Here is a 113831-nt window from a genome sequence, read left to right as displayed (position 1 = left end):
TGCGCGGTGGACTGCGTGGGCTTCGAAGCCCGTGGTCATGGCCACGACGGCGTCAAATCCGAAGCCCCGGCCACTGTGCTCAACTCGCTGATGGGCGTGGTGCGCGTAGCCGGCAAGATCGGTATCCCGGGCCTGTACGTGACCGAAGATCCGGGTGCCGTGGACGCTGCCGCGAAAATGGGCAGCCTGAGCATCCGTTTTGGCCTCGGCTGGGCCAAATCCCACAGCTTCCACACCGGTCAGACTCCAGTGATGAAGTACAACCGCCAGCTGATGCAGGCGATCATGTGGGACCGCATCAACATCGCCGAAGTGGTGGGCGTGCAGGTCATCAGCCTCGACCAGGCGCCGGAAGGCTACGGCGAGTTCGATGCCGGCGTGCCGAAGAAGTTTGTGATTGATCCGCACAAGTTGTTCAGTGCGGCGTAAGCGAAGAGGCAATAAAAAAACGGCGACCCTGGGTCGCCGTTTTTTTATGAGGGGTACATCACTGTTCTCGCGTTTCACGACGCGCCTGTGCCATTCATCGCCCGGCGTTCGGACTTTCACGTTTCATGCACGTCTTCGGTATGAAAATGGCTGACCCGCGCCGGAACATGCCGGCGGATGCCCGGTCAAACCGGGCAGTTTGACCCTCCCTTGACGGAAGGTCTTCACGCCACAAGAGGATGTCTGAATGAAGATTTCACGCGGTTTTGCCCTGGCATCGCTCCTGACCCTGGCGGCAGGGCCGGTGTTTGCCGGTTTCAGTTTGAATGACGTGGCTGGCGCGGTATCGGGCATGCAGGGTGGGGACAAGGCTGCCGCTGCGGCGCCGACGTCGGAAACCGCCGGTCTGTTGAGTGCCTTGAGCGCGCTGAACGTCACGCCGCAGCAAGCGGTCGGCGGCACCAGTGCCATGTTGGGCCTGGCGAAAAACCAGCTCAGCAACACGGATTATTCCGAACTGGCCAAGGAAGTGCCGGGCATCGACAAGCTGTCGGGCGGCAGCGGTAATCTGGCGGCGTTGAGCGGCTTGCTCGGATCGTCCGGCAAGTCCGCCGGGCTGGAGAATGCGCTGGGCAACGTCAAGGACACCAATGACCTGAACAACGCCTTCGGTGCGTTGGGCATGGACAGCGGGATGGTCGGCCAGTTTGCCCCGATCCTCCTGCAATACCTCGGTCAGCAGGGTGTCGGCGGCTCGTTGCTGCAAAGCCTGGGCAGCATCTGGGGCACCGGCACCAACGGTTGACTCAGCGGCGCTCGCCCTTGAGTTCGGCGATGCGCTGATCCTTGAGGGTCCAGAGCTGGTTGACCCAGTTCTGGACCTTCTCGCGAAACACCGGATCATTTTCGTAATCGCCCTGCCACAGGGCCGGATCCAGCTCGCGGGTCTGGATGTCGATGATCACGCGCGGCACGTTGCCGCTGATCAGGTCCCAGAACCCCGGAATCTTCTGCTGTGGATAAACCACGGTCACATCGAGAATCGCGTCCAGCTGTTCGCCCATCGCCGCCAGTACGAACGCCACGCCGCCGGCCTTGGGCTTGAGCAGGTGGCTGAACGGTGATTGCTGCTGAGTGCTTTTGGCCGCGGTGTAACGCGTGCCTTCCAGATAATTCACCACTGTCACAGGCTGGCGCTTGAACAGCTCGCAGGCGGCTTTGGTGATTTCCAGATCCTTGCCGGCCAGCTCCGGGTTCTTCGCCAGGAATGCCTTGGTGTAGCGCTTCATGAACGGGTAATCCAGCGCCCACCAGGCCAGGCCCAGGAACGGCACCCAGATCAGCTCTTTCTTGAGGAAGAACTTGAAGAACGGCGTGCGTCGGTTGAGGGTCTGGATCAGCGCCGGGATATCGACCCAGGACTGATGGTTGCTGATCACCAGGTAAGACGTGTCGCTGCGCAGGTCTTCGCCGCCGCGAATGTCCCATTGGGTGGGGATGCACAGGCGAAAGATCAGCTTGTCGATTTCCGCCCAGGTTTCGGCGATCCACATCACCGCCCACGAGGCGTAGTCGCGAAAGCGCCCCGGCAGGATCAGCTTGAGCAGGGCGAACACCATCAGCGGGCCAAAGAGCACGAGGGTGTTGGACAACAGCAGCAGGGTGACGAAACAGCCGGTGAGCAGGCGGCGCATAAGCAACTCTTGGAAAACGGATGGGCGCGCCATGATAAGTGGCTTCGGCCGGCAGGCCAAATCCGCCGGTGACGAATGTTTCACCTGTGGCGCGTTAGTCTGATCGTTCTCACGCTCTGCGTGGGAACGCCGCCGGGGACGCTCTGCGTCCCTGTGACGCGGAGCGTCACCTGATGCATTCCCACGCGGAGCGTGGGAACGATCAAGTAAACAACGGTCTAAAATCTCGCGTCTGACGCCCCCATTTCCCAAGGAAGCCCCTTACGTGAAATCCCTCCTTGCACTGCTTTCCCTCGTCGCCCTGCCGGTGCTCGCCGCCGAACCGACGCTGTACGGTCGTTACGAATACATCGCGCTGCCGGAAATCGGCGGCGAAGTGCTCAAGGCCAAGATGGACACCGGCGCACTGACAGCTTCGCTGTCGGCCAAGGACATCGAGACGTTCAAACGCGACGGCGAAGACTGGGTGCGTTTCCGCCTGGCCACCAAGGACGCCAGCAACAAGGTGTACGAACACAAGGTCGCGCGGATCAGCAAGATCAAGAGTCGCTCGGATGAAGAAGACGAGGGCGAAAGCACCGAAGTGGCCAAGCGCCCGGTGGTCGATCTGGAGCTGTGCCTGGGCGACGTCAAGCGTACCGTGGAGGTCAACCTGACCGACCGCAGCAACTTCAACTACCCGCTGCTGATCGGCGCCAAGGCCCTGCGCGAGTTCGGCGCGGCCGTGAACCCGGCGCGACGCTTCACGGCGGATAAGCCGGACTGCTAAACCAAGTGGTCTCATTGACGTAACGCCGGGCTTGGGGCACCGTTCGCGCACTTAACCCACAGGCTCGGACGCCATGCCTCATATCCTGATTGTCGAAGACGAAGCGGCGATTGCCGACACGCTGATTTTTGCCTTGCAGGGCGAGGGCTTCACCACGACCTGGCTGAGCCTGGGCGCGGCGGCGCTGGAGCATCAGCGCCAGACTCCGGCGGATCTGATCATCCTCGACATCGGCCTGCCGGACATCAGCGGCTTCGAAACCTGCAAGCAGCTGCGTCGCTTCAGTGAAGTGCCGGTGCTGTTTCTCAGCGCGCGCAACGCCGAGATCGATCGCGTGGTGGGCCTGGAAATCGGCGCCGATGATTATGTGGTCAAGCCGTTCAGCCCACGGGAAGTGGCAGCCCGGGTCCGGGCGATTCTCAAGCGCATGGCGCCACGTCCGGTCATCGAAGCATCCTCGGCGCTGTTTCGCATCGATCCCGAACGTGTGCAGATCAGCTATCGCGGCCAGCCCCTGAGCCTCACCCGCCACGAATTCCGTCTGCTGCAATGCCTGCTCGAACAACCCGAGCGGGTGTTCAGCCGCGAGCAACTGCTCGATGCGCTGGGCGTGGCGGCGGATGCCGGTTACGAACGCAGCATCGACAGCCATATCAAAAGCGTGCGCGCCAAATTGCGCCTGGTCCGCGCTGAGGCCGAGCCGATCCAGACCCATCGCGGCCTCGGCTACAGCTACAGCCCGGGGCACAGCTGATGTCGCTGGGGCTGCGGATTTTCCTGGTGTACGTGCTGTTCATCGGCCTCACCGGGTACTTCGTGCTCAACACCGTGATGGAAGAAATCCGCCCCGGCGTGCGCCAGTCCACCGAAGAAACCCTGGTCGACACCGCCAACCTGATGGCAGAAATCCTGCGGGACGATTTCAAGGCCGGTACCCTCAACCAGAATCGCTGGCCCGAGCTGCTCCGCGCCTATGGCGAACGCCAGCCGAAGGCGACGATCTGGGGCCTGGCGAAAAACCAGGTCAACCACCGCATCTACGTCACTGACGCCAAGGGCATCGTGGTGCTGGACTCCAGCGGTCTGGCCGTCGGTCAGGACTACTCGCGCTGGAACGACGTCTACCTGACCCTGCGCGGCGAATACGGCGCACGCTCCAGCCGCAGTGACCCGAATGATCCGAATTCTTCAGTGATGCACGTCGGCGCGCCGATCCGCGACAACGGTGCGATCATCGGCGTGGTCACCGTGGCCAAACCCAACAGTTCACTGCAACCCTACGTCGATCGCACCGAACGCCGTTTGCTCGGTTACGGCGCCGGATTGATCGGCCTCGGCCTGCTGCTCGGCGCCGTGCTGTCGTGGTGGCTGAGCCGCGCGTTGCACCGCTTGACCGTTTACGCCCAGGCCGTGAGCGAGGGCCGTCGGGTGGCGGTGCCGCATTATCGCGGCGGCGAGCTGGAGCAGTTGGCGACCGCCGTGGAACAGATGCGCACCCAGCTCGAAGGCAAAGCCTACGTCGAGCGCTATGTACACACGCTGACCCATGAATTGAAGAGTCCGCTGGCGGCGATTCGCGGTGCCGCCGAGTTGTTGCAGGGCGAGATGCCGGCGGATCAGCGATTGCGCTTTGTCGGCAACATCGACAGTGAAAGTGCTCGGATGCAGCAGTTGATCGAGCGCCTGCTGAACCTTGCCCAGGTCGAACAGCGGCAGGGTCTTGAGGAGCGCGTCGCCGTGCCGTTGGCGGCGCTGGTGAGTGAGCTGCTACAGGCACAGATGGCACGCATCGAGGGTCGACAGCTGCGGATCGAACAAACCATCGCGGCGGATCTGGCGTTGATCGGCGAGCCGTTTCTGTTGCGTCAGGCGCTGGGCAATTTGCTCGAGAACGCGCTGGATTTCACCCCGTCGCACGGGCTACTGCGCTTCGGCGCCGAGAAAGTCGGCGAGCGGGTCGAGCTTCGTCTGTTCAACGAAACCACGCCGATTCCCGACTATGCCTTGCCCCGTTTGAGCGAGCGTTTCTACTCCCTGCCACGTCCCGACAGCGGGCGTAAAAGCACCGGACTCGGGCTCAACTTCGTCGAAGAGGTGGTCAAGTTGCACGGTGGTTCGATGCGCATCGGTAACGTCGAAGGCGGGGTGGAAGTCGTTCTGCAGTTGTAGTCTCCACACAAACTCCACATTCCTCCCACAAAACCCCCACATCCTCTTTGCAGACTCTGCCCATCGAAACAGGGAGAGTCCCATGAACAAAAGTCTGACGATAAAACTCGGGGCCATTGCCCTGCTGATCCTGGTGTTGCTGGTGCCGCTGTTGATGATCGACGGCATCATCGATGATCGCCAGCAACTGCGTGACGGTGTGCTGGAAGACATTGCCAGAAGCTCAAGCTACAGCCAGCAACTCAGCGGGCCGGTGATGGTTGTGCCGTATCGCAAAGTGGTGCGCACCTGGAAAACCAAAGAGAAGAGCGACGAGCGCTATCAGGAAATCGGCGAAGAACGCGGGCGCCTGTATTTCCTGCCGGAGCGCTTTGAACTCGACGGCCAGGTGCAGACCGAGCTGCGCGCCCGGGGCATTTACGAGGCGCGGCTGTTCCATGCCGACAACCGTATCAGCGGGCATTTCTCGCTGCCGGCGCAGTTGGGGATCAAGGAAGACTTCGTCGACTACACCTTCGATGCGCCGTTCCTGGCGGTCGGCATCAGTGATATTCGCGGGATCGAAAATGCGCTGAAACTGGAGCTTGGCGCGCAACGCCTGGACTTCGTTCCGGGTACTCAGGTCGGCTGGCTGGGCGAGGGTGTGCGAGTGACGCTGCCGGCGCTGGACACCAGCAAGACCACGGAACTGGCCTTCGGCTTCGACCTGCGCCTGCAAGGCACCGGCTCGTTGCAAGTGCTGCCGGTGGGCAAGACCAGCCGGGTGAACCTCGCTGCCAACTGGCCGCACCCAAGCTTCATCGGCAACTTCCTGCCGGCCAAGCGCGAGATCAACGATCAGGGTTTCACCGCCGACTGGCAGACCTCGTTTTTCTCCACCAACCTGCAAGAAGCGATGAGCCGTTGCGTGTCGGGCAATGATTGCGAGGCGTTCAACGGGCGCAGTTTCGGCGTGAGCTTCATCGATCCGGTGGATCAGTATCTGAAGAGTGACCGGGCGATCAAATATGCGTTGTTGTTCATCGTCCTGACGTTCGCCGGTTTCTTCCTGTTCGAAGTGCTGAAAAGCCTGGCAGTGCACCCGGTGCAATACGCGCTGGTAGGTGTGGCACTGGCGTTCTTCTATCTGTTGCTGCTGTCGTTGTCGGAGCACATCGGTTTTGCCCTGGCGTATCTGTTGTCGGCCAGTGGTTGCGTGCTGTTGATCGGTTTTTATGTCTGCCACGTGCTGCGCAGCGTGCGGCATGGCTTGAGTTTTTCGGCGGGGCTGGCGGCGTTGTACGGCTTGCTCTACGGCTTGCTGAGCGCCGAGGATTACGCGCTGCTGATGGGCTCGCTGCTGCTGTTCGGTCTGCTGGGTGTGTTCATGGTGCTGACCCGCAATCTGGACTGGTACGGGATCGGGCAGAAACCGGGCAAACCGCTGGAGTTCGATATCGGAGCGGTGCAATGAGCCGGTTCGTGGGGTTGCGTGAGGAGCAGCGGGAGGCCGACGTGTTGATGACGCTGATCTTTGCGTCGTTGCCTCCCGCCCGGTGCGTCAAGCCTTCGGCATCGTCGCAATCATCGAAGGTCGCTGGCTCACTTCAAAGAACCAGTTGGCCAGTTGCGGGTTGGCGTCACGCCAGCCCAGATCCGGGAAGCGCAGATCCAGATAACCCAGCGCACAGGCCACACTGATCGAAGCGACGTCGAAATGGCAGGTCAGTTCGGCAATCGCGTCGCGCTCCAGCAGGGCGAGGGCGCGGCGGATCTTCTCGCGCTGGGCCTCGAGCCATTCGTCCCAGTGTTTTTCCGGGGCGCGCAGCACTTGCTCGTAACGCACCATGACCGAGGCGTCCATGATCCCGTCGGCCATCGAGGCCAGGGTCAGGCGCCGCCAGCGGGCCGAGCCGTCGCGGGGGATCAGCGGGTTGCCGACGTGCTGGTGGTCGAAGTAGTCGAGGATCACCCGGCTGTCATGGATGACATTGCCGTCGGCCAGGCGCAGGGCCGGGATCTTGCCCAGCGGGTTGTCTTCGTTGAGGGCGGCGTCCGGGCTGACAGGACTGAGTACGCAGTCCTGCAGCGCGACGCGATCCTGTTGGCCGGTCTCGTGCAGCAGCACCATGACTTTGCGCACGAACGGGGACAGGGTGTTGTGGAACAGGGTCATGCTGGGAGCGGACATTGGCAGGGTCTCGGTCAAGGGCAAGACGGGCAGCATAGCGCGTTGCCCGTCAGGCTCAAGCCGTTCAGCGGCGTTGCAGCAGTCCGCGCAGGCCAAGGGCGGCCGGAATGCCCAGACCCACCCAGCTCAAACCATCCCAGATCCCGTCGCCCAGCAGCGCGGCGAACAGGCCCGCCGCACTCAGCAGCGCGATCACCAGCGGTGTGCTGAAGACCTTCCAGAAATTCGACTGACGCGGCTTCATGCAGAGGCCTCCACCGGTTCCAGTACCGGTTTCGCGGCCTTGCGTCGTACCACCCACAGGTACACGCCGCTGGCGAGGACGATGATGGTCAGCACGTCCAGCGTGGCCCAGAGGATTTTCATCGGCATGCCGCCGTAGTCACCGAAGTGCAGCGGCTGCGACATGCCCATGGCGTCCATGTACCACGGCCGTTCTGCCACCGCCGTGACTTTCAGGGTGCTGGCATCGATCAGCACTGGCGTAAGCAGGTGCGAGGTCAGGTGCGTGCCACCCTTCATGAACACCGAGTAATGGTGCTCGCTGGAGAACCGGGTACCGGGGAAGGCGATGAAGTCCGGTTTCATCCCCGGTGTGACGCTACCGGCGATGTCCAGCACCCGGGTGGCCGGGGCCAGTTGCGTCAGCGGCGGGGCATCGCGGTAGGGCGCGATCAGGGTCGTCAGGGCTTCGGCCCGCCATGCGGCGATCAGCAGGTCGGCGCAGGCACTGATGACGCCGGTCACGCCAACCACCAGTGCCCAAGTCAGGGTGACCACGCCGATCAGGTTATGCAGGTCGAGCCAGCGCAGGCGGGTGGATTTGTCCTGGCGCACGGTGCCGAACTTCAAGCGGCGCATGAACGGCAGGTACAACACCGTGCCGGACACGATCGCGATCACGAACAGCAAACCCATGAACGCCAGCAGCAATTTGCCTGGCAGGTCGGCGAACATGTCGACGTGCAGACGCAGGATGAACAGCATCAGGCCGCCGTTGGCCGAAGGCATTTCCAGGGCTTCGCCGGTGCGCGCGTCGAGCATGAAGGTGTGCGAGGAATTGGGCTCGGTACCGGCAGTCTTGGCCATGATCGTCAGCACGGCATTCGGCTCGTCGTCTTCGAAGCCGAAGTACTGCACGACTTCACCGGGCCGATGCTTTTCCGCCGCTTCGACCAGTTGCGCCAGGTTCAGATGCGGCGTGTCCGCCGGCATCACCCGCAACTCGGGCGCATCGCCCAGCAGGTGGTCGATTTCGTGATGGAAAATCAGCGGCAGGCCGGTCAGGGCCAGCAGCAGCAAAAACACGGTGCAGATCAGGCTGGTCCAGGTGTGGACGAAGGACCAGCGACGAATTGTTTTACTTTTCATTTCATGACCTTCAAAAACACCAAAGCCGTCCACGAGGGACGGCCTGGTTGCAGGGCCTGTTTCAGCTCAGGCGCTTACCACTTGTAGGTGGCGCTGGCGACGACACTGCGCTGGTCGCCGTAGTAGCAGTAGAAGCTGTCGCAGGTGGAAATGTAGTCCTTGTCCAGCAGGTTGGTGGCGTTGAGTGCCAGCGACGCGCCTTTGAGGCTGTTGTCCAGACGGCCGAGGTCGTAATGCACGGCGGCGTCGAACACGGTGTAGGCGTCCGCCTTGCCCAGCCAGGTGTTGGCTTTGTCGCCGTAAGTGTTGCCGGTGTAGCGCGCGCCGGCACCGATGCCGAAGCCGTCGAGCACGCCGCTGTGCCAGGTGTAATCGGCCCACAGCGAGGCTTGCTGGTTCGGCATCAGTTGCAGGCGGTTGCCCTTGTCGGCGCCGTTCTGCACTTCGGACTTGGCCAGGGTGTACGCGGCGATGACCTTCAGGTTGTCGGTGACGTCGGAGACGGCTTCCAGCTCCAGGCCTTTGACCTTCACTTCGCCGGTCTGGCTGGTGATCGATACGCCGTTGACGAACGAGCTGACCGAAACGTTTTTCTGGGTCAGGTCATACACGGCCGCAGTCAGCAACGTCTTGCTGCCCGGTGGCTGGTACTTGATGCCCAGTTCCCACTGCTTGCCTTCGGTCGGTTTGAGCGATTCGGTCGAAGAGGCATCGGCGCCGCTGGTCGGCTGGAACGATTCGGCGTACGAAAGGTACGGTACGAAACCGGAGTCGAACACGTAGCTGATCGCTGCGTTGCCGCTGAAGGCCTTGTCGCGGTCGGTGTTGGTCGCATCGGCCTTGTTGATGAACTTCGTACCGGTGTGCACCCAGTCTTCACGACCGCCGAGGGTCAGGCGCCATTGATCCAGGGCCATTTGGTCCTGGACGTAGAGGCCGGTCTGGTAGGTCTTCTGGTTGTAGTCATAGAACGCGGTGGAGCGCGCCGGACGCACGATCGGCTGACCATGGATCGGGTTGTTCACGTTGATGTCCGGCGCACTGCCGAAGATCGAGGTGTAGTTGGTGTTGCTGCGCTGGTGATCCAGACCCAGCAGCAGGGTATGGCGGATGTCGCCGGTGGCGAAGTCGGCCTGGAAGTTGTTGTCCACGGCGAACTGGCTGATGTCTTCGTCGACGATGGTGGTTGAGCGGCCGACGTTACCGTCATTGTCCACTTGAGTGAACGGGTAGGAGCCGACGGTGATGCCCTGGAACGACAGATCCGACTTGGTGTAGCGCAGGTTCTGTTTGAACTGCCACACATCGTTCAGGCGATGTTCGAAGGCATAGCCCAGCGCGTAGTAGGTGCGGTCGTAGTATTCCCAGTCCGGATCGCCCAGATTCTTGTGGTGGGAAACCTTGCCGAACGGCATGTCGATCTTGGTGCCCTGCACCGGCAGGAACTGGCTGGTGATGCCAGTATCGTCGCGGGTGAACTGGGTCAGCAGGGTGAACTTGGTGTCGTCGTCGATGTTCCAGGTCAGGCTCGGCGCGATGTTGTAGCGCTTGTTGTCGACGTGGTCGACCTGGGTGCCGCTGTCACGCACCACACCGCTGAGGCCGTAGAGAAACTGGCCGGCGTCGTCGATCTTGCCGGTGCTGGCGAAGTTGATCTGACGGTGGTTGTCGCTGCCGTATTGCAGCTGGATTTCGCTGCTCTGCACATCGCTCGGGCGACGGCTGACCATGTCCAGCAGGCCGCCCGGCGGGGTCTGGCCGTAGACGGACGAGGCCGGGCCGCGCAGCAGGGCGAGGCGGTCGAGGTTCCAGGTTTCCTGTTTCGGGTTGGCGTACACGCCTTTTGGCAGCGGCAGGCCGTCGAGGAACTGGGTCGGTTCGAAGCCACGCACGCGCAGCCAGTCGGCGCGGGTGTCGCTGCCGTAGCTGCTGGCGGTGATGCCCGGCATGTAGCGCACGGCGTCATCGAGGCTGTGCACGCCACGGTCTTCCATTTGCTGGCGAGTGGCGACCGAAATCGAACGCGGTGCTTCGACCAGTGCAGTGTCGGTCTTGGTGCCGGCGGCGGTACGGGTGGCGGTGTAGCCTTCGACCGGGCCCCAGGCGCTTTCATAGTTTTCCACGCCGATCACCGAGGTTTCCGGCAGGGCCATTACGCCTTCCGGCACGGCGACCAGGGTGTAGGTGCCGGCGCTGCTCTGTTCCAGTTGCAGACCGGTGCCGCGCAGGGCCGCGCGCAGGGCGCCGGCCGCGTCATATTGGCCGTTGACCGGCGCCGAGGTCTTGCCCGCCGCCAGCGACGGGTTCAGAGACAGCGTGAGGCCGCCCTGGCTGGCGATCTGGTTCAGGGTGGTCGACAACGGAGCCGCCGGCAGGTTGTAGGCGCGTACGCTCGACGCCTGTTCAGCGGCGATCAGTTGGCTGCTGGCCAGCGGGGTGCAGAGGGCAATGGCGACCGCCAGCAAACTGGGGCGCAACAAGGTGTCTAGCGAACGGGACATACGGCGGCTCCTGAATGGAAATATTTCTCAATTGCCTGTGTGCCGGACGAGATTCGAAAAGTGATAGGGCTGGATGAAAATAATTTCGATTAACGAACGACATCGCTGCACAAGTCAGCAGAAAGTCCGTTTTCATGGGGTGCGGGTGTTTCTGTCGCGACCTGCTCGCGACAGCGATTGCTCAGGCAGCGCTGAATGTCAGGGCTTCGGATCCGCCTTGGCCACGGTCACCCACCATGGCGTGTGCTGCTCGATCTGCACCGGCAGGGTCGGCAGGAGGGCGTTCAGCGCCTTGTCGGTGTCGTGCAGCGGGAAGCTGCCGGTGATGCGCAGGTCGGCAACTTCCGGCGCAATGCCCAGATGGCCGCGGCGATAACGACCGAGTTCATGCACCAGGTCTTCCAGGCGCGCGTTGTCCACCACCAGCATGCCGCGGGTCCAGGCATCGGCACCGGGGTTGAGCGCCACTACCGAATCCAGACCGTTGCTGCGGATCAGCACTTGCTGTCCTTCGCGCAGGATCTGTTCCTTGGGATCGGATTGTGGATGCGCCGCGACCGCCGACTGCAACACGCTCAGGCGCGTGCCGGCGTCTTCGCGTTTGACCAGGAATCGCGTGCCCAGGGCGCGCATGCTGCCCTCGGCGGTTTCGACGATGAACGGCCGCGCATCGCCGTGACCGGTTTCCACGAGGATTTCGCCTTCCTGCAACACGATCAGCCGCTGTTTCTCATCGAAGCGGACATCCACCGCGCTGTGAGTATTGAGGTTGAGCACGGTGCCGTCGGCCAGGCGCACGGTGCGCTGTTCGCCGGTGGCGGTGCGTTGATCGGCGAGCCAGTAATCCAGTGGCAGATAACGTTCGCCGGCAAACAGCGCCAGACCGACCACCGCTACGACACTGGCCAGCCCGCTGCCCAGCCTGCGCACCCGGCGGCGGATGCCTTCGCGCGATTGCAGCAACGCGGTGCGTGCCGGACCGTTGGCCACGCTGAAACGCTGGTCGAGCATGCCCAGCTGACGCCAGGCGCGAGCGTGTTCTTCATTGGCCGCGTGCCATTTGGCGAACTCTTCGCGCTCCAGCGGCGTGCTGGAATCGAGGGTCAATTGCCAGGCAATCGCCGCATCCAGCACATGGGCCGGGACCGGTCGGGAACTGGCCGGGCTCATGTCGGCTCACCGTACAACGCGACGTAGCACTGGCGGATGCCTTGGGCCAGGTACTGGCGCACGCGGGGCACAGACACGCCGAGTTTGTCGGCGATCTCGGCGTGGGTCAGGCCGTCGAGGCGGTTATAGAGGAAAGCGGCGCGGGCCTTGGTCGACAGCTTGCCGAGCATGCGGTCGATGGCCTTGAGGTCTTCGAGGATCAGTTGCTGTTCTTCGACCGAGGGCTGCTCGCCCTCAGGGATCAGCATCAGTTCGGTCAGATACGCCTGTTCCAGCGCCGCCCGGCGGAAGTAGTCGAACAACAAGCCTTTGGCGATCGCCACCAGAAACGCCCGGGGTTCGCGAGGCGTCAGCAGTTCGTCGCGGCCGAGCAGGCGGACGAAGGTGTCCTGGCTCAGGTCTTCGGCACGTTGCGGGCAAGCCACATTGCGGCGCAGCCAGGCCAGCAGCCAGCCGCGGTGGTCGCGATACAACGCACCGACGAGCTCACTGTGAGGGCTTTGGGCTGAAGACACGACGACACCGACTGGGAAGTGTTAACTAACGAGAATTGTTCGCGATTGTGGCAGAGGTGGGAATGGTTAGCAATTGGCCACCGGTCGGGTTGTCGGGTGACAACCCGGATTCAGAACGAATGCGTCTGCTGGCGGCGTTTCCACTGACTCAGGCGTTGCTGCAGATTCAGCGGGCTGTGGATCTGCTGCTGGCGTGCCCGGCTGAACAGGATCAGCGCCAGTTCCGCCGTGGCCAGAGCGTCGGCGCTCGCATGGTGGCGTTCGAACACTTCGAGCTTGAACCAGTCGATCCACTCGTCCAGCCCCGCCTCGCGAATCTGCGCCTGCGGGCAAACCAGCGGGGCGATCTGCGCCACATCGAGAAACACCGTCTGCAACTTGTGCCCCAGGTGTTCCTTCAATGCGCGGCCGAGCATGTGCTGGTCAAAGGAGGCGTGAAACGCCAGCACCGGACTGTCGCCGATAAACTCCAGCAGTTCGACCAGCGCTTCCGTGGGCTCGCTGCCGGCGGCAATCGCGCTCGGTGCCAGACCGTGAATCAACACGCTCGGGCCGAGTTTCAGCTCGCGGCATTGCAGGGTGCGTTCGAACTGCTGGCTGAAGTCGATCGCACCGTCCTCGATCACTACCGCGCCAATCGACAGCACCCGATCCTTGTTCAGGTTCAGCCCGGTGGTTTCCAGATCCAGCACCACCCAACGCTGTTCGCGCAGGCTGCACTCGTGCAGCTCACCGATGGCCGGGAGTTTCGTCAGGCGCTGTTGCAGGTCGTCCGGCACAACGGGGCTGGCCGGACGCAGCCACGAAAACAGGCTCATAGCTGATACCGCAAGGTCAGGCTGCTTTGCAGGCGCTGGGCCTGGCGCAGGGATTCACGCAGGATGCGCCGGTCCAGATGATTGAGGCTGTCGGGATCGACCCGGTTCGAATACGGCAGGTTTTCCCGGGTCTGCAGTTGATGCTGTTGCATGCGCGTCTGTTGGATGAAGTGATACGCCTCTTCGTACGCGGCGCCATCCAGTCGGTCGATGACTTCTTTATCCACCAACTGGCGGAAGCGTTCGAGGGTGTTGTTGGCATCGATGCCATGGGCCAGCGCCAGCAGGCGGGCACCGTCGACAAACGGCGTCAGCCCCTGGATCTTCAGGTCCAGCGTGGCTTTCTCGCCGTTCTTTTTCGTGAGCACGAACTCACGGAAACGCCCCACCGGTGGACGGTTGCGCAAGGCGTTCTCGGCCATCATCCGTTGGAACAGCCGGTTATCCGCGACCTGATCGAGAATCCCCCGGCGCAATTGCTCACAACCCTGTTCATCACCCCAGACCACGCGCAGGTCGAAATAAATGCTTGAGCCCAACAGGTTCTCCGGCGTTGCCTCGCGGATGAACGCGGCAAAGCGTCGGGCCCATTCGGCGCGGGACAGACACAGCTGCGGATTGCCGGCCATGACGTTGCCCTTGCACAGAGTGAAACCGCATTGCGCCAGACTGTTGTTGATCTGCTGGGCGATGGGCAGCAGCTTGCCGCGAATCTCCGCCGCATGGGCCGCATCCCGCGCGTCGAACAGAATGCCGTTGTCCTGATCGGTGTGCAGCGTCTGCTCGCGCCGGCCTTCGCTGCCGAAGCACAGCCAGCTGAACGGTACGCCGGGGTCGCCTTTCTCGGCGAGGGTCAGTTCGATCACTCGGCACACGGTGTGATCGTTGAGCAGGGTGATGATGTGGGTGATCTGGGTCGACGAGGCGCCGTGGGCGAGCATGCGCTCCACCAGTTGGCCGATCTCGCCGCGCAGGGTCACCAGTTGTTCGACCCGCTGGGCGCTGCGAATAGTCCGCGCTAGGTGCACCAGATCGACCCGCTGCAGCGAGAACAGATCCCGCTCGGAAACCACGCCGCACAGACGTCGATCCTTGACCAGGCACACGTGGGCGATGTGCCGTTCGGTCATGGCAATCGCCGCGTCGAAGGCGCTGTGATCCGGCGACAGATAGAACGGCGAGCGGGTCATGTGGCGTTCGATCGGCTCGCTGAAATCGCCCACCCCTTCAGCCACTACATGGCGCAGGTCGCGCAGGGTAAAAATCCCTAGCGGCGCCTTTTGCTCGTCCACCGCGACGATGCTGCCGACCTGTTGTTCGTGCATCAGCTTCACCGCTTCGCGCAGTGGGGTGGAGGGGCTGCAGGTCACCGGATGGCGCATGGCCAATTCGCCGAGGCGGGTGTTCAGCGAATATTGGGTGCCGAGGGTTTCCACGGCTTTTTGCTGGACTTGCTGATTGACCTGATCGAGCAGGCTGCTGACCCCGCGCAGGGCGAAATCGCGGAAGGTGCTGGAGAGGGCGAACAGCTTGATGAACGCCAGTTTGTTCAGTTGCAGGCAGAAGGTGTCTTCGCCGGCCAGGTGTTCGGTGCGAGTCGCCCGTTCGCCGAGCAGCGCGGCGAGGGGAAAACACTCGCCGGTGGTGATTTCAAACGTGGTTTCGGTGCCGCCCTTGGCCGTGTGCGGCCGCTCGCCGACCACCCGGCCCTGCTTGACGATGTAGAAGTATTCGACCGGCCCGTCGGCGGGTTTGATGATGCTTTCGCCCTGACCGTAGAAGCGCAGCTGGCATTGCTCCACCAGATAGGCCAAGTGGGCATGTTCCATTTGATTGAAAGGGGGGAAGCGCTGGAGGAATTGCAAAGTGCCCTGAATGTTCTGCAACACCGCGGTTTTCCCTGCCTGGGTGAAGGCGTCCGCTTTACTCATAACCATTACCGCAGTCTTTTTCGAATTGTTGTTGTCGGATCGTTGCAGCCATGGTCGACCCCATCGCGCGGGGTGCCCATTGGACGTAAGTCTAGGTTGGGCATGCCGTTGGGGAGTTTTCGGATATGCCCTACAAAATCAGTCGGAAATTCTTCGGTTCGCCCCTTGGAAAAAAATCCGACGAAGTGCACATTGAAGCTCTGCCCAGCGATGTCTGACCACTGTGCCAGGGGATCGATTTGAAAACGTAGAGAACGCCATGTCCGACCACGATATTTTGAGCGACGCCGAGCGCGAAGCGCTCAGCGCCGTCATGCTGGAACCCGACCTGCCACCGCAGCGGGTACTGATCGTCGACGACGACAAGGATGCCCGCGAGTTGTTGTCGGAGATCCTGGCATTGCATGAGATTCGCTGTCTGACCGCGGCCAGCGGCGAGTCCGCCCTGAAGATGCTCGAAGAGAAACCTTCCATTGGCCTTGTGATCACCGATCTGCGGATGGGCAATGTCGGCGGGCTGGACTTGATCCGGCAGGTGCGCGAGTCGGTACGGGCGGCGATGCCGATCATCATTGTCTCGGGCGATGCGGACGTGAAGGACGCGATTGCGGCGATGCATTTGAGCGTGGTGGACTTTTTGCTGAAGCCGATTGATACCGCCCAATTGCTTGGACTGGTCAGGCATGAATTGGGGATTGAGCAGTAGTTACCGTCTGTCTGAATTCATCGCGGACTGTCAGATCTGACAGTAGGCGAGCTTGGGGCGGAGTGTGTTCACTGATTTGGGAGCGCTGGCGTTGGGCCAGAGCATCATCTTGTGAACAGGAATTCATCATGAATCAATCAAAAAAAAGTGCCGACGTACCCAGTGCCAGCGTTAGTTACGTTTTAGACAATTTGCCTGATTCTTTTAAAACGACGAAGGTTTTTGGGACGACGAGTAGAGTCCTCATTTCGTCTGAAGGCTCACGAACCGAAAACATTGCGCTGCATTTTAAACCAGGCCAATTGGACCCAGGCACACGGACTCTCAATTTGGCTGATATTGCGCGTGTTGTATTTTCACCGAAGCCTTTTGTGGAATATGTCGACACTCCATCAGGCAACGTGAAGGTGACTGTGACGTTGGTCGGAGATGAATATTTCTTGTTTGAAGGGACGGTCACGGATGGCAAAGTCAGCAACGAAGGTAAAACGGTCCTGTTCTCCGCAACATATCAATGCAGATTTCCCGAGGCTTAAAAAAAAGCCCTGATCAAAATATCAGGGCTTTTTCATGTCTGGCATCAGCGCAGGTTACAGGCCGTTGGCAGCCTTGAACTCGCGACGACGACGGTGCAGGACCGGCTCGGTGTAGCCGTTCGGCTGTTTGGTGCCCTCTATCACCAGTTCGACCGCCGCCTGGAAGGCGATGTTGCTATCGAAGTTCGGGGCCAGCGGACGGTACAGCGGGTCGTTGGCGTTCTGACGGTCAACCACCGGCGCCATGCGCTTGAGGCTTTCCATCACTTGCGCTTCGGTCACCACGCCGTGGCGCAGCCAGTTGGCGATGTGCTGGCTGGAGATACGCAGCGTCGCACGGTCTTCCATCAGGCCGACGTCGTTGATGTCCGGCACCTTCGAGCAACCCACGCCCTGGTCGATCCAGCGCACCACGTAACCGAGAATGCCCTGGGCGTTGTTGTCCAGTTCGTTCTTGATCTGCTCCGGGGTCCAGTTCGGGTTGACCGCCAGCGGGATGGTGAGGATGTCATCGACCGAAGCGCGGGCACGTTTGACCAGCTCGGCCTGACGGGCGAACACGTCGACCTTGTGGTAGTGCAGCGCGTGCAGCGCAGCGGCGGTCGGCGACGGAACCCAGGCAGTGTTGGCGCCGGCCAGCGGATGAGCGATTTTCTGTTCGAGCATCGCGGCCATCAGGTCGGGCATTGCCCACATGCCTTTACCGATTTGCGCACGACCTTGCAGGCCGGTGCTCAGACCGATATCAACGTTCCAGTTCTCGTAGGCGCCGATCCACTTCTCGGCCTTCATGTCCGCCTTGCGCACCATCGGGCCGGCTTCCATGGAGGTGTGGATTTCGTCGCCGGTACGGTCGAGGAAACCGGTGTTGATGAACACCACGCGCTCGCTGGCAGCCTGGATGCAGGCCTTGAGGTTGACCGTGGTGCGGCGCTCCTCGTCCATGATCCCGACTTTCAGGGTGTTGCGCTTGAGGCCCAGCACGTCTTCGATGCGACCGAACAGCTCGTTGGTGAACGCCGCCTCTTCTGGGCCGTGCATCTTCGGTTTAACGATGTAGACCGAACCGGTGCGGGTGTTCTTGCGCGAAGTGTTGCCGCTCAGGTTGTGCATCGCCGCCAGGCAAGTCACCAGGCCGTCGAGGATGCCTTCCGGCACTTCGTTGCCGTGCTTGTCGAGGATCGCGTCGATGGTCATCAGGTGACCGACGTTACGCACGAACAACAGCGAGCGGCCGTGCAGGGTCAGTTCGCTGCCGTCGACCTTGGTGTAGGTGCGATCCGGGTTCATGGTACGGGTGAAGGTCTGGCCGCCCTTGGACACGGATTCCGCCAGATCGCCCTTCATCAGGCCGAGCCAGTTGCGGTAGATCACCACCTTGTCGTCGGCATCGACGGCAGCCACGGAGTCTTCGCAGTCCATGATGGTGGTCAGCGCCGCTTCCATCAGGATGTCTTTGACGCCGGCGGCATCGGTCTGGCCGACCGGGGTGCTGGCATCGATCTGGATTTCGAAATGCAGGCCGTTGTTTTTCAGCAGGATCGCGATCGGCGCATTGGCGTCGCCCTGGAAGCCGATCAGCTGAGCTTCGTTGCGCAGGCCGCTGGTGCTGCCGCCCTTGAGGGTGACCACCAGTTTGCCGTCAGCGATCTTGTAGCCGGTGGAATCGACGTGGGAGCCGGTTGCCAGTGGCGCGGCTTCATCGAGGAACGCACGGGCGAAGGCGATGACTTTGTCGCCACGCACCTTGTTGTAGCCTTTGCCTTTTTCCGCGCCGCCGGCTTCGCTGATAGCGTCGGTGCCATACAGGGCGTCGTACAGCGAACCCCAGCGGGCGTTCGAGGCGTTGAGGGCGAAGCGGGCGTTCATCACCGGAACCACGAGTTGCGGGCCGGCGGTACGGGCGATTTCGTCATCGACGTTTTGCGTCGTTGCCTGGAAATCAGCCGCTTCTGGCAGCAGATAACCGATCTCTTGCAGGAAGGCTTTATAGGCCACGGCGTCGTGCGGCTGACCGGCACGGCTCTGGTGCCAGCCATCGATACGAGCCTGGAAGTCATCGCGTTTGGCGAGTAGGGCTTTGTTCTTCGGCGCCAGGTCGTGAATGACCTTGTCGGCACCTTCCCAGAATTTGTCGGCGGTGAGGCCGGTACCGGGAATGGCTTCGTTGTTCACGAAGTCGAACAGGACTTTGGCGACCTGCAGGCCACCGACTTGAACGTGTTCAGTCATTGCTTGCCTCACTCTGCTCAGCTATTTCGCTTTTCAGCTCTTCAATTTAACAATGAAGCCTCTGGCCATTTAAACCACAAACCCCTCGACCAGTACATGCCATCGCTGGCGGCTGGGCTGGGACCAATCAACGGCTTGGGGGCCTTGCTGACGGGGCTTTCAGGGTTGCGAACGTGCCTTGGGCAGACATCGATCCAGCGTTATGTAGTGCGCGCTGCGGCATACTACATGATGAGTTGCGGTTGTGAAAATCAGACTAATTACGTCGTTCTGCGACCCCATGACGCATTGCGGTCACGGCGCGGAACGGGATGTTCTCAAAAAACCAATGGATTGTTCCAGTTAAATATAAAAAGTTGTACACGATTTGTGATTTCGAGCGTCTGAGGCGTCTGTCGAACGCTTGCCTATACTTGCTTTTCTATAACAAAAGTCATGACAAGAGGGCTGCGCCATGGATCACCTCGTACTCACCGTCTTCGCACCGGACAAGCCCGGGCAGGTCGAGCGCATCGCCCAATGCATCGCCGAACACGGCGGCAACTGGCTGGAAAGCCGCATGTCACGCATGGCCGGGCAGTTCGCCGGGATCCTGCGGGTCGGCGTGCCAGCGGAGGCTTACGACGAATTAGTCGATGCCCTACAAGCTTTGTCGGCACAGGGCATTCGCGTGCTGGTGGCTGAAAGCGGTATCGAGCAGGCCTGCACCTGGAAACCGATCGCCATGGAACTGGTGGGCAATGACCGACCGGGCATCGTGCGCGACATCACCCGGTTGCTGAGCGAGCAGGGCGTGAACCTCGAAAGGTTGGTGACCGAAGTGCGGCCAGCACCGATGAGCAGCGAGCCGCTGTTCCACGCCGAGGCGATTCTGGCGGTGCCGCTGACCCTGTCGCTGGACGTGCTGCAATCGCGACTGGAAACCCTTGCCGATGACCTGATGGTGGAATTGGTGCTGCGCACCGATCCATGACAACAAACGGGTTATCCAGTTTTAGCGTGCACCTGCCTGTGGATAACCTGTAGAGACTGAGCGCCAGGCCACGTCCGCCGTGGCTTGGCGAAGATTGATCAAAAAACCGCCAGCATTCAGTGACTTGCGCACAAACGGCGGGGATCACGCTGTGGATAACCTTGGGAAGGAACGATACAGGCCACGAGAACCGTGGCCTGTGGAGGTTTGTGCGTTTTTTGATCAGCTGCGCCGGCGCAGACTCAGCCACGCATCGACGCTGTACACCGCCAGACCGGCCCAGATAAACATGAAGGCGATCAGCGTGCTGGACGACAAGTGCTCGCCGAACAGCAGAACGGCTTGCAGCAGTACCAAAGTCGGCGCCAGGTATTGCAGGAAACCGAGGGTGGTGTAGGGCAGATGCCGCGCCGCCGCGTTGAAGCAGACCAGCGGCACCAGCGTCACCGGACCGGCCGCCACCAGCCACCAGGCTTCGGAGGTGGTCCAGAACTCGGCCTGGGCACTGGTCGCGGTCGGATTGAGCAGCAGCCATGCGAGGGCGATCGGCACCAGCATCCAGGTTTCCACCACCAGCCCCGGCAGCGCCTTGACCGGCGCCTGCTTGCGGATCAGCCCGTAGAAACCGAAGGTCAGCGCCAGCACCAGCGACACCCACGGCAGACTGCCGACCTGCCACACCTGCTGCGCCACGCCGACCGCCGCCAGACCGACCGCCAGCCACTGCATGCGCCGCAGGCGTTCGCCGAGGATCAGCATGCCCAGCAGCACGTTCACCAGCGGGTTGATGTAGTAACCGAGGCTCGCTTCCAGCATCCGACCGTTGTTCACCGACCAGACGTAGGTCAGCCAGTTGGCCGCGATCAAGGTGCCGCTGAGCGCAAGAATCGCCAGGCGTTTGGGGTTGTCGCGCAGTTCCTGCCACCAGCCTGGATGCTTCCACACCATCAACAGCAGCGCGCCGAACAGCGCCGACCACAGCACCCGGTGAATGATGATTTCCACCGCCGGCACTTCGGCGATGGCTTTGAAGTAGAGCGGGAACAGTCCCCAGATGATGTAGGCGCTAAGGCCCAGAATGTACCCGCGACGCGGGTTGGCGGCTTGCATGCAGAATCCTTGCTTAGGCAGCTAACAAAGCAGCGATTGTACGGGCAGTTGTATAGATGTGTCGTGTCAGAAAAGCTTCAACGGCTCTTCGTTCAACGCCGACAATTGCTCGCGCAACGCCAGCACCTGATCGCCCCAATACCGCTCGCTGCCGAACCAAGGAAAGCTGCGGGGGAACGCCGGATCGTCCCAGCGCCGGGCCAGCCACGCGCTGTAATGCATCAGGCGCAAAGCGCGCAGCGGTTCGATCAGCGCCAGTTCGCGCGGGTCGAAGTCGTGGAATTCGTTGTAGCCGTCCATCAACTCCGACAACTGCCCCAGACAATCCTGACGGTCGCCGGCGAGCATCATCCAGATATCCTGCACCGCCGGCCCCATGCGGCAGTCGTCGAGGTCGACGATGTGGAACATCTCGTCGCGGCACATCATGTTGCCGGGGTGGCAGTCGCCGTGCATGCGGATGTTCTGGTGCGATGTGTTGGCGTAGACGTCTTCCACACGCTTGAGCAGGTCGCGGGCGACCGATTCGTAGGCCGGCAGCAGGCTCTTGGGAATGAAGTTGCCTTCCAGCAGGGTGGTCAACGAGTCATGGCCGAAGTTCTTCACGGCCAACGCTTCGCGGTGTTCGAACGGTTTGGTCCCGCCGACTGCGTGCATGCGCCCGAGCAACTGGCCCAGGCGATACAACTGGTCGAGATTGCCCGGCTCCGGCGCCCGGCCACCGCGACGGGGAAACAGGGTGAAACGAAAGCCGGCGTGTTCGTGCAGGGTTTCGCCGTTGTGGATCAATGGCGCCACCACCGGGATTTCGACGTCGGCCAGTTCGAAGGTGAACTGGTGCTCTTCCAGAATCGCTTCGTTGGTCCAGCGCTGCGGGCGATAGAACTTGGCGATCAGCGGTTCCGAGTCTTCGATGCCGACCTGATAGACGCGGTTTTCATAACTGTTGAGCGCCAGAATGCGCGCGTCGCTCAGGAAGCCGATGCTTTCGACGGCATCGAGCACGAGGTCTGGGGTGAGGGTTTCAAACGGGTGGGCCATGCTGACTCCTGCGCGCAGCAGGCTGCCGCGTCCGGCTCAGCATGGTAGCGCAGACGGGCTGTCTTGAGTGGGATCGTTCCCGTGCGAGCACGGGAACGATCAAAGCGTTACAGCATCAGGCGCCGACGATCCCGCCATCCTCACGGGTAATCGCCATCACCGATGAGCGTGGCTTGCCGTTCGGCAAATGCTCGGGGAAGGTCGAACCGCCGTTCTCGCCCGGGTGCTGAATCCCGACGAACAGGGTTTTCTGATCCGGCGAGAAGCTGATCCCGGTGACCTCGCAACCGATCGGCCCGACCATGAACCGGCGAATCTCACCGGTCGCAGGATCGGCGCAGAGCATCTGGTTGTTGCCCATCCCGGCGAAATCACCGGCGTTGCTCGAGTCGCCGTCGGTGAGAATCCACAGCCGTCCGGCCTTGTCGAAACCGAGGCCGTCCGGGCTGTTGAACATGTTCTGCGGGGTGATATTCGACGAGCCGCCCTTCGGCGTACCGGCATGGACGCCCGGGTTGCCGGCGACCACGAACAGATCCCAGGCGAAGGTCTTCGACGCGTGATCGTCGCGGTCGGTGCGCCAGCGCAGGATCTGCCCGTAGACGTTCTTCTCGCGCGGGTTCGGGCCGCCCACCGGTTGGCCGTCTTCGCCGCGCTTGGCGTTGTTGGTCAGGGTGCAATAGACCTGGCCGTCTTTCGGGCTGACCACGATCCATTCCGGCCGGTCCATGCGCGTGGCGCCGACCACACTGGCTGCCAGACGTGCGTGAATCAGCACTTCGGCCTGATCGGCGAAACCGCTGCTGGCGTCGATGCCGTTCTTGCCGTGGGTCAGTTCGATCCACTGGCCCTGGCCTTTCGGGTGGTCCGGGTTGCCGTCGCCCGCATCGAACTTGGCCACGTACAGCGTGCCGTGATCGAGGATGTCGCGGTTGGCCCTGGCGTTGCGGTGGTTGATCTTGTCGCGGCTGACGAATTTGTAGATGAACTCGCCGCGTTCGTCGTCGCCCATGTACACCACGGCGCGACCGTCGTCGGTCTCGGCCAGTGCGGCGTTTTCATGTTTGAAGCGGCCCAGTGCGGTGCGTTTGACCGGGGTCGATTGCGGGTCGAACGGGTCGATTTCCACCACCCAACCGTGACGGTTGAGCTCGTTCGGGTTTTTCGCCATGTCGAAGCGCGGATCGAACGGATGCCAGTTGATCTCGCGGCTGGCGGCCGACACGCCGTAGCGCTTCTGCGCCGGGTCGAACTGTTGCTGGGCGTTGCTGCTGCCGAAGCAGTCGGTGAAGTTCTCTTCGCAGGTCAGATAGGTGCCCCACGGCGTCTTGCCGTTGGCGCAGTTCTGGAAGGTGCCGAGAACTTTCTTGCCGTGCTTGTCGGCGCTGGTTTTCATCAGCTCGTGGCCGGCGGCCGGGCCGCTGATGCGCAGCGGCGAGTTGCCGTGAATGCGCCGGTTGTAGCGCGAGCCCTGAACGAACTGCCACTGGCCGTTCTTGCGCTGGACTTCGATCACCGACACGCCTTCACAGGCCAGGGCCTTGCGCACGTCCTCGGCCGATTGCGGCATGCCGCCGTGCGGATAGAGGTAGCGGTAGTTGGTGTATTCGTTGTTGATCGCCATCAGCGCGCGGTTTTTCTCGCCCGGAAATTCGAACAGGCTCATGCCGTCGTTGTTGTCGCCGAACTGCACTTCCTGCGCAGCCGCTGTGCCGTTGCCGCTCGGGTCGAAGGCTGGACCGTTCTTTTGCAGCGGCTGGCCCCAACTGATCAGCACCGACGACTTGTAGCCTTTGGGCAGGCTGATGACGTCGGTGGTGGCTGCCGGAATGCTGTCGAAGCCGAGCAAACGGCTGTTGCCGGCGCTGACACTGGCGGCCAGCACGCTGCGGCTCAGCAGGTTGCCGCCGAGGAACATCGCCGCGCCGCACAGCGCGCCGGCGCTGATGAAACCGCGACGGCTCAGGCCGACCATTTTTTCCAAGTCTGTGGATTGGTTTTCTTCTAATAGGCTCACATCAGGCTCCCTGCATGGTTTTGGCAGCCACCTTAATGCGGGTCGATGACGCTTTCGTTGCAGCGCCGGTTAGAGCGGTGTTCCGAGCAGCACATTGGACGGGGAAAACTGCACCTGTACTGGTTGTTCGACCGTCAGGCCACGAGTGCGCAAGTCCAGCGGTTCGGCCAGCGCGCACAGGGTCTGGCCATTGGGCAGGGCGATGCGCACTTCGCTCGGGCCGTCTTCGGCGTCGAGAATCGCCTCGATCCGACCGCTCAAAAGGTTGTGGCCAACGGCAGGCGTGGCTTCTGGCGCGAGCAGTTCGAGCCAGCCAGCCTTGATCAGCGCCACCACCTCAGTGCCCGGTTGCAGCTCCAGATGCACGGTGCTGTCGTGGGTGATCTGCGCGTCGATCGACAGACTTTCGGCCAGTTCGAGGCGGATCAGGTCGTTGCGGCCCTGACCTTCGATCAGCACGACTTTGCCGTGCAGCTGATTTCGCGCGCTGGTCCTGAGCATCAGCCGACCGAGCAGGTCCAGATCGCTGGCGTCCTCGGCCGCTTCCAGCACCTGGGCCTGCAAGGCTTGCAGCTTTTGATAAAGGCGCAGCACCCGCTCGCCTTCGCTCGACAACTTGGCGCCACCGCCGCCCTTGCCGCCGACCGCGCGCTCGACCAGAGGCTTTTGCGCGAGATTGTTCAGCTCATCGATGGCATCCCACGCCGCCTTGTAACTCAGGCCGGCGCTCTTCGCGGCGCGGGTGATCGAACCCTGTTCGGCGATGTGTTGCAGCAAGGCGATGCGCTGCGGACGGCGGACGATGTGCTGGGACAACAGGGTGGGCAGGGACATGGCGGACGCTTTGTGCTGAAGGGTTGAGGGAGGACGTTGGCGGCTCGAGGCGTATCCGTCAAGCCGCGTCGCCGGGTTTTGGCGTGCGGGCCAGGCAGTACACATCCACCCGCGCGGCGCCGGCGTCCATCAGCAAACGGGCCAGCGCCTGGGCGGTGGCGCCGGTGGTCAGCACATCGTCGACCAGGGCCAGGTGCCGGCCTTGCACCTGGGCATCGGGGCTCAAGGCGAAGGCGTGTCGCAGATTGCGTTTACGCGCTTTGGCGTTGAGGGCCTGCTGGGCGTCGGTATCCTGCACGCGCAACAGGCTGTGTTCCTCGCAAGGCAGGTCGAGTGACTTGCCCAGCCACTGCGCCAGCATCGCCCCTTGATTGAAGCCGCGCTGGCGCAGGCGTTTCGCTGCGAGCGGCACCGGCAGCAGTGCGTCCGGGCGAGGCAGGTCTTCTTCGAAGCGATGTTGCAGGAACTCGCCGAGAACGTCGGCGAGCAAGTGGCCAAGCGGCCATTTGCCGTTGTGCTTGAAACGGGTGATCAGCGTGTCCACCGGAAAGCCATAAACCCATGGCACGGCCACTTGCTCAAAGGCTGGCGGATCCTGCAGGCAGCCACCACAGGTAAGCCCGGCAGCGGGCAAGGGCAGGGCGCACGTCAGGCATTGATCGCCCAGCCACGGCAGATCGGTTTCACAGGCGGTGCAGATCGGGATTTGCGCGTCTGCCGGCTCATCGCACAATAAACAGAGTTGTTTGTTTTTTAACCAGATGTAAACCGGCCGTTCGTAGTGTGGTTGACAGCGCATGACTCTTCCTTAAATATGCCGAACATCCGTGTCGTGCCTGTGGGTATTCCGTTTCCCCAGGCGCCAGCCAAGCATAACCAAGGAACCGCCCATGAGCGCCAGCACCACTGCCACCCTGCGTCACGACTGGACTTTGGCCGAAGTCAAAGCACTCTTCGTTCAGCCATTCAACGACTTGCTGTTCCAGGCGCAGACGGTGCACCGCGCGCATTTCGACGCCAACCGCGTCCAGGTTTCCACCCTGCTGTCGATCAAGACCGGCGCCTGCCCGGAAGATTGCAAATATTGTCCGCAGTCCGGTCACTACAACACCGGGCTGGAAAAAGAAAAGCTGATGGAAGTGCAGAAAGTCCTCGAAGAGGCTGCCCGCGCCAAGGCCATCGGTTCGACCCGTTTCTGCATGGGCGCGGCGTGGAAGCACCCGTCGGCCAAGGACATGCCTTACGTGCTGAAGATGGTCGAAGGCGTTAAGGCCATGGGCCTGGAAACCTGCATGACCCTCGGTCGTCTCGATCAGGATCAGACGGAAGCACTGGCCAAGGCCGGGCTCGACTACTACAACCACAACCTCGACACCTCGCCGGAGTTCTACGGCAGCATCATCACCACCCGCACCTACAGCGAGCGCCTGCAAACCCTGGCCTACGTGCGTGACGCGGGGATGAAAATCTGCTCCGGCGGCATTCTCGGCATGGGCGAGTCCCTTGATGATCGCGCGAACCTGCTGATTCAGCTGGCCAACCTGCCGGAGCATCCGGAATCGGTGCCGATCAACATGCTGGTGAAAGTCGCCGGCACGCCACTGGAAAACGCCGACGACGTCGATCCGTTCGACTTCATCCGCATGCTCGCCGTGGCGCGGATCCTTATGCCGCAATCCCACGTGCGCCTGTCCGCCGGCCGCGAAGCGATGAACGAGCAGATGCAGGCCCTGGCGTTCTTCGCCGGCGCCAACTCGATCTTCTACGGCGACAAACTGCTGACCACCGCCAACCCGCAGGCCGACAAGGACATGCAACTGTTCGCGCGTCTGGGCATTCAGCCGGAAGCTCGTGAAGAGCATGCCGACGAAGTGCATCAGGCTGCCATCGAACAGGCGCTGGTGGAGCAGAAGAGCAGCGAGCAGTTCTACAACGCGGCGGTGTAAAAAACTGCGCGGATTCCTCTGAAGGAATGCAAACCCCTGTGGGAGCGAGCTTGCTCGCGAAAGCGGTGCTTCAGTCGACATTGATGTCGGATGTGAAGGCCTCTTCGCGAGCAGGCTCGCTCCCACAAGGGATCTGTGTCACTTGAATGTCGAGGCTTGCATGTCTTTCGATCTCGCCGCACGCCTTGCTGCCCGTCGTGCCGAAAATCTCTATCGCCAGCGCCCGCTGCTTGAAAGCCCGCAAGGGCCGGAAGTGGTGGTCGACGGTCAGCCGTTGCTGGCGTTCTGCAACAACGATTACCTGGGCCTGGCCAATCATCCGCAAGTGATCGAAGCCTGGCGCGCCGGCGCTTCGAAATGGGGCGTCGGCGGCGGTGCTTCGCATCTGGTGATCGGTCACAGCGGTCCGCATCACGCGCTTGAGGAGGCTTTGGCGGATCTCACCGGACGGCCGCGTGCGCTGTTGTTCACCACCGGTTACATGGCCAACCTCGGCGCGGTCACCGCATTGGTCGGGCAGGGCGATACGGTGCTGGAAGACCGGCTCAATCATGCCTCGTTGCTGGATGCCGGCCTGTTGTCCGGCGCGCGATTCAATCGCTATTTGCACAACGACGCCGACAGCCTCGCCAAGCGTCTGGAGAAAGCCACCGGCAATACGCTGGTGGTCACTGACGGCGTGTTCAGCATGGACGGCGACCTCGCCGATCTGCCGGCGCTGGCCCGGGAAACCAAAGCGAAAGGCGCCTGGCTGATGGTCGACGACGCCCACGGTTTCGGCCCGCTGGGGGCAAACGGTGGCGGGATCGTCGAGCATTTCGGTCTGAGTCAGGAGGACGTGCCGGTGCTGGTCGGCACGCTCGGCAAAGCGTTCGGCACGGCTGGCGCCTTTGTGGCCGGCAGTGAAGAGCTGATCGAAAGTCTGATCCAGTTCGCCCGCCCCTACATCTACACCACCAGCCAGCCACCGGCGCTGGCCTGTGCAACGTTGAAAAGTCTGGAACTGCTGCGTAGCGAGCACTGGCGTCGCGAGCATTTGCAAACGCTGATCCGCCGGTTCCGCCACGGCGCCGAGCAGATCGGCCTGGAACTGATGGACAGCTTCACGCCGATCCAGCCGATCCTGATCGGTGATGCCGGTCGCGCCGTGCGTCTGTCGCAGATGCTGCGTGAGCGTGGGCTGATGGTTACCGCGATCCGCCCGCCGACCGTGCCTGCCGGCAGCGCGCGGTTGCGGGTGACGCTGACCGCCGCCCACAGCGAGGCACAGGTGCAGCTATTGTTAGAAGGACTGGCCGATTGCTTTGCCCAACTCAAGTCGGAGCCAAGCCATGCGTGATCGCCTGATTCTGCTACCGGGTTGGGGGCTCGGCGTTTCGCCGCTGGAGCCGCTGGCCGCAGCGTTGCGCGGACTCGACGAACACCTGCAGGTCGACATCGAGCCGTTACCGGAGCTGGACTCCAGCGATCTGCAAGACTGGCTCGACGAACTCGATGAGCGCATCCCCGAAGATGCCTGGCTCGGCGGCTGGTCGCTGGGCGGCATGCTCGCGTCCGAGCTGGCGGCACGGCGTGGTGAACATTGCTGCGGCTTGTTGACCCTGGCGAGCAATCCTTCGTTTGTCGCCCATGAACAGTGGCCGAGCGCGATGCCCGGCGAGACCTTCGATGCGTTTCTGGCCGGCTGCGGCGCCGACCCGCGCACGACTCTCAAGCGATTCTCTCTGCTGTGTGCTCAAGGCGCACAAGATGCGCGCGGCTTGTCGCGGCTGTTGCTCGGTGGCGCACCGATTACCTCGCCGGCCGCGTTGATGGCCGGTCTGGAGTTGTTGGCGCAGATCGATACGCGCGATGCCTTGCAGGCGTTTCGTGGCCCGCAATTGCATCTGTTTGGCGGGCTGGACGGGTTGGTGCCGGGGGAGGCCGCGGGCGAGTTGTTCGCGTTGCTGGCAGATGTCGAGGTCGGTCTGATCGAGCAGGCCAGCCATGCGTTTCTTCTGGAAGATCCCCACGGTGTAGCGGGTGCGATCCAGGCGTTTTTAAGTGAGTGCGGTGATGACTGATTTGTCTGTTGCGGCGTTGCCCGGCGGCTTGCCTGACAAGCGCCAGGTCGCGGCATCTTTTTCTCGTGCAGCGGCCAGCTATGACAGCGTCGCCGAGTTGCAGCGCGATGTCGGTACGCAGTTGATGAATCGCTTGCCGGTGGATTTTCGGCCGGCACGCTGGCTGGATCTGGGCTGCGGCACCGGGTATTTCACACGGGCACTGGCCGAGCGATTTGGTGAGGGGCTGGCGCTGGATATCGCTGAAGGCATGCTCAATCACGCGCGGCCGTTGGGCGGGGCCACACACTTTATCGCTGGTGATGCCGAACGTTTGCCGTTGCAGGATTCGACCTGCGATCTGATCTTCTCCAGCCTCGCCGTGCAGTGGTGCGCGGACTTCGAAGCGGTGCTCGGCGAAGCGTTTCGGGTGCTGAAACCGGGGGGGATTTTCGCGTTTGCTAGTCTTTGTGTAGGGACGCTGTACGAATTGCGCGACAGCTGGCGTCAGGTCGATGGCCTGGTGCACGTCAACCGCTTCCGCGAGTTCGCCCGCTATGAGCAATTGTGCGCGGCCAGTGGTTTGCGCAGTGTCTGTCTGGAGAACCGGCCGCAAGTGCTGCATTACCCGGATGTGCGCAGCCTGACCCATGAACTCAAGGCCCTGGGCGCGCATAACCTGAACCCTGGCCGGCCGGGTGGATTGACCGGGCGGGCGCGGATTCTGGGGCTGGTCGAAGCCTATGAGCAGTTCCGTCAGCCGCAGGGCTTGCCGGCGACTTATCAGGTGGTCTACGCCGTGTTGGAGAAACCCTTATGAGCGCAGCCTATTTCATCACCGGAACCGACACTGACGTTGGCAAGACCACCGTCGCCGCCGGATTGCTGCACGCTGCGCGGTCGGCGGGACTGAGCACGGCAGCGGGTAAACCGGTGGCGTCCGGTTGTGTGGTGACGCCCAGAGGTTTGCGCAATTCCGATGCGCTGGCGTTGCAGGCCGAATGCTCGTTGCCGCTGACTTATCAACAGGTCAATCCGGTGGCGTTCGAGCCGGCGATCGCGCCGCATCTGGCAGCGCGTGAGGCGGGTGTGGCGTTGACCGTGCAATCGTTGCTGGCGCCGATGCGCGAGATTCTGGCCATGAACGCCGACTTCACGCTGATCGAAGGCGCGGGCGGCTGGCGGGTGCCGTTGGCGGATCAGGACAATCTGTCGGATCTGGCGATTGCGCTGAAGCTGCCGGTGATTCTGGTGGTCGGCGTGCGCCTGGGCTGCATCAGTCATGCGTTGCTGACGGCCGAGGCGATCGCTCGTGACGGGCTGCAACTGGCCGGTTGGGTGGCAAACATCATTGATCCGAAGACGTCGCGGCTGGAGGAAAACCTGGCGACACTCGCCGAGCGGATTCCGGCACCGTGCCTGGGGCGGGTGCCGAAACTCAAAGCCGTCAGCGCTGAAGCGGTCGCCGATCACTTGCAACTGGATCTGCTCGACTGATTTTGGCTATGACAAGGCACTGTGCCATTAGTGTTTTTGACGGGTGTTTTTCTGACGCCTCTGGTTCAATGGCACCCATTGATCCTTCCCAAGGATGAGAGCTCCCATGGAAATCTCCGGAAACACAGCTTTTTATGCAGGTCTGAGTACCATTCAGACCGGGCAGAACCGCGTCGATCAGGCCGCCAGCCAGATCGCCAGCAGCACTATCGAGCGTTCGGTCACCAGCCAGTCTTCGGAAGTGCAGGTCGATCGTCTGCGTTCCGTGGATCGTGCCCAGCAATCGGACCTTGCCAGCAACATGGTCGAGATGGCCCAAGGCAAGTTTCAGGCGGAACTGGGCGTGAAAGTCGCCAAGGCTTCCGATGAAATGCTCGGTACGATCATCGATACCTTCGCCTGATTTTTTGATCTGCGCTTTGCCAGACGCCGCGACTGTTCGCGGCGTTTTTCGTTGTAAGTCCTTCTCCCTCAACTAATCTTTTTTCAGTGCACATGGCCCGGTCGGGCGCATGTCGCGCTGCTGTGTCCGGCGTTCGGAAAATGTGATGACGAATGGCAAAAGAACGACGCTTGACAAGATTTCGGCGTAAACGTATGTTTCAAACAACTGTTTGACCGTCACAACAAATCTACGCGGTCGTTCATTCCCGGTTACATCAGCAGAGGTTTATCGCTATGCCTGACTACAAGGCCCCCTTGCGTGATATTCGCTTCGTTCGTGACGAACTGCTCGGCTACGAAGCGCACTATCAGAGCCTTCCAGCGTGCGCAGACGCAACGCCGGACATGGTTGACGCCATTCTCGAAGAGGGCGCCAAGTTTTGTGAGCAGGTGCTGGCACCGCTGAACCGCGTGGGTGACACCGAAGGCTGCACCTGGAGCGAGTCCGGTGTGAAAACCCCGGCCGGATTCAAAGAGGCCTACAAGCAATTCGTGGAAGGCGGCTGGCCAAGCCTGGCACATGACGTCGAGCACGGCGGTCAGGGCCTGCCTGAGTCGCTGGGTCTGGCAGTCAGCGAGATGGTCGGCGAAGCCAACTGGTCGTGGGGCATGTACCCGGGCCTGTCGCACGGCGCGATGAACACCATCTCCGAGCACGGCACCCCAGAGCAGCAAGAAGCCTATCTGACCAAACTGGTCTCCGGTGAGTGGACCGGCACCATGTGCCTGACCGAACCGCACTGCGGCACCGACCTGGGCATGCTGCGTACCAAGGCCGAACCTCAGGCCGACGGTTCCTACAAAGTTTCCGGCACCAAGATCTTCATCTCGGCCGGTGAACACGACATGGCCGACAACATCGTCCACATCGTGCTGGCCCGCCTGCCGGACGCACCGGCCGGCACCAAAGGCATCTCGCTGTTCATCGTGCCGAAGTTCATGCCGAATGCTGATGGCACCGTCGGAGCACGCAACGCCGTGACCTGCGGTTCGATCGAACACAAGATGGGCATCCACGGCAACGCGACCTGCGTGATGAACTTCGACGGCGCGACCGGTTTCCTGATCGGCCCGGCGAACAAAGGCCTGAACTGCATGTTCACCTTCATGAACACCGCACGTCTGGGTACCGCGCTGCAAGGTCTGGCCCACGCCGAAATCGGCTTCCAGGGCGGCCTGAAATACGCTCGCGATCGCCTGCAAATGCGTTCCCTGACTGGCCCGAAAGCGCCGGACAAGGCCGCTGACCCGATCATCGTTCATCCAGACGTACGCCGCATGCTGTTGACCATGAAGGCATTCGCCGAAGGCAACCGTGCGATGGTGTACTTCACCGCCAAACAGGTCGACATCGTCAAATACGGCGTGGACGAAGAAGAGAAGAAGAAAGCCGACGCACTGCTGGCCTTCATGACTCCGATCGCCAAAGCGTTCATGACCGAAGTCGGTTTCGAATCCGCCAACCACGGCGTGCAGATCTACGGCGGCCACGGCTTCATCGCCGAGTGGGGCATGGAGCAGAACGTTCGCGACAGCCGCATCTCGATGCTGTACGAAGGCACCACCGGCATCCAGGCACTCGACCTGCTGGGCCGTAAAGTGCTGATGACTCAAGGTGAGGCTCTGAAAGGCTTCACCAAGATCGTCCACAAGTTCTGCCAGAACAACGAAGGCAACGAAGCCGTTAAAGAGTTCGTCGCACCGCTGGCTGCACTGAACAAAGAGTGGGGCGAGCTGACCATGAAGGTCGGTATGGCTGCCATGAAAGATCGCGAAGAAGTCGGCGCGGCCTCCGTGGACTACCTGATGTACTCCGGTTATGCCTGCCTGGCCTACTTCTGGGCTGACATGGCGCGTCTGGCTGCTGAAAAACTGGCTGCGGGCACCACCGACGAGGCGTTCTACACCGCCAAGCTGCAAACCGCGCGCTTCTACTTCCAGCGCATCCTGCCGCGTACCCGTACGCACGTGGCCACCATGCTGTCGGGCGCCAACAACCTGATGGACATGAAAGAAGAAGACTTCGCACTGGGCTACTAAGCCTTAACGCGGTCTTTCGAAAAACCGCTGCTCCCTCGGGGGCAGCGGTTTTTTTGTGCCCGGATTTCCCCAATACCGGGGCTGATTCCCCAGCATTGATGAAGCCACTCCTTAGCCGAACCCCTGCGCTTATTGATTCAAAATGTTTCCAGAAGAGTGGCCAATTAATTGCACTGCCCGATTTACCGGTGCTAACCAGAACTGCCTGCTCAAAGAAGCAAGACGCCCGGCGCTTAACAACAACAGTCAGGGTGAAGCCTATGAACATCAGTCGACTTGCTCGTTTGTCCTTCTGGTTACCCGTTGCGCTATCAGTCCACAGCGCATGGGCTGCCGACCCCGCCGAAGTCGATCCTCCCGTGCCGGAGGTGCCTTCGCTGCAATCGTTGCGCGGGATGGTGCCCCCAGATCCGTCCGGGACCGAAGGTGGACGAAAGGTCGACCTGATGACCGACTATGTGCTCAACCGCCAAGCCGCGATCCTGCTGGGCAAGGCGCTGTTCTGGGACATGGAGATCGGCAGCGATGGGTCCACGGCCTGCGCGTCCTGCCACTACCACGCCGGCGTCGACCACCGCATCACCAACCAGCTCAACCCCGGCCAGGCGCACACCAACGCCAACGTCGCGTCGATCTTCAACAAGCCGTTTGTGGCGTCGGACATTCCCGGTGACGTGGCGTCCTACGCGACGTTGTCCGGCGGCAAGGGCGGCCCGAACTACACGCTGAAAAAAACCGACTTCCCGACCCACGTGCTGAGCAATCCGCTGGAGCGCAACTCGCCCATCGTGTACTCGACGGACGACGTGGTCGGCTCGCAAGGCGTGTTCGACGCCAACTTCGTCAAACCCAATCAGCCGCGTTTCGACAAATGCACCCAGCAGCCGGACGGTCTGTTTCAGGTCGGTGGCATCAACGTTCGCCGCAGCACCGGGCGCAATGCGCCGTCGGTGATCAACGCCGCGTTCAACGTTCGCAACTTCTGGGATGGTCGGGCCAATAACGTGTTCAACGGCTTCTCGCCGTTCGGCAATCGCGACCCGGATGCCGGGATCTACGTGACCAGCGAACGCAGCACGGTCGCCACCAAAGTGCGGCTGGCGCTCAACGATGCGTCTGCCGCTTCACAAGCCGTCGGCCCGCCCGGCAGCCCGGTGGAAATGTCCTGCGGTGGCCGTACCTTTGCCGACATCGGCCGCAGGATGCTCGACACGCTGATGCTCAAGCAGCAGCGGATTTCGTCTACCGATTCGGTACTGGCTCCGGTGTCCGGCGCGCGGCGGCCGACCTATCGCGAACTGATCAAGAACGCCTTCCAGCCCCGGCTGTGGAACGCCACGCAAAACGTTCTGGTGGGCGGTGCGCCGTACACCCAGATGGAGGCCAATTTCCCGCTGTTCTTCGGTCTGGCGATCCAGATGTATGAGGCGACGCTTGTGTCCGATCAGGCGCCGATCGACGCCTACCTGCAAGGCGACCATACGGCAATGAACGCGCAACAGGTCGAGGGCATGAACCTGTTTCTCGGCAAGGGCAAATGCGTCAATTGCCACGGCGGGCCGGAGCTGACCAACGCCGCGAGCCGCCTGCTGATGCATCCGCGCGAACGCATCGAACGCATGGTGATGGCCGACAACCTGACCACCCTTTACGACAACGGTTTCTACAACACCGGTGTGCGCCCGACTTCGGAAGACCTCGCCCTCGGCGGCGCGGATGCGTGGGGTAATCCATGGTCGTTCACCCGTCAGTACAACACCGTGTTGCAGGGCGGCCGGTCGGTCGATCCGCTGGACGTCGATGTCTGCACGTTCGAGGCGCCGTTGAGTGCGGCGATTCCGTGCGATGCCACGCTCAAGCCGAATGTCGGATTCCGCGATTCGGTCGACGGCGCGTTCAAGACTCCGACCCTGCGCAACATCGCCCTGACCGGGCCGTATTTCCATAACGGCAGCCGCTCGACGCTCAAGCAGGTGATGGAGTTCTACAACCGTGGCGGTGACCGGCGCGGGGAAGACGCCAACAACACCAGCGGCTTCGAGCATCCGGCGGTGAACCAGCACAACACCTCCAACCTCGATCCGGACATGACGGCGCTGAACCTGACGCCTGCCGAAATCGATGCCGTGGTGAAATTCATGGAAGTCGGCCTGACCGATCCGCGCGTGGCCTGGGAACGGGCACCGTTCGATCATCCATCGCTGGTGATCCCACAGGGCCACATCGGCGACGAGAATGCCGTGACTCAGCGCCCGGCCAGTCCGAAAGTCACGACTCGCCAGGCGATGGACGCATCGCTCAATCTCAAGCCTTACGGCGCTGAAGGCCGGCCGGCTGCCGAGGGGCCATTGCAGCCGTTCTACAACGATCTCTGAGCAGAAACGCAGACCATGGCCATCAAGAATGATGGCCATGGTGGCCGTCTGGCGGCCATTGCGCAAAAAACCTGACTAAATCCCTCAGCAACCGCCGATTTCGGCCGTTAAAGAGACAGCCTGTGATCTGGATCACATTGTGTGTGCTTAACTGGCCACATTGCAGGCACAATGCCATCTCTTTGCCATGACGGGTCGGAGCTTTTACCCTTGCCGCGTTCTTCCGCTGTACGTTTCAGTCATTTCCTACCTTCACTGCTGTTGTTGCTCGCGGGGTTGGCGGCTGCGTACGTCAAAGACCTCAACGTGTTCTTCACCTCGCTGTTTAACGTGTTGCCGACCTTGGTGCTGCTGTTGGGCGGTTCCTACTGTGCGGTTTACCGACGCCAGCGCGAGCTGTTTCTGATGGTCACGGTGTACATCGCCTACTTCCTGCTCGACACCCAGACCGACTATTACCGCGACAACGGCAAGGTGCGCGAAGACGCGGCCGTGGTGTTCCATCTGGTCTGCCTGCTATTGCCCTTGTTGTTCGGGCTGTTCGCCGCGTGGCAGGAACGCACGCACCTGTTTCAGGACATGGTCGCGCGCTTCGCCGTGCTGCTGGCCTTTGGCAGCGTGGCGCTGGGGCTTGAGCAAAGTTACCCGCAGGCGTTGCTCATGTGGCTTTCCGAGATCCGCTGGCCGGCGCTGCATGGCGCATGGATGAGCCTGATCCAGTTGTCGTATCCGGTGTTCATCTCGGCGTTTCTGTTGCTGGCCTGGCAATACTGGCGCAACCCGCGTCCGCTGCACGCGGCGCAACTGGTGGGGTTGCTCGGGGTGTTCTGGATGCTGCCGAAAACCTTCATCCTGCCGTTCACCCTGAACATCATGTGCAGCCAGGTGATGTTGATGATTGCGGCGGCGGTGGCGCACGAGGCGTATCAAATGGCCTTCCGCGACGAACTCACCGGTTTGCCGGGCCGCCGCGCACTCAACGAGCGCATGCAGCGACTGGGTCGCAACTATGTGCTGGCGATGAGCGACGTCGATCACTTCAAGAAATTCAACGACACCCACGGCCACGACGTGGGGGACCAGGTCTTGCGGCTGGTCGCCAGCAAGCTGTCCAAAATCAGCGGCGGTGGTAGGGCTTATCGCTATGGCGGTGAGGAATTCGCCCTGGTGTTTGCGGGCAAGACTCTTGAAGAGTGCATGCCGCACCTGGAAGTCATCCGCGAGTCGATTGCGTCCTACAACATCCAGCTGCGAAATCAGGAAAGTCGCCCGCAGGATGATCAGCAGGGGCGTCAGCGTCGCTCAGGCTCGGGGGCATCCAGCGTGTCGGTCACGGTCAGCATCGGTGTGGCCGAACGCCTGGAACAGCGCACCCCGGAAGAAGTGCTGAAATCCGCCGACCAGGCGCTCTACAGCGCCAAGGGCGCAGGACGAAACTGTGTGATGGCGTTCGGGCAAAACCGCCGTGGCGCGGTGCGCATGGACAGCGCCGCAGGTTGAGTGATGACGGCGCATTCAGCGTCTGGACAGTGATTGTGGGGCAGGGTGGCCGGCAGTAGGTTGAAGCAATCTGCTGAAGGAGAAGCCACCATGCCCGAGTACAAAGCTCCCCTGCGCGACATGCGCTTTCTGATCGACCACGTCTTTGACTTCCACACTCAGTACGCGGCCCTCGGCGCCCACGACGCCAGCCCGGACATGATCAACGCGATCCTCGACGAGGGCGCGAAGTTCTGTGAGAACGTTCTGGCACCGCTCAATCGCAGCGGCGACGAAGAGGGCTGCCATTTCGACAACGGCGTGGTGACAACGCCTACAGGCTTCAAGCAAGCCTTCGCACAATACGTGGAAGGTGGCTGGCACGGTCTGGCGGCAGATCCGGCTTATGGCGGCCAGGGCCTGCCGAGTTCGCTGGGGCTGGTGATCAGCGAAATGGTCGCCTCCAGCAACACTTCCTGGGGCATGTACCCGGGCCTGACCCACGGCGCGATGTCGGCAATCCATGCCCACGGCACCGAAGAACAGAAAGACACCTATCTGCGCAAACTCACCGCGGGCCAGTGGACCGGCACCATGTGCCTGACCGAAGCCCATTGCGGCACCGACCTGGGCATCATCAAGACCCGCGCCGTGCCTCAGGCCGACGGCAGTTATGCAGTGACTGGCAGCAAGATTTTCATCTCAGCCGGCGAGCACGACATGAGCGACAACATCATTCATCTGGTATTGGCCAAACTGCCGGACGCACCGGCCGGGACCAAAGGGATTTCGCTGTTTATCGTGCCGAAATTCCTCCCGAACGCATCCGGTGAGGCGGGGGAGCGCAACGGCGTTTCCTGCGGTTCGATCGAGCACAAGATGGGCATCAAGGCCTCGGCCACCTGCGTGCTGAACTTCGACGACGCCAAAGGCTTCCTGATCGGCGAGCCGAACAAGGGCCTGAACTGCATGTTCACCATGATGAACCACGCGCGCCTCGGCACCGGGATGCAGGGCCTGTGTCTGGGCGAGGCGAGTTTCCAGGGCGCAATCAAATACGCCAACGACCGCTTGCAGATGCGCGCCCTGACCGGCGCCAAAGCTCCGGACAAACCGGCCGACCCGATCATCGTCCACCCGGACGTGCGACGCATGCTGCTGACCATGAAAGCCTTCAACGAAGGCAACCGCGCGCTGACCTATTTCACCGCGCAGATGCTCGATGTCGCGCACCTTAGCCCGGACGCCGACGCGCGTCAGGAAGCCGAAGACCTGTTGGCGTTCCTGACGCCGATCTGCAAGGCGTTCATGACCGATACCGGGCTGGAAGTGACCAACCACGGCATGCAGGTGTTTGGTGGCCACGGATTTATCCGCGAGTGGGGCATGGAGCAACTGGTCCGCGACTGCCGGATCGCGCCGATCTACGAAGGCACCAACGGCATTCAGGCGCTGGATCTGCTCGGGCGCAAAGTGCTGGGCAGCCAGGGCAAGCTGCTGCGCAACTTCACCAAAATCGTCCACAAGTTCTGCGCGGCCAATGCCGGGCATCCGCAACTGGGCGAGTTTGTCGCGCAGCTTGATGGCCTCAATCAGCAGTGGGGCGAGCTGACCATGAAGGTCGGCATGGCCGCGATGAAGAACCCGGATGAAGTCGGCGCCGCGTCGGTGGATTACCTGATGTACAGCGGTTACATCGTTCTCGGTTACCTGTGGTTGCGCATGGCGCTGGTTGCCCAGGCGCAGCTGGAGTCGGGCGAGGGTGATGGCGATTTCTGCCAGGGCAAACTGGCGACGTGCGAGTTTTACTTCAAGCGCCTGTTGCCGCGCACCGCGGCGCATCGTTCGGCGATCGAGGCGGGTGGCGATTGCCTGATGAAACTTCCGGCGCAGTTGTTTGCGCTGTAACACGCCACTGTTAAACAAAAGAGCCCGCAGATTGCGGGCTTCTTTATGGCTGATTGTTGGTGACTAAAAATAACAAAACAGTCACCGCCTGACCCTATGTGTCGCAAAAGTTGTTGGGTTACACTCCAGCTCAACGAAAACACCCTTCCACGAATCACCTGTTTAGATCTTTGCGAGGTTTGCCATGGCTGACTACAAAGCGCCGCTGCGCGATATGCGCTTCGTCCTCAATGAAGTGTTCGAAGTCGCCAAACTCTGGGCCGAACTGCCGGCCCTGGCCGAGACCGTGGACGCGGAAACCGTTGAAGCCATTCTCGAAGAGGCCGGCAAGGTCACCAGCAAAAGCATCGCGCCCCTGAGCCGTGCTGCCGACGAAGAAGGCTGCCACTGGGCCGACGGTGCCGTCACCACGCCGGCCGGTTTCCCACAGGCCTATCAGACTTATGCCGAAGGCGGCTGGGTCGGTGTTGGTGGTGATCCGGCCTACGGCGGCATGGGCATGCCAAAAGCCGTTTCCGCCCAAGTTGAAGAAATGGTCAACTCCGCCAGCCTGTCCTTCGGTCTGTACCCGATGCTGACCGCCGGCGCCTGCCTGTCGATCAACGCCCACGCCAGTGAAGAACTGAAAGCCGCTTACCTGCCGAACATGTACGCCGGTGTCTGGGCCGGCTCCATGTGCCTGACCGAGCCGCATGCCGGCACCGACCTGGGCATCATCCGCACCAAAGCCGAACCTCAGGCCGACGGCTCCTACAAGGTCAGCGGCACCAAGATATTCATCACCGGCGGTGAGCACGACCTGACCGAGAACATCATCCACCTGGTGCTGGCCAAACTGCCGGACGCACCGGCTGGGCCGAAAGGCATTTCGCTGTTCCTGGTGCCGAAGTTCATGGTCAATGCCGATGGCAGCCTGGGCGCGCGCAACCCGGCGAACTGCGGTTCGATCGAACACAAGATGGGTATCCAGGCGTCCGCCACTTGCGTGATGAACTTCGACGAAGCCGTGGGTTACCTGGTCGGTGAGCCGAACAAGGGCCTGGCCGCGATGTTCACCATGATGAACTACGAGCGTCTGGGCGTCGGCATCCAGGGCCTGGCCACCGGCGAGCGCTCGTATCAGAACGCCATCGAATACGCTCGCGACCGCTTGCAGAGCCGTTCGCCGACCGGCGCGCAGAACAAAGACAAGGTGGCCGACCCGATCATCGTCCACCCGGACGTGCGTCGCATGTTGCTGACCATGAAAGCCTCGAACGAAGGCGGCCGTGCGTTCTCCACCTACGTGGCGATGCAACTCGATACCGCCAAGTTCAGCGAAGACGCCGCCACCCGCAAACGCGCGGAAGATCTGGTTGCGTTGCTGACGCCAGTGGCCAAGGCCTTCCTGACCGATCTGGGTCTGGAAACCACCGTCCACGGTCAGCAGATCTTCGGCGGCCACGGCTACATCCGCGAGTGGGGCCAGGAGCAACTGGTGCGTGACGTGCGCATCACCCAGATCTACGAAGGCACCAACGGCATTCAGGCGCTGGACCTGGTGGGTCGCAAGATCGTCGGCAGCGGCGGCGCGTTCTACAAGCTGTTCGCCGACGAGATCCGCCATTTCACCGCGACCGCCAGTGCCGATCTGGGCGAGTTCACCAAGCCGCTGAATGACGCCGTCGACACCCTCGACGAGCTGACCTCGTGGCTGCTGGACCGGGCTAAAACCAACCCGAACGAAATCGGCGCGGCATCGGTCGAGTATCTGCAAGCGTTCGGCTACACCGCTTACGCGTACATGTGGGCGCTGATGGCCAAGGCATCGCTGGGCAAAGAAGCGCAGGACGATTTCTACGCGAGCAAACTCGGTACGGCGCGGTTCTATTTCGCCCGTCTGCTGCCGCGGATTCACTCGTTGAGCGCGTCGGTCAAGGCCGGCAGCGAGTCGCTGTTCCTGCTGGACGCTGCGCATTTCTGATGATGTAACGTCATGTAAGCGATCTCTTACATGACGTGCTGCTGTTCTCCCATAGGCGTAGATTGGATCCAGAGCTAATCTACTTTCCATGGACGTCGCGCAGGAAGCGCAAAGCAACAACACGGACACGTAGGATTCTGCCAGGGTGGCGGAGTGAAATGGATGTCAGGGAAACAGTCTGCAAAGCCCCGCTTCGGCGGGGTTTTCTTATGCCCGCAGAAAAGTTTTCAGCTCAACGCGTCCAGCGGCGCACCTTTCAGCGGTTTGTCCTCACGCTGCATCACCTCTTCCAGCAACGTTCGCAGCAAGGCCAATGGCGCCTGCTGGCGCTGGACATCGCGACACACCAGCCCGACCTTCAACGGTACACGCGGCTCACTCAACGGTTTCCACAACAGATCCTGATCGTCGTACTCCTTTTGCGAACGACCGGGCAGCACCGTCGCCAGACGGGTATGCGGCAGGCTGTCTAGAATCCCCACCATATTGTTCAGTTCGGCCTGCACTTGCGGGCGTCGTCCGAGGCTGGCCAGTTGGGCCTGCCAGATCTGGCGGATCTGAAATTCTTCGCCCAGTAGCAGCATCGGCAATTCGGCCGCCTGACTCATCGAGACTTTCTTGAATTCCCGCAGAGGATGATCCGCCGGGATGACCAGCGTCAGTTCATCTTCGTACAGCATCACGCCGTGCAGCCCCGGCTGACGTGGCGGCAGATAGCTGATGCCGATATCCAAGGAGCCGTTGAGCAGACGCCGCTCGATCTCAAGCCCCGTCAGTTCATAAATCTGTACGACCAGATGCGGCTGGGCCTTGCGCACCCGCTCAAGCATCTGCGGCACCAGGCTGGTGTGCACGGTTTGCAGTACACCAATCGCCAATGTGCGCAGTGCCTGACCCTTGAAGTTACCCAGCGCCTCTCGCGCACGCTGCATGCCGTCGAGCAGTGGCAAAGCGTGGTTGTACAAGGTGTGGGCGGCAAGGGTCGGCAGCAGGCGTTTGCTGCTGCGCTCGAACAGCGTGACGTCGAGGTTCTGTTCCAGATGGCGGATCTGCTGGGACAGCGCGGGCTGAGAGATCGACAGGCGCTCGGCGGCACGCCCGACATGTCCTTCTTCGTAGACCGCGACGAAATAACGCAGTTGTTTGAAATCCATAAGTAACACTTATCGAAAATGCTGAGAAATCGAAATGGCTCGTGGCCGTGAACAGGCCTAGTCTAACCGCATTCACAAGGCTTACAGGGCCGGAAAGCGCAATGACCAGCGTTTGTTTTGAAAGTGTTTACATAGGCAGTTCAAAAAACCTCGATCGAGGTTTTTTTCAATGAATCTGTTCAGTTTGCGGCGCCAGACGCCGAGCCTCGATGACCTGGCTTTTGAAACCCAGGAATCGGATGCCGCTGACGGCCTGAATGCCGAACGTCTAATGCCCAGCGTCGAGCGCCCACAACAGGTATTCGTTCGGGGCCAGGGTTCCTGGCTGTGGGACAGCAATGACCGCGCCTACCTGGATTTTTCCCAGGCCGGAGGTGCCAACAGCCTCGGCCATAGCCCTTCGGCGCTGGTCAAGGCCATCGCCAGCCAGGCCCAGGCCCTGATCAATCCCGGCTTCAATCTGCACAACCGCGGCATGCTCAGCCTCGCCGAGCGCCTGTGCGCCAGTACTTCCAGCGATCAGGCCTACCTGCTCAACAGTGGCAGCGAAGCCTGTGAGGCGGCGATCAAACTGGCGCGCAAATGGGGCCAACTGTATCGCGGCGGCGCCTCGCGGATCATTGTCGCCAGACAAGGCTGTCACGGACGTAGTCTGGCGACGATTTCGGCGTCGGACAGTTGCAACCTGCACAACCGCTTCGCGCCGTTGTTGCCGGGTTTCGATCTGGTGCCGTTCAACGACTTGCCGGCGCTGCATGCGGCGGTCGATGCGCAGACCGTGGCAATCATGCTCGAACCGATCCAGAGCGATGCCGGGGTGATCCCGGCGACCGAACATTACCTCAAGGGTGTCGAACGCCTCTGCCGTGAATTGGGAATTCTGTTGATTCTCGACGAAGTGCAGACCGGCATCGGCCGCTGCGGCACTCTGCTCGCCGAACAATCCTACGGCGTGCGCGCCGATATCGTCGTGCTCGGCAAAGGCCTCGGCGGCGGTGTTCCACTGGCGGCGCTGCTGGCGCGAGGCAAGGCCTGCTGTTTCGACCCCGGCGAGTTGGGCGGCACTCATCACGGCAACGCGTTGATGACCGCCGCAGGGCTGGTCGTGCTCGACAGCGTGCAAGACCGCGCATTCCTCGAACAAATCCGGGACAACGGCCAGCATCTGCGCGAAGGGCTCGCCCGTCTGGCGCATCGTTATGAACATGGCGAGTTGCGCGGGCAAGGACTGTTCTGGGGACTGACCCTGTCGGAAGACTCCGCCGAGGCCGTCGTCAAAGCCGCGCTTCACGAAGGCTTGTTGCTCAACGCCCCACAAGCCAACTGCCTGCGCTTCACCCCGGCGCTCAACGTCAGCAAGGCCAACATCGACGAAATGCTCCTGCGCCTGGCCCGCGCTTTCTCCCGGGTACGCACCGCGCAGCTGCAATGCCGCAAAGGGATTGCCGTCTGAGCTGAAGTTTCCCACCCGAATTCAAGAACCGTCTCGCGGTATAACGCACGCCCCACGCCTGATTCTTTTGGCGTGGGGCGTTTTTTTGTGGCCGGATTTTTCCATCGCGGTTTATCGCTTGAGGGATCGCCGCTGCAGTGTTTATTTAGTGGGGTTCGGCAAGGATTGCCGAAGCCGGCAGAACAACCTTGTCGAAAGACAGGCTTTGTAATCTATACCACTGAGTGGTATATATTTTTGGAAGGGATACCGATGTCGTTCAGGTTGTTCAAGACAAAAGGTTTTGCGATACAGGCCAGCAAAGCATGGATCACCGACGACGAGCTTCGCGAGGCTTTCGCCGAGATGCTTGATGGGCAAGCGGACAATCTGGGAGGCGGAGTCTGGAAGAAGCGCCTGAACGAAAACCGCCACCGTTCGATAGTTCTGGCCAAGGGCGGGCGTTACTGGATTTATCAGGTGCTGTTCGCCAAAAAGGATCGGAGCAATATCAATTCTGCAGAGTTGAAGGAGCTGCGCAAGCTGGCGAAAGCCTATGCACAACTTACCGAAGAGCAGATTCAAGGCTTGCTGGTCATGAAGGCGTTTGTGGAGATAACTCATGAGTAAAAAATTCAAGAGTGAAGTATTTGAATCAGTGCACGAGTCGGTCAGTGCCCTGCATGCAGTCGGTGCGATCAGCAAGGCAACGATGCGTGAGTTTGATGAGTCGTGCCTTGCAGCGGTTCCAGATGCGATCCCGGCGGAGCAGATCAAGGCGTTGCGTGAGCGCAACAACGTCAGTCAGCCAGTGTTCGCGCGTTATTTGAACACCAGCGCGTCGACCGTCAAACAATGGGAATCAGGGGATAAGCATCCAAGCGGAATGGCTTTGAAGTTGCTCAGCATTGTGCAGAAACACGGTCTGCAAATACTGGCCTGAGTGGTCTTGCGCACTCTGTCTGTCGATAGCACTGAACCCTGACAAACGGCACAGGTCGATTAGCTTGTATGGCTCAGGTGAGCCAACCCCCAATCAGGAGCTGCCCCATGGACTTTATCCGCATCATCATCGCCATTCTGTTGCCGCCACTGGGTGTGTTTCTGCAGGTCGGGTTCGGCGGCGCGTTCTGGCTGAACATTCTGCTGACGTTGTGCGGTTACATCCCGGGGATCGTGCATGCGGTGTACATCATCGCCAAGCGCTGAGCCTTAATCTGTCAAACCCATCACTCGCCGGTAGAACCGCCATTCCTGCTCCAGCGCATGGGCTTGGTTGGCGGCCCGGCGGAAGCCGTGGCGTTCGTCGGCGTAGTAATGCGCTTCGACTTCAATGCCGTTTTGCTCCAGGGCCGCGACCATGTCGCGGGTCTGTTGCGGCACGACCACGGCGTCGAGTTCGCCCTGAAAGAAAATCACCGGTACGCGAATGTTGCCTGCGTGCAGCAACGGCGTGCGGGCGGCGTAGCGTTCGGCATCCTGCTCGGGATCGCCGATCAGCCAGTCCAGGTAGTCGCCTTCGAACTTGTGTGTCGCTCGGCCGAGGGCCACCGGGTCACTGACGCCGTACAGACTGGCGCCGGCGCGGAACACTTGATGGAATGCCAGTGCGCACAGCGTGGTGTAGCCACCGGCGCTGCCGCCACGGATGAATGCACGCTCACCGTCGATCATGCCGCGATCATTCAGGTAGGCCACCACCGCACAGGCATCCTCGACGTCCACTGCGCCCCAACTCAGATGCAACGCCTGCCGATATTCCCGACCATAGCCGCTGCTGCCACGGTAATTGAGGTCGGCGACGGCGAAGCCGCGTTGCGTCCAGTACTGGATGCGCGGGTCGAGCATCGGGTAGCAGGCTGAGGTAGGGCCGCCGTGGATGAACACCACCAGCGGCGGCTTCACATCGCCATTTGTGGCCGGGTAAAAGAAGCCGTGCGCTTCACCCGAACCGCTGGGATAGCGCAGGGTTTGCGGGCGGCTGATGCGCTCGGCTGGCAGCGGTGCGATACCGCCGGCCAGGACATTCACTTCACGCGATTTGCGATCGATGGCGATCACTGCAGAAGGGCTGATCGGTGAGGCGGCAATGCAGTAAATGAATTGATCGTCGACAGCCAGATGACGGAAGCGGCTGTAGTCGCCGGTGAAGTCTTCACCGTTGAGCGCCAGGCGACCGAAACCGCCTTCGCTCCAGCTCGCCAAAAAGCCTTCGTCGGTGGGCAGCCAGGTGCAGCCGCCGAGTTGCCATGGGGCTGGCGCGTGATCGGCTTCGGCGCTAGCTAACGGTTGTAAGCCGTTTGCCGACTCGACCCACGGTTGCCAATAACCTCCACGATCGGTCAGACAGCCCAGTCGTCCGCTGGCATCGAAGCGCGGTTGCTGGATCGACTCTTCAAACGCTTCACCCGCCACACAACGCGGGGCGGAAAATCCATTGGACGAGCGCTCGGCGATCATCAGTCGAGTGGATGTCCACGGCTGATGCGGACGGCTCCACTCGATCCACGCCAGGTGCTGGCCGTCCGGGCTGATGATCGGCGATGCGTAAAAATCCGCACCTTCAACTAGCATTTGACGGGCGCCATTCGCCAGATCGATAGCCACCAACCGATGGCAATCACCGTTCTCTTCAACAGCCAGCACCTGCCCATCGGCAAAATGCAGATCACCATATCGGCATTCCCCGGACGTCAATGCCACGGGCTCGCCGTCCAGCGTCTGTCGGTACAGTTGCTGATCCGCCTCGTTAACGAAAACCACCCCGTCAGGCGTCAGACAAAACGCCCCACCGCCATATTCGTACACTCGGCTGCGCACGCTGAAACCCGCAGGCGTCAGACATTTCGCCACGCCATCACACCAGTGCCAGATCCGGCAGGCGGCGTCTGTCGGGCGGTATTCATTCCAGAACAAACCATGGGCGCCGAGTTGCAATTCGGCGAAGTCCACGCCGGCAGCAACGGCTGCGGTGGCGCTGAAAGGCTCAGCCTTTGGCGATGAGGCGCGAGTTTCGTTCATTGCGAAAGGCCAGTTGTTCGATGGTCTGGGTAGCGTGCTCGGCTTCTTCGCGGGCCTTGAGAATCACACCGTGATGTTCGGACTTGCTGCACACCGGATCTGCATTGCTCGCATCGCCGGTGAGCATGAAGGCCTGGCAGCGGCAGCCGCCGAAGTCCTGTTCTTTTTCGTCGCAGGAGCGGCACGGCTCGGGCATCCAGTCATAGCCGCGAAAGCGGTTGAAGCCGAACGAGTCGTACCAGATGTGCTGCATGCTGTGGTCACGCACATTGGGAAATTGTACCGGCAGCTGTCGGGCGCCATGACAGGGCAGGGCGGTGCCGTCCGGTGTGACCGTCAGAAACAGACTGCCCCAGCCATTCATGCAGGCTTTCGGGCGCTCTTCGTAGTAGTCCGGGGTGACGAAAATCAGCTTGCACGGATGCCCTTCGGCTTCCAGCTTGGCGCGGTATTCGTTGGTGATGCGTTCGGCGCGAACCAGTTGCTCTTTGGTCGGCAACAGGCCGACACGATTGAGCTGCGCCCAGCCGTAGAACTGGCAGGTGGCGAGTTCGACGAAGTCGGCCTCCAGCGCAATGCACAGTTCAATGATGCGGTCGATCTTGTCGATGTTGTGCCGATGGGTGACGAAGTTCAGCACCATCGGATAGCCGTGGGCCTTCACGGCGCGGGCCATTTCCAGTTTCTGCGCGAAGGCTTTTTTCGAGCCGGCGAGCAGGTTGTTCACTTGCTCGTCGCTGGCCTGGAAACTGATCTGGATGTGATCGAGCCCAGCCTTCTTGAAGTCGCTGATCTTCTGCTCGGTCAGGCCGATGCCGGAGGTGATCAGGTTGGTGTAGAAGCCCAACTGACGCGCTTCGCGGATCAGTTCGGCAAGGTCCTGGCGCACCAGCGGTTCGCCCCCGGAAAAACCCAGTTGCGCCGCGCCCATTTCCCGCGCTTCGCGGAACACCTTGATCCACTGCTCGGTGCTCAGCTCTTTGCCCTGCTCGGCGAAATCCAGCGGATTGGAGCAGTACGGGCATTGCAGCGGGCAGCGGTAAGTCAGCTCGGCGAGCAGCCACAGCGGCAGGCCGACTTCCGGTTTGGCCGGGACTTGCACCGATGACTCAGGCAAGTTCGATCCAGTGCTGCGCACGGGCAACCTCCATGAATTGCTCGATGTCGTCACCGAGCTCGGGCACGCCGGGGAACTGTCTGTCGAGTTCGGCGATGATCGCCGCGACATCCCGCTCACCGTCGATCAGGCCGCCGATCAGCGCGGCACTTTCATTGAGCTTGATCATGCCTTCCGGGTAAAGCAGCACGTGGCCTTTCTGCGCCGGCTCGTACTGGAAACGGTAGCCGGGACGCCAGGTCGGGGTCTTGCTGCGGTCGAAACTCATAAGGCGATTCCTTTATGCCAGACCCGTTGATTGGTCACGCTGTGATACGGCGGGCGGTTCAGTTCGTAAGCCATGCTCATGGCATCGAGCATGCTCCAAAGAATGTCCAGTTTGAACTGGAGAATTTCCAGCATGCGCTCCTGACCTTCGCGGGTCTTGTAGTGCTCGAGCGTAATAGCCAGACCATGCTCGACATCGCGCCGGGCCTGGCCGAGACGGGTGCGGAAATATTCGTAGCCGGCCGGGTCGATCCACGGGTAATGCTGCGGCCAGCTGTCGAGACGCGACTGGTGGATCTGCGGCGCGAACAGTTCGGTCAGCGAGCTGCTGGCGGCTTCCTGCCAACTGGCGCGGCGGGCGAAGTTGACGTAGGCATCGACGGCGAAACGTACGCCGGGCAGCACCAGCTCCTGGGAACGCAATTGATCCGGATCGAGACCGACGGCCTGGCCCAGACGCAGCCAGGCTTCGATGCCGCCGTCTTCACCGGGAGCGCCGTCGTGGTCGAGCACGCGCTGGATCCACTCGCGGCGGATCTCGCGATCCGGGCAGTTGGCGAGGATCGCCGCGTCTTTCAGGGGGATGTTCACCTGATAGTAGAAGCGATTGGCGACCCAGCCCTGGATCTGCTCGCGGGTGGCCCGGCCTTCATACATCGCGACGTGATACGGGTGATGAATGTGGTAATAGGCGCCCTTGGCGCGCAGGGCCGCTTCGAATTCGGCGGTGGACAGCGGGGTGTCGGTCATTGCGGTTCTCCGGGCCATTCGTTACAGGACGATGCTCATGCCGTCATACGCCACTTCAATGTTGCGCCGAACCAGTTCCGCGCGCTCCGGGGAGTCTTCGTCGAGAATCGGGTTGGTGTTGTTGATGTGGATAAGCACCTTGCGTTGCTCGGGAAGCTGCTCCAGCACTTCGAGCATGCCGCCGGGGCCGTTCTGCGCCAGATGGCCCATTTCGCGGCCGGTACGGGTGCCGACGCCACGGCGCTGCATTTCATCGTCGTCCCACATCGTGCCGTCCACCAGCACGCAATCGCTGCCGGCCATGATTTCCAGCAATGGCGCGTCGACCTTGCCCAAACCCGGCGCGTAGAACAGTTTGCCGCCGGTGCTGAGGTCTTCGACGATCAGGCCGATGTTGTCGCCCGGGTGCGGGTCGAAGCGGTGCGGCGAGTAGGGCGGTGCGGCGCTGCGCAGTGGCAGCGGGGTGAAGCGCAGGTTCGGGCACGCAGCGACGGTGAAACTCTGGTCGAGTTCGATGCGGTTCCAGTCCAGCCCGCCGTTCCAGTGCTTGAGCATGGTGAACAGCGGGAAACCGGTGCTCAGGTCTTCGTGGACCATGTCCGTGCACCAGACTTGATGCGGGCAACCTTCGCGCAGGCTGAGCAGGCCGGTGGTGTGGTCGATCTGGCTGTCCATCAGGATGATCGCGCTGATGCCGGTATCACGCAGGGCCCGGCCCGGCTGCATCGGGGCGAAGCTCTGAAGCTGCGCGCGGATGTCCGGCGAGGCGTTGCACAGCACCCAGTTCACGCCGTCATCGGAAATCGCGATGGACGATTGGGTACGGGCCTGGGCATTCAGGCTGCCGTCGCGAAAACCGGCGCAATTGACGCAGTTGCAGTTCCACTGCGGAAAACCGCCACCGGCGGCCGAACCCAGAATCTGGACGAACATGAACGCTCCATCATTTCAACGCTGAAAATAAAACGCCCCGGCGAGCCGAGGCGTTGCACTGCAGTGTTCTGCTTGAGGCAGGACTCAGCGGCTGGCGAAGTACATGGTGACTTCGAAGCCGATGCGCAGGTCGGTGTAAGCAGGTTTGGTCCAAGCCATCGGGTGACTCCTTTTTCAGGTGGGTGAGATAGCGCTATCCATAGGTATAGTCCACGGCAGCGCAGGGATGTTCCAAATAGTTAGGTGGCTATGTTACTCAAAATTTCAGGGGGTTTGCCCGTGAATCTTTGAGAAAGCTCCTTGCAGCCCCGGTAATGATCATTTTGCCGCTTGCCAGTGCGCGCCCGGCGAAGGGCTGTTGGCCAGGCCATGCCAGCCGCCTTCGGCGCGGATCAGACGTTGTGCGGCGGCCAGCAAGGCCGGGCGATCCAGTTGAACGATGGCGCTGCGCAATTGCACCAGATAATCCGACGAGTGGCCGGCGAGGCGGGCCTGCCACAGCAGTTCGGCAGCGTCTTTGCCGGACAGGACGCTGTCATCGAATTGATCGGCAAGCGTCTGGCGTTGCTTGGCGAGGCTGGCGTCATCGAGGTGTTCGACAAGGGCTGGCAGGCCATCGAGAAACTGCTGAATGTGGCCGAGCAATTGCGCAGCGGTGGCGGTTGGCGATTGCACACCGAACAGCAATCCGGTCTGGCCGTGGAACTGGCGCAACCCGCTGAACACGGCATAGCCGAGTTGCAGTTCGACGCGCAGGCGTTGGTAGAACGGTGTCTGGCACAGGTGCGCGAGCAGGCGCCACGCGGCTTCGTCGTCGATTTCACGGCTGGCGGTCGGGCAGAACAGCAGCAAGGCATGTTCGCTGGACGTGCTGTCGATCTGACTCCACCGGAATCCGGCGTTGATGACAGAAGGTGGGGGAATTTGATTGTCCGGGATGCCGGGGATGCGGCTCAGAGCCAATCCCATGGCGGATTGGGTCTGTGGGTTGAGTCCCAACGCCAGACCGTCCCAGCGGGAAGTTGTCCACAGGTGCGCGGCGTCGTCGGATTCGCCTACCGCTGGCAGGCACTGTTCGGGCAATGCCTTGAGCAGTTGGCGAATCGGTATCAGCGCAGGTTGCGGCTCGCCTTTCGCGGAGTCGGCGCCCACTTGAGTCAGGGATTTCAGCGCGTGCTCCAGCACAATGGGCAGCGTGTCCTGCAGGCCGGTGAGTTTCAGCAGCCACTGATTACCTGTGGCGTTGAAGGACAATTCGACCCCGGCCTGACGCGCGTCGTCGGAAACCTCCCGCAGACTGCGCTGCAGTTTCGCTTGCAGCTCGGCCGTGGCCGCCGCTTCCGTCTGCCAGCGCACATACACCGCACCTTCGTCACCGTTATCCGGCAGCGCCTGGCTGAATTGCATCGGCGAACGTTCGCGGCGGGTACGCGAGCGATCCTGAGCAAACGTGCGCAGGCCCCGGTGGGCGCTGGTCTGGCCGCGGATCAGGCCGGCGTTGGCCAGTGGCTCGGCTGCGCGCAGGAACGGATTGGCAGCGGGCAGATGCCAGTGACTGCTGAAGTTATCCACAGTGCCGATTTTGCCGAGAATCACTTTGAGCGCCGCAACGGCCGTTTCGGAGATTTCATTCTCGAGTTGTTCGCTGTCGAGTCGGGCCAACTGCAATGCACCGCTGACCTGCTGCTGCCGTTCAAGCAGCGTTGCATACTCCTGACGCAACGCCGGCCAGTCCTGCTGCGCTGCGAAGAAGCTCAACCAGTCGAGAAACTGTGCGCGGATGGCGTCGAGTGACCCGGATGCCCAAGTGAACTGAAGATGCAGAGCTGCCTGCTTAGCAAATTGATAAGGCACACAGGCCTGTAAGCCTTCCGCGAATCCCTGCTGCTGCAAGTGAGCGAGCAACCCACCGGGTTTGGCGCTGTTCAACCAGTGACAGAGAAACGCCAGCGCCTCGGCCGACGATTCCGGCAAGTCCTCCAACGCGAACAACAGATTGCCGCTTCGCTCTCCGGCCTGTTGATAACTTTCCTGTGCGTTGTCCATCAAGCGAACGGGGTCTGCCTGTGCAGTCTTATCCCCAGACGTCTGCGCGGCGGCAAACTGTTCGGCCAGCGCTCGCAGCTCTTCAACACTCTGCGGCCCGACCAGACTCAGGATCATCTGCCCGGTGCGGTAAAACCGCTGATGAAAGTCTTTCAACGCCTGCTGAAAATCCGCTTGTTCTACCGGCAGGCTCTCGCGGTTTCCGGCGTGGAAACCTCGCAAAGCATGCGCTGCCGACAATCCCTCAAACAGCGCCTCTTTCTGCTGAGCCGCAGCATCCTGCGACCACGCGACAAACTCCGCCTGCAACACTTCCCGTTCCCGCAACTGATCGTCCGGATTCATACGCGGTCGGGCGAGCATGTCTGACAGACGCTCCAGCCCACCGCTGAAGGACGCTGGCGGCAACTCAAAGAAGAAATCGGTGGTGCGCTCACGGGTGCTGGCATTCACCTGACCGCCGTGACCTTGCACGTAGGCCATCAGCCCTTGCTGTGCAGGAAAACGCTCGGTGCCTAGGAACAGCAAATGCTCAAGGAAATGCGCCAGCCCCGGCCACGCCAACGGCACGTCATGACTACCGGCAGCCACCCGCAACGCGGCGGCGTTGCGCTTCAGGCCGGGCACGTGACGCAGGGTCACGCGCAAGCCGTTGGCCAGGGTTTCGGTGTGGGGGCGGGGATGAGTCGGCGCAGGCATGGGCACTTCCAGAACAGTGAAGTGCCAATGCTAGCGGATTAGCGCTTGTTGAGCGCGTCGTAAAGTTCGGGGCGGCGGTCGTTGAAGTAGCGATTGGCGCTGCGCGAGTCGACCATCAACTGGCGATCCAGCTCACCGACGATCAAGGCTTCGTCCAGTCCGGCCTGGGCGATGCGGCTGCCATCCGGCGCGGCAATGCTGCTTTGCCCGCAGTAATGAATGTCGCCTTCGTGGCCGCAGTAGTTGGCGTAAGCCACGTAGCACTGGTTTTCGAAGGCGCGGGAGCGCACGGAAACATCGGCAATGAAATCGAAAGGAATCATGTTAGCGGTCGGCACCAGAATCAGCTCGGCGCCTTCTAGGGCCAGGCGCCGGGCGTTTTCCGGGAACTCCAGGTCGTAGCAGATCAGGAAACCGAGCTTCCAGCCGTTGAGCTCGACGATGGGAAACTCGCCATCGCCGGGGCTGAACATCGAACGGTCCAGATCGCCGAACAGATGCGTCTTGCGGTAATTGCACAGGCGCTCGCCGTTCGAATCGATCAACTGCACGGCGTTGTAGATCTGACCTTCGGCGGTGCGCTCAGGGTAACCGTAGAGAATCGCCAGACCGGCAGCCTTGGCGATTCGTCCTACTTGCTGCGCCCATTCACCGTTGTAGACCTCGGCCAATGTCGCGACCGCCTCCTTGCCGATGTTGTAGCCGGTCAGGAACATCTCCGGCACCACCAGCAGGTCGGCGCCTTTGGCCTCCATCGCCAGTTGATGCAGGCGCTGGAGGTTGGCGGCAGGTTCCAGTGGCAGCGGTGGACATTGGTAAAGGGCTACACGCATTGAAGATTCCTCTTACTCGGGCAGGGCGATCGGGCCGATGTCGTTGAACACATCACCCGGGCCGGGGTTCTCTTTATGTGTGGACCCGCCGAAGTGCTTCATGATTCCCCAGACCGCGTTGAGCGAGGTCTGCACCGCGCCTTCGACCCAGGCCGGCGTCCACGACACGTCGTCGCCGGCGATGAAAATCCCGCGCTGTTCCGGCGGCATGTCGTCCTGCATGAAGTGCGCGTACATGCGCTGGTTGTAGCGATAGTGGCCGGGCAGGGCGCCCTTGAACGCGCCGAGGAAGTGCGGGTCGGCTTCCCACGACACGGTGATCGGATCGCCGATGATCCGCGCCGCGATGTCGACTTTCGGATAGATCTTCTTCAACGCATCCAGCGCCAGTTTCACGCGTTTCTCTACCGGGTGCGGAAGCATTTTCAGCGCATCGCTCATCCACGAGTACGACAGGCAGATCACGCCCGGTTTGTCGTCGCCGTTGTCGAACAGATAGGTGCCGCGGGTCAGGCGATCGGTGAGGGTCATGCTCATCAGGTCGCGGCCGGTCTCCGGATCCTTGTCCTTCCAGAACGGGCGGTCGACCATCACGAAGGTCTTCGACGATTGCATGTAGCGAGTGCGGTCCAGGGCCATCCACATCTTCTGCGAGAACAGGCTTTCATCGCATTCGATCTGGGTGGTCAGCAGCCAGCTCTGGCAGGTGGTCAGGACGGCCGCGTATTCGCGGGTGTCGCCGTTGTTGTCGGTGACCGCGAAACGTCCGTCAGGCGCGTGGGCGATTTTCTTCACCCCGGAACGTGGAGCGCCGTGGTGCAGCGATTTCAGGCTGGTGCCTTGCGGCCAGTGCACGCAGCGCTCCGGCGCATGACGCCAGATACCTTGTGGCACTTGTTCCACGCCGCCGACCACCAGGTGCTGGTGATCGTCGCAGTTGGTCATCACGACGCGGAAGATTTCCAGCATCGAGTTGGGGAAGTCCGAATCCCAGCCACCGGTGCCGAAACCGACCTGACCGAACACTTCGCGGTGATGGAACGACAGCTTGGCGAAGGCTTTCGAGGTGGCGACGAAGTCGTAGAACGTGCGGTCGTCCCACAGCGGCACCAAGGTGTTCCACAGCTCTTTGAGGCGTGGCACGTCACGGTCGCGGATCGCTTGCTGGATATCGGAGAACTGCGAACCAGCCTCCAGAGCGTCGGCCCAGGCGTCAGCCACTTCCTGGAACAATGCAGGAAGATCCTTCAGGCTCTGTGCGTAATGGGTTTTGCCTTCCAGGTCGATCACGGTGCTGCCGGAGGCCGGCGTCAACGGGTTGGGGAAGGGCTTGGTTTCCAGCCCGAGTTTGTCGACATAGTGATAGAACGCGGTGGACGACACCGGGAAGCGCATGCCGCCTAGCTCGGCGACGATGCCGTCAGTGCCGTTGAACGCCTGGGAACGCAAACGGCCGCCGAGCTTCGAGGCTTCATAAACGACGGGTTTCAAGCCGAGTTTCATCAGCTCATAAGCCGCCACCAGACCGGCGATGCCGGCACCAACGATCGCCACTTCGGCCCCGTGATTGTGCTCCGGAATGCTGCCCAGACCGGCCGGGTGTTCGATCCAGTCGTCGAAGGCGAAAGGAAAGTCCGGGCCGAAAATGGTGACTGGTTTCTTACCGTCTGCAGGATGGCGATTGTTCTTGTTCATGGCTGACCTTGCTGGCGACCCGACGCTGAATGCGCGTCTGAGTATAGGAAAAGATGCCAGCCATTCTAGGGAGCGCAGAACACGTTAATAAGACGCAATGTGTCGTCGTTTTGAGTGTAGGTGCTGCAATCTGACGATCTTGTTGGTCAGACTGGATGCCCGCGATCAATCTTGCTGCTGAGGATGATCGAGGTCGTGGTCTTCTCCACACCGTCTACACTGCCGATCTGATCCAGAAGCTGATCCAGCTGCTCCGGTGAATCGGTCCGCAACCACGCCACATAATCAAACTCGCCACTCACCGCGCACAGCTGCTGTACCTGAGCCATCGCGCTCAACCGGCGCAACACCTCTTTGCCGGAGCGTGGCTGCACCTTGATCCCGACGTAAGCCTGCAATCCGCCGTCCACCACACGCTGACCCAGTCGTACGCCGTAGCCGGTGATGACCTTGGCCTTTTCCAGCCGCGCCAGTCGCGAAGTCACGGTGGTGCGAGCGATCCCCAATTGCCTGGCCAGCATCGCCACGCTTTCGCGGGCGTTGATTTGCAGGGCAGCGATTAGCTGGCGGTCGATTTCATCGAGCACGGGTGGGCGGATGTCGGGCAAGGGACTTCTCCACGCAGGTACGAAAAAGCCGCACATAAGCGCGGCTTTTTCATGTTTGGTGGGCCCACACGGACTTGAACCGTGGACCAAAGGATTATGAGTCCTCTGCTCTAACCAACTGAGCTATAGGCCCTCAGTAGGCCGCGGATTATAGCGACGGTTTCTCGGCTGTGCTATCCGAAAAATCTGATACGGCTATACGAAGAAACGTCGCGGCAAATTCCTCTGGCGGTAGCGGCAGGCTGACGATGTAGCCCTGGATCTGTTCACAGCCTTCGGCGGCGAGAAATTGTTGCTGGGCCTGGGTTTCCACGCCTTCGGCGATCACGGTGAATTGCATGCTGCGGCCCAGGGCGATGATGGCGCGGACAATCGCCGCGTCGTGCGGGTCGTCGGGCAGGCCGCGGACGAAAGATTGGTCGATCTTGAGAATGTCCAGCGGTAGGCGTTTGAGGTAACTCAGCGAGGAATAGCCGGTGCCGAAGTCATCGATGGCCAGTTGCACGCCCAGGTGTTTGAGCTGGTGCAGCACCGCCAGCGCTTCTTCGGCCTGGCTCATGATGAAGTTTTCGGTAATTTCCAGTTGCAGTAATTCCGGCCGCAGGCGGTTGTCCTTGAGCAGTTGCTCGATGCGTCCCAGCAGGTTCGGCTGGCGTAGTTGCGCGCCGGCGAGGTTGACCGACAGCGGGCCGAGGGATTCGTAGATCTGGCCCCACTCGAACATCTGCCGGCAGGCGGTCTCCAGCACCCAGTCGCCGATTTGCAGAATCATCCCGTTCTCTTCCGCCAGCGGGATGAAGTGCTCCGGCGGCACATCGCCGAAGTTCGGGTGGCGCCAGCGGATCAAGGCTTCGGCGCCGACCAGGCTGTGATCGTCGAGGCTGATTTTCGGTTGGTAATAGAGGTACAGCTCCTCGCGCTCGATGGCCCGGCGAAGTTCGTGCTCCAGCGCCACACGCTCGCTGGCCTGGGCGGTGAGATCGCGGGTGTAGCTTTCGACCCGGTTGCGGCCCTTGGCCTTGGAGCGGTACATCGCCGCGTCCGCGTTCTTGATCAGGGTCGCGACATCGCAGCCGTCGCGCGGGTAAAGGCTGGTGCCGATGCTGGCGCTGATGAAGAACTCATGCTCACCAGCCTGGAACGGCGCACCAAAGCAGTTCAGCAGTTTGGTGGCGATGTTGTCTGCATCGCCGGGCTGCTGCAGGCCGGGCAGCAGAATGATGAATTCGTCGCCACCCAGCCGCGCCACGGTGTCGATATCGCGCAGTTGCTCCTTGAGGCGCACGGCGATGCCCTTGAGCAGCAAATCGCCGACCGGGTGACCGAGGCTATCGTTGATGTGCTTGAAACGATCGAGGTCGAGGAACAGCACCGCGCCCTGGCCGCCGTTTTCCTGCTGACTGTTGAGTGCCATCAGCAGGCGGCTTTCGAACAGTGTGCGGTTCGGCAGGCCGGTGAGCGGGTCGTGATGCGCCTGATAGTCGAGTTTGGCCTGGGCGTGCTTGAGGCTGGAGATATCGGCGAACACCGCAACGAAGTGGGTGATGAACTTGTCGCGGTTGCGCACGGCGCTGATGGTCAGCCAGCTCGGGTACAGCTCGCCATTTTTGCGCCGGTTGGAGATTTCGCCCTGCCAATGGCCTTCGTCAGTCAATTGATGCCACATCGCCGCGTAGAACGCGCTGTCGTGCAGTCCGGAGGCCAGCAGGCGCGGGGTGTGCCCCAGTGCTTCGCTTTCGCTGTAACCGGTGATTTCGGTGAAGGCCCGGTTCACGGCGCTGATGTGTTGCTGGGTGTCGGTGATCAGCACGCCTTCGGCAGTGCTCTCGAACACGGTTGCAGCCTGTTGCAGTTTTTCCTGCATCAGGTGGCGCTCGGTGATGTCTCGGGCGATGGTCAGCATGCAGTCTTCGTCGCCGATCGGCAGCGGACGGCTGGACACTTCGCAGAGGCGGATCTGCCCGTCACTGCGGCGGATGTGGCAGCTGAAGTCGCGAACGAACCCGTCGCGGTGCAGCAGATCAAGCATTTGCTTGCGCTCGTTGAGGTTGACCCAGATGCCCAGGTCCAGCGCCGAGCGATCCACCGACATGGCGCTGTTGAAACCGGTGATGCGACTGAAACCTTCGTTGACCTCCAGCAGCAAGCCATCGCTCTGGCGCGACAGCAGCAGACCGTCCGGCGAGGCGTGGAAGGCCTTGGCGAACTTCTCTTCGGAGGTTTGCAGTTGCTGCTGGGTTTCCTTGAGCTGGGTAATGTCGCGCACCACCACGACCAGCGCCGGTGTGGTATCGAGCTCAAAGGGTTCGGCGGATATCAGCCCGGTGAACACCTGGCCATTGTTGCGGCGAAAGGGCATCTCCAGGTTGCGAATGCTGCCGGCTTGCAGCCGCTGAAGCAGGCCTGGGCCAACTCCGGGAATGCCCCAGATGTTGAGTTCGGTGGCAGTCTGGCCAATAACTTCTTCGGCTTTGAGCCCGATCTGTTCCTCAAAGGCTTCGTTCACCTCCAGCAGGCAGCCGTCGGAGAGCCGGGCGATGACCAGGATGTCCGGGCATTGCTGGAATACCGAAGCGAATTTCTGTTCCGACAGGCGCAATGCCTCTTCGGTGCGCTTGGTTTCGCTGATGTCGATCATCAGGCCGCGCATCACCGGTTCGTGGCCATGTTCGATCAGGCTGACGATGTCACGCACCCACAAGCAACGGCCGTCAGCGGTGATTACGCGGTAATCGAGGCTGTGATCGCGCCCGGCCAGCACTTCGTGATCGCAGAAACTCTGGGCGCGAGTCAGATCTGCCGGGTGAATGATGTTGCGCCAGAAGCCCGGAATCAGCCAATGGGACAGGGGATAACCGAGCAGATCTTCGGCGTGGGGCGACACATAGCTGTAGGTGAAATCGCTGATCCGCGCTTCCCAGGCGATGGCCGAAAGACTCTCCACCAGTCCGCGATAGTGGTATTCGCTGCTGCGCAGTTCCTGTTCGAGGTCGATGCGCCGGGCGATTTCCGAACTCAGGCGCCGGTTGATGCGGATCACCACTGCCAGGACGATGACCAGGAGCGAGAGGCCCGGTAAACCGTAAATCAGCAGATCCGACCAGAATGTCCGGTGATCGAGGACGTTGCCGACCCAATGCTCCTGAATGCTGCTGATTTCCTCAGGGGACATGTCGGCCAGCACCTTGTCCAGAATCCCCACCAGCATTTTGTTGTCGCGAGGGACGCCCATCGCCAGTTGGTAGCGATAAGGGGTTTCGCCACTGACATACAAACCATCCAGTTTGAGCTGGCGCAGGCTCCAGACGCTGGAGGCCAGGTCGCCGACCACGGCGTCGACTTCATCGGTGGCCAGGGCCTGCAATGCTGAGCTGACGTTGGGCATTGCCACCAGGTTCAGGTCGGGATGATGGGTGCGCAGCAGTTCATGGGGCGCGTAGTTTTCGACCACGGCGATTTTCAGGCCGTAAAGATCCTCGAGCTTGCGCGGTTGTGGGCCGCCGACGTGGGCGAGGATGACGATCGGAAAGTCGAGATAAGGGCGGGTGAACGACAAATAACTCTGGCGTTCCGGGGTGGACATGATCCCCGGCAGCAGGTCGATCGTGCCGTTTTTCGCCTGTTCGAGCACGACCGTCCAGCTTACCGGCTCGATGGGGGTGAGTTTGATCGCCAGGCGTTGGCGAATCACATCGATATAGTCCGCTGCCAGGCCCTGATAGCGGTTCTGGTCGTCGCGGAACTCGAAGGGCGGCCACGACGCATCCACACCCAGGCGCAAGTCCGGGTGAGCCGCCAGCCAGCTACGTTCTTCATCGGTCAGAGTCAGCGCGTCAGCCGTTGCGGTCCAGATCATCAGTGACAGCAAAAAAAGCACGGACGCCAGTCTGGGCATAACGGTCTCGTTATGGCTCGGGGGAATGTTTCGAGTGTAGACGGGCTGTGCGCGGGGGGAGGGCGGAGCTGGGTATTTAATCTGCCATATAAACAAAACCCCCGGCCTGGGCCGGGGGTTCTGGTATCACTCGTCGAGGAAGGAGCGCAGATGCTCGCTTCGCGTCGGGTGGCGCAGCTTGCGCAGCGCCTTGGCTTCGATCTGACGGATCCGCTCACGGGTCACGTCAAACTGTTTGCCGACTTCTTCGAGCGTATGGTCGGTGTTCATGTCGATACCGAAACGCATGCGCAGTACCTTGGCTTCACGGGCAGTAAGGCCGGACAGCACTTCGCGGGTCGCTTCTTTCAGGCTCTCAACAGTGGCGACATCGATTGGCGACTGCATGGTCGAGTCTTCGATGAAGTCACCCAGATGGGAGTCTTCGTCATCACCGATCGGGGTTTCCATGGAGATCGGCTCTTTGGCGATCTTCAATACCTTGCGGATCTTGTCCTCAGGCATTTCCATGCGTTCACCCAGCTCTTCCGGGGTCGGTTCGCGACCCATTTCCTGCAGCATCTGCCGGGAAATGCGGTTGAGCTTGTTGATCGTCTCGATCATGTGCACCGGAATACGGATGGTGCGGGCCTGGTCGGCGATCGAGCGAGTGATCGCCTGACGGATCCACCAGGTGGCATAAGTCGAGAACTTGTAACCACGACGGTATTCGAACTTGTCCACCGCTTTCATCAGACCGATGTTGCCTTCCTGGATCAGATCGAGGAATTGCAGGCCGCGGTTGGTGTACTTCTTGGCGATGGAGATCACCAGACGCAAGTTCGCTTCAACCATCTCTTTCTTCGCGCGGCGGGCTTTTGCCTCACCGATCGACATGCGACGGTTGATGTCCTTGATCTCGGCGATGGTCAGGCCGGTCTCGGTTTCCAGCGCGGTCAGCTTCTGCTGGCAACGGATGATGTCCGGTTGCACGCGGGCAATGGCTTCGGCGTACTTGCTCTTGCCTTTGGCCAGGGCGTCGGACCAGCTTTCGTCAACTTCATTGCCAGGGAACTGACGCAGGAAGTCGGCGCGTGGCATACGTGCATCACGTACGCACAGTTGCATGATCGCGCGCTCTTGCTGACGCAGACGATCCAGGGCACTGCGAACACGCTCGACCAAGGCTTCGAATTGCTTCGGCACCAGTTTGATCGGCATGAACAGCTCGGCCAGAGCCAACAGTTCGGCAATCGCCGCCTTGTTGTTGCGACCGTGCTTTTTCAGGGCCTTGCGGGTGATTTCCATCTGATCGGCCACGGCGCCGAAGCGCTGTGCGGCAATGACCGGATCCGGACCGCTTTCGGCTTCTTCTTCGTCATCGGAAGCTTCGGCGTCGTCATCGTCGTCGGATTCTTCGGCTTTCGCCGCTTTCGCGTCGATCGGCGGTGGCACTTCGGCGGCAGGCGGCGCAATGCCGTCGTCCGGGTCGATGTAACCGCTCAGAACGTCGGACAGGCGACCACCTTCGGTGGTGACGCGATTGTACTCGGAGAGAATATGGTCAACCGTGCCAGGGAAGTGCGCGATGGCGCTCATCACTTCACGGATGCCTTCTTCGATACGCTTGGCGATTTCGATTTCGCCTTCACGAGTCAGAAGCTCGACCGTACCCATTTCACGCATGTACATGCGCACGGGGTCAGTGGTGCGACCGATATCGGTCTCCACCGCCGCCAACGCAGCGGCTGCTTCTTCCGCAGCGGCCTCGTCGGTATCGGCGTCGGCCAGCATAAGGGCGTCCGCATCCGGAGCACTCTCGTGTACGGGGATCCCCATGTCGTTAATCATGCGGATGATGTCTTCCACCTGCTCCGGATCTGAAATATCCTCGGGCAGGTGGTCGTTGACCTCGGCGTAAGTCAGATACTTCTGCTCACGACCCAGTTTGATCAACTCAATAATACGAGACTGCTGTTGCGCTTTTCCGGACATAACACCCTATCCACTGAAGGTCTTGGCGGGCAAAAAACAAGCCGAGGATTATACCTGAGCTATGACCTCACGCGCCAGTTGAGGTCGGGTTTGATGCGGAAACATTGCGACTTAAAAGGTCGCGCAGTTGATTTTTCTCATCGGTGCTCAGTTCGCTTTGACGCGCTTTCCTGAGCAGTTGTTCCAGATTTCGCTCGCGTTGGCGGGCTGACAAGCTAGTAATGGTGTCGAAAAACTGTTGTTCAAGGTTGTCTCCGTCAATCAGCCATTCCTTTTCCGCCAGCGCCTTGAGCAGGCGACCCTGTTCGGTTCCGTGCCATCGCGCGATCAACTGAAATGAGTTTAGCTTGGGATTCTTCTGTACGGCTTCGAGCAGTGCCACCAGCAGCTGTGCGTTGGTCTGGTTCTCGTCCGCGAAGTGCCCGGCGTCCTCGACTTTTTCCGCCAGTTGCGGGTGATGCAGCAAGGTTCTCAGGGCGGCCAGGGTCGGTGGTTCGACGGCGGCCGGCACGCGTGGGGCACGGGGCTGGTCGCGATCACCGCCACGCTTGCCATTCTTGTCCCACGGTTTCTTGTCCCATTTCTTGCCGCCGGCGCCGGATTTCTTCGGCGTCCATTCCTGCTGCGGCACATACATGTCCTGTGCCTGCGGCTGATGGTAGTCGCTGTAGTCCGGCATGGCGTCGTAATCGATGCCCGGGTCGTAGGCCGGCGGTGCTTCCTGCGGAGCGCTCTGGGCCAGCTGGCTGACGCTTTCGCTGCTCAGGCCGGTGATCTCGGTCAGGCGCTGGCGCATCAGGATGCGCAGGTTGGCGCCGGGAACCTTGTCGATCAGTGGTGCTGCGAGCGTGGCCATGTGGGCCTTGCCCTCCAGCGAGCGCGGGTCGGCTTCTTCGGTCAATTGCTGGAAGAAGTAGTCCGCCAGCGGCTGTGCGTGCTGATTGATCCGGGCGCGGAAGGCATCAGTGCCCTCGGCGCGAATCAGCGTATCCGGGTCTTCGCCTTCGGGCAGAAACAGGAAGCGTGCACGACGCCCGTCCTGCAGGCTGGAAAGCGTTGCTTCCAGCGCACGCCAGGCGGCGTTGCGACCGGCCTGGTCGCCGTCGAAGCAAAACAGTACGTTCGGCACGACGCGAAACAGGCGCTTGAGGTGTTCTTCGCTGGTCGCGGTGCCCAGTGTCGCGACGGCATTGCGCAGGCCTTGCTGGGCGAGGGCGATGACGTCCATATAGCCCTCGACGACGATGATTTCGTCGAGGTTGCGATTGTTCTTGCGGGCTTCGTACAGGCCGTAGAGTTCCTGGCCTTTATGGAAGACCGGGGTTTCCGGCGAGTTCAGGTACTTTGGCTTGTCGTCGCCGAGCACTCGGCCACCGAATGCGATGATTCGTCCACGAGTGTCGCGGATCGGGAACATCACGCGATCGCGGAAGCGGTCATAGCGTTTACCGGTTTCGGCGTTCTCGATCAGCAGGCCGGCGTCGATCATGGCTTTCTGCTGCAAGGTGTCGCTGCTCAAGTGTTTGAACAGGTTGTCCCAGCCCGGCGGTGCGAATCCGAGACCGAAGTCCCGGGCGATTTCGCCGGTCAGGCCGCGACCCTTGAGGTAATCCACTGCTGCCTTGCGTGCCGGATGGCTCTTGAGCGCCTGCCGGTAAAAGTCGGCAGCGGCGGTGAGCAGCGGGTACAGCGGTGAATCGGTCGGCTGGCGCGGTTTGTTCGAGCGGCCGCCTTCTTCGCGTGGCACTTCCATGCCGGCGGCCTTGGCCAGATCTTCGACGGCCTGGGGGAAGTCCAGGTTGTCGTGATCCATGAGAAAGCCGAGGGCGTTGCCGCCGGCGCCGCAGCCGAAACAGTAGTAGAACTGCTTGTCGGGGCTGACGCTGAACGACGGGGTTTTCTCTTTATGGAACGGGCAGCAGGCGGTGTAGTTCTTGCCGGCCTTCTTCAATTGCACGCGCGAGCTGACCACGTCGACGATGTCGGTGCGGTTCAGAAGGTCGTCAATGAAGCTCTGGGGAATCAGCCCGGCCATGGCGTTCTCGTCTGCGCTGTAATGGATCCGATGCGAAAGTCTGCCGGACGCAGGTCATTGAGTGATGCGCGCACGTGGTGCGGCTCGACCGGTGTCGTTTGCGTAATCGCTGTCGGGAAGTGTATCTGCCGAAAATCCACTGACGTTAGTACTCATCAGTCTTCGACTATTCGAAAATGTTGCGCTGAATCCGCTGACGGCCTGTAATCGGCCTCGGATAGCTCATGAAGCGGGCACGCAAGCAGGTGCCTTGGGCTGATCGTCGTAAGAGGAATCAGTGGGTGTGCTCGTCAGTAGCCTTGAAAGGCTCGTCAGAAAAGACGTGCACCGCTGGCAAAAGAGCCAGGCCTGACGCGGTGAAGCGGGTTTGTCTCGGTCGCATCTGCGGCTTCGACGGTGAAGCATCAAGCGTTTTACGCAAATGCCATTAGCCCGGCTGAGGGCCGGGCTTGGCAGAAGCTTGCTACGATCGTCTGTGTATTAGTACAGACGAACGGCGCGGCGCTGTTCGCGCTGAACTTTCTTGGCGTGACGCTTAACAGCAGCAGCTGCCTTGCGCTTACGCTCAGAAGTTGGCTTCTCGTAAAATTCGCGGCTACGAACTTCAGCCAGTACACCGGCTTTTTCGCAGGAGCGCTTGAAACGACGCAGAGCTACGTCGAAGGGTTCGTTCTCTTTAACTTTGACGGCTGGCATCCAGAGCTACCTTCATTCATTACCGGGGTCAACATCCTCGCGGCAAAAGAGCACTTGAAGACGTCGGTTTTTAAGGGTTGCGGATGTTAACCCCTCATCGCTCGGAATGCAAAGCCTCTGATCGAAAACCGCTGGTCGGGGCATCACGCGGCGACTATTATGCGCGCCTTCGAATTCAGCCTAAACAAGGCGCAAACCCATGCTAGTACTGGGATTAGAAACTTCCTGCGACGAAACCGGCGTCGCTTTATACGACAGTGAGCGCGGCCTGCTGGCCGACGCGTTGTTCAGTCAGATCGACCTGCACCGCGTCTATGGCGGCGTGGTACCGGAGCTGGCCTCGCGCGACCACGTCAAGCGCATGCTGCCTTTGATCCGTCAGGTGCTGGCCGAAGCCGGCTGCGTGCCGACCGAGATCGACGCCATCGCCTACACCGCGGGTCCCGGCCTGGTCGGGGCGCTGCTGGTGGGGGCCTCATGCGCCCAGGCGCTGGCGTTTGCCTGGGGCATCCCGGCGCTCGGCGTGCATCACATGGAAGGCCACTTGCTGGCGCCGATGCTGGAGCCAAAACCGCCGGAATTCCCGTTCGTCGCTTTGTTGGTCTCCGGTGGTCATACGCAGCTGGTTCAGGTCGATGGCATCGGCCAATACAGCCTGCTCGGTGAAACGCTGGACGATGCCGCGGGCGAAGCTTTCGACAAGACTGCAAAAATGATGGGCCTGAATTATCCGGGCGGACCGGAAATCGCCAAACTGGCAGAGAAGGGCGTCGCAGGCCGTTTCACCTTCCCGCGTCCGATGTGCGATCGCCCGGGCCTGGATTTCAGCTTCAGCGGCCTGAAGACCTTCGCCCTCAACACTTGGCAGCAATGCGTCAGCGCCGGGGACGACAGCGAGCAAGCCCGTTGCGACATCGCGCTGGCGTTCCAGCAGGCCGTGGTGGAGACTTTGACCATCAAGTGCAAGCGTGCCCTCAAGCAAGCCGGCATGAAGCGTCTAGTGATCGCCGGCGGCGTCAGCGCCAACAAGGCGCTGCGTGTTTCGCTGGAGAAGATGCTCGGCGACATGAAAGGCGATGTGTTCTATGCCCGTCCCGAGTTTTGCACCGATAACGGCGCGATGATTGCGTTTGCCGGCTGCCAGCGTTTGCAGGCTGGTCAGCAGGAAAGTCTGGCGATCAGCGTGCAGGCGCGCTGGCCGATGGAGCAGTTGTCGGCGCTGTGATGAGCGGCGCTCACGTGCGGTATTTAAAAATGCCGTTCGCGCCCGGCGAACAGGTCGCGTAGATTGCCCCGGTGGCGCCAGACGATCAGCAGTGTCAGCGTGCTCATCGGTAACAGCGCCGCCGGTTCCTGCCAGGCCAGCAACGGCAGGGTCAGCGGAGTGGCGATCAACGCCGCCAGCGAGCTGGTGCGGGTCAGGTAGAACGTCAGCAGCCAGGCGCACACGGCCAGCAGCGCGGCGGGTGGATACAGGCCCAGCAGCATGCCGGCCGCCGTGGCAACGCCCTTGCCACCGCGAAAGCGGAAGTACAACGGGAACAGGTGACCGATCACGGCGCAGACGCCGATCCACGCCTGATCCTGCAGCGAAATGCCCATTGCCGAAGCGATCAGCACCGGCAGCAGGCCTTTGCACAGATCACCCAGCAGGGTCAGGATCGCGAGTTTGCGTCCGGCCAGGCGCAGCATGTTGGTGGCGCCGGCATTACCCGAGCCACTCATTCGCGGATCCGGATTTCCGGTCAGGCGGCTGAGCAAAATGGCGAAGGACAGAGAGCCGAGCAGGTAGGCGAGGATCGCCAGTAACCAAAACATGCTAACTATTCCGGGCGAGGACGCCCTGATTCTAACGGCGCATTGCGCCCTTGTCGTGCAGCGGAGAAAAGTGCTTGGACAGAGTGTTTATCGAGGGCCTGGAAGTCGACACCGTGATCGGTGCCTACGACTGGGAGCGCGGCATCCGACAGTGCCTGCGTCTTGATTTGAGCTTCGCCTGGGACAATCGCCCGGCCGCCGCCGGTGACGACCTGACCCTGGCGCTCGATTACGCCAGTGTGTCCACACGGATCCAGGCCTTTGCCGAGCAATCCCAGTATCAACTGGTCGAGACCTTCGCCGAGCGTCTGGTTGAAGTGCTGATAAATGAATTCAAGATCACCTGGGTGCGCCTGAAGCTGACCAAGCCAGGTGCCGTACCGGCCGCCAAGGGTGGTGTGGGTGTGGAGATCGAGCGCGGATGCCGCTGACCCAGGTCTATCTCGGGCTCGGTAGCAATATCGAGCGCGAAACCCATTTGCAGGCCGGTCTGGATGCCTTGTCCACGTTTCTGGTGGACATCCGCTGTTCGCCTGTGTTCGAAAGCCAGCCGGTGGGAATCAAGAGCGGGCCGTTCTTCAACTTCGTGGTGTCGGCGTTCACCGATCTGCCGTTGATTGAGCTGGATCGCCGCTTGAAGTTCATTGAAGCGGACAACGGTCGTTATGCGCCGGATCGCAAGGGCTTGCCGCTGGATATTGACGTGTTGCTGTACGGCGATCTGGCGGGTAACTTCGACGGGCTGATCCTGCCTCGTGCGGAAATCCTGAAAAATGCCTTTGTGCTGTGGCCGCTGTCGCTGATTGCGCCGGATCGGGTACATCCCGGTGTAGGAAAAAGCTTTGCCACATTGTGGGCCGAAGCGCAGATCGATCAAGTGCTGGCACCGGTCGGATTTGAGTGGCGCGGTATTCAGCTCACGCCTTCAGATCTGTCTTGAACAGTTTGATCCGCCCTCTCGAGGGCGGATCAGGTGTTATCAGGACGCCGCTGATTCCTTGTAAACCTTCAACGCCTTGAGCCGTTCGCGCTTGAGTGCCTCGCCCAGTTCCGGGCCTTTGAATCCCTTTTCCAGCAACGGCTGCACCGCCACGCCGCGTGCCACATTGGCCGCCCCGCGCAGGTAATCCGCCTGTGGGTAACTGCGCTGCTCGAGCCCTTTGCGGCCTCGGGCATCCATCTCGCACGCGACGATGAATTCTTCGAAACGCTGCGGCCGACGGTAAACGTCAAAGCTTTGCAGCAACTCAAGCAAGGTCGAAGCCTTCAACTCCAGGGCGCGATGCCCGTGGGTGTGATATTGGCCGACCAGCAAGGCCAGCTCCTGACAGTCCTTCGGTGCCTTGAAGCGCTCGTTGACCGCTTTGATCAACTTCAGGCCTTTGTGCTCATGGGCGATGTGCCGTGGCCATTCTTCTTCTGGAGTCAGGCCTTTGCCGAGGTCGTGCAGCAGGCAGGCCCAACGCACGGTCAGCGGTTGTTTGTGCAGGGCTGACTGCTCAAGCACGCTCAGGGTGTGGATGCCGCTGTCGATTTCCGGGTGATGGGCTTCCGGTTGCGGCACGCCGAACAAGGCATCGACCTCTGGCATCAGCACCTTCAAGGCGCCGCAATCGCGCAGTACTTGAATGAACACTTGGGGCTGATCTTCCATCAGTGCGCGGGAAATCTCTTTCCAGCTGCGTTCGGCCGTAAGGGCTTCCAGTTCGCCCGATTCACTGAGCTGACGCATCAGCTCCAGAGTTTCGGGCGCTACCTTGAAACCAAGCTCCGCGTAACGGGCGGCAAAGCGCGCGACACGCAGAACCCTGAGCGGATCTTCGGCAAACGCGGGGGAAACGTGGCGTAGAATCCGCTCTTCGAGATCGCGCTGGCCGTGGTAGGGATCGGTCAGATTTTGCTGATCGTCTTCCGCCATGGCGTTGATCGTGAGGTCACGGCGAATCAGGTCTTCTTCAAGCGTGACCTCGGGGCTGGCGTGAAAGGTGAAACCGCCATAACCGCGACCGCTCTTGCGCTCGGTGCGGGCGAGGGCGTACTCCTCGCCGCTTTTTGGGTGAAGAAAAACCGGGAAGTCCGCGCCAACCGGGCGATACCCCTTGGCGAGCATTTCTTCTGTGGTTGCGCCGACCACCACCCAATCGATATCGGTGACCGGTTTGCCCAGCAGGCGATCACGTACCGCACCGCCGACCTTGTAAATCTGCATAAAAAACCTCCGTTGGCCCGACAGGATAACCCTTGCGCCGGACTTTCGGAGGCCTGAACGGGATCAAAGATGAATGACGGCCAGGTCGAGTCGACCGTAATCCCCCTCGCTGTGTTCGCTGCGGGGCGGAACATGATGGGTCTTCATGATCTGGTCGCCCTGCAGGGTTTCCAGGTGAATGTCGAAACCCCACAGCCGATGCAGGTGTTTCAGAACCTCCTCGGTGGAATCGCCCAGCGGTTTGCGGTCGTGCTGCTGGTGGCGCAGGGTCAGTGAGCGGTCACCGCGGCGGTCGATGCTGTAAATCTGCACGTTCGGTTCGCGGTTACCCAGGTTGTACTGCGCTGCGAGCGTTTCGCGAATGATCCGGTAGCCGCCCTCGTCATGGATCGCCGGTACCAGCAGATCGTCCTTCTGATCGTCATCGAGAATGCTGAACAGCTTAAGGTCGCGGATCACCTTGGGTGACAGGTATTGCAGGATGAAACTCTCATCCTTGAAGCTGCTCATGGCGAACTTGATGGTCGACAGCCAGTCGCTGCCGGCGATTTCCGGGAACCAGCGGCGGTCTTCTTCCGTAGGCTCTTCGCACATGCGGCGGATGTCGCGATACATCGCAAAACCCAGCGCATACGGGTTGATGCCGTTGTAATAAGGGCTGTCGAACCCCGGCTGAAACACCACGCTGGTGTGGGACGTCAGGAACTCCATCATGAAACCGTCCGTCACCAGGCCTTCGTCGTACAGGTCGTTCATCAGCGTGTAGTGCCAGAACGTCGCCCAGCCTTCGTTCATCACCTGGGTCTGGCGCTGTGGATAAAAATACTGAGCAATCTTGCGCACGATCCGCACGATCTCGCGCTGCCAGGGTTCCAGCAGCGGGGCGTGTTTCTCGATGAAATACAGGATGTTTTCCTGTGGTTCGGCCGGGAAGCGCGCGTTGTCCTTGTCGCTGTACTTGTCCGCGCCTTTGGGAATGGTGCGCCACAGGTCGTTGATCTGCTTCTGCAGGTGCTCTTCGCGATCCTTTTGCCGACGCCGCTCTTCTTCGGCGGAAATCGGGTACGGACGCTTGTAGCGGTCGACACCATAGTTCATCAGGGCGTGGCAGGAATCGAGCAGATCCTCCACGGCATCAATCCCGTGGCGCTCCTCGCACTGCATGATGTACTGCTTGGCGAACACCAGGTAATCGATGATCGAACTGGCGTCGGTCCAGGTGCGGAACAGATAGTTGCCTTTGAAGAAGCTGTTGTGGCCGTAGCAGGCATGCGCGACCACCAGTGCCTGCATGCAGATGGTGTTTTCCTCCATCAGGTACGCGATGCACGGGTCCGAGTTGATCACGATCTCGTACGCCAGCCCCATCTGCCCGCGGCTGTAGGATTTCTCGGTGCTGAGGAAGTGTTTGCCGTAGGACCAATGGTGATAGCCCAGCGGCATGCCGACCGACGCATAGGCGTCCATCATCTGTTCGGCGGTGATCACTTCGATCTGGTTGGGGTAGGTGTCCAGGGCGTAGCCGGCCGCGATACGGGCGATTTCGCGGTCGTACGTCTGGATCAGCTCGAATGTCCATTCCGAGCCGGTGGAAATGGGTTGGCGCTTCTGCTCTTTGGCGGTCTTGGCGGTCATGTCACTAACCTGCGCTGGAAGAGTTCACGGAAGACCGGATAGATATCCCCGGCCGAGACCAGTTGTTGCTGGGCAAAAGTGTCGGAAAAGGCTTCGGCGATGCGCTCGTACTCGTACCACAAGGCCTGATGTTCGCGCGGGGTTATCTCCACGTAAGTGTAGTACTGCACAAAAGGCATGATCTGGTTGATCAGGATGTCGCGGCAGATCGGCGAGTCGTCGTTCCAGTTGTCGCCGTCGGAAGCCTGGGCGGCGTAGATGTTCCACTCGTTGCTCGGGTAGCGCTCGGCCATGATTTCCTGCATCAGTTTCAGGGCGCTGGAAACGATGGTGCCGCCGGTCTCGCGGGAATAGAAAAACTCCTCTTCGTCCACTTCGCGGGCGCTGGTGTGATGGCGGATGAACACCACGTCGATCTTGTCGTAGTTGCGCTTGAGGAACAGGTACAACAGGATGAAGAAGCGCTTGGCGATGTCCTTGGTCGCCTGGGTCATGGAGCCGGAAACGTCCATCAGGCAGAACATCACGGCCTTCGAGCTGGGATTCGGCTGCTTGATCAGCAGGTTGTACTTGAGGTCGAAAGTATCGAGGAACGGCACCCGATGGATGCGCGCACTGAGCTTCTCGATTTCCGCTTCGAGATCCTGAATGTCGCCGAAGTTATCCGGTTCTTCGCGTTTGAGTCGCGCCAGCTCCTCTTTGACTTCGCGCAGTTTGGCGCGGCTGCTGCCAGACAGCGCAATGCGCCGGGCGTGGGCCGAGCGCAGGGTGCGGATGATGTTGATCCGCGACGGGTTGCCCTCGTTGCTGATCCCCGCACGCACAGTCTTGAAGGTGTCGGTGCCGGTCAGGTTGCGCTTGACCAGGTTGGGCAGTTCGAGATCCTCGAACATGAATTCGAGGAATTCTTCCTGGGTGATCTGGAAGACAAACTCGTCCATGCCTTCGCCAGAGTTGCCGGCCTTGCCCGGCCCACGGCCTCCGCCACCTCCCGGCGGACGGGCGATGTGTTCGCCAGCGGTGAATTCCTTGTTGCCGGGATGAACCACGGTCTGCTTGCCGCCGCGACCATGGTGAAGCACCGGTTCGTCGATATCGCGACCGGGAATGCTGATCTGTTCGCCGTGCTCCATATCGGTGATGGAACGCCGGCTGACCGCCTCTTCGACAGCCTTCTTGATGTGGTCACGGTAACGCCGCAGGAAGCGCTGACGGTTCACCGTGCTCTTGTTCTTGCCATTGAGACGTCGGTCGATCACATAGCTCATGACTGCTCCTTAGAAGCTGTCCTGCAAAGGGGTGAGCGGTCATGCAGCATTGAACCGAATGCCAAGGGACGTACACGCTCCCCCAAGCGCTTTGGGTGCTGCCTGAACCTCGCTACCGCCTTTCGAACACCTTCCAGAGGCCTGTGTAGCAGAAAATGCGCGCACAGGCCTCGGGCTGACGACAACCGGTCTGACCGGCCGCGGTTTACTGTGATTTTCTGACCCGCAGGTACCACTCGGAGAGCAGTCGTACCTGTTTGTCGGTGTAGCCGCGTTCGACCATTCGTGTAACGAAGTCGTTGTGCTTCTGTTGATCCTCTTTGCTGGCCTTGGCGTTGAAGCTGATGACTGGCAGCAGGTCTTCGGTGTTCGAGAACATTTTCTTCTCGATGACCACCCGCAGTTTTTCGTAGCTGAGCCAGGTCGGGTTCTTGCCGTTGTTGTTGGCCCGGGCGCGCAACACGAAGTTGACGATTTCGTTGCGAAAATCCTTCGGATTGCTGATGCCGGCCGGTTTCTCGATTTTTTCCAGCTCCTCGTTGAGGGCGACGCGGTTGAGGATCTCGCCGGTTTCCGGATCGCGGTATTCCTGATCCTGAATCCAGAAGTCCGCATACAGCACGTAGCGGTCGAAGATGTTCTGGCCGTACTCGCTGTAAGACTCGAGGTAGGCGGTCTGAATCTCCTTGCCGATGAATTCGATATAACGCGGTGCCAGGTACTCTTTCAGGTAACGCAGATAGCGTTCGCGGGTCTCGGCCTGGAACTGTTCCTGTTCGATCTGCTGTTCCAGCACGTAAAGCAGGTGTACCGGGTTGGCGGCGATTTCATGCGGATCGAAGTTGAAGACCTTGGACAGTATCTTGAACGCGAACCGGGTCGACAGACCGTTCATGCCTTCGTCGACGCCCGCTGCATCGCGGTATTCCTGGATCGACTTGGCCTTCGGATCGGTGTCCTTGAGGTTTTCGCCGTCATACACCCGCATCTTGGAGTAGATGTTGGAGTTTTCCGGCTCCTTCAGGCGTGACAGCACGGTGAACTGCGCCAGCATCTTCAGGGTGTCGGGCGCGCAATGCGCTTTGGCCAGGGAGCTGTTGAACAGAAGCTTGTCGTAGATCTTCACCTCGTCACTCACACGCAGGCAGTACGGCACCTTGACGATGTAGATCCGGTCGATGAAGGCTTCGTTGTTCTTGTTGTTGCGGAAGGTGTGCCACTCCGATTCGTTGGAGTGGGCCAGCAGGATCCCGGTGAACGGAATCGCGCCAAGGCCTTCGGTACTGTTGTAGTTGCCTTCCTGGGTAGCGGTCAGCAATGGATGGAGCACCTTGATCGGTGCCTTGAACATTTCGACGAATTCCATCAGGCCCTGGTTGGCCCGGCACAGCGCACCGGAGTAGCTGTAGGCGTCGGCGTCGTTCTGCGGGAATTCTTCGAGTTTGCGGATATCGACCTTGCCCACCAGCGCGGAGATGTCCTGGTTGTTTTCGTCACCCGGTTCGGTCTTGGCCACGGCGATCTGGTTGAGGATCGACGGGTACAGCTTGACCACCCGGAACTGGCTGATGTCGCCGCCGAATTCGGCCAGGCGCTTGGTGGCCCATGGCGACATGATGGTGTTCAGGTAGCGCCGTGGAATGCCGAAGTCTTCCTCGAGGATCGCGCCATCTTCGGTGGCGTTGAACAGACCCAGTGGCGATTCGAATACCGGCGAGCCCTTGATCGCGTAGAAGGGCACTTTTTCGATGAGCTGTTTCAGCTTCTCGGCCAGGGACGACTTACCGCCGCCGACAGGGCCGAGCAGGTAGAGGATCTGTTTCTTCTCTTCCAGGCCCTGAGCGGCATGGCGGAAATACGACACGATCTGGTCGATGCATTCTTCCATCCCGTGGAAGTCTTCAAAGGCCGGATAGCGACGGATCACCTTGTTGGAAAAGATGCGCGACAGTCTCGAGTTGGTCGAGGTGTCGAGCAGTTCCGGTTCGCCGATGGCCAGCAATAGACGCTCGGCGGCGGAAACGTAGGCACTGCGATCCTTTTTGCACAGTTCCAGGTACTCCTGCAGGGAGAATTCTTCCTGGCGTGTGGACTCGAAGCGTTGTTGGAAGTGGCTAAAGATACTCATGACGTCACCTCGCTCGATACGTGGAGCCGACGCCGGATCACTCAGTCGATGCTGGCAAGCAGCTGCGATGGCAGCTGTTGTTTACCCCCCAGAACACTTCCGCGATCGACAATCGCGAAAGTCACTCCCGATGACCCGTGCGCCGGTGTACCGGCTCTCCCCTGTTTTGGATGGCCTGGGCTTAAGGATAGTTGGGAATTCGGGAGGTAAAGGCGAGATACGTAATTAGTTGTGGCAGACCGTTCGTCTGCCACCGCGCGAGCCCACGGGAGCCGGGGCTTGCACGTTACAAAAAAATTATTCGGAGGTGCCTTGCGCAGTTTCCGAAGGAAAAGTCGTACGCCACAGTTCGAAGCCGCCGTCCATGCTGTAGACGTCGGAGAAGCCCTGGCTCACGAGGTACGCCGCGGCACCCTGGCTCGAATTGCCGTGGTAGCAGACGACGACGGTGGGTGCATCAAGGTCGGCGCCCTGGATGAAAGCATGCAGGGAATGATTATCCAGATGCTTCGAGCCGCTGATGTGCAGTGCGGCAAATGTTGCCGGGTCACGGACGTCGACGACCACAGCACCTTGCTCGCGCAGGGCCTGGGCCTGTTCCGGGGGAATACGTTTGAATTCGCTCATGGCGGGCTCCTGTGGCTCGGCTGAAAACGCAGTCTAGCGCGGGGCGCTGACGGGAGAAGATTCGGTGATCAGTGGCGCGACGCTGGGCAGGACGGCCCCGTGTTCGTCGCATTTGCATGACAGGCGTTCGCCGCTGTCGACATTCATCAGGGTCAGGCTGCCGCCCCATACGCAACCGGTGTCGAGGGCCGAGATGCCGGGCTCGTGAACGTTGCCTTCCAGCGCCGCCCAGTGACCGAAAATGATCCGCAGGCCACGGGTCTTGCGTTCCTTGTGCTGGAACCAGGGCTTGTAGCCGGGCGGCGCGGTGTCGAGGCCTTCCTTGCTCTTGAGATCGAGCTTGCCTTCGGCGGTGCAGAAACGCATGCGGGTGAAGTAATTGGTGATGACCCGCAGGCGTGTCACGCCTTTGAGGTCGCTGTCCCATTTCGCCGGCTCGTTGCCGTACATGCCGTCGAGAAAGGGTGGAAGCAGGTTGTCGTCACGCAGCGCGGTCTCGACTTCTTCAGCGTACTTGAGCGCCTTGCGCAGCGACCATTGCGGCGGGATGCCCGCATGCACCATGGCCACTTCGCGTTGTTCGTCGTAGTGCATGAGTTTCTGCTGGCGCAGCCATTCCATCAGTTCGGCGCAATCCGGCGCTTCAAGGATTTCACGCAGCGTGTCGGACTTCTTCATGCGCTCGATGTTCTTCGCCGCAGCCAGCAGGTGCAGGTCGTGGTTGCCGAGGACGCAGATCAGCGAGTCGCGCATGCCATAAAGGAAGCGCAGGGTTTCCAGTGACTGCGGGCCGCGGTTGACCAGGTCGCCGACCAGCCACAGACGATCCAGGGCCGGGTCGAACGCGACCTGCTTGAGCAGGCACTTGAGCGGTTCGAGGCAGCCTTGCAGGTCGCCGACGGCATACGTCGCCATCAGTGCAGGGCTCCGGGAACGGCGAGGCGGAAGGGCTTGATGATCGCATCGAAATGTTTGCCGTCGTCGGCGACCATTTCGTAGGTGCCTTGCATGGTGCCGACCTTGGTAGTCATCACCGTGCCGCTGCTGTAGGTGTGGCTTTTGCCGGCACCGATCAACGGTTGCTGGCCAACCACGCCGGCGCCGCGCACTTCTTCGACATGCCCGTCGCCATCGGTGATCACCCAGTGGCGCGACATCAGGCGAGCCGGTTGCTCGCCATTGTTCTGCACGGTGATGGTGTAGGCGAAGGCAAAGCGCTCGTGCTCGGGTTGCGATTGGTCTGCCAGATAGTGGGTAACGACACTGACATCGACCTGGTAGCGAGGATCGGACATGCAAAAGGCCTTAAAAACGAAGCGGGACGCGGGGCGTAGCTGATTGGGATTCAGTCTAGGCAAGTATCGGGCAGTAGACCAGAGTTGGCGTCCCGCCCGATAGCGATCATTGCCGGTCAGTCGGCTTCAGGTGCTTTCGCCGGCTGTTCGGCGAGCTTGTCGGCCAGACGTACAAACGCGGCCAGATCGAGTTGCTCGGGGCGCAGGCTGCCATCGACGCCGGCGGCTTCGATTTCGGCGTTGCTCAGCAACTGCTTGAGGGTGTTGCGCAGGGTCTTGCGGCGCTGGTTGAAGGCTTCACGCACCACGCGCTCGAGCAGGCGATGATCCTTGGCCGGATGCGGCAGCACCGCGTGTGGCACCAGACGCACGATGGCCGAGTCGACCTTCGGCGGCGGATTGAACGCGCCCGGGCCGACGTTGAACAGGTGTTCGACCCGGCAATGGTACTGAACCATGATCGACAGACGGCCCCAATCGCCGCCACCAGGACCTGCGGCCAGACGCTCGACCACTTCCTTCTGCAGCATGAAGTGCATGTCGCGGATGATGCCGGCGTTGTTCAGCAGGTGGAAAATCAGCGGCGTGGAGATGTTGTACGGCAGGTTGCCGACCACGCGCAGGCTGTTCGGCGCAGCGTTCAGGCTGTTGAAGTCGAACTTCAGCGCATCGCCCTGATGCAGGTTGAAATTGCTCTTGCCGGCAAACTGCTGGTTGAGGATCGGGATCAGGTCCTTGTCCAGCTCCACCACGTCCAGCTGTGCGCCGGAGTTGAGGATGCCGGCGGTCAATGCGCCCTGGCCCGGCCCGATTTCCAGCATGCGGTCGCCGGCCTTGGCACTGATGGAGCGGAGGATGCGGTCGATGACGCCGGCATCGTGCAGAAAGTTCTGGCCAAAGCGTTTGCGCGCCTTGTGTTGGTATTGCTCGGTCATAAACGGGTCTCGGCCATCTGGTAGGCAGTTTCCAGGGCGACTTGCAGGCTGCCGGTGTCGATCTTGCCGCTGCCGGCCAGATCCAGGGCGGTGCCATGGTCGACCGAAGTACGGATGATCGGCAGGCCCAGGGTCACGTTGACCGCAGCGCCGAAGCCTTTGTACTTGAGCACGGGCAGGCCCTGGTCGTGGTACATCGCCAGCACTGCGTCGCAGTGCTCCAGATATTTGGGGGTAAAAAGAGTGTCGGCAGGCAGCGGGCCACGAAGGTCCATGCCCTCGCCGCGCAGGCGCTCCAATGTGGGTTCGATGATGTCGATTTCTTCATGGCCCAGGTGTCCGCCTTCACCGGCGTGCGGGTTGAGCCCGCAGACCAGGATACGCGGTTGGGCGATGCCGAATTTTTGTTGCAGATCGGCGTGCAGAATCCGCGTGACCCGTTCCAGCCGCTCCGGCGTGATCGCATCGGCGATGTCGCGCAAGGGCAGGTGAGTGGTGACCAGCGCCACGCGCAAACCGCGGGTGGCGAGCATCATGACTACCTGGGCGGTGTGGGTCAGGTCGGCGAGAAATTCGGTGTGACCGGAAAACGCGATACCCGATTCGTTTATCACGCCCTTGTGTACCGGGGCGGTGATCATTCCGGCGAAGTCGCCGTTCACGCAGCCGTTGCCGGCGCGGGTCAGGGTTTCGAGGACGAATGCGGCGTTGGCCTTGTCCAGTTGCCCGGCGACCACGGGGGCGCTGAGCGGGGTGTCCCAGACATAGAGGCTATTGGCGGGCGCCGGAGCGTCCGGCCAGTGGTCAGGCGTCACTTCCAGCAAGCTGACGGCCAGCCCCAGCTGCGCGGCCCGATCTTGGAGCAGGTCGCGGCTGGTGATGGCAATCAGGGGATGTGGCTGGGCTTGCGAGGCGAGCAGCAGGCACAGGTCGGGACCGATGCCGGCCGGTTCGCCGGGTGTCAGCGCGAAACGCTTGGGTTTCACTGCGCTGCCTGGTCTGCACCAGGGAGTTTGATCTCTACGTACGCTTCGTCACGGATCTGACGCAGCCAGGTTTGCAGCTCTTCGTCGTATTTGCGGTTACGCAGTACGGTCATCGCTTGCTGCTCACGGGCCTGTTCGGTGCTGTCGGTGGCGCGGCGGCCAAGGACTTCCAGAACGTGCCAGCCGTACTGGGTCTGGAACGGCTTGGACAGCTGACCCTGCGGGGACTTGGCCATCACTGCGCGGAATTCCGGTACCAGTGCGTTCGGGTCGATCCAGTTCAGGTCGCCGCCGTTGAGGGCAGAACCCGGGTCTTCAGAGTATTTTTTCGCCAGTTCAGCGAAGTCTTCGCCAGCTTCGATGCGGTTGTAGAGCGACTGAGCCAGTTCCTTGGTCTTGGCTTCGTCGCGAACCGGACTCGGCTTGACCAGGATGTGGCGCACATGCACTTCGTCGCGCATCTGGCTCCCGCCACCACGTTTTTCGAGCAGTTTCAGGATGATGAAGCCACCCGGAGTGCGTGCCGGTTGAGTGATGTCGCCGGGCGTCATGCTGCTTAGTTCACGGTCGAACGGAGGTGGCAGTTGAGCGGCTTTACGCCAGCCCATGTCGCCGCCTTCCAGGGCGTTGTCACTGGCGGAGTTGGCCACGGCCATCTGGCCGAAGTCGGCACCTTGCTTGAGTTGCTGGTAAACGTCCATTGCCTTGCGAGCAGCACTCTGAATCGCTTCGGAGTTTGCGCTTTCCGGGGTCGGAATCAGGATGTTGGCCAGGCGCAGCTCTTCGGACAGTTGCATCTTGCCCAGGTCGGAGGCGAGGAAGTTCTTCACTTCCTGTTCCGATACCTGAATGCGTTCGGCCACGCGGCGCTGACGCACACGGCTGATGACCATTTCACGACGGATCTGCTCGCGAGCGTCCTCGTAGGACAGGCCATCGCGAGACAGGGCGATGCGGAACTGTTCCGGGGTCATGTTGTTGCGCTGGGCAATGGTGCCGACAGCCTGGTTCAGCTCTTCATCGGTGATGCGGATACCGGAACGTTCGCCGATCTGCAGTTGCAGGTTTTCGACGATCAGGCGCTCGAGCACCTGCTGATCCAGTACGCCCGGAGGCGGCAGACCGCCGCCACGCTTGGCGATGGTTTGCTGAACCTCGTGGACGCGTTGATCCAGCTGGCTTTGCATGACCACGTCGTTGTCGACGATGGCCACCACTTTATCGATGGACTGCACCGCGGCGTTGGCCGCGGTACCCAGGAACAGCGCGCCCAGCATCAGCGGGCGCAAACAATCAGAAAGCTTGGTCTTCACGTTGACGATAACCTTGGATGCCTTTGTCGAGGAAAGTCTCTACCTTGGTGCCCATGACACCGCCGAGGCCCTTCAGAACAATTTGGAGGAAGACGCCGTGGTCGCCTTTTTCGTTTTGCTGGACGTCCTGACTTGTTTCGTCATAGGCCACCCAGTAACGGTTGATCAGGCGCAGTTTCCAGCAGCAGTTGTCGTATTCGAAACCACCGAAAGCTTCAAGCGTACGGTCCCGGTTGTAGTCGTACTGCCAGCGGCTGATGAGGTTCCACTGCGGAACGATCGGCCAGATAACCGAGAAATCGTGCTGCTTGATCTTGTAGTAGTCCTTCTCGAAGCCAGGTTGGCCTTCAATACCCAGATCGCTCTTGGTGGTCCACTTGCCGGTGTTCTGGTCATAGCGGACCTGGTCGTTGCGGTAGCGATAGCCGGCGTTGATAACCTTGTTCGGGTTGTCTTCAGGCTGGTAGTGGAACATCGCGCTGCCCGAACGCGGGCTGTGGCTGTCCGGATCCCAGTTGTAGTCGGCCGTGGTGCGCCAGTCGCGGTTCCAGCGGTATTCGTATTCCAGCGCATAGGGCGAAACATTGGAACGCGAGTCGTCGCGAATCTTCGCATCGATGCCTGGTAGTTGAACTTCACGATCCTTGAAGTACAGCGCCTGGCCGACGCTGACGCGTTGACGTTCGAAGCCGTCGTCTTCGATCCAGCGGCTGGTCACGCCCAACGACAGCTTGTTCTCGTCGCCGACGCGGTCGGAACCGGAGAAACGGTTGTCGCGGAACAGCGACGCGTAGCTGAAGGTGTATTCGCTGGTGTCGAACACCGGAATGTCGGTCTGGTCCTTCTCGGGTACATAGAGATAGAACAGGCGTGGTTCCAGAGTTTGGCGGTAGTTCTTGCCGAAGTACGACGTGTCGCGATCGAAATACAGACCGCTGTCGATGCTGGCGATTGGTACGCCACGGTTCTGCGAACTGCTGAACGATTCGCCCAGTGCCGAAGCACCCCGGCGGTTGGTCGCGAGATCCGCCTTGCCGGTGCCGTCAAGATCCAGGTCGTACTGGGTGTATTGATACTTGAGCGATGGCTTGAGGAAGCCATAGGTCCAGTTCATTGGCAGGCTGACACCCGGCTTGAGGTTCAAGCGTGTACCGTTGGCACGATCCAGGCCCAGGACGTTGTTGTCCAGGCGCGGCGAGACGTTACCGTTCTCGTCGCTGAAGTCACCATTCTTCAGGTCACGATCAAAACGGACGAGTTCTGTTTCGTAATCGAAGTTCAGGCCTTCCGGATGATAGGGCAGTTGACCATTGAAGGTGATTTGCGGCAGACGGTCATACGGGGTGATGTTCGACACGGTCGCCAGCTGATACGCCTGAGCGTTCAGGCGTGCGGTGTAGCTGTCGCCCCGGTAGCTGATCGAGCCCTGCTGGTTCACATAATCGGCACTCTTCACGCCGATCTGGTCAGTGTCCAGATCCTGGAAGTAGTACGGATCGCTGATCTTGGTGTAGTCAACCTGGGTGAACACGCGGGAGTCGAGGCCGCCCTTGTGTTGCCAGTTGTACATGTAGCGGGTTTTTTCGTAGTCGGTCTGCTTGCTGCGGTCAGTGTTGTCGTCGTTCAGGTAGGCAGCACCGAACTGGCCCTCGCTGGACTTGGTGAGATAGCGGAACTCACCTTCCATCAACAGACCGCGTTTAGCCATGTAGCGTGGATACAACGTGGCATCGTAGTTCGGCGCCAGGTTGAAGTAGTACGGGGTCACCAGCATGAAGCCGGTGTCGCTGCCGGTGCCGATGGTCGGCGGCAGGAAACCCGACTGACGACGGTCGTCGATCGGGAAGTAGATGTACGGCGTGTACAGGACCGGAATGTCCTTGACCCGCAGCGTCACGTTGGTCGCGGTACCGAAACCGGTGGCAGGGTTCAGGGTGATGTTGTTGCCCTTGAGCTGCCAGGCGTTGCTGTTCGGTTCGCACGTGGTGTACGTGCCGTCCTTCAGACGGATGATCGCGTTTTCGGCACGCTTGGCGTACAGCGCGTTACCGCGGATGCGCGACTTGTGCATCACGTATTCGGCGTTGTCGACCTTGGCTTCACCGGTGTCCAGCTGCACATCGGCATGGTCGCCGACGATCAGCGCGCCGTTGTCGCGGATACGCACGTTGCCCGCCAGTTCGCCACGGCTTTCGGCCTGATACAGGTTGGCCTCGTCGGCTTCGACCTGCATGCTGCCCTGACGCATGACCACGTCACCGGCCAGACTCGCGACCTGCGAATCCTGCTGATAACGCGACGCCTTGGCGCCGATGAAGGTCGGGGCGTCACTTTTATTCGTCTTGTCATTCATGCCAGGACGAATTGGTTCGATATAGGAACCAGAGCAGTAAGGACCGGTCTCGGCCAGTTGGGCGGCGGTGAGCTTCTCGCGCGGAACCCAGTCGAGGTGACTGTAGTCTTCGCTACGGGATTTCAGGCCACGGCCCTTGGACTCGGTAACCAGTACCGGCTTGGGCCCGGACTCCGCAGTGGAGCCGCTCTCGGCCGGGGCTTCGCCAGCGGCACTGACGGCACTGCCGTCATGCACGGGACGCGGCGGCAAGGCAGCGGCCGGCGTCTTCGGCGAGCAGGCCCAGCCTCCCGTTGCCGAGACGGCGCAGTCATACTGCTCGGCGGCAACAACGAATGAACTGGCCAGAGGTTGCATAGCCAGCAGACTGCCGGTTACCAACAACGGAAATTTTTTACGAAACGCGGGGGATTTCAATGCCATCTTATTAGTCCGGGCTTCCTGCGTGCCATCTGCCCGCGGTGTGGGCCGCACGCCTCTCGATGGTCTGAAAAAGATGCTGGATAATAAAGCATGACCCGCTTGACGGCTAGCGCCGTCGGAGACCCTTGCAATGCCTGATCAAGATGTACGCTTGCAACACCTGAAAGTTTGGCTCGATGAACAGTTGGCAACCCTTTATGCAGATCAGGGCTGGGGAGCCGTACCCCCGGCCACGTTGACCGCGGCCAGCAGCGACGCGAGTTTCCGCCGCTATTTCCGTTGGGAAGGCGCGGGTCGCAGCTTCGTCGTGATGGACGCGCCGCCGCCTCAGGAAAACTGCAAACCGTTCGTGGATATCGCCTTTTTGCTGGCGAAATCCGGCATCAACGTGCCGAAAATTTATGCAGAAGACCTCGAGCGCGGGTTTCTTTTGCTCAATGACCTGGGCAACAAGACCTATCTGGACGTGATCGACACCGAAAATGCCGACGCGTTATTCAGCGATGCCCTGCAAGCGCTGCTGGCTTTTCAGCAGCTGCCGATGGTGGCGCCGCTGCCGAGCTATGACGTCGCGTTGTTGCGCCGCGAGCTGGAGCTGTTCCCCGAGTGGTACGTGAAACGCGAGCTGGGCGTCGAGTTCGATGCAACCCAACAGCAGCAGTGGCAAAGGGTCAGCGAGCTGCTGATCGACAGCGCCCTGGCCCAGCCGAAAGTGTTGGTGCACCGCGACTACATGCCGCGCAACCTGATGCTCAGCGAGCCAAATCCCGGCGTGCTGGATTTCCAGGACGCCGTGTACGGCCCTGTGACCTACGACGTGACCTGCCTGTTCAAGGACGCCTTCCTCAGTTGGCCTGAAGAACGTGTGCGCGGCTGGCTGGAAAGCTACTGGCAGCAGGCGTCGGCGCTGAACATCCCGGTGCAGCCGGACTTCGAAGAGTTCCTGCGCGCCAGCGACCTGATGGGCGTGCAGCGCCATCTGAAAGTCATCGGTATCTTCGCCCGCATCTGCCATCGCGATGGCAAGCCGCGTTACCTCGGCGATGTGCCGCGTTTCTTCTCTTATATAGAAGCGGTCATCGCTCGCCGTCCCGAGCTTGCGGATCTGCAGGCACTGCTCGCCAGCCTGCGTGGCGGAGTGACGGCATGAAGGCAATGATTCTGGCGGCGGGCAAAGGCGAGCGCATGCGCCCGCTGACCCTGACCACCCCGAAACCGCTGGTGCGAGCTGGCGGCGTGCCGCTGATTGAATATCACCTGCGTGCCCTCGCGGCGGCCGGTTTCAATGAGATCGTGATCAACCATGCCTGGCTCGGACAGCAGATCGAAGATCATCTGGGCGATGGCTCGCGGTTCGGTGTGTCGATCCAGTACTCGCCGGAGGGCGAGCCACTGGAAACCGGCGGCGGAATTTTCCGCGCCTTGCCGCTGTTGGGTGACGACGCGTTCCTGGTGGTCAACGGTGACATCTGGACCGATTACGACTTCAGCGTGCTGCATCAGCCGATCAACGGCCTGGCGCATCTGGTGCTGGCGGATAACCCGGCGCATCACCCGACAGGCGATTTCACCCTGACCGACGGCCAGGTGCGTGATGGCCAGGCCGATGCGGCCACCCTGACCTACAGCGGCATCGCCGTACTGCACCCGCAGTTGTTCGACGGCTGCACTGACGGTGCCTTCAAACTGGCGCCGCTGTTGCGAAAAGCCATGGCGGACGGGCAGGTGACCGGCGAGCGGTTGAAAGGTCACTGGGTCGATGTCGGCACGCACGAGCGACTGGCCGAAGCCGAAGCCTTGATAGAAGCGAGTCGCTGATATGTTGTGGCCAGGGACTCTGATTGGAGCCGGAGCGGGTTTTGCTATCGCCAGCATTCCGGGGGCCATGCTGGGTGCTTTGTTGGGGCAGGCGCTGGATCGGCGCCTGCATTTGCAGAGCTGGGGGCATTTGCGGGAAAAACTCGGCGGGCGGCCGATGCTGCGCAACGACGAACTGTTGTTCGTGTTGCTCGGGCGCTTGGCCAAAAGCGACGGGCGGGTTACGGACGGTCACATCCAGCAGGCGCGTCAGGAGATGCGCGCGCTGGAAATGAGCGAACCGGCACAGCGCCGGGCGATTGCCGCGTTCAATCGCGGCAAGTCCGGCAACGACAATCTGCGCGGTTATCTGCGTCGCTTGAGTGCTCAACCCCATGCGGCCGAAGGCGTGTTGCGCGCCTGCTGGCGAATGGTCTGGGCCGATGGCCGGGCCGGTGTCAGTGAGCGGGAATTGCTGGCGCAGTGGGGCAAGTGGCTGGGCTGGACCACGCACCAGATCCAGGCGCTGGCGGCGGACTACGAGCCGCACAAGCGTCCGATCGTCAGCGCGGCGGTGAGCTATCAGGAGGCGATGCGCCTGCTCGGCGTATCGGCCACCAGTGAACCGGCGCAGATCAAGCGTGCCTATCGACGCCTGCTCAGCCGGCATCACCCGGACAAGGTGGCCGGGACGGGTGCCACGCCGGCGCAGGTGCGCGAGGCCACCGAGAGGACTCGCGAGTTGCACAATGCCTACACGTTGATTCGCGAACGGCGGGATTTTCGCTAGGCATAAAAAATCGCAGCGTCGGGCTGCGATTTTTTTGTCTGCGTTTCCAGTCCGGGCTCTTCAGTCCGGGCTTTGCGGATTCAACCAGCCACGCACCCGTCGGAACAATTGCTCCTGCTCGGCCTTGTTGTCCGGCAAGGCCTTGAGTGCGACCTGACTGAACGCGGAGGTCTTCAGTCGCTTGCTCGCCTGCATGCGCTCCAGTGCCGCGTTGCGGTCCAGCGCCTTATCCATGTAGAAGATGTCCGCCGTCGGCAGCTTCAGGGTCGGCGTCAGTTCCACCAGCTCCGGTTTGGCCTTGGCCGGCGTCTGTGCGGCCACCAGCAGCAGCTTCTCGACCTGCGAGCTTTGTCGCTCGCTCATGTAGCGCGCCGCCCAGTAAGCGCCGGTGCCATGACCGAGCACGACGATGCTGCGCGCGCTCTGTTGTTCGGCGTAGGCCAGCGCCGCGTCGATGCGGGCGAAGATTCGCTCGGCGTCGGCCTTGGACTGTTCCTCGGTGGATTCAGCCACGACCTTGTCGGCCACATCGGCTTCGCCACCGGCGGCTTGTTCGATCGGCTCGGCGGTGGTCGAATCCTTGCTGCCCGGGTCAACGGTTTTCGGCGCGGCGGGGGCTTCGGCCACGCGCGGTGCGATGGCATCGCTTTGCAGATCGGGCAGGGTGATACTCAGGCTGCTCCATTCGACGTCCGGCAATTTGCGGCGCAACGGGCCGATCGCCTGGGGCCAGTCAGCGGTTTCGCCGGCACCGGGAATGAGGATTACCGCGCCTTTGGGTTCGGCGGTGTTGGCCGGTTTCCACAGGGCGAGGAAGGTGTCGCTGCCGGCTTGCAGTTGCTGTTGTTCCTGGGCCGGAACCTTGCGTTCGAGTGCCGCGGCTTCTTCCTGACTACGCTCAAGCAGAGGCTGGCGTTCGACCGGTTTTTCTTCGGCGGCTTTTTCTGCGGCGGGGGCGGGTGCCGGATCCGCGGCTTCGACGGAAAACGCACAAGGCAGGATCAGCGACAGGCACAATGCTGGCATTGCCAGGCGATAGACAGGGGGCATCGGTTATTCCAGGCCAGAAGTTATCCCGGCAGCCTAATGGGTTGGTCAGAATTTGTCAGTGTATGAGACTTCAATGATGCGTTTTTGCTGCCTGTGGGTTATCGGCTGTCTGGCGTTTCCCTTGATGGGTTGGGCGGCGCCTGCGCCGCCGAGTCACCTCGCGCGGTTGTCGGCGAGCGAACAACAGTGGCTCGCACAGCACAACGAATTACGCGTCGGTCTGGTGTTGCAGGCGCCGTACGCGCAATACGACCGGCGCTTGCAGCGGCTGTCGGGGGCCAACGTCGAAGTGATGAAGGCATTGGCCAAGGCGCTGAATGTCGAGCTGAGCTGGCGCAATTTTCAGGATCTGGCACAACTCGAGGCCGCTGCCCGGGACGGCGAAATCGACATCGCTCCGGGCCTGACCCAGACCCCGGGCGGGCTGCGTCTGTGGCAGTTCTCCGACCCGTACATGCGCGTGCCGCAACTGGTGGTCAGCGACCAGAAAAGCAGCGCGACCGTGGAACTGGAAAAACTCGACAGCCAGACCCGCGTCGCCGTGCGCATGCCCGGCGTCACTGCCGATTACCTGCGCGGCAACTATCCTCACCTGAATCTGCAAGGCGTACCGATGGAGCGTCAGGCGCTGCAACTGTTGCTGAGTCAGCAGGCGTCCTACGCAGTGGTCGATGAGGCGCAGCTCGGGCGGCTGTCGGCGGAACCGGAGTTCGCCGGGCTGGTGGTGGTCGGCGACATCGGTTTGCCGCAACTGCTGCGCATCGGCACCCGCCGTGACTGGCCGGAGCTGGCCGGAATCGTTGAAAGCGCCCTGCGCGCAATCCCGGCCAAGGATCTGGAACGCCTGCATGCGCAATGGCTGCAACCCAAGTATCCACGGCTTTCCGAGTCGCCGGGCTTCTGGCAGAACCTGAGTCTGTTGTTCGCGGTTTTGCTGCTCAGTTGCGTGGCGATTGTGTTCTGGCAACGCCGCCAGCAACGCAGTCTTGAACAACGTTTGTTCGACGCGCGCGAAGACATCGCCCTGCGCGCCGCCAGCGAAGAGGCCCTGCGCCTGACCCAGTTTTCCATCGATCAGAGCACCGTCGGCATTCTCTGGGTCAACTGGGACAGCCATGTGCGCTACGCCAACCGTGCGGCAGAAAACATGCTCGGTTATCCACAGGGCGCCATCATCGACCGGCCGCTGATCGACTTCGAACCGGGCCTGCACATGGATCGCTGGCTCAACCTGTGGAAACGCGCCCGGGCCAGCGAAGAGGGGCCGCTGAGTTTTGAAACCAACTGCGTGCGGGCCGATGGCAGTGTGTTGCCGGCGGACGTGTCGCTGAGTTTCTTGCGTTTTCGCGATGGCGAGTACCTGGTGGTTTACCTCACCGATGTCACCGAGCGCCGTCGTGCCCTGGCTGCGTTGCAGGAAAGCGAGGCGCGACTGCAAGGCATCGCGGCCAATGTGCCGGGGCTGGTGTTCCGTCTCGAGCGCGCACCGGTGACCGGGCAGATTGACTTCGCCTACATCAGTGAGGGCAGCGAAAGTCTGGTCGGCTACGCGCCGGCCGCCATCGCCCATCGCGACATGGGCCTGCGCAGTCTGGTGCATCCGGATGACCGGGCCGCTTATCACCAGACCCAGGATCAGGCGCTGGACACCGACAGCGACTGGTCGTGGCAGGGCCGGATTCTCACGCGTCAGGGCGAGCAACGCTGGGCCGAGATCAAGGCGATCACCCGTCAACTGGAAGGTGGTTCCTATGTCTGGGACGGCATTGTCTGGGACATCACCGAAAGCAAACGCATCGAACTGGAGCTGGCAGCCTCCCGCGAGCAACTGCGCGAACTGTCGGCGCATCTGGAAAGCGTGCGGGAAGAGGAAAAGGCGCGCATCGCCCGAGAGGTCCACGATGAGCTGGGGCAGATGCTGACGGTGCTGAAACTGGAGACGTCGATGTGCGAACTGGCCTACGCGCAACTCGACCCGGGTCTGAACGAACGGCTGAACAGCATGAAACGCCTGATCGCCCAGTTGTTCCAGTTGGTGCGCGATGTGGCGACGGCATTGCGCCCGCCGATCCTCGATGCCGGGATTGCCTCGGCGATCGAGTGGCAGGCGCGGCGGTTCGAGGCGCGCACGCAGATTCCGTGTCTGGTGCAGGTGCCGGACAACCTTGCACCGCTCAGCGACGCCAAGGCCATCGGCCTGTTCCGCATTCTTCAGGAGGCGCTGACCAACGTCATGCGCCATGCCCAGGCGCATACTGTGGAACTGACGCTGGCGCAGGAAGGCGACGAATTGTGTCTGACGGTCAGCGATGATGGCGTAGGATTTGTCGCCGCTGCCGGCAGGCCGACATCCTTTGGACTGGTGGGCATGCGCGAGCGGGTGTTGATCATGGGCGGGCAGCTGTCACTCGACAGCGAGCCGGGCGAGGGCACCACGCTGAGCGTGCGGGTGCCACTGGATGAGGAGAAGTAAGTGATCCGTGTACTGGTAGCCGAAGACCACACCATCGTTCGCGAAGGCATCAAGCAATTGATCGGCCTGGCCAAGGATCTGCAAGTGGTGGGGGAGGCGAGCAACGGCGAGCAATTGCTGGAAACCCTGCGTAACGTGCCCTGCGAAGTGGTGCTGCTGGATATCTCGATGCCCGGCGTCAACGGGCTCGAAGCGATTCCGCGGATCCGCGCGCTGAACCATCCGCCAGCGATTCTGGTGCTGTCGATGCACGACGAAGCGCAGATGGCCGCCCGGGCGCTGAAGATCGGCGCCGCCGGGTATGCGACCAAGGACAGCGATCCGGCGCTGCTGCTGACGGCGATTCGCAAGGTCGCGGCGGGCGGGCGCTACATCGACCCGGAGCTGGCCGACCGCATGGTCTTCGAAGTCGGCCTGACCGATGCGCGGCCGCTGCACTCGTTGCTGTCGGAGCGCGAGTTCTCGGTGTTCGAACGCCTGGCCCAGGGCGCCAACGTCAACGACATCGCCCAGCAACTGGCCCTGAGCAGCAAGACCATCAGTACCCACAAGGCGCGGCTGATGCAGAAACTCAACATCACTTCGCTCGCCGAGCTGGTGAAGTACGCGATGGAACACAAGCTCCTCTGAGCGACATATCCAATAGCGACAGGCGCTTTTGCCGGTTCTGACGGCTTGAGCCCCGACCCATGGGTCGGGTTTGCCAAAACGCGCCATCCTTGTAGGGCAATCCCTACCCCCGGCCTTCCATCCGGCTGAGGCGATTCTCTCCTGCGCCCCGATTTGCGTGACTGCGAGCAGCCACTAGGCTTAATCCCACAGCAGTCATCAATAACAAAGGTGTGGGTATGAGCCAGGTCGAATCAAACGCAGGGGCCAGCGATGTGCTGGTCAGCTTTCGTGGAGTGCAGAAGAGCTACGACGGCGAGAACCTGATCGTCAAAGACCTCAACCTGGACATTCGCAAGGGCGAATTCCTCACCTTGCTCGGGCCGTCCGGCTCCGGCAAGACCACCAGCCTGATGATGCTCGCCGGTTTCGAAACCCCGACCGCCGGTGAAATCCTTCTGGCCGGTCGGGCGATCAACAACGTGCCGCCGCACAAGCGCGACATCGGCATGGTGTTCCAGAACTACGCGCTGTTCCCGCACATGACCGTCGCCGAAAACCTCGCGTTTCCGCTGACCGTGCGTGGCCTGAACAAGAGCGACGTCAGCGACAAGGTCAAGAAAGTCCTGAGCATGGTCCAGCTCGACGCCTTCGCATCGCGTTATCCGGCGCAACTGTCCGGCGGCCAGCAACAACGTGTGGCATTGGCCCGTGCGTTGGTGTTCGAGCCGCAACTGGTGCTGATGGACGAACCGCTTGGCGCCCTCGACAAGCAACTGCGCGAACACATGCAGATGGAAATCAAACACCTGCACCAGCGTCTCGGCGTGACCGTGGTCTACGTGACTCACGACCAGGGCGAAGCCCTGACCATGTCCGACCGTGTTGCCGTCTTCCATCAGGGCGAGATCCAGCAGATCGCGCCGCCACGCACCCTCTACGAAGAACCGAAAAACACCTTCGTCGCCAACTTCATCGGCGAGAACAACCGCCTCAACGGTCGACTGCTGAGCCAGAACGGCGAGCGCTGCGTGGTCGAGCTGGGGCGTGGGGAAAAGGTCGAGGCGCTGGCGGTCAACATCGGTCAGACCGGCGAACCGGTCACCCTGTCGATCCGTCCGGAGCGCGTTAGCCTCAACGGTTCCAGCGACCAATGCGTCAACCGCTTCTCCGGGCGGGTGGCCGAATTCATCTATCTGGGCGACCACGTCCGGGTGCGCCTGGAAGTCTGCGGCAAGACCGACTTCTTCGTGAAACAACCGATTGCCGAGCTCGATCCAGCGCTCGCGGTCGGCGACGTGGTTCCGCTTGGCTGGCAGGTCGAGCACGTTCGTGCGCTCGATCCTCTTCTAGAGGCGCATTAAGCGCCCCGGCAATACCAACACCAACCCTGCACGTGGAGAGAACAATAAATGTTGAGATCCCTGAAGTTCACAGCCCTGACCCTGGGCCTGATGGGTGCGGCAAGCGCAATGGCCGCTGGGCCGGATCTGACCGTGGTGTCGTTTGGCGGGGCGAACAAGGCGGCGCAAGTCAAAGCCTTCTACGCACCGTGGGAAGCGGCGGGCAACGGCAAGATTGTCGCCGGCGAGTACAACGGTGAGATGGCCAAGGTCAAAGCCATGGTCGACACCAAGAGCGTGTCCTGGGATCTGGTAGAGGTTGAATCGCCGGAACTGTCCCGTGGCTGCGACGAAGACATGTTCGAGCAACTGGATCCTGCGCTGTTCGGCAAATCCGAAGACTACGTCAAAGGCGCGATCCAGCCGTGCGGCGTGGGCTTCTTCGTGTGGTCGACCGTGCTGGCCTACAACGCCGACAAGCTGAAAACCGCACCGACCAGTTGGGCGGATTTCTGGGACACCAAGAAATTCCCGGGCAAGCGCGGCCTGCGCAAAGGCGCCAAGTACACCCTCGAATTCGCACTGATGGCCGACGGCGTTGCGCCGAAAGACGTCTACAAGGAACTGGCCAGCAAGGGCGGTCAGGATCGCGCGTTCAAGAAACTGGATGAGCTGAAACCGAACATCCAGTGGTGGGAAGCCGGCGCCCAGCCGCCGCAATACCTCGCTTCCGGTGACGTGGTCATGAGCTCGGCCTACAACGGGCGTATTGCCGCTGTGCAGAAAGAATCCAACCTGAAAGTGGTGTGGAACGGCGGCATCTACGACTTCGACGCCTGGGCCATCCCGAAAGGCCTGGACGCCAAACGCGCGGAAGCGGCGAAGAAATTCATCGCGTTCTCGGTGCAGCCGCAACAGCAGAAGACCTACTCGGAAAACATCGCCTACGGCCCGGCCAACTCTCAGGCAGTGCCATTGCTGGACAAGGCAATCCTGAAAGACATGCCGACCACCCCGGAAAACATCGCCAACCAGGTGCAGATCGACGTCAGCTTCTGGGCTGACAACGGCGAGCAACTGGAGCAGCGCTTCAATTCCTGGGCTGCGAAGTAACCACGTCACACGGGCCGACGGCTACCGGATGATCGTTCCCACGTCGAGGCGTCGAACCGTCTGCGTGGGAATGCCGCCCGGGACGCTCCGCGTCCCTGTGACGCAGAGCGTCACTGAATGCGTTCCCACGCAGAGCGTGGGAACGATCAGTACCCCAAGTTCGAGGCGGTATTCGCCGCTTTTGTAACGATCAAAGATTTGCGGAGTACGTCATGGCCATCGCCGTTCCCCTGAACGAGGGCAACAGCCCCACCTTGAAGCAGCGGCTCAAGCACGCCGAGCGGGTCAACCGCTGGAAGGCCCAGGCGTTGATCGCGCCGCTGGTGCTGTTTCTGTTGCTGGTGTTCCTGGTGCCGATCGTGGCGCTGCTCTATAAAAGCGTCGGCAACCCGGAAGTGGTCGGCGGCATGCCGCGCACCGTGACCGCGATTGCTGCGTGGGACGGCCGCGGCCTGCCCGCAGAACCGGTCTACAAAGCCGCCAGCGAAGACCTCGCCGAAGCGCGCAAAAACCAGACCCTGGGCGATCTGTCCAAGCGCCTGAACATGGAGTTGGCCGGCTATCGCAGTCTGCTGACCAAAACCGCCCGCTCGCTGCCATTCGCCAGCGAACCGGCCTCTTATAAAGAAGCACTGGAAGGCCTCGACGAGCGTTGGGGCGATCCGGCCTACTGGCAAGCGGTGAAGCGCAACACCAGCAGCATCACCCCGTTCTACTTGCTGGCAGCAGTGGATCACCGCATCGACGATCTCGGCGAAATTGCCCCGGCCACCCCGGATCAGGCGATCTACCTCGACATCTTCGCCCGGACTTTCTGGATGGGCCTGATCATCACCGTGATCTGCCTGGTGCTGGCGTATCCGCTGGCTTACCTGCTGGCCAACCTGCCGTCGCGTCAAAGCAACCTGCTGATGATTCTGGTGCTGCTGCCGTTCTGGACGTCGATTCTGGTGCGAGTCGCCGCGTGGATCGTGTTGCTGCAATCCGGCGGATTGATCAACAGCGCGTTGATGGCGATGGGCATCATCGATAAACCGCTGGAGCTGGTGTTCAACCGCACCGGGGTCTACATCTCGATGGTGCACATCCTGTTGCCGTTCATGATCCTGCCGATCTACAGCGTGATGAAAGGCATCTCGCCGACCTACATGCGCGCCGCGATTTCCCTCGGCTGCCATCCGTTCGCCAGTTTCTGGCGGGTGTACTTCCCGCAGACCTATGCCGGTGTCGGCGCCGGTTGCCTGTTGGTGTTCATCCTCGCCATCGGCTACTACATCACCCCGGCGCTGCTGGGCAGCCCGAACGATCAGATGGTCAGCTACTTCGTCGCGTTCTATACCAACACCAGCATCAACTGGGGCATGGCCACTGCACTCGGCGGGCTGTTGCTGCTGGCGACCGTGGTGCTTTATCTGATCTACAGCTGGCTGGTGGGCGCCAGTCGCCTGCGCCTGAGCTAAGGGGAATTTGAAATGCTGAGTCCTTATATGTCGCCCGTCGAGCGGGTGTGGTTCTACAGCTTGCGGATCCTCTGCGGCTTGATCCTGTTGTTCCTGATCCTGCCGGTGCTGGTGATCGTGCCGCTGTCGTTCAACTCGGGCAGTTTTCTGGTGTACCCGCTGCAGGGTTTTTCGCTGCAGTGGTACCACGACTTCTTCGCCTCGGCGGAATGGATGCGCGCATTGAAGAACAGCATCATCGTCGCCCCGGCCGCTACCGTGCTGGCAATGGTGTTCGGCACGCTGGCGGCCATCGGCCTGACCCGTGGCGACTTCCCCGGCAAGCCGCTGGTGATGGCGCTGGTGATTTCGCCGATGGTGGTGCCGGTGGTGATCATCGGTGTGGCCAGTTACCTGTTCTTCGCGCCGCTGGGGCTGGGTAACAGTTTTTTCTCGCTGATCGTGGTGCACGCGGTGCTCGGTGTGCCGTTCGTGATCATCACGGTGTCGGCGACCTTGCAGGGGTTCAACCATAACCTGGTGCGGGCGGCGGCCAGTCTTGGCGCCTCGCCATTGACCACGTTCCGTCGGGTGACCTTGCCGCTGATTGCGCCGGGGGTGATTTCCGGGGCGCTGTTTGCCTTTGCGACCTCGTTCGATGAGGTGGTGGTGACGTTGTTTCTTGCAGGTCCCGAGCAGGCGACGTTGCCACGGCAGATGTTCAGCGGGATTCGCGAGAACCTGAGTCCGACGATTGCGGCGGCTGCCACTTTGCTGATTGCTTTCTCGGTGATTCTGTTGCTGACGCTGGAGTGGTTGCGTGGGCGGAGTGAGAAATTGCGTACTGCTCAGGTCTGAACCCCCTCGATGATTGTTCCCTCGCTCCGCATTCCAGCTTCCGAATGGAACGCGGAGCGTCCCTGGCTGCATTCCCACGCAGAGCGTGGGAACGATCATCCGGGTTGTCTGCCATTCATGCGCTGAATGACAGACAACCCGAATTCCCCAGCTACGCTTGTGCTCAGCTCCCACATCTATAAGAGGCTGCGCACGATGAGTCTTTCCTCGTTCAAGATTGCTCACAAACTGATCACCGGCGCCGGGGCCATCGAGCAACTCGCGGCCGAACTCACCCGGCTGGACATCGACAACCCGCTGATCGTCACCGATGCCGCGCTGGTCAAGTCCGGCACGGTGGCGCTGGCGCTGGCGCAGATCGGCGAGCGCGAGTACGAAATCTTCGACCGGGTGCTGCCGGATCCGGAAATCGCCATCGTCGAGGATTGCATGCGTGTCTACCGAGAGGGCGGGCATGACGGTCTGATCGGCCTCGGTGGCGGCAGTGCCATCGACATCGCCAAGAGTGTTGCCGCCTATGCCGGTTATCACGGCGCGCTGGAAGATCTGTTCGGCGTCGATCAGGTGCCGCGCAAAGGCCCGCCGCTGATCGCCATCCCGACCACGGCCGGCACCGGTTCTGAAGTGACCAACGTCGCCATTCTGTCGGACAAGGTCGCTCAACTGAAGAAGGGCATCGTCAGCGATTATCTGTTGCCGGACGTGGCGCTGGTCAGTCCGCAAATGACCCTGACCTGTCCGCGCAGTGTCACCGCCGCCAGTGGTGTCGATGCGCTGGTGCATGCCATCGAATCCTACCTGTCGCTGAATGCCTCACCGATCACCGATTCACTGGCCATCGGCGCGATCAAGTTGATCGCCCGGTCATTGCCCAAGGCCTACGCCAATCCCTCCAACCTGCAGGCCCGGGAAGACATGGCCACCGCCAGCCTGATGGCCGGCATGGCGTTCGGCAATGCCGGGGTCGGCGCGGTGCATGCGCTGGCGTATCCGCTGGGCGGGCGTTTCAACATTGCCCACGGCGTCAGCAATGCGTTGCTGCTGCCGTATGTCATGACCTGGAACAAGATGGCCTGCGTCGAGCGGATGCAGGATATCGCCGAAGCCATGGGGGTGAAGACCGCTCATCTGAGTCTCAATGAAGCCGCCGACAGCGCCGTCGCGGCGATGACCGAACTGTGCGCGGCGGTAGAAATCCCGCTGGGCTTGCGCAGTTTCGGCGTGCCCGAAGAAGCGATCCCGGCCATGGCCGTAGAGGCCGCCGGGATCGAGCGCCTGATGCGCAACAACCCGCGCAAGCTCAGTGCTGCCGACATCGAGAAGATCTACCGGGCGGCCTACTGAGAATCTGTCGGCCGCCGGTCATGGCACAACCCAATCATCGCGGTCACGGTGCGCGCGCGGAAACTTGAGGTATACAATGCGCGCCATCGTGATTTAGCTCAGAAAAGGTGCGTCATGCAGCCCTTCGTTATTGCTCCGTCGATTCTCTCCGCCGACTTCGCCCGCCTGGGTGAGGAAGTGGACAACGTTCTGGCCGCCGGTGCCGACTTCGTCCACTTCGATGTCATGGACAACCATTACGTACCGAACCTGACCATCGGCCCGATGGTCTGCGCCGCGCTGCGCAAGTACGGCGTGACCGCGCCGATCGACGCGCACCTGATGGTCAGCCCGGTGGATCGCATCGTCGGCGACTTCATCGAAGCCGGCGCCACCTACATCACCTTCCACCCGGAAGCCACGCTGCACGTTGATCGTTCGCTGCAACTGATCCGTGAAGGCGGCTGCAAATCCGGCCTGGTGTTCAACCCGGCGACCCCGCTGGACGTGCTCAAGTACGTGATCGACAAGGTCGACATGGTCTTGCTGATGAGCGTCAACCCGGGCTTCGGCGGGCAGAAGTTCATTCCCGGCACCCTCGATAAGCTGCGCGAAGCGCGGGCGATCATCGATGCGTCGGGCCGTGACATCCGCCTGGAAATCGATGGCGGCGTCAACGTCAACAACATCCGTGAAATCGCTGCCGCTGGCGCCGACACTTTTGTGGCCGGCTCCGCGATTTTCAATGCGCCGAACTATCAGGAAGTCATCGACAAGATGCGTTCCGAACTGGCGCTGGCCCGCCCATGAGCGGTTTTGAGCAGCTGTTCCCGGGGCAACTGCCGCGGTTGGTGATGTTCGATCTGGATGGCACGCTGATCGATTCGGTACCCGACCTGGCGGCGGCTGTGGATAACATGCTGCTCTCCCTCGGGCGCAAGCCTGCCGGTATCGAGTCGGTGCGCGAGTGGGTCGGCAACGGTGCGCCGGTGCTGGTGCGCCGCGCGTTGGCCGGCGGCATCGATCATTCCTCCGTGGATGACGTCGAAGCCGAGCATGCGCTGGAGGTGTTCATGGAAGCCTACGGCGCCAGCCATGAGCTGACCGTGGTCTATCCCGGCGTGCGCGACACCCTGAAATGGCTGCACAAACAGGGCGTGGCCATGGCGCTGATCACCAACAAGCCGGAGCGCTTCGTCGCGCCGCTGCTGGATCAGATGAAGATCGGCCGCTACTTCAAGTGGATCATCGGCGGCGACACCCTGCCGCAGAAGAAGCCCGATCCGGCGGCGCTGTTCTTTGTCATGAAGATGTCCGGTATCCCGGCCTCGCAATCGCTGTTCGTCGGCGATTCGCGCAGCGACGTGCTGGCGGCGAAAGCAGCGGGGGTCAAATGCGTTGGGCTGAGTTATGGCTACAACCATGGCCGGCCGATTGCCGAGGAATCCCCGGCGCTGGTGATCGACGATCTGCGCAAGCTAATTCCCGGTTGCCTGGATACTGCCGCTGAGATAACGTTGCCCGACGCTTCTCAATCCCCTTCTGGAAACGCCATCGTGGTGGTCACCCGCAAACTCTGGATGAAAGTCATCAAGGCCCTGGCCCGCTGGCGTTGGCGCGCCTGACTTGTTCCTGGCCGGCCTGCCGGCGCGTTTGCACACCTGACTGATTTGCCCCTCACACCACGAGGCACCCTATGATCCGCGAAGAATTCCTGCGTTTGGCCGCTGACGGCTACAACCGCATCCCGCTGGCCTGCGAAACCCTGGCCGACTTCGACACCCCGCTGTCGATCTACCTGAAACTGGCCGACCAGCCCAACTCCTACCTGCTCGAATCGGTGCAGGGCGGCGAGAAATGGGGCCGTTACTCGATCATCGGCCTGCCGTGCCGCACCGTGCTGCGGGTTCATGATCATCACGTCAGCATCACCGTCGATGGCGTCGAGACCGAAAGCCACGATGTCGAAGACCCGCTGGCCTTCGTCGAAACCTTCAAGGCCCGCTACAACGTGCCGACCATTGCCGGTCTGCCGCGCTTCAACGGCGGCCTGGTCGGCTACTTCGGTTACGACTGTGTGCGTTATGTAGAGAAGCGCCTCGGCAAATGCCCGAACCCGGATCCGCTGGGCGTGCCGGACATTTTGCTGATGGTCTCCGATGCGGTGGTGGTGTTCGACAACCTCGCCGGGAAGATGCACGCGATCGTGCTGGCCGACCCGGCGCAGGCCGATGCCTACGAGCAGGGCCAGGCGCAATTGCAGCAACTGCTGGAAAAACTGCGTCAGCCGATTACCCCGCGCCGTGGCCTGGATTTCAGCAAGCAGCAGGCGGCCGAGCCGGTGTTCCGCTCCAGTTTCACCCAGGACGACTACGAAAAAGCCGTCGACACCATCAAGGAATACATCCTCGCCGGTGACTGCATGCAGGTCGTGCCGTCCCAGCGCATGTCGATCGACTTCAAGGCTGCACCGATCGATCTGTACCGCGCGCTGCGTTGCTTCAACCCGACGCCGTACATGTACTTCTTCAACTTCGGCGATTTCCACGTCGTCGGCAGTTCGCCGGAAGTGCTGGTGCGGGTCGAAGACAACCTGATCACCGTGCGCCCGATTGCCGGCACCCGTCCTCGCGGCGCCACCGAAGAGGCCGACGTGGCGCTGGAAGAAGACCTGCTGTCCGACGACAAGGAGATCGCCGAGCACCTGATGTTGATCGATCTTGGTCGCAACGACACCGGGCGCGTATCGGAAATCGGCTCGGTGAAACTCACCGAGAAAATGGTCATCGAGCGTTATTCCAACGTGATGCACATCGTGTCCAACGTCACCGGCCAGTTGAAGGCCGGGCTGACGGCGATGGACGCGCTGCGGGCGATCCTGCCGGCGGGCACCTTGTCCGGCGCGCCGAAGATCCGCGCGATGGAAATCATCGACGAGCTGGAGCCGGTCAAGCGTGGCGTGTATGGCGGCGCGGTCGGCTACTTCGCCTGGAATGGCAACATGGACACCGCGATTGCGATCCGCACCGCCGTGATCAAGAACGGCGAGCTGCACGTGCAGGCCGGTGGCGGCATCGTCGCCGACTCGGTGCCGGCGCTGGAATGGGAAGAAACCATCAACAAGCGTCGGGCGATGTTCCGCGCTGTTGCATTGGCCGAGCAAACCCCGGACTGAGTGATTGATGACTCAGCCATAAAAAAACGCGGCGCCTGTGAGGGCGCCGCGTTTTTTATGGCCTGCGAATCAGAAGTCGAGCGCTACGCCGACGTTGATCCCTTGCTGGGTGAAGTCGTCATCCTTGCGGATGTCGTAGCTGGCGCGCAATGCCAGATCCTTGGTGAGGTTGTGGCTCACGCCCAGGTTCAGGCGGTTCAGGTTGGTCTGAGGGGCATAGCCGGCCAGGGTGTAGCGGTTGTTCGGCAGGCTGTTGAGGTTCATCGTCACATTCTGGGTGTCGTCGTTGTACTCGCGCTCATGGGCCAGTTCGCCAAACACCTGGGTCTGCGAGGTGATCTGGTACTTGCCCTGGATCCCGAGACCGAGACGGCGGGAGATGCGCGACTGGTCATCGAACGTCAGTGCAGTGGAGTCGGCGCCGTTTTCCGAGTAACCGTCGACTTCAACCTTGGCAAAGTCGGCACTGACGAATGGCGACAGGTGCCATGGGCTGCTCGCTTCTGGCGCAATGTCGTAACCCACGCGTCCACTGAAGGCCAGAACATAGCCGTCGGTGTCGCCTTTCTCGCCGCGTTCGTTGACCCCCAGCTGGAATTTGCGTTTGAGGCTGTCGTAATCCAGATGCCCGGCAGTCACGGCGGCGTCACCCCACCAGCGGTTCTGCTGGTACTGGGCGAACGCGGTGCCCAGATAAGTGTTCAGCTTGTAGTCGGAGTCGTTGTCGCCGGCTTCGAGTTTCTGGTTGTAGAAACCGGCCGCCACGCCCACACGCCAGGCGTCGTTGAGACGGTAGCTGCCGCCGATGTTCAGGTTGTAACCGTTGCCGTCGGCGCTGGCGCCGCTGCGCTGGCTGTCGAAGTCCTGATGCTGGCCGCCGCCGGCGACAATCGCCCGCCATTGGCCAACGGCCTGCCAGTTTTCCCAATCCGCCAGCCACTGATTGCGCAGTTCATCCTGATGCGAGCGCAGGGTGCCTTGGGCCATTTGCGGCAACAGAGTCGCTTCCCATGGCGCGGCCAGCAGCGAGTAGGCGTAATCGGCAATCAGGCGCTGCCCGGCTTCGGTCGGGTGGACGGCGTCGTTGTAGATCAGCTTGGTCGGATCCGGGGTGGCGCTGTTGATCCCGTACCGCGCGTTCTCCGTGCAACTGTTGCCGCTGAAGCAGGTGCCGACCAGATTCTGGTCGGTCGCCAGGCCGAACTGCGCCGGATTGGCGAATGCCTCTTTGAGCAGAACCGGGACGTTCAGCGGAATGACGTTGGCATTGACGCTCTGCAACTGGCTGACCAGTTCGGTGTTGAACTGGGCGCTGAGTTGCGAGGTGAAGGCTTGTAGCGGCGAGCCGTTGATGGCCGGGGTCAGGCCGATGTCCGGCAACAGCCAGACCATGATGTAGCGGGCGCCGGCGCCTTGCAGCGTGCGTACGCTGTCGACCAGTCGATCGGCGGCGGCATTCGCCTGAGGAAGACTGGTGACGCGGCCCTGGAGGAAGTCGTTGCCACCCCCGGTCAGGTAATACAGGGCATTCGGGTCGGCGCGGAAACCGTTCGACGGCAAATAACCGGCGCGGGTGCGTTCGCCGGTGGCGGACTGGCTGGTGATCGAGTCGAGAATCTGGTCGGTGCGGTAACCGCCGACGGCCCAGTTGTTACCGTCCGGCTGACCTTGGCCGGCACGTACCGCTGAGGACGAGGAGGCGGTTTGATCGGGGGTGAAGCCGAGGCGGCCACCGAGCAACTGGGTGGAATTGAGTGAGTAGAACTCACCGCTGCCGTCCTGATAGTTCGGACCGGTGCGGTTGGTGTAGCGTTCGGTGGCGCCGGCCGGGCCGCCGCTGTCGGTGAAAGTCCCCGCATCACTAAGGCTGTCGCCGAAGACCACGAAATTCGAATAAGGATTGGGTGCGGCGTTCGCCTGGGCGCAGGCCATCGCGAGCAGGCATCCGGCGAGCGGTACAAACAACGTCTGTTTGATCATGAGCAAGTCCGTTTATTTATTGTTGTAGTGAACGAAACGACAGTACCAAAAACTTCCGGCGATTTGCCATCGGTCGTCAACCCTCCCATTGTTTTATCCCCCACGGCCCCGGCCATATTGCACGCTCCGCCCAGCTAAGTTACTGTGCCGAAACGTATGAACGAGACCTTCCCCGTGTTGATCACCAGCAAACTTCTGGATCAAGTCATCAAGGCACACGCCCGCTGGCGTTGGCGCGCCTGAATCTTTTCTGCCGGCCCCGCCGGATCTGTATCGCTTTGCCTTCCTTGCCCGTTTGAAATGCCGCTGTGCCGATGCGACCTGCGCGTCCGCCAGTGTGCAGCGCCCTGGCAAGTCATCCGAAGGCTGTCTTCAAGTCAGAATTCAAGAGGTTCGAAACGCCATGTTGCTGATGATCGACAACTACGACTCCTTTACTTACAACGTTGTGCAATACCTCGGCGAGCTGGGTGCCGAGGTCAAAGTCGTGCGCAACGACGAACTGACCATCGCCGAAATCGAAGCGCTCAACCCTGAGCGGATCGTCGTATCCCCGGGCCCGTGCACACCGACCGAAGCCGGCATTTCCATCGAAGCCATCAAGCATTTCGCCGGCAAACTGCCGATCCTCGGTGTCTGCCTCGGTCACCAGTCCATCGGCCAGGCTTTTGGCGGCGATGTCGTCCGCGCTCGCCAAGTGATGCACGGTAAGACTAGTCCGGTATTCCACGAGGACAAGGGCGTGTTTGCCGGTCTGAACCGCCCGCTGACCGTCACCCGCTATCATTCCCTGATCGTCAAACACGAAACGTTGCCCGATTGCCTGGAGCTGACGGCGTGGACCCAGCACGATGACGGTTCGGTCGACGAAATCATGGGCCTGCGTCACAAGACCCTGAACATCGAGGGCGTACAGTTCCACCCGGAATCGATCCTCACCGAGCAGGGCCACGAACTGTTCGCCAACTTCCTCAAACAAACCGGCGGCGCGCGCTAAGGACTTTCCATGAATATCAAGACAGCCCTGAGCCGTATCGTCGATCACCTCGACCTCAGCACCGATGAAATGCGCGACGTGATGCGCGAAATCATGACTGGCCAATGCACGGACGCGCAGATTGGCGCGTTCATGATGGCGATGCGCATGAAGAGCGAGAGCATCGACGAGATCGTCGGTGCCGTGTCGGTGATGCGCGAGCTGGCGGACAAGGTCGAACTCCAGACCCTCGACCGCGTGGTCGATGTGGTCGGTACCGGCGGTGACGGGGCAAACATTTTCAACGTGTCGACCGCATCTTCCTTTGTGGTCGCCGCGGCTGGCTGCACCGTGGCCAAGCACGGTAACCGCGCGGTGTCGGGCAAGAGCGGCAGCGCCGATCTGCTGGAAGCCGCCGGCATCTACCTCAACCTGACCCCGGTTCAGGTGGCGCGCTGCATCGACAACGTCGGCATCGGTTTCATGTTTGCCCAGACTCACCACAAAGCCATGAAGTATGCCGCCGGCCCGCGTCGCGATCTCGGCCTGCGCACGCTGTTCAACATGCTCGGCCCGCTTACGAATCCGGCCGGTGTGAAACATCAGGTGGTGGGCGTGTTCACCCCGGCGCTGTGCCGGCCGTTGGCTGAAGTCTTGCAGCGTCTGGGCAGCAAGCACGTGCTGGTTGTGCATTCGAAGGACGGTCTGGACGAATTCAGTCTGGCGGCGCCGACGTTTGTCGCCGAGCTGAAGGACGATCACATCACCGAATATTGGGTCGAGCCGGAAGATCTGGGCATGAAGAGCCAGAGCCTGCACGGCCTGTCGGTCGAAGGCCCGGAAGCGTCGCTGGCGCTGATCCGCGATGCACTGGGCAAGCGCAAGACCGAGAACGGTCAGAAGGCTGCAGAAATGATCGTGCTCAATGCCGGTGCGGCGCTGTACGCCGCCGACCTGGCGACAAGTCTGAAAGAGGGCGTGGCACTGGCCCACGACGCTCTGCACACCGGTCTTGCTCGGGAAAAACTCGAGGAGTTGGGTGCCTTTACCGCGGTATTCAAAGTGGAGAATGAGGGATGAGTGTACCGACGGTTCTGGAAAACATTCTGGCCCGCAAGGTTCAGGAAGTCGCCGAGCGTAGCGCCCGTGTGAGCCTGAGCGAGCTGGAAAGTCTGGCCAAGGCGGCCGATGCACCCCGTGGTTTTGCCCAGGCATTGCTGGCGCAGGCCAAGAAGAAACAACCGGCAGTGATCGCCGAGATCAAGAAGGCGTCGCCGAGCAAGGGCGTGATCCGCGAGAACTTCGTTCCCGCCGACATCGCCAAAAGCTACGAGAAGGGCGGGGCGACCTGCCTGTCGGTGCTGACCGATATCGACTACTTCCAGGGCGCCGATGCCTACCTGCAACAGGCCCGTGCGGCCTGCTCGCTGCCGGTGATCCGCAAGGACTTCATGATCGATCCGTACCAGATCGTCGAAGCCCGTGCCTTGGGCGCCGATTGCGTGTTGTTGATCGTCTCCGCACTGGATGATGTGAAAATGGCCGAACTGGCGTCGGTCGCCAAAGACGTCGGCCTCGATGTGTTGGTGGAAGTGCACGACGGCGATGAGCTGGAGCGTGCGCTGAAAACCCTCGACACGCCGCTGGTCGGGGTCAACAACCGCAATCTGCACACCTTTGACGTCAGCCTGGAAACTACCCTCGACCTGCTGCCGCGCATTCCGCGCGATCGTCTGGTCATCACCGAGAGCGGCATCCTCAACCGTGCCGATGTCGAGCTGATGGAAATCAGCGACGTTTACGCGTTCCTGGTCGGCGAAGCGTTCATGCGCGCCGAAAGCCCGGGCATCGAACTGCAGCGTCTGTTCTTCCCGGAGCGCGGCGTTCCGGTGAGCGGTTCGACCCTCGACTGATCGAGTCTTCGCAGGCGCCCGTCCCCCTGTGGGAGCGGGCTTGCCCGCGAAGGCGGCATAAGATTCACCTCAGACTCAACGTCCTATGGAAACCTTATGATCCCCACATCCCTGACCATCGAAGCCGGCCTGCAAGCCGAACAGGATCTGCTGGCCTCGGTCTGCGCTGGTGATGCCGAATTCGGCCTGCTGTTCTGGCAGCCCAGCGATCGCGCTTTGGTCATGCCGCGCCGTTTGAATCGCTTGCCCGGATTCGATCACGCCTGCGAAGTCTCCGCTGCTGCGGGTTGGCCGGTGTTGCTGCGTGAAACCGGTGGCGAACCGGTTCCGCAATCGGCGTCGACCATCAATATTGCACTGGTCTACGCACCGCCTCGCAGCGAAGGCGATCTGAACCGCATCGAAACCGGTTACCGGCGATTGTGCGATCCGATCTGTGAGTTGCTGGATGAGTTGGGTGGCGCTTCGTCGTTGGGTGAAATCGACGGTGCGTTCTGCGATGGGCGCTTCAACGTCAATCTCGATGGCCGCAAGATGGTCGGCACCGCGCAGCGCTGGCGCCAGAGTCAGGGTGGTCAGCGTCCGGTGGGATTGGTGCACGGTGCGATGCTGGTGGATGACGAACGTGAGTCGATGGTCGCGGCGGTCAACCGCTTCAATGAGGCGTGTGGCCTGGAGCAACGGGTACGTGCCGCCAGCCACATCGCTCTGCATGAAAAATTCCCGGCGCCCCATGCACTGGCGCGTCTGGATGAACTCTTTCGTTTGATGCTGGCGCAGATCTACGCGGGCTGAGCTTTAGAGCTCAGCGAGTGCCGAAGACCACCATGGTCTTGCCCTTCACATCCACCAGGTTGCGTTCCTCAAGATCCTTGAGCACGCGACCGACCATCTCTCGCGAGCAACCGACAATCCGGCCGATTTCCTGACGGGTCACCTTGATCTGCATGCCGTCCGGGTGAGTCATCGCATCCGGTTGTTTGCACAGCTCCAGCAAACAGCGAGCAACACGACCGGTGACGTCGAAGAATGCCAGGTCGCCGACCTTGCGTGTGGTGTTGCGCAGACGTTGTGCGATTTGTCCGCTGAGGACGTAAAGAATGTCCGGATCCTGTTGCGACAGTTCGCGGAACTTGGTGTAGCTGATTTCCGCGACTTCGCATTCAACCTTGGCCCGCACCCAGGCGCTGCGCTGCTGTTCCTGGCCGGCTTCTTCGAAAAGACCCAGCTCGCCGAAGAAGTCCCCGGCATTCAGGTAGGCGATGATCATCTCGCGGCCGTCGTCATCCTCGATCAGGATCGTGACCGAACCGCGGATGATGAAGTACAGCGTGTCGGAGCGATCCCCGGCGCAGATGATGTTGCTCTTGGCCGCGTGACGCCGGCGCTGGCAATGCATCAGCAGCTTGTCGAGGTTCTTGATTTTGGGTGTGGGGGTAATACCAACCATGGTTGTATCCCGAAAAGACTGCACGGTTATATTTGGTTTTTATATGAGGCGCTGAGGCGGTCGCTACACAGTCTGGCGAAGGCGCCAGTGAATTGGCGCCAGCTTACCAGACACTTCGTCGAAATTTCGAGAAATCACCTACGTTAAAGGTGCATTCGTCCCAGGAACGTGCTCGCTGTCCGGGCGGGGCCCTGTGCTAAGCTGGCGACCCTTTTTTCTACAGTGGAGTCTTGGCGATGAAGGCACGCATCCAATGGGCTGGCGAAGCCATGTTCCTCGGCGAATCCGGCAGCGGTCATGTCGTGGTCATGGACGGTCCGCCGGACGCCGGTGGTCGTAACCTGGGTGTCCGCCCGATGGAAATGCTCCTGTTGGGCGTCGGTGGTTGCAGCAATTTCGACGTGGTCAGCATTTTGAAGAAGTCCCGTCAGGCCGTTGAAAGCTGCGAAGCCTTTCTGGAAGCCGAGCGCGCGACCGAAGATCCGAAAGTGTTCACCAAGATCCACATGCACTTCGTGGTCAAGGGCCGTGGCCTGAAAGAAGCCCAGGTCAAACGCGCCATCGAACTGTCTGCCGAGAAGTACTGCTCGGCCTCGATCATGCTTGGCGCGGCCGGCGTAGCGATCACCCACGACTACGAAATCGTCGAACTCGGCTGAGCCGACATTCAACTATCATAAAAGCAGTGCAGACTCTGGCGATCCCCCGCTGACGTCTGCATAATGCGCCACTTTTTTCAGGGCCGTGATCAGTCAACCGACGGGTCATCCGCCTGAACAGATAACCAAAATCGCCATCGCGAAGAGGTGTTAACCGTCCTACGCAGGTGCGTTGTTCGCACTTGACGGGCATGCTTGATCACGCGGCCGTGCCGCATACATAGAGAGTTTTTAACGGTGAAAAGCAAACTCAAGCTCCACGGGTTCAATAACCTGACAAAGACCTTGAGCTTCAACATCTATGACATCTGCTACGCGGAAACCCCGCAAGACCAGCAGGCTTACGTCGAGTACATCAATCAAGAGTACAACGCCGAACGCCTGACGCAGATCCTCACGGAAGTTGTCGAAATCATTGGTGCCAACATTCTGAACATTGCGAGTCAGAACTATGAGCCTCAGGGTGCCAGCGTCACGATTCTGATCTCGGAAGAGCCGGTGACCCCGACCGAAAGCCAGATCGAAGAGTCCCCGGGCCCGTTGCCCGAAATCATCCTGGCTCACCTCGACAAGAGCCACATCACGGTGCACACCTACCCGGAAATCCATCCGGACGCCGGTATTGCGACTTTCCGTGTGGACATCGACGTGTCGACCTGTGGTGTCATTTCACCGCTCAAAGCGCTCAACTTCCTCATTCACCAGTTCGATTCGGACATCGTGACCGTGGATTACCGTGTGCGCGGCTTCACCCGTGACGTTGAAGGCAACAAGCACTTCATCGACCACGAGATCAACTCGATCCAGAACTACCTCTCCGAAGACACCCGCGACGCGTACCAGATGACCGACGTGAACGTGTACCAGGAAAACCTGTTCCACACCAAAATGCTGCTGAAGAACTTCGAACTGGACAACTACCTGTTCGGCGATGCCACCAGCAACCTGTCTTCCGAGCAACGCGCTCAGGTGACCGAGCGTGTGAAACACGAAATGCTGGAAATCTTCTACGCGCGCAATATGCCGAGCTAAGAAATCCGGGCACAAAAAAAGGCGACTGCTTTGCGGCAGTCGCCTTTTTCATGGGCGTTTTTCAGATCCGGTAAGTGCTCTTGGTCATCACTTTGGCCAACAGGCTCATGCCGAACTTCACCGGCGCCGGGAAGCGGAAGCCGCCGGCCTCCAGTGCGCTTTCCGCGTGATGTTCTTCATCTATACGCATCTGTTCCAGAATCGCCCGGGATTTTTCGTCCTCGGCCGGCAGTTGTTCCAGATGCTCGTTCAGGTGCTTGCAGACTTGATGCTCTGTGGCGGCAACAAATCCGAGGCTGACCTTGTCGCTGATCAGCCCGGCGACAGCACCGATGCCGAATGACATACCGTAGAACAGTGGGTTGAGCACACTGGTGTGGCTGCCCAACTGGTGAATACGCTGCTCGCACCAGACCAGATGATCGATCTCTTCTTCGGCCGCATGCTCCATGGCCTCGCGCACCTGCGGCAACTTGGCGGTCAGCGCCTGGCCCTGATACAGCGCCTGGGCGCAGACTTCACCGGTGTGGTTGATGCGCATCAGGCCGGCGACGTGGCGGGTGTCCTCATCGCTCATCTGCACATCGGGCTGCACGATTGCCGGCGACGGACGGTACGGCTGGCCGCTGAAGGGCAGCAAGGTACGCATCGCGGCATCGGCTTGCAGCAGAAGACGATCAATGGGCGAATAGTCACGTTGGGTAGTCATGCTGACCTCCGGGAAGAATCTCGGCGGCCAGTTTAACCGAATCGGCCGGGGAAGGTTTGCGCTGGGTCATGTGGGAGCAGGGCGCTCCCACCGATCTCTGGGTTCAATCAGCCCGGAGGCCAGTTCATCTGGCGTTGACCGAGCACGTGCATGTGAATGTGGTAGACCGTCTGTCCGCCCATTTCATTGCAGTTCATCACCACCCGGAAGCCTTCCTCGCAACCCAGTTCCAGCGCCAGACGCTGGGCGGTGAACAGGATATGCCCGGCCAGTGCCTTGTCGTCTTCGGTCAGGTCGTTGAGGGTGCGCACCGGTTTCTTCGGGATCACCAGGAAATGCACCGGTGCCTGTGGGGCGATATCGTGGAACGCCAGAACCTGGTCGTCCTCGTAGATGATCTTCGCCGGGATTTCCCGGTTGATGATCTTGGTGAACAGAGTATCCACAGCTGTTTTCTCCGTTGTTTGGGCTGGCCTGAGTGTACCCACGAGGGCTCACCGCGCCCAGCCATTTGCCTGCCGGCCCTTCAGCGCGGGCAGTAAGCCTTGTTGACCATGCCGACAATCGTGCGATTGAGCCAGCGCGAACCGAGCCGAGGCAGAAAGGCGAACCAGCGGTTTCGGCGTCCGGGAATGATGATCGCGCGGTTTTTCTCCAGGGCGCGCACGGTATACAGCGCGACCTCCTCGGGACTCATCAGCAATTTGCTGGCGTTGAGTTTGTCGTTGTTCAGTTGTGCGGTGCGAAAGAACGCGGTGCGGGTCGGGCCGGGGCAGAGTACCGACACCTTGACCGCACACTTCTTCAATTCCACCCGCAGTGCTTCCGAGAAATGCAGAACATACGCCTTGCTGGCGTAGTAGGTGCTCATCCACGGCCCGGGGTTGAAGGCTGCCACCGACGCGACGTTGAGAATCTGCCCGCCACCCTGCAACGCCATGCTGTTGCCGATGGCATGGCAGAGGCGGGTGAGGGCGAGGATGTTCACTTCGATCAGATCCTGTTCGGTCATCCAGTCCTGGGCCAGGAACGGGCCGCAAGTACCGATGCCGGCGCAATTGACCAACAGATCGATCTGCCGATCGCCTTCTTCAAGCTCCAGCAGAAAACCGGACAGGCGCAGCGGCTCACCCAAGTCACAGGCGCGGAACAACACTTCAACGCCGAAGCGCTGGGTCAGTTCAATCGCAATGCTTTCCAGCTGATCACGCTGGCGAGCCACCAGAATCAGGCTGCGGCCGCGGCGCGCCAGGGCTTCGGCCATGGCCAGGCCGATGCCGCTGGAGGCGCCGGTGATCAGAGCGTAACGGGTCATGCAAATCTCCATCGCAACAGCGCCGCGCCGTGGACGCAGGTGTCACGGCGGGGAGCGTTGTTCATTCTTTCGCAGAGTCTACAGGTGCGAGGGCGGCTTCGGCTGCATCGTCTGCCGAATTCGCGGCGGGCTCGACTTCCACATCGATTTCATCGGTGGTTACCGAACCGCTCTCGTAGCTGCTTTCAAGACTGCTTTCGTATTCCTGCTGGATGGCTGTGATCCCGCCCAGCATGCCACCCACAAAGAACAGCCCGATAAACACGATCCACAGCGAGCACAGCACTTTGACTGCCGTGCTGTTCGGCGGAGGTGGTGGGCCATAGCGGTTGGCGCCGGTATTGCCCGGCACGACCATGATTACCAGCGGGAAGAAACTGCCCACGAACGGCACCAGCGTCAGCAGCCAGAGCCACCCGGACCAGCCAATATCGTGCAGGCGCTGAATGCTGAACAGGATGCCGACGATCGCGAAGGCCAGAAACAGGAAGAAGGCGAGGAGACCGCCGATGATCAGGCCGGTGGTCGAGTCGGCGCTCACCAGGCCCAGGCCGATCAGCGCGAATACGCTGACGATTGGCAGGGAGACCAGGCTCAACACCATCGACCATGCAAGGTAACGCAAGCGGCCGATCCGCCCTTCAACGCTGAGCGGCTTGAGAGGCGCAAATGCCGGCAGGCTTTCACCGACGGTGGCGCGAGGGGGCGCATAAGGTGAATCGGGTTCGGTGACGGCGGCGCTTTGCTCGTGGACATCCGACAGGTTCAGTTCGATGGGCGTTTCGGTTTCGATCCGGGCATCGATCCCGGTCTTGCCCAGCGCTTGCAGGTAGGTCTGCGCATCGCTGTGGGACAGATCACGCTTGAGCGCGACGGTGCGACCATTGAACAGGCGCTCGATGGCGGCGACATCGCTTTTGAACAGATCGGCCAGGTTGAGCTTGGCCGTGGTGATATCGACGCCGGGCTGGAGCGCACCGTCGAAAACGATCTTGTAACGGGGTTCGCTCATGGCCGGGGCATCCTTGTCGCGAGATAAATTGAGTCTAAGGCCAGTCAGACAGCGACTGGCCGGGTTTCATTCAACGTGGCCAGCGTTTCGGCAGTTGCGCTGCGTGCTCCAGGGCCTGGCGGTATTCCTCATCGAGACGCGCCACCAGTTGATCCACGCTTGGCAGATCGTCGATCTGGCCTACGCCTTGGCCCGCAGACCACACGGTTTTCCAGGCCTTGGCTTCGTCGTTGATCGGCTTGAGCTTGTCGCCGAAATTCACTTCACCCTTGCCTTGCAGGGCTGCCATGTCGAAACCGGCGGCCTCCAGGCTTTGACGCATGAAACTGGCCGGTACACCGGACACGGCAGGAGTATGAATGATGTCGGCGGCTTTGGCAGTCAGCAGCATTTCCTTGTAGGCGTCAGGCGCATGACTTTCAGTGGTGCCGATAAATCGCGTGCCGAAGTAGGCCAGATCCGCGCCGAGCAGTTGTGCGGCGAGAATCTCATGCCCGTGGTTCAAACATCCTGCAAGCAACAGGGTCTTGTCGAAGAACTCGCGGATCTCGGCAATCAGCGAAAACGGGCTCCAGGTCCCGGCGTGACCACCGGCGCCGGCTGCGACGGCGATCAAACCATCGACACCGGCCTCGGCGGCTTTCTCGGCATGGCGGCGGGTCGTCACATCGTGGAAGACCAGGCCGCCGTAACTGTGCACGGCGTCTACCAGTTCCTTCACGGCTCCGAGGCTGGTGATGACGATGGGGACTTTGTGCTCGACGCAGATGTTCAGGTCAGCCTGCAGGCGCGGATTGCTCTTGTGAACAATCAGGTTCACCGCGTACGGCGCCGGGTTCTCCAATGTCGCCAGCCCCGCTTCGATCTGCTCAAGCCAGGCCTTGAACCCGCTGCTTTCGCGTTGGTTCAGCGCCGGGAAGCTGCCAACCACGCCGTTGCGACAGCACGCCAGCACCAGTTCAGGATTGGAGATCAGGAACATCGGCGCCGCCACTACGGGCAGGCGCAGACGTTGTTCGAGCAGAGCGGGCAGCGACATCGGAAGTACCCCGGAAAGTTGTATTTGTTGAAGTTAGAACGGCTTGACCACGACCAGAATTACGATAGCCAGCAATATCAGAACCGGCACTTCATTGAACCAGCGATAAAAGACATGGCTGCGGGTGTTCTCGCCACGAGCGAAACGTTTTACCTGCGCGCCGCACATGTGGTGGTAACCGATCAACAGCACGACCAGGGTCAGTTTCGCGTGGATCCAGCCACCGCTGCTGAAGATGCTCGGGTTGAGATAGATCAGCCAGCCGCCGAAGATCAGCGCGGCGATCATCGCCGGGCCCATGATGCCGCGATACAGCTTGCGCTCCATGATGCTGAAGCGTTCCTTGCTGATCGTGTCTTCACTTTGCGCGTGATAAACGAACAGTCGCGGCAGATAGAACAGCCCGGCAAACCAGCACACGATGCTGACGATATGAAGCGCTTTGATCCACAGATAGAGCATTTTTGGTTATTCCCTAATTCACGGTAGGCCGGATAGTAGAGGCTTGAGCGTCCGCACGTCACCTTGACGGTTGTCGCAGGGGCGCGCGGCCCCTATTATCGACGGCTTTCCAGTGGGTTCGTTGAGGGCAGGTTTATGGTCAAGGTCGGTATCGTCGGCGGCACGGGTTACACCGGTGTCGAACTGCTGCGTCTGTTGGCACAGCATCCGCAGGCAGAAGTGGTAGTGATCACTTCCCGATCCGAGGCCGGTCTGGCCGTGGCTGATATGTACCCGAACCTGCGCGGTCACTACGACGGTCTCGCATTCAGCGTGCCGGACATCAAGACGCTGGGCGCTTGCGACGTGGTGTTCTTCGCCACTCCGCACGGCGTCGCCCACGCACTGGCCGGCGAACTGCTGGCGGCAGGCACCAAGGTCATCGACCTGTCGGCAGACTTCCGTCTGCAGGACGCCGATGAATGGGCCAAGTGGTACGGCCAGCCGCACGGCGCGCCAGAGCTGCTGGACGAAGCGGTTTACGGCTTGCCGGAAGTCAATCGTGAGCAAATCAAGAAAGCACGCCTGATCGCGGTGCCGGGTTGCTATCCGACCGCGACGCAGCTGGGTTTCCTGCCGTTGCTTGAAGCGGGTATTGCCGACGCTTCGCACCTGATCGCCGACTGCAAGTCCGGTGTCAGCGGTGCCGGTCGTGGTGCTGCCGTAGGCTCGCTGTACTCCGAGACGTCGGAAAGCATGAAGGCCTATGCGGTGAAAGGTCACCGTCATCTGCCGGAAATTCGTCAGGGGCTGCGTCGTGCTGCAGGCAAGGACGTCGGTCTGACGTTCGTGCCGCACCTGACGCCGATGATCCGTGGCATTCACTCCACGCTCTACGCGACTGTAGTGGATCGCTCGGTGGATCTGCAGGCGCTGTTCGAGAAGCGTTATGCCAATGAGCCGTTCGTCGACGTGATGCCGGCCGGCAGTCATCCGGAAACCCGCAGCGTGCGTGGCGCCAACGTCTGCCGCATCGCGGTTCACCGTCCACAGGATGGTGATCTGGTGGTGGTGCTGTCGGTGATCGACAATCTGGTCAAGGGCGCGTCGGGTCAGGCGGTGCAGAACATGAACATCCTGTTCGGTCTGGATGAGCGCTTTGGTCTGTCCCACGCGGGCATGCTGCCGTAACGACTGATCTTGCTTGGCAAAAAGGCCCGTCTGACGGGCCTTTTTACATTCTGGTCGGTTGATCAGCTTTATTGATATACCGTAACAATAGTTGACCGATTTTCTAGGACAAGCGGATAATGCGCGTCATCACGCATTATGGCGGCGTAACGCCGGGAGATAGTCAGCATGAGCGTCGAATCCTTCACCCCCACGGCTTTGCAATTCACTCAAGGTGCCGCGCACAAGGTGAAGAGCCTGGTCGATGAAGAGGGGAATGATCGCTTGAAGCTGCGCGTATTCGTTACGGGCGGCGGTTGTTCAGGGTTTCAGTACGGCTTCACCTTCGATGAAGATGTGGCCGAGGACGACACCATCGTCGAGCGCGAAGGCGTCAGTCTGGTTGTCGATCCGATGAGCTTCCAGTACCTGGCAGGTGCCGAGGTGGATTATCAGGAAGGTCTGGAAGGTTCGCGTTTCGTGATCAAGAACCCGAATGCCACCACCACTTGTGGTTGCGGCTCCTCGTTCTCGATCTGATCGCGCTTCACCGAACACAATAAAACGCCGCAGAGCCTCACGGTTCTGCGGCGTTTTGTTATCTGCGATTTGTCAGTTGGGGTAGATGGCGCCGAGCACGCGCAGACCTTTGGCGCCGGTGACGCTCGGGCGGTTGGCGGCAATGCCTTCCAGACAGCAGTGGGCCAGCCAGGCGAAGGCCATGGCCTCGACCCAGTCCGGATCGACGCCCTGGGTCGATGTGCTGGCGACCTTGGCGTTGGGTAGCAGGTCGGCCAAGCGCTTCATCAGCGTGGCGTTGTGGGCGCCGCCGCCGCAGACCAGGAGTTCTTCGGTATTCGATTGAGCGCTTTGCAGCGATTCGACGATGGTCAGCGCCGTCAGTTCGAGCAGCGTCGCCTGTACGTTTTCGGGCGCGAAACCTGGCAGGCGGGAAAGTTGCTGCTCCAGCCAAGGCAGGTTGAAGACTTCTCGGCCGGTGCTCTTCGGGCCTTGGGTCACGAAAAACGGATCGCTGAGCAGCGCTTTCAGCAGGGTCGGCTCGACCTTGCCGCTGGCTGCCCACTGCCCGTTACGGTCGTAGTTCTCGCCAAGTTGCTGATGAATCCAGGCATCCATCAGCACATTCCCCGGCCCGCAGTCGAAACCGGCTACAGGCTTGTTCGGCTCAATCAGACTGAGATTGCTGAAACCGCCGACATTCAGGACCGCGCGGTTGCCGGTAAGCTCTTCGAATAGCGCTTCATGAAAGGCAGGAACCAGCGGCGCGCCTTGTCCGCCAGCGGCCACATCGCGGCTGCGGAAGTCACTGACGACTGTAATGCCGGTCAGCTCGGTCAGCAGGGCAGGGTTGCCGATCTGTACGGTGAAACCACGCGCCGGTTCATGGCGAATGGTCTGGCCGTGGCTGCCGATCGCGCGAATGGCTTCAGGCCTGAGCTGTTGCTGTTCGAGGAGGGTATGGATCCCTTGCGCGGCGAGCTTCACCCAGTTCTGCTGGGCAATCGCCGAACGGGCGATTTCGTCAGGGCCGCTGGCGCACAAGCCAAGCAGCTCGGCGCGCAGGGTTTCAGGCATGGGGATGTAATGCGTGGCGACCAGATTGATCGCCGAGGATTGCTCGATCAGGGCGATGTCCAGCCCGTCGAGACTGGTGCCGGACATCACGCCGATATAAAGAGCCATGGCTTAACGTTTGCTCGAAGCCAGCATGGTGGCTTTTTCCTGGTCCATGCGAGCCATCAGTGGCTGGCTCTGTGCCAGGAAGCGGGCGCGTTCGGATTTGGCGATAGGGTCGGCCATCGGCAGCTTCTGGCCCAATGGATCGACGTGAACACCGTTCACCTGGAACTCATAGTGCAGGTGCGGGCCGGTGGACAGGCCGGTGGTGCCGATGTAACCGATCACCTGGCCTTGTTTGACGGTGCCGCCGGTCTTCACGCCCTTGGCGAAGCCCTGCATGTGGCCATACAGCGTACGGTAAGTGTTGCCGTGCTGGATGATCACGGTGTTGCCGTAACCGCCGCGACGGCCGGCCAGCAGCACTTTGCCGTCGCCGGCAGCCTTGATTGGCGTACCGCGTGGGGCGGCGTAGTCGACGCCCTTGTGGGCGCGGATCTTGTTGAGGATCGGGTGTTTGCGGCCCATGGAAAACTTGGAGCTGATGCGGGCGAAGTCCACCGGTGTACGGATGAACGCCTTGCGCATGCTGTTGCCATCGGCGGTGTAGTAGCTGCTGTTGCCCTGCTTGTTGGTGTAACGCACGGCGGTGTAAGTCTTGCCGCGGTTGGTGAAGCGGGCGGACAGGATCGGACCGTTGCCAACGGCTTTGCCGTTGACCACTTTCTGTTCATAGATCACATCGAACTCATCGCCCTGGCGGATATCCTGGGCGAAGTCCACGTCGTAGCCAAACACGCTGGCCATATCCATGGTCAAGCTGTGGGACAGGCCTGCGCGGGCGGCGGACTGCGACAGCGAGCTGTTGATCACACCGTGCACATAGGCGGTGCGAACAGTCGGTTTGGCGGTAACGCGGTTGAACACATAACCCTTGTCGTTCTTGGTCAGGGTGATGGTTTCAACGTCGCTGACCTTGCTGTGCAGGTTGGTCAGCTGGCCTTGTGGGTTCAATTCGAATTCGAGTTTCTGGCCATGTTTGAGCTGGCTGAACTGCTTGGCTTGTTTGTCGCTGGCCAGCACTTCATGCACGGCCGCGGCCGGGAGGCCGACTTTCTCGAACAATGTAGAAAGCGTATCGCCCTTGGAGACGATCACTTCCCTGTGATTTGGGGCCTTCTTTTCTTCGACTACCGGTGTCGGTGCTGGTGCAGCCTGAGCGGTTTCCTGCGTCTCTTCTGTGCTGTTTTCGATCTGCGCGAAAGGGGAGGCTACAGGCTCATTTGTGGCTTGAGTCGCGTCGGCAGCGTCTTGATCTTGTGTCAGTTGTTCAGCAGGACTTTCCAGTTCAAGGCTCAGCGTTGTCTTTTTGGCTTCAACATCACTGGATGGAAACACCAGGAGCGCCAGGCTGAGAAGGGCGGCGATCCCACTTGCGGCGAGCAGGTGGGTCTTCGGGTAAAGCGGTGGCGCTTTAGACGGTTCAGTGGTCATAAGTAATTTGACTTTGAAAAAGATGAATTGGAAAAGATGAATTGGAAAAGATGAATGACATGATGAAGATGAAATAACTGTATAAAATATAACCAAATCATCCCTGAAGCAAGTCTGTGGACGCCCTGTCTGTGGATTGGCGTCCGTGCGCCGGGCAAAACTTGTATTTGGTGCGCGATCTTGTATGGTTGGTTCCCTTTGAATCTGA

Annotated in this window: 101 protein-coding genes and 1 tRNA gene (1 of these 102 running past the window's edge); 48 read left to right on the top strand and 54 right to left on the bottom strand. The window is 61.1% G+C overall.

Annotation, left to right across the window (positions count from 1 at the left end; genetic code table 11):
- A protein-coding gene (gene fdhA, locus AC0R79_RS28030) for a formaldehyde dehydrogenase, glutathione-independent (RefSeq protein ID WP_007959809.1) crosses the window boundary here: on the top strand, positions 1 to 429 show its 3' end. It extends 771 nt beyond the left edge of the window; the window shows 429 of its 1200 coding nt (coding positions 772-1200); its start codon lies beyond the left edge, outside the window; it ends in the stop codon at positions 427 to 429.
- Between the two features lie 247 nt (positions 430 to 676).
- Positions 677 to 1234: a DUF2780 domain-containing protein gene (locus tag AC0R79_RS28025; protein WP_007959813.1), complete on the top strand. Its 558-nt coding sequence runs from the start codon at positions 677 to 679 to the stop codon at positions 1232 to 1234.
- Between the two features lies 1 nt (position 1235).
- Here the strand turns inward: AC0R79_RS28025 and AC0R79_RS28020 are convergent, their stop codons facing one another.
- Positions 1236 to 2123 (bottom strand): acyltransferase, encoded by an 888-nt coding sequence (locus AC0R79_RS28020; RefSeq protein ID WP_085608923.1) that lies wholly within the window; start codon positions 2121 to 2123, stop codon positions 1236 to 1238.
- A gap of 265 nt (positions 2124 to 2388) precedes the next feature.
- On the opposite strand from AC0R79_RS28020, the gene rloA2 reads away from it, so the two are divergent.
- The 4 genes from rloA2 to creD all read left to right on the top strand — a co-directional run bounded on the left by rloA2 (position 2389) and on the right by creD (position 6514).
- Positions 2389 to 2892, top strand: a complete 504-nt coding sequence (gene rloA2, locus AC0R79_RS28015) for a retropepsin-like aspartic peptidase RloA2 (protein ID WP_007959815.1) — start codon at positions 2389 to 2391, stop codon at positions 2890 to 2892.
- 73 nt (positions 2893 to 2965) lie between these two features.
- On the top strand, positions 2966 to 3646 hold the full coding sequence (gene creB / locus AC0R79_RS28010) for a two-component system response regulator CreB (RefSeq protein WP_007959816.1): 681 nt from the start codon (positions 2966 to 2968) through the stop codon (positions 3644 to 3646).
- Positions 3646 to 5061, top strand: a complete 1416-nt coding sequence (gene creC, locus AC0R79_RS28005; protein ID WP_474732549.1) for a two-component system sensor histidine kinase CreC — start codon at positions 3646 to 3648, stop codon at positions 5059 to 5061. The genes creB and creC overlap by 1 nt, the downstream gene beginning before the upstream one ends.
- Positions 5062 to 5143: 82 nt before the next feature.
- A complete protein-coding gene (creD, locus tag AC0R79_RS28000) occupies positions 5144 to 6514 on the top strand; it encodes a cell envelope integrity protein CreD (protein WP_433898623.1) in 1371 nt (456 codons plus the stop codon).
- A gap of 87 nt (positions 6515 to 6601) precedes the next feature.
- On the opposite strand, the gene AC0R79_RS27995 is transcribed toward creD, so the two are convergent.
- The 8 genes from AC0R79_RS27995 to AC0R79_RS27960 all read right to left on the bottom strand — a co-directional run bounded on the left by AC0R79_RS27995 (position 6602) and on the right by AC0R79_RS27960 (position 15543).
- The gene (locus AC0R79_RS27995) at positions 6602 to 7231 is read right to left on the bottom strand and encodes a glutathione S-transferase (protein WP_474732548.1); all 630 of its coding nucleotides are present in this window, start codon (positions 7229 to 7231) and stop codon (positions 6602 to 6604) included.
- A 64-nt stretch (positions 7232 to 7295) separates the two neighbouring features.
- On the bottom strand, positions 7296 to 7475 hold the full coding sequence (locus AC0R79_RS27990) for a hypothetical protein (RefSeq protein WP_007959820.1): 180 nt from the start codon (positions 7473 to 7475) through the stop codon (positions 7296 to 7298).
- Positions 7472 to 8602 (bottom strand): PepSY-associated TM helix domain-containing protein, encoded by a 1131-nt coding sequence (locus AC0R79_RS27985; RefSeq protein WP_474732547.1) that lies wholly within the window; start codon positions 8600 to 8602, stop codon positions 7472 to 7474. Before AC0R79_RS27985 ends, AC0R79_RS27990 begins: the two co-directional genes overlap by 4 nt.
- Positions 8603 to 8676: 74 nt before the next feature.
- Entirely contained in the window at positions 8677 to 11103 is a 2427-nt protein-coding gene (locus AC0R79_RS27980) for a TonB-dependent siderophore receptor (RefSeq protein ID WP_007959822.1), read from the bottom strand.
- A gap of 198 nt (positions 11104 to 11301) precedes the next feature.
- Positions 11302 to 12273 (bottom strand): FecR family protein, encoded by a 972-nt coding sequence (locus AC0R79_RS27975; RefSeq protein WP_375748003.1) that lies wholly within the window; start codon positions 12271 to 12273, stop codon positions 11302 to 11304.
- Positions 12270 to 12788, bottom strand: coding sequence for an RNA polymerase sigma factor (locus AC0R79_RS27970; RefSeq protein WP_045121909.1), 519 nt, complete (start codon positions 12786 to 12788; stop codon positions 12270 to 12272). Before AC0R79_RS27970 ends, AC0R79_RS27975 begins: the two co-directional genes overlap by 4 nt.
- A 110-nt stretch (positions 12789 to 12898) precedes the next feature.
- Positions 12899 to 13606: a 3'-5' exonuclease gene (locus tag AC0R79_RS27965; protein ID WP_127800284.1), complete on the bottom strand. Its 708-nt coding sequence runs from the start codon at positions 13604 to 13606 to the stop codon at positions 12899 to 12901.
- Entirely contained in the window at positions 13603 to 15543 is a 1941-nt protein-coding gene (locus AC0R79_RS27960; RefSeq protein ID WP_474732546.1) for a putative nucleotidyltransferase substrate binding domain-containing protein, read from the bottom strand. Before AC0R79_RS27960 ends, AC0R79_RS27965 begins: the two co-directional genes overlap by 4 nt.
- A gap of 253 nt (positions 15544 to 15796) precedes the next feature.
- Between AC0R79_RS27960 and AC0R79_RS27955 the strand changes: the two genes are divergently transcribed.
- Positions 15797 to 16243 carry a response regulator gene (locus AC0R79_RS27955; protein ID WP_127800280.1) on the top strand — a complete coding sequence of 149 codons (447 nt, stop codon included), beginning with the start codon at positions 15797 to 15799 and terminating at the stop codon, positions 16241 to 16243.
- A 128-nt stretch (positions 16244 to 16371) separates the two neighbouring features.
- Entirely contained in the window at positions 16372 to 16779 is a 408-nt protein-coding gene (locus AC0R79_RS27950) for a hypothetical protein (protein ID WP_127800278.1), read from the top strand.
- A 54-nt stretch (positions 16780 to 16833) separates the two neighbouring features.
- On the opposite strand, the gene AC0R79_RS27945 is transcribed toward AC0R79_RS27950, so the two are convergent.
- A complete protein-coding gene (locus tag AC0R79_RS27945) occupies positions 16834 to 19011 on the bottom strand; it encodes a malate synthase G (RefSeq protein WP_127800276.1) in 2178 nt (725 codons plus the stop codon).
- 454 nt (positions 19012 to 19465) lie between these two features.
- Between AC0R79_RS27945 and AC0R79_RS27940 the strand changes: the two genes are divergently transcribed.
- On the top strand, positions 19466 to 19984 hold the full coding sequence (locus AC0R79_RS27940; RefSeq protein WP_007959830.1) for a glycine cleavage system transcriptional repressor: 519 nt from the start codon (positions 19466 to 19468) through the stop codon (positions 19982 to 19984).
- Positions 19985 to 20206: 222 nt separating this feature from the next.
- Here AC0R79_RS27940 and rarD read toward each other — a convergent pair whose 3' ends face one another.
- The 5 genes from rarD to AC0R79_RS27915 form a co-directional block, all read right to left on the bottom strand.
- Positions 20207 to 21094 carry an EamA family transporter RarD gene (gene rarD / locus AC0R79_RS27935; protein ID WP_474732545.1) on the bottom strand — a complete coding sequence of 296 codons (888 nt, stop codon included), beginning with the start codon at positions 21092 to 21094 and terminating at the stop codon, positions 20207 to 20209.
- A gap of 66 nt (positions 21095 to 21160) precedes the next feature.
- Positions 21161 to 22135, bottom strand: a complete 975-nt coding sequence (locus tag AC0R79_RS27930; protein ID WP_474732544.1) for a serine/threonine protein kinase — start codon at positions 22133 to 22135, stop codon at positions 21161 to 21163.
- Positions 22136 to 22250: 115 nt separating this feature from the next.
- Positions 22251 to 24152 carry a PhoX family protein gene (locus tag AC0R79_RS27925; RefSeq protein WP_474732543.1) on the bottom strand — a complete coding sequence of 634 codons (1902 nt, stop codon included), beginning with the start codon at positions 24150 to 24152 and terminating at the stop codon, positions 22251 to 22253.
- 69 nt (positions 24153 to 24221) lie between these two features.
- Positions 24222 to 24986: a TOBE domain-containing protein gene (locus AC0R79_RS27920; protein WP_474732542.1), complete on the bottom strand. Its 765-nt coding sequence runs from the start codon at positions 24984 to 24986 to the stop codon at positions 24222 to 24224.
- Positions 24987 to 25044: 58 nt separating this feature from the next.
- Positions 25045 to 25785 carry a phosphoribosyltransferase family protein gene (locus AC0R79_RS27915; RefSeq protein ID WP_474732541.1) on the bottom strand — a complete coding sequence of 247 codons (741 nt, stop codon included), beginning with the start codon at positions 25783 to 25785 and terminating at the stop codon, positions 25045 to 25047.
- Positions 25786 to 25876: 91 nt separating this feature from the next.
- Between AC0R79_RS27915 and bioB the strand changes: the two genes are divergently transcribed.
- The 11 genes from bioB to AC0R79_RS27860 all read left to right on the top strand — a co-directional run bounded on the left by bioB (position 25877) and on the right by AC0R79_RS27860 (position 40680).
- Positions 25877 to 26932, top strand: coding sequence for a biotin synthase BioB (bioB, locus tag AC0R79_RS27910; RefSeq protein ID WP_007959840.1), 1056 nt, complete (start codon positions 25877 to 25879; stop codon positions 26930 to 26932).
- 160 nt (positions 26933 to 27092) lie between these two features.
- On the top strand, positions 27093 to 28271 hold the full coding sequence (gene bioF, locus AC0R79_RS27905) for an 8-amino-7-oxononanoate synthase (protein ID WP_221534105.1): 1179 nt from the start codon (positions 27093 to 27095) through the stop codon (positions 28269 to 28271).
- Positions 28264 to 28995, top strand: coding sequence for an alpha/beta fold hydrolase (locus AC0R79_RS27900; RefSeq protein ID WP_474732540.1), 732 nt, complete (start codon positions 28264 to 28266; stop codon positions 28993 to 28995). The genes bioF and AC0R79_RS27900 overlap by 8 nt, the downstream gene beginning before the upstream one ends.
- The gene (gene bioC, locus AC0R79_RS27895) at positions 28988 to 29794 is read left to right on the top strand and encodes a malonyl-ACP O-methyltransferase BioC (RefSeq protein WP_127800264.1); all 807 of its coding nucleotides are present in this window, start codon (positions 28988 to 28990) and stop codon (positions 29792 to 29794) included. Before AC0R79_RS27900 ends, bioC begins: the two co-directional genes overlap by 8 nt.
- Positions 29791 to 30471 (top strand): dethiobiotin synthase, encoded by a 681-nt coding sequence (bioD, locus tag AC0R79_RS27890; RefSeq protein ID WP_007959854.1) that lies wholly within the window; start codon positions 29791 to 29793, stop codon positions 30469 to 30471. The genes bioC and bioD overlap by 4 nt, the downstream gene beginning before the upstream one ends.
- Before the next feature lie 106 nt (positions 30472 to 30577).
- A complete protein-coding gene (locus AC0R79_RS27885; RefSeq protein WP_007959856.1) occupies positions 30578 to 30874 on the top strand; it encodes a hypothetical protein in 297 nt (98 codons plus the stop codon).
- A gap of 275 nt (positions 30875 to 31149) precedes the next feature.
- Positions 31150 to 32955 carry a phenylacyl-CoA dehydrogenase gene (locus AC0R79_RS27880; protein ID WP_085609075.1) on the top strand — a complete coding sequence of 602 codons (1806 nt, stop codon included), beginning with the start codon at positions 31150 to 31152 and terminating at the stop codon, positions 32953 to 32955.
- A gap of 260 nt (positions 32956 to 33215) precedes the next feature.
- Positions 33216 to 35330 (top strand): cytochrome-c peroxidase, encoded by a 2115-nt coding sequence (locus tag AC0R79_RS27875; protein WP_127800260.1) that lies wholly within the window; start codon positions 33216 to 33218, stop codon positions 35328 to 35330.
- Positions 35331 to 35540: 210 nt separating this feature from the next.
- Positions 35541 to 36830: a GGDEF domain-containing protein gene (locus AC0R79_RS27870; protein WP_064380305.1), complete on the top strand. Its 1290-nt coding sequence runs from the start codon at positions 35541 to 35543 to the stop codon at positions 36828 to 36830.
- Between the two features lie 90 nt (positions 36831 to 36920).
- A complete protein-coding gene (locus tag AC0R79_RS27865; RefSeq protein WP_474732539.1) occupies positions 36921 to 38717 on the top strand; it encodes an acyl-CoA dehydrogenase C-terminal domain-containing protein in 1797 nt (598 codons plus the stop codon).
- A 184-nt stretch (positions 38718 to 38901) separates the two neighbouring features.
- Positions 38902 to 40680 (top strand): acyl-CoA dehydrogenase C-terminal domain-containing protein, encoded by a 1779-nt coding sequence (locus AC0R79_RS27860; RefSeq protein WP_221534112.1) that lies wholly within the window; start codon positions 38902 to 38904, stop codon positions 40678 to 40680.
- Between the two features lie 227 nt (positions 40681 to 40907).
- Here AC0R79_RS27860 and AC0R79_RS27855 read toward each other — a convergent pair whose 3' ends face one another.
- Positions 40908 to 41834, bottom strand: a complete 927-nt coding sequence (locus AC0R79_RS27855; RefSeq protein ID WP_474732538.1) for a LysR family transcriptional regulator — start codon at positions 41832 to 41834, stop codon at positions 40908 to 40910.
- Positions 41835 to 42003: 169 nt separating this feature from the next.
- Here AC0R79_RS27855 and AC0R79_RS27850 point away from each other — a divergent pair, with 169 nt between their 5' ends.
- The 4 genes from AC0R79_RS27850 (at position 42004) to AC0R79_RS27835 (ending at position 44475) form a co-directional block, all read left to right on the top strand.
- A complete protein-coding gene (locus AC0R79_RS27850) occupies positions 42004 to 43287 on the top strand; it encodes an aspartate aminotransferase family protein (RefSeq protein ID WP_474732537.1) in 1284 nt (427 codons plus the stop codon).
- A gap of 252 nt (positions 43288 to 43539) precedes the next feature.
- Positions 43540 to 43896 carry a type II toxin-antitoxin system RelE/ParE family toxin gene (locus AC0R79_RS27845; protein ID WP_127800252.1) on the top strand — a complete coding sequence of 119 codons (357 nt, stop codon included), beginning with the start codon at positions 43540 to 43542 and terminating at the stop codon, positions 43894 to 43896.
- Positions 43889 to 44209 (top strand): helix-turn-helix domain-containing protein, encoded by a 321-nt coding sequence (locus AC0R79_RS27840; RefSeq protein ID WP_474732536.1) that lies wholly within the window; start codon positions 43889 to 43891, stop codon positions 44207 to 44209. The genes AC0R79_RS27845 and AC0R79_RS27840 overlap by 8 nt, the downstream gene beginning before the upstream one ends.
- Positions 44210 to 44316: 107 nt before the next feature.
- Entirely contained in the window at positions 44317 to 44475 is a 159-nt protein-coding gene (locus AC0R79_RS27835) for a YqaE/Pmp3 family membrane protein (protein ID WP_003228885.1), read from the top strand.
- 3 nt (positions 44476 to 44478) lie between these two features.
- On the opposite strand, the gene AC0R79_RS27830 is transcribed toward AC0R79_RS27835, so the two are convergent.
- The 15 genes from AC0R79_RS27830 to rpsU all read right to left on the bottom strand — a co-directional run bounded on the left by AC0R79_RS27830 (position 44479) and on the right by rpsU (position 63835).
- The gene (locus AC0R79_RS27830) at positions 44479 to 46287 is read right to left on the bottom strand and encodes an alpha/beta hydrolase family protein (protein WP_474732535.1); all 1809 of its coding nucleotides are present in this window, start codon (positions 46285 to 46287) and stop codon (positions 44479 to 44481) included.
- A complete protein-coding gene (pqqE, locus tag AC0R79_RS27825) occupies positions 46253 to 47425 on the bottom strand; it encodes a pyrroloquinoline quinone biosynthesis protein PqqE (protein WP_192559139.1) in 1173 nt (390 codons plus the stop codon). The genes AC0R79_RS27830 and pqqE overlap by 35 nt, the downstream gene beginning before the upstream one ends.
- Positions 47397 to 47672 (bottom strand): pyrroloquinoline quinone biosynthesis peptide chaperone PqqD, encoded by a 276-nt coding sequence (gene pqqD, locus AC0R79_RS27820; RefSeq protein WP_007959876.1) that lies wholly within the window; start codon positions 47670 to 47672, stop codon positions 47397 to 47399. The genes pqqE and pqqD overlap by 29 nt, the downstream gene beginning before the upstream one ends.
- Positions 47669 to 48421: a pyrroloquinoline-quinone synthase PqqC gene (pqqC, locus tag AC0R79_RS27815; protein ID WP_474732534.1), complete on the bottom strand. Its 753-nt coding sequence runs from the start codon at positions 48419 to 48421 to the stop codon at positions 47669 to 47671. The genes pqqD and pqqC overlap by 4 nt, the downstream gene beginning before the upstream one ends.
- A 21-nt stretch (positions 48422 to 48442) precedes the next feature.
- Positions 48443 to 49354, bottom strand: coding sequence for a pyrroloquinoline quinone biosynthesis protein PqqB (gene pqqB / locus AC0R79_RS27810; RefSeq protein WP_127800242.1), 912 nt, complete (start codon positions 49352 to 49354; stop codon positions 48443 to 48445).
- A gap of 84 nt (positions 49355 to 49438) precedes the next feature.
- Positions 49439 to 49513 (bottom strand): pyrroloquinoline quinone precursor peptide PqqA, encoded by a 75-nt coding sequence (gene pqqA / locus AC0R79_RS27805; protein ID WP_003444522.1) that lies wholly within the window; start codon positions 49511 to 49513, stop codon positions 49439 to 49441.
- Positions 49514 to 49672: 159 nt separating this feature from the next.
- Positions 49673 to 52099, bottom strand: coding sequence for a pyrroloquinoline quinone biosynthesis protein PqqF (pqqF, locus tag AC0R79_RS27800; protein ID WP_474732533.1), 2427 nt, complete (start codon positions 52097 to 52099; stop codon positions 49673 to 49675).
- 38 nt (positions 52100 to 52137) lie between these two features.
- On the bottom strand, positions 52138 to 52932 hold the full coding sequence (locus tag AC0R79_RS27795) for a carbon-nitrogen hydrolase family protein (protein ID WP_007959880.1): 795 nt from the start codon (positions 52930 to 52932) through the stop codon (positions 52138 to 52140).
- Positions 52933 to 52944: 12 nt separating this feature from the next.
- A complete protein-coding gene (locus tag AC0R79_RS27790) occupies positions 52945 to 54627 on the bottom strand; it encodes a flavin monoamine oxidase family protein (protein ID WP_127800238.1) in 1683 nt (560 codons plus the stop codon).
- A gap of 146 nt (positions 54628 to 54773) precedes the next feature.
- Entirely contained in the window at positions 54774 to 55235 is a 462-nt protein-coding gene (locus AC0R79_RS27785) for an Lrp/AsnC family transcriptional regulator (RefSeq protein WP_007959884.1), read from the bottom strand.
- A 56-nt stretch (positions 55236 to 55291) separates the two neighbouring features.
- Positions 55292 to 55368: transfer RNA gene (locus tag AC0R79_RS27780), tRNA-Ile, on the bottom strand.
- A gap of 15 nt (positions 55369 to 55383) precedes the next feature.
- A complete protein-coding gene (locus tag AC0R79_RS27775) occupies positions 55384 to 59130 on the bottom strand; it encodes a bifunctional diguanylate cyclase/phosphodiesterase (RefSeq protein WP_127800234.1) in 3747 nt (1248 codons plus the stop codon).
- Between the two features lie 126 nt (positions 59131 to 59256).
- Positions 59257 to 61104, bottom strand: coding sequence for an RNA polymerase sigma factor RpoD (gene rpoD / locus AC0R79_RS27770; RefSeq protein ID WP_474732532.1), 1848 nt, complete (start codon positions 61102 to 61104; stop codon positions 59257 to 59259).
- A 67-nt stretch (positions 61105 to 61171) separates the two neighbouring features.
- Complete coding sequence (gene dnaG, locus AC0R79_RS27765) at positions 61172 to 63139, bottom strand: DNA primase (protein WP_007959890.1); 1968 nt, start codon at positions 63137 to 63139, stop codon at positions 61172 to 61174.
- Between the two features lie 480 nt (positions 63140 to 63619).
- A complete protein-coding gene (rpsU, locus tag AC0R79_RS27760) occupies positions 63620 to 63835 on the bottom strand; it encodes a 30S ribosomal protein S21 (protein WP_002551877.1) in 216 nt (71 codons plus the stop codon).
- 199 nt (positions 63836 to 64034) lie between these two features.
- Here rpsU and tsaD point away from each other — a divergent pair, with 199 nt between their 5' ends.
- Positions 64035 to 65060: a tRNA (adenosine(37)-N6)-threonylcarbamoyltransferase complex transferase subunit TsaD gene (gene tsaD, locus AC0R79_RS27755; RefSeq protein ID WP_102685690.1), complete on the top strand. Its 1026-nt coding sequence runs from the start codon at positions 64035 to 64037 to the stop codon at positions 65058 to 65060.
- A 23-nt stretch (positions 65061 to 65083) separates the two neighbouring features.
- On the opposite strand, the gene plsY is transcribed toward tsaD, so the two are convergent.
- The gene (gene plsY, locus AC0R79_RS27750; protein WP_127800228.1) at positions 65084 to 65653 is read right to left on the bottom strand and encodes a glycerol-3-phosphate 1-O-acyltransferase PlsY; all 570 of its coding nucleotides are present in this window, start codon (positions 65651 to 65653) and stop codon (positions 65084 to 65086) included.
- A 74-nt stretch (positions 65654 to 65727) separates the two neighbouring features.
- On the opposite strand from plsY, the gene folB reads away from it, so the two are divergent.
- Both folB and folK read left to right on the top strand, forming a co-directional pair.
- The gene (gene folB / locus AC0R79_RS27745) at positions 65728 to 66084 is read left to right on the top strand and encodes a dihydroneopterin aldolase (RefSeq protein ID WP_375747991.1); all 357 of its coding nucleotides are present in this window, start codon (positions 65728 to 65730) and stop codon (positions 66082 to 66084) included.
- Complete coding sequence (gene folK / locus AC0R79_RS27740; RefSeq protein WP_474732531.1) at positions 66075 to 66593, top strand: 2-amino-4-hydroxy-6-hydroxymethyldihydropteridine diphosphokinase; 519 nt, start codon at positions 66075 to 66077, stop codon at positions 66591 to 66593. The genes folB and folK overlap by 10 nt, the downstream gene beginning before the upstream one ends.
- A 39-nt stretch (positions 66594 to 66632) precedes the next feature.
- Here folK and AC0R79_RS27735 read toward each other — a convergent pair whose 3' ends face one another.
- From AC0R79_RS27735 to AC0R79_RS27685, 11 genes are all read right to left on the bottom strand, one after another.
- Positions 66633 to 67862 (bottom strand): multifunctional CCA addition/repair protein, encoded by a 1230-nt coding sequence (locus AC0R79_RS27735; RefSeq protein WP_474732530.1) that lies wholly within the window; start codon positions 67860 to 67862, stop codon positions 66633 to 66635.
- 63 nt (positions 67863 to 67925) lie between these two features.
- Positions 67926 to 69497 (bottom strand): SpoVR family protein, encoded by a 1572-nt coding sequence (locus tag AC0R79_RS27730; protein WP_007959904.1) that lies wholly within the window; start codon positions 69495 to 69497, stop codon positions 67926 to 67928.
- On the bottom strand, positions 69494 to 70765 hold the full coding sequence (locus AC0R79_RS27725) for a YeaH/YhbH family protein (protein ID WP_007959907.1): 1272 nt from the start codon (positions 70763 to 70765) through the stop codon (positions 69494 to 69496). The genes AC0R79_RS27730 and AC0R79_RS27725 overlap by 4 nt, the downstream gene beginning before the upstream one ends.
- Positions 70766 to 70970: 205 nt before the next feature.
- Entirely contained in the window at positions 70971 to 72893 is a 1923-nt protein-coding gene (locus AC0R79_RS27720) for a PrkA family serine protein kinase (RefSeq protein ID WP_007959909.1), read from the bottom strand.
- A 297-nt stretch (positions 72894 to 73190) separates the two neighbouring features.
- The gene (gene glpE / locus AC0R79_RS27715; protein ID WP_007959911.1) at positions 73191 to 73520 is read right to left on the bottom strand and encodes a thiosulfate sulfurtransferase GlpE; all 330 of its coding nucleotides are present in this window, start codon (positions 73518 to 73520) and stop codon (positions 73191 to 73193) included.
- A 33-nt stretch (positions 73521 to 73553) separates the two neighbouring features.
- Positions 73554 to 74435: a symmetrical bis(5'-nucleosyl)-tetraphosphatase gene (locus AC0R79_RS27710; RefSeq protein WP_474732529.1), complete on the bottom strand. Its 882-nt coding sequence runs from the start codon at positions 74433 to 74435 to the stop codon at positions 73554 to 73556.
- A complete protein-coding gene (apaG, locus tag AC0R79_RS27705; protein WP_064380341.1) occupies positions 74435 to 74815 on the bottom strand; it encodes a Co2+/Mg2+ efflux protein ApaG in 381 nt (126 codons plus the stop codon). Before apaG ends, AC0R79_RS27710 begins: the two co-directional genes overlap by 1 nt.
- Before the next feature lie 116 nt (positions 74816 to 74931).
- On the bottom strand, positions 74932 to 75750 hold the full coding sequence (rsmA, locus tag AC0R79_RS27700; RefSeq protein WP_007959916.1) for a 16S rRNA (adenine(1518)-N(6)/adenine(1519)-N(6))-dimethyltransferase RsmA: 819 nt from the start codon (positions 75748 to 75750) through the stop codon (positions 74932 to 74934).
- Entirely contained in the window at positions 75747 to 76736 is a 990-nt protein-coding gene (gene pdxA / locus AC0R79_RS27695; RefSeq protein ID WP_474732528.1) for a 4-hydroxythreonine-4-phosphate dehydrogenase PdxA, read from the bottom strand. Before pdxA ends, rsmA begins: the two co-directional genes overlap by 4 nt.
- Positions 76733 to 78049, bottom strand: coding sequence for a peptidylprolyl isomerase (locus tag AC0R79_RS27690; RefSeq protein ID WP_474732527.1), 1317 nt, complete (start codon positions 78047 to 78049; stop codon positions 76733 to 76735). The genes pdxA and AC0R79_RS27690 overlap by 4 nt, the downstream gene beginning before the upstream one ends.
- Positions 78030 to 80825: an LPS-assembly protein LptD gene (locus AC0R79_RS27685; RefSeq protein ID WP_127800220.1), complete on the bottom strand. Its 2796-nt coding sequence runs from the start codon at positions 80823 to 80825 to the stop codon at positions 78030 to 78032. The genes AC0R79_RS27690 and AC0R79_RS27685 overlap by 20 nt, the downstream gene beginning before the upstream one ends.
- A gap of 130 nt (positions 80826 to 80955) precedes the next feature.
- Between AC0R79_RS27685 and AC0R79_RS27680 the strand changes: the two genes are divergently transcribed.
- The 3 genes from AC0R79_RS27680 to AC0R79_RS27670 are packed head-to-tail and all read left to right on the top strand — an operon-like array spanning position 80956 to position 83412.
- A complete protein-coding gene (locus AC0R79_RS27680) occupies positions 80956 to 81975 on the top strand; it encodes an aminoglycoside phosphotransferase family protein (protein WP_474732526.1) in 1020 nt (339 codons plus the stop codon).
- On the top strand, positions 81972 to 82643 hold the full coding sequence (gene murU, locus AC0R79_RS27675; protein ID WP_474732525.1) for an N-acetylmuramate alpha-1-phosphate uridylyltransferase MurU: 672 nt from the start codon (positions 81972 to 81974) through the stop codon (positions 82641 to 82643). The genes AC0R79_RS27680 and murU overlap by 4 nt, the downstream gene beginning before the upstream one ends.
- A gap of 1 nt (position 82644) precedes the next feature.
- Positions 82645 to 83412 carry a TerB family tellurite resistance protein gene (locus tag AC0R79_RS27670; protein WP_007959923.1) on the top strand — a complete coding sequence of 256 codons (768 nt, stop codon included), beginning with the start codon at positions 82645 to 82647 and terminating at the stop codon, positions 83410 to 83412.
- 60 nt (positions 83413 to 83472) lie between these two features.
- Here the strand turns inward: AC0R79_RS27670 and AC0R79_RS27665 are convergent, their stop codons facing one another.
- Positions 83473 to 84462 (bottom strand): alpha/beta hydrolase family protein, encoded by a 990-nt coding sequence (locus tag AC0R79_RS27665; protein ID WP_474732524.1) that lies wholly within the window; start codon positions 84460 to 84462, stop codon positions 83473 to 83475.
- Positions 84463 to 84535: 73 nt separating this feature from the next.
- Here AC0R79_RS27665 and AC0R79_RS27660 point away from each other — a divergent pair, with 73 nt between their 5' ends.
- From AC0R79_RS27660 to trpE, 10 genes are all read left to right on the top strand, one after another.
- Positions 84536 to 86935, top strand: a complete 2400-nt coding sequence (locus AC0R79_RS27660) for a PAS domain-containing sensor histidine kinase (protein WP_085609097.1) — start codon at positions 84536 to 84538, stop codon at positions 86933 to 86935.
- Positions 86936 to 87565 carry a response regulator gene (locus AC0R79_RS27655; protein WP_011336200.1) on the top strand — a complete coding sequence of 210 codons (630 nt, stop codon included), beginning with the start codon at positions 86936 to 86938 and terminating at the stop codon, positions 87563 to 87565. It abuts the gene before it with no gap.
- A gap of 218 nt (positions 87566 to 87783) precedes the next feature.
- On the top strand, positions 87784 to 88908 hold the full coding sequence (locus AC0R79_RS27650; protein ID WP_007959931.1) for an ABC transporter ATP-binding protein: 1125 nt from the start codon (positions 87784 to 87786) through the stop codon (positions 88906 to 88908).
- 48 nt (positions 88909 to 88956) lie between these two features.
- Positions 88957 to 90000, top strand: coding sequence for an ABC transporter substrate-binding protein (locus AC0R79_RS27645; RefSeq protein ID WP_007959933.1), 1044 nt, complete (start codon positions 88957 to 88959; stop codon positions 89998 to 90000).
- Positions 90001 to 90212: 212 nt separating this feature from the next.
- The gene (locus AC0R79_RS27640) at positions 90213 to 91460 is read left to right on the top strand and encodes an ABC transporter permease (protein WP_007959935.1); all 1248 of its coding nucleotides are present in this window, start codon (positions 90213 to 90215) and stop codon (positions 91458 to 91460) included.
- Positions 91461 to 91472: 12 nt separating this feature from the next.
- On the top strand, positions 91473 to 92297 hold the full coding sequence (locus AC0R79_RS27635) for an ABC transporter permease (RefSeq protein ID WP_085646878.1): 825 nt from the start codon (positions 91473 to 91475) through the stop codon (positions 92295 to 92297).
- A 195-nt stretch (positions 92298 to 92492) separates the two neighbouring features.
- Positions 92493 to 93641, top strand: a complete 1149-nt coding sequence (locus AC0R79_RS27630) for an iron-containing alcohol dehydrogenase (protein ID WP_127800214.1) — start codon at positions 92493 to 92495, stop codon at positions 93639 to 93641.
- A gap of 114 nt (positions 93642 to 93755) precedes the next feature.
- Positions 93756 to 94430 (top strand): ribulose-phosphate 3-epimerase, encoded by a 675-nt coding sequence (gene rpe, locus AC0R79_RS27625; RefSeq protein WP_007918813.1) that lies wholly within the window; start codon positions 93756 to 93758, stop codon positions 94428 to 94430.
- The gene (locus AC0R79_RS27620; RefSeq protein WP_007956306.1) at positions 94427 to 95245 is read left to right on the top strand and encodes a phosphoglycolate phosphatase; all 819 of its coding nucleotides are present in this window, start codon (positions 94427 to 94429) and stop codon (positions 95243 to 95245) included. The genes rpe and AC0R79_RS27620 overlap by 4 nt, the downstream gene beginning before the upstream one ends.
- Before the next feature lie 71 nt (positions 95246 to 95316).
- Positions 95317 to 96795: an anthranilate synthase component I gene (trpE, locus tag AC0R79_RS27615; RefSeq protein WP_007956307.1), complete on the top strand. Its 1479-nt coding sequence runs from the start codon at positions 95317 to 95319 to the stop codon at positions 96793 to 96795.
- A 69-nt stretch (positions 96796 to 96864) separates the two neighbouring features.
- Here trpE and estP read toward each other — a convergent pair whose 3' ends face one another.
- Positions 96865 to 98775: an esterase EstP gene (gene estP / locus AC0R79_RS27610; protein ID WP_258712429.1), complete on the bottom strand. Its 1911-nt coding sequence runs from the start codon at positions 98773 to 98775 to the stop codon at positions 96865 to 96867.
- Between the two features lie 403 nt (positions 98776 to 99178).
- Here estP and AC0R79_RS27605 point away from each other — a divergent pair, with 403 nt between their 5' ends.
- The 4 genes from AC0R79_RS27605 to AC0R79_RS27590 all read left to right on the top strand — a co-directional run bounded on the left by AC0R79_RS27605 (position 99179) and on the right by AC0R79_RS27590 (position 102459).
- A complete protein-coding gene (locus AC0R79_RS27605) occupies positions 99179 to 99772 on the top strand; it encodes an aminodeoxychorismate/anthranilate synthase component II (RefSeq protein ID WP_127800210.1) in 594 nt (197 codons plus the stop codon).
- A 9-nt stretch (positions 99773 to 99781) separates the two neighbouring features.
- On the top strand, positions 99782 to 100831 hold the full coding sequence (gene trpD / locus AC0R79_RS27600; RefSeq protein ID WP_474732523.1) for an anthranilate phosphoribosyltransferase: 1050 nt from the start codon (positions 99782 to 99784) through the stop codon (positions 100829 to 100831).
- Complete coding sequence (gene trpC, locus AC0R79_RS27595; protein WP_007956311.1) at positions 100828 to 101664, top strand: indole-3-glycerol phosphate synthase TrpC; 837 nt, start codon at positions 100828 to 100830, stop codon at positions 101662 to 101664. The genes trpD and trpC overlap by 4 nt, the downstream gene beginning before the upstream one ends.
- Positions 101665 to 101760: 96 nt before the next feature.
- Complete coding sequence (locus tag AC0R79_RS27590) at positions 101761 to 102459, top strand: lipoate--protein ligase family protein (protein WP_375747985.1); 699 nt, start codon at positions 101761 to 101763, stop codon at positions 102457 to 102459.
- Between the two features lie 10 nt (positions 102460 to 102469).
- On the opposite strand, the gene crp is transcribed toward AC0R79_RS27590, so the two are convergent.
- Positions 102470 to 103114 carry a cAMP-activated global transcriptional regulator CRP gene (gene crp, locus AC0R79_RS27585; RefSeq protein WP_007956313.1) on the bottom strand — a complete coding sequence of 215 codons (645 nt, stop codon included), beginning with the start codon at positions 103112 to 103114 and terminating at the stop codon, positions 102470 to 102472.
- 236 nt (positions 103115 to 103350) lie between these two features.
- On the opposite strand from crp, the gene AC0R79_RS27580 reads away from it, so the two are divergent.
- Together AC0R79_RS27580 and speD are read left to right on the top strand one after the other, a co-directional pair.
- Positions 103351 to 103773 carry an OsmC family protein gene (locus AC0R79_RS27580; protein ID WP_003228794.1) on the top strand — a complete coding sequence of 141 codons (423 nt, stop codon included), beginning with the start codon at positions 103351 to 103353 and terminating at the stop codon, positions 103771 to 103773.
- Between the two features lie 237 nt (positions 103774 to 104010).
- Positions 104011 to 104805, top strand: coding sequence for an adenosylmethionine decarboxylase (speD, locus tag AC0R79_RS27575; protein WP_007956315.1), 795 nt, complete (start codon positions 104011 to 104013; stop codon positions 104803 to 104805).
- A gap of 61 nt (positions 104806 to 104866) precedes the next feature.
- Here speD and coq7 read toward each other — a convergent pair whose 3' ends face one another.
- The 6 genes from coq7 to hemJ all read right to left on the bottom strand — a co-directional run bounded on the left by coq7 (position 104867) and on the right by hemJ (position 109342).
- Positions 104867 to 105514 carry a 2-polyprenyl-3-methyl-6-methoxy-1,4-benzoquinone monooxygenase gene (coq7, locus tag AC0R79_RS27570; RefSeq protein ID WP_474732522.1) on the bottom strand — a complete coding sequence of 216 codons (648 nt, stop codon included), beginning with the start codon at positions 105512 to 105514 and terminating at the stop codon, positions 104867 to 104869.
- 107 nt (positions 105515 to 105621) lie between these two features.
- Positions 105622 to 105960 (bottom strand): histidine triad nucleotide-binding protein, encoded by a 339-nt coding sequence (locus AC0R79_RS27565; protein WP_007956318.1) that lies wholly within the window; start codon positions 105958 to 105960, stop codon positions 105622 to 105624.
- A gap of 80 nt (positions 105961 to 106040) precedes the next feature.
- Positions 106041 to 106829 carry an SDR family NAD(P)-dependent oxidoreductase gene (locus AC0R79_RS27560; protein ID WP_007956321.1) on the bottom strand — a complete coding sequence of 263 codons (789 nt, stop codon included), beginning with the start codon at positions 106827 to 106829 and terminating at the stop codon, positions 106041 to 106043.
- Between the two features lie 61 nt (positions 106830 to 106890).
- Positions 106891 to 107841: a DUF805 domain-containing protein gene (locus tag AC0R79_RS27555; protein ID WP_474732521.1), complete on the bottom strand. Its 951-nt coding sequence runs from the start codon at positions 107839 to 107841 to the stop codon at positions 106891 to 106893.
- A 70-nt stretch (positions 107842 to 107911) separates the two neighbouring features.
- Positions 107912 to 108880: an NAD(P)H-dependent flavin oxidoreductase gene (locus AC0R79_RS27550; RefSeq protein WP_127800202.1), complete on the bottom strand. Its 969-nt coding sequence runs from the start codon at positions 108878 to 108880 to the stop codon at positions 107912 to 107914.
- Positions 108881 to 108913: 33 nt separating this feature from the next.
- Complete coding sequence (gene hemJ, locus AC0R79_RS27545) at positions 108914 to 109342, bottom strand: protoporphyrinogen oxidase HemJ (protein WP_007956328.1); 429 nt, start codon at positions 109340 to 109342, stop codon at positions 108914 to 108916.
- 135 nt (positions 109343 to 109477) lie between these two features.
- Here hemJ and argC point away from each other — a divergent pair, with 135 nt between their 5' ends.
- Together argC and erpA are read left to right on the top strand one after the other, a co-directional pair.
- A complete protein-coding gene (gene argC, locus AC0R79_RS27540; protein WP_115079390.1) occupies positions 109478 to 110512 on the top strand; it encodes an N-acetyl-gamma-glutamyl-phosphate reductase in 1035 nt (344 codons plus the stop codon).
- Between the two features lie 168 nt (positions 110513 to 110680).
- Entirely contained in the window at positions 110681 to 111031 is a 351-nt protein-coding gene (erpA, locus tag AC0R79_RS27535; RefSeq protein ID WP_003228776.1) for an iron-sulfur cluster insertion protein ErpA, read from the top strand.
- Positions 111032 to 111103: 72 nt separating this feature from the next.
- On the opposite strand, the gene AC0R79_RS27530 is transcribed toward erpA, so the two are convergent.
- Both AC0R79_RS27530 and AC0R79_RS27525 read right to left on the bottom strand, forming a co-directional pair.
- Positions 111104 to 112195: an anhydro-N-acetylmuramic acid kinase gene (locus AC0R79_RS27530; RefSeq protein WP_474732520.1), complete on the bottom strand. Its 1092-nt coding sequence runs from the start codon at positions 112193 to 112195 to the stop codon at positions 111104 to 111106.
- A 3-nt stretch (positions 112196 to 112198) separates the two neighbouring features.
- Entirely contained in the window at positions 112199 to 113623 is a 1425-nt protein-coding gene (locus AC0R79_RS27525) for a peptidoglycan DD-metalloendopeptidase family protein (RefSeq protein WP_127800198.1), read from the bottom strand.
- Between the last annotated feature and the right edge of the window lie 208 nt (positions 113624 to 113831).

This window comes from Pseudomonas sp. HD57-3 (assembly GCF_056113135.1).
The sequence above is the reverse complement of the archived record's forward strand: the minus strand, read 5'-3'. Positions and strand labels throughout refer to the sequence as shown.

What these genes read in the sequence shown, in the direction of transcription:
- AC0R79_RS27550 (WP_127800202.1), bottom strand. Translation starts at nt 108,880, where the DNA reads ATGTCGCTGCCCGCTCTGCTCGAACAACGTCTGCGCCTGCCCGTAGTG.
- AC0R79_RS27555 (WP_474732521.1), bottom strand. Translation starts at nt 107,841, where the DNA reads ATGAGCGAACCCCGTTACAAGATCGTTTTCGACGGTGCGCTCCAGCCC.
- pqqF (WP_474732533.1), bottom strand. Translation starts at nt 52,099, where the DNA reads ATGCCTGCGCCGACTCATCCCCGCCCCCACACCGAAACCCTGGCCAAC.
- AC0R79_RS27945 (WP_127800276.1), bottom strand. Translation starts at nt 19,011, where the DNA reads ATGACTGAACACGTTCAAGTCGGTGGCCTGCAGGTCGCCAAAGTCCTG.
- AC0R79_RS27860 (WP_221534112.1), top strand. Translation starts at nt 38,902, where the DNA reads ATGGCTGACTACAAAGCGCCGCTGCGCGATATGCGCTTCGTCCTCAAT.
- bioF (WP_221534105.1), top strand. Translation starts at nt 27,093, where the DNA reads ATGTCTTTCGATCTCGCCGCACGCCTTGCTGCCCGTCGTGCCGAAAAT.
- AC0R79_RS27790 (WP_127800238.1), bottom strand. Translation starts at nt 54,627, where the DNA reads ATGAACAAGAACAATCGCCATCCTGCAGACGGTAAGAAACCAGTCACC.
- AC0R79_RS27720 (WP_007959909.1), bottom strand. Translation starts at nt 72,893, where the DNA reads ATGAGTATCTTTAGCCACTTCCAACAACGCTTCGAGTCCACACGCCAG.
- creC (WP_474732549.1), top strand. Translation starts at nt 3,646, where the DNA reads ATGTCGCTGGGGCTGCGGATTTTCCTGGTGTACGTGCTGTTCATCGGC.
- AC0R79_RS27730 (WP_007959904.1), bottom strand. Translation starts at nt 69,497, where the DNA reads ATGACCGCCAAGACCGCCAAAGAGCAGAAGCGCCAACCCATTTCCACC.
- AC0R79_RS27955 (WP_127800280.1), top strand. Translation starts at nt 15,797, where the DNA reads ATGTCCGACCACGATATTTTGAGCGACGCCGAGCGCGAAGCGCTCAGC.
- AC0R79_RS27845 (WP_127800252.1), top strand. Translation starts at nt 43,540, where the DNA reads ATGTCGTTCAGGTTGTTCAAGACAAAAGGTTTTGCGATACAGGCCAGC.
- apaG (WP_064380341.1), bottom strand. Translation starts at nt 74,815, where the DNA reads ATGTCCGATCCTCGCTACCAGGTCGATGTCAGTGTCGTTACCCACTAT.
- AC0R79_RS27835 (WP_003228885.1), top strand. Translation starts at nt 44,317, where the DNA reads ATGGACTTTATCCGCATCATCATCGCCATTCTGTTGCCGCCACTGGGT.
- AC0R79_RS28025 (WP_007959813.1), top strand. Translation starts at nt 677, where the DNA reads ATGAAGATTTCACGCGGTTTTGCCCTGGCATCGCTCCTGACCCTGGCG.
- AC0R79_RS27795 (WP_007959880.1), bottom strand. Translation starts at nt 52,932, where the DNA reads ATGCGTGTAGCCCTTTACCAATGTCCACCGCTGCCACTGGAACCTGCC.
- trpE (WP_007956307.1), top strand. Translation starts at nt 95,317, where the DNA reads ATGATCCGCGAAGAATTCCTGCGTTTGGCCGCTGACGGCTACAACCGC.
- AC0R79_RS27735 (WP_474732530.1), bottom strand. Translation starts at nt 67,862, where the DNA reads ATGCAGATTTACAAGGTCGGCGGTGCGGTACGTGATCGCCTGCTGGGC.
- AC0R79_RS27710 (WP_474732529.1), bottom strand. Translation starts at nt 74,435, where the DNA reads ATGGCGACGTATGCCGTCGGCGACCTGCAAGGCTGCCTCGAACCGCTC.
- AC0R79_RS27525 (WP_127800198.1), bottom strand. Translation starts at nt 113,623, where the DNA reads ATGACCACTGAACCGTCTAAAGCGCCACCGCTTTACCCGAAGACCCAC.
- creD (WP_433898623.1), top strand. Translation starts at nt 5,144, where the DNA reads ATGAACAAAAGTCTGACGATAAAACTCGGGGCCATTGCCCTGCTGATC.
- AC0R79_RS27900 (WP_474732540.1), top strand. Translation starts at nt 28,264, where the DNA reads ATGCGTGATCGCCTGATTCTGCTACCGGGTTGGGGGCTCGGCGTTTCG.
- AC0R79_RS27530 (WP_474732520.1), bottom strand. Translation starts at nt 112,195, where the DNA reads ATGGCTCTTTATATCGGCGTGATGTCCGGCACCAGTCTCGACGGGCTG.
- AC0R79_RS27880 (WP_085609075.1), top strand. Translation starts at nt 31,150, where the DNA reads ATGCCTGACTACAAGGCCCCCTTGCGTGATATTCGCTTCGTTCGTGAC.
- AC0R79_RS27590 (WP_375747985.1), top strand. Translation starts at nt 101,761, where the DNA reads ATGATCCCCACATCCCTGACCATCGAAGCCGGCCTGCAAGCCGAACAG.
- AC0R79_RS27650 (WP_007959931.1), top strand. Translation starts at nt 87,784, where the DNA reads ATGAGCCAGGTCGAATCAAACGCAGGGGCCAGCGATGTGCTGGTCAGC.
- pqqC (WP_474732534.1), bottom strand. Translation starts at nt 48,421, where the DNA reads ATGACCGACACCCCGCTGTCCACCGCCGAATTCGAAGCGGCCCTGCGC.
- erpA (WP_003228776.1), top strand. Translation starts at nt 110,681, where the DNA reads ATGAGCGTCGAATCCTTCACCCCCACGGCTTTGCAATTCACTCAAGGT.
- AC0R79_RS27980 (WP_007959822.1), bottom strand. Translation starts at nt 11,103, where the DNA reads ATGTCCCGTTCGCTAGACACCTTGTTGCGCCCCAGTTTGCTGGCGGTC.
- dnaG (WP_007959890.1), bottom strand. Translation starts at nt 63,139, where the DNA reads ATGGCCGGGCTGATTCCCCAGAGCTTCATTGACGACCTTCTGAACCGC.
- pqqD (WP_007959876.1), bottom strand. Translation starts at nt 47,672, where the DNA reads ATGAGTTTCGACCGCAGCAAGACCCCGACCTGGCGTCCCGGCTACCGT.
- AC0R79_RS27640 (WP_007959935.1), top strand. Translation starts at nt 90,213, where the DNA reads ATGGCCATCGCCGTTCCCCTGAACGAGGGCAACAGCCCCACCTTGAAG.
- AC0R79_RS27560 (WP_007956321.1), bottom strand. Translation starts at nt 106,829, where the DNA reads ATGACCCGTTACGCTCTGATCACCGGCGCCTCCAGCGGCATCGGCCTG.
- AC0R79_RS27775 (WP_127800234.1), bottom strand. Translation starts at nt 59,130, where the DNA reads ATGCCCAGACTGGCGTCCGTGCTTTTTTTGCTGTCACTGATGATCTGG.
- AC0R79_RS27885 (WP_007959856.1), top strand. Translation starts at nt 30,578, where the DNA reads ATGGAAATCTCCGGAAACACAGCTTTTTATGCAGGTCTGAGTACCATT.
- folK (WP_474732531.1), top strand. Translation starts at nt 66,075, where the DNA reads ATGCCGCTGACCCAGGTCTATCTCGGGCTCGGTAGCAATATCGAGCGC.
- argC (WP_115079390.1), top strand. Translation starts at nt 109,478, where the DNA reads ATGGTCAAGGTCGGTATCGTCGGCGGCACGGGTTACACCGGTGTCGAA.
- AC0R79_RS27950 (WP_127800278.1), top strand. Translation starts at nt 16,372, where the DNA reads ATGAATCAATCAAAAAAAAGTGCCGACGTACCCAGTGCCAGCGTTAGT.
- AC0R79_RS27995 (WP_474732548.1), bottom strand. Translation starts at nt 7,231, where the DNA reads ATGTCCGCTCCCAGCATGACCCTGTTCCACAACACCCTGTCCCCGTTC.
- AC0R79_RS27965 (WP_127800284.1), bottom strand. Translation starts at nt 13,606, where the DNA reads ATGAGCCTGTTTTCGTGGCTGCGTCCGGCCAGCCCCGTTGTGCCGGAC.
- AC0R79_RS27940 (WP_007959830.1), top strand. Translation starts at nt 19,466, where the DNA reads ATGGATCACCTCGTACTCACCGTCTTCGCACCGGACAAGCCCGGGCAG.
- estP (WP_258712429.1), bottom strand. Translation starts at nt 98,775, where the DNA reads ATGATCAAACAGACGTTGTTTGTACCGCTCGCCGGATGCCTGCTCGCG.
- AC0R79_RS27680 (WP_474732526.1), top strand. Translation starts at nt 80,956, where the DNA reads ATGCCTGATCAAGATGTACGCTTGCAACACCTGAAAGTTTGGCTCGAT.
- rsmA (WP_007959916.1), bottom strand. Translation starts at nt 75,750, where the DNA reads ATGACCGAGCAATACCAACACAAGGCGCGCAAACGCTTTGGCCAGAAC.
- crp (WP_007956313.1), bottom strand. Translation starts at nt 103,114, where the DNA reads ATGGTTGGTATTACCCCCACACCCAAAATCAAGAACCTCGACAAGCTG.
- AC0R79_RS27645 (WP_007959933.1), top strand. Translation starts at nt 88,957, where the DNA reads ATGTTGAGATCCCTGAAGTTCACAGCCCTGACCCTGGGCCTGATGGGT.
- trpC (WP_007956311.1), top strand. Translation starts at nt 100,828, where the DNA reads ATGAGTGTACCGACGGTTCTGGAAAACATTCTGGCCCGCAAGGTTCAG.
- AC0R79_RS27660 (WP_085609097.1), top strand. Translation starts at nt 84,536, where the DNA reads ATGATGCGTTTTTGCTGCCTGTGGGTTATCGGCTGTCTGGCGTTTCCC.
- rarD (WP_474732545.1), bottom strand. Translation starts at nt 21,094, where the DNA reads ATGCAAGCCGCCAACCCGCGTCGCGGGTACATTCTGGGCCTTAGCGCC.
- AC0R79_RS27840 (WP_474732536.1), top strand. Translation starts at nt 43,889, where the DNA reads ATGAGTAAAAAATTCAAGAGTGAAGTATTTGAATCAGTGCACGAGTCG.
- tsaD (WP_102685690.1), top strand. Translation starts at nt 64,035, where the DNA reads ATGCTAGTACTGGGATTAGAAACTTCCTGCGACGAAACCGGCGTCGCT.
- AC0R79_RS27915 (WP_474732541.1), bottom strand. Translation starts at nt 25,785, where the DNA reads ATGCGCTGTCAACCACACTACGAACGGCCGGTTTACATCTGGTTAAAA.
- AC0R79_RS27865 (WP_474732539.1), top strand. Translation starts at nt 36,921, where the DNA reads ATGCCCGAGTACAAAGCTCCCCTGCGCGACATGCGCTTTCTGATCGAC.
- AC0R79_RS27630 (WP_127800214.1), top strand. Translation starts at nt 92,493, where the DNA reads ATGAGTCTTTCCTCGTTCAAGATTGCTCACAAACTGATCACCGGCGCC.
- AC0R79_RS27875 (WP_127800260.1), top strand. Translation starts at nt 33,216, where the DNA reads ATGAACATCAGTCGACTTGCTCGTTTGTCCTTCTGGTTACCCGTTGCG.
- rpoD (WP_474732532.1), bottom strand. Translation starts at nt 61,104, where the DNA reads ATGTCCGGAAAAGCGCAACAGCAGTCTCGTATTATTGAGTTGATCAAA.
- AC0R79_RS27725 (WP_007959907.1), bottom strand. Translation starts at nt 70,765, where the DNA reads ATGAGCTATGTGATCGACCGACGTCTCAATGGCAAGAACAAGAGCACG.
- bioB (WP_007959840.1), top strand. Translation starts at nt 25,877, where the DNA reads ATGAGCGCCAGCACCACTGCCACCCTGCGTCACGACTGGACTTTGGCC.
- AC0R79_RS27975 (WP_375748003.1), bottom strand. Translation starts at nt 12,273, where the DNA reads ATGAGCCCGGCCAGTTCCCGACCGGTCCCGGCCCATGTGCTGGATGCG.
- AC0R79_RS27990 (WP_007959820.1), bottom strand. Translation starts at nt 7,475, where the DNA reads ATGAAGCCGCGTCAGTCGAATTTCTGGAAGGTCTTCAGCACACCGCTG.
- rpe (WP_007918813.1), top strand. Translation starts at nt 93,756, where the DNA reads ATGCAGCCCTTCGTTATTGCTCCGTCGATTCTCTCCGCCGACTTCGCC.
- AC0R79_RS27850 (WP_474732537.1), top strand. Translation starts at nt 42,004, where the DNA reads ATGAATCTGTTCAGTTTGCGGCGCCAGACGCCGAGCCTCGATGACCTG.
- AC0R79_RS27985 (WP_474732547.1), bottom strand. Translation starts at nt 8,602, where the DNA reads ATGAAAAGTAAAACAATTCGTCGCTGGTCCTTCGTCCACACCTGGACC.
- hemJ (WP_007956328.1), bottom strand. Translation starts at nt 109,342, where the DNA reads ATGCTCTATCTGTGGATCAAAGCGCTTCATATCGTCAGCATCGTGTGC.
- plsY (WP_127800228.1), bottom strand. Translation starts at nt 65,653, where the DNA reads ATGTTTTGGTTACTGGCGATCCTCGCCTACCTGCTCGGCTCTCTGTCC.
- glpE (WP_007959911.1), bottom strand. Translation starts at nt 73,520, where the DNA reads ATGAGCGAATTCAAACGTATTCCCCCGGAACAGGCCCAGGCCCTGCGC.
- pqqB (WP_127800242.1), bottom strand. Translation starts at nt 49,354, where the DNA reads ATGTTCGTCCAGATTCTGGGTTCGGCCGCCGGTGGCGGTTTTCCGCAG.
- rpsU (WP_002551877.1), bottom strand. Translation starts at nt 63,835, where the DNA reads ATGCCAGCCGTCAAAGTTAAAGAGAACGAACCCTTCGACGTAGCTCTG.
- AC0R79_RS27855 (WP_474732538.1), bottom strand. Translation starts at nt 41,834, where the DNA reads ATGGATTTCAAACAACTGCGTTATTTCGTCGCGGTCTACGAAGAAGGA.
- bioC (WP_127800264.1), top strand. Translation starts at nt 28,988, where the DNA reads ATGACTGATTTGTCTGTTGCGGCGTTGCCCGGCGGCTTGCCTGACAAG.
- trpD (WP_474732523.1), top strand. Translation starts at nt 99,782, where the DNA reads ATGAATATCAAGACAGCCCTGAGCCGTATCGTCGATCACCTCGACCTC.
- AC0R79_RS27635 (WP_085646878.1), top strand. Translation starts at nt 91,473, where the DNA reads ATGCTGAGTCCTTATATGTCGCCCGTCGAGCGGGTGTGGTTCTACAGC.
- AC0R79_RS27920 (WP_474732542.1), bottom strand. Translation starts at nt 24,986, where the DNA reads ATGTCCCTGCCCACCCTGTTGTCCCAGCACATCGTCCGCCGTCCGCAG.
- AC0R79_RS27930 (WP_474732544.1), bottom strand. Translation starts at nt 22,135, where the DNA reads ATGGCCCACCCGTTTGAAACCCTCACCCCAGACCTCGTGCTCGATGCC.
- AC0R79_RS27685 (WP_127800220.1), bottom strand. Translation starts at nt 80,825, where the DNA reads ATGGCATTGAAATCCCCCGCGTTTCGTAAAAAATTTCCGTTGTTGGTA.
- AC0R79_RS27580 (WP_003228794.1), top strand. Translation starts at nt 103,351, where the DNA reads ATGAAGGCACGCATCCAATGGGCTGGCGAAGCCATGTTCCTCGGCGAA.
- AC0R79_RS27830 (WP_474732535.1), bottom strand. Translation starts at nt 46,287, where the DNA reads ATGAACGAAACTCGCGCCTCATCGCCAAAGGCTGAGCCTTTCAGCGCC.
- coq7 (WP_474732522.1), bottom strand. Translation starts at nt 105,514, where the DNA reads ATGACTACCCAACGTGACTATTCGCCCATTGATCGTCTTCTGCTGCAA.
- AC0R79_RS28020 (WP_085608923.1), bottom strand. Translation starts at nt 2,123, where the DNA reads ATGCGCCGCCTGCTCACCGGCTGTTTCGTCACCCTGCTGCTGTTGTCC.
- AC0R79_RS27670 (WP_007959923.1), top strand. Translation starts at nt 82,645, where the DNA reads ATGTTGTGGCCAGGGACTCTGATTGGAGCCGGAGCGGGTTTTGCTATC.
- murU (WP_474732525.1), top strand. Translation starts at nt 81,972, where the DNA reads ATGAAGGCAATGATTCTGGCGGCGGGCAAAGGCGAGCGCATGCGCCCG.
- bioD (WP_007959854.1), top strand. Translation starts at nt 29,791, where the DNA reads ATGAGCGCAGCCTATTTCATCACCGGAACCGACACTGACGTTGGCAAG.
- creB (WP_007959816.1), top strand. Translation starts at nt 2,966, where the DNA reads ATGCCTCATATCCTGATTGTCGAAGACGAAGCGGCGATTGCCGACACG.
- AC0R79_RS27665 (WP_474732524.1), bottom strand. Translation starts at nt 84,462, where the DNA reads ATGCCCCCTGTCTATCGCCTGGCAATGCCAGCATTGTGCCTGTCGCTG.
- AC0R79_RS27960 (WP_474732546.1), bottom strand. Translation starts at nt 15,543, where the DNA reads ATGGTTATGAGTAAAGCGGACGCCTTCACCCAGGCAGGGAAAACCGCG.
- AC0R79_RS27605 (WP_127800210.1), top strand. Translation starts at nt 99,179, where the DNA reads ATGTTGCTGATGATCGACAACTACGACTCCTTTACTTACAACGTTGTG.
- AC0R79_RS27620 (WP_007956306.1), top strand. Translation starts at nt 94,427, where the DNA reads ATGAGCGGTTTTGAGCAGCTGTTCCCGGGGCAACTGCCGCGGTTGGTG.